This is a genomic window from Sphingomonas sp. PvP055 (assembly GCF_040546365.1).
GTDB classification, from domain to species: Bacteria; Pseudomonadota; Alphaproteobacteria; order Sphingomonadales; family Sphingomonadaceae; genus Sphingomonas; species Sphingomonas echinoides_A.
The window spans coordinates 1646722-1760320 of the sequence record NZ_JBEPNS010000001.1 but is presented as its reverse complement, the minus strand read 5'-3'; the positions used below and the strand labels follow the sequence as shown (position 1 = coordinate 1760320).

At 65.5% G+C, this 113599-nt stretch carries 107 protein-coding genes, 2 tRNA genes, 2 other RNA genes and 2 pseudogenes (1 of these 113 cut by a window edge); 38 read left to right on the top strand and 75 right to left on the bottom strand.

From position 1 onward, the window contains the following. Positions 1–412: the 5' portion of a TspO/MBR family protein gene (locus ABIC16_RS08530; RefSeq protein WP_354290748.1), read on the bottom strand. The gene continues 161 nt to the left of window position 1, outside the view; only the first 412 of its 573 coding nucleotides appear in the window; its start codon is at positions 410–412; its stop codon lies beyond the left edge, outside the window. A 65-nt stretch (positions 413–477) separates the two neighbouring features. Then, complete coding sequence (locus tag ABIC16_RS08525) at positions 478–1266, bottom strand: TlyA family RNA methyltransferase (RefSeq protein WP_354290747.1); 789 nt, start codon at positions 1264–1266, stop codon at positions 478–480. A gap of 262 nt (positions 1267–1528) precedes the next feature. Here ABIC16_RS08525 and ABIC16_RS08520 point away from each other — a divergent pair, with 262 nt between their 5' ends. Then, a complete protein-coding gene (locus ABIC16_RS08520) occupies positions 1529–2200 on the top strand; it encodes an RBBP9/YdeN family alpha/beta hydrolase (RefSeq protein WP_277971485.1) in 672 nt (223 codons plus the stop codon). Between the two features lie 12 nt (positions 2201–2212). Here ABIC16_RS08520 and ABIC16_RS08515 read toward each other — a convergent pair whose 3' ends face one another. Further along, positions 2213–2902 (bottom strand): Crp/Fnr family transcriptional regulator, encoded by a 690-nt coding sequence (locus ABIC16_RS08515; protein WP_354290746.1) that lies wholly within the window; start codon positions 2900–2902, stop codon positions 2213–2215. Positions 2903–2989: 87 nt separating this feature from the next. Here ABIC16_RS08515 and ABIC16_RS08510 point away from each other — a divergent pair, with 87 nt between their 5' ends. Both ABIC16_RS08510 and ABIC16_RS08505 read left to right on the top strand, forming a co-directional pair. Then, complete coding sequence (locus ABIC16_RS08510; RefSeq protein WP_277971487.1) at positions 2990–3181, top strand: hypothetical protein; 192 nt, start codon at positions 2990–2992, stop codon at positions 3179–3181. Between the two features lie 47 nt (positions 3182–3228). Beyond that, positions 3229–3423, top strand: coding sequence for a hypothetical protein (locus ABIC16_RS08505; protein WP_354290745.1), 195 nt, complete (start codon positions 3229–3231; stop codon positions 3421–3423). Between the two features lie 9 nt (positions 3424–3432). Here ABIC16_RS08505 and ABIC16_RS08500 read toward each other — a convergent pair whose 3' ends face one another. The 3 genes from ABIC16_RS08500 to ABIC16_RS08490 all read right to left on the bottom strand — a co-directional run bounded on the left by ABIC16_RS08500 (position 3433) and on the right by ABIC16_RS08490 (position 6020). Next, complete coding sequence (locus ABIC16_RS08500) at positions 3433–4143, bottom strand: hypothetical protein (RefSeq protein WP_354290744.1); 711 nt, start codon at positions 4141–4143, stop codon at positions 3433–3435. A gap of 163 nt (positions 4144–4306) precedes the next feature. After that, positions 4307–4657, bottom strand: a complete 351-nt coding sequence (locus ABIC16_RS08495) for a DNA primase (protein ID WP_354290743.1) — start codon at positions 4655–4657, stop codon at positions 4307–4309. A 94-nt stretch (positions 4658–4751) separates the two neighbouring features. Next, positions 4752–6020, bottom strand: a complete 1269-nt coding sequence (locus tag ABIC16_RS08490; RefSeq protein WP_502958295.1) for a multidrug effflux MFS transporter — start codon at positions 6018–6020, stop codon at positions 4752–4754. A 104-nt stretch (positions 6021–6124) separates the two neighbouring features. Here ABIC16_RS08490 and ABIC16_RS08485 point away from each other — a divergent pair, with 104 nt between their 5' ends. Beyond that, a complete protein-coding gene (locus ABIC16_RS08485) occupies positions 6125–7078 on the top strand; it encodes an isopenicillin N synthase family dioxygenase (protein ID WP_277971491.1) in 954 nt (317 codons plus the stop codon). Between the two features lie 95 nt (positions 7079–7173). After that, positions 7174–8460, top strand: a complete 1287-nt coding sequence (locus ABIC16_RS08480; RefSeq protein ID WP_354290742.1) for a homoserine dehydrogenase — start codon at positions 7174–7176, stop codon at positions 8458–8460. Positions 8461–8580: 120 nt separating this feature from the next. Here the strand turns inward: ABIC16_RS08480 and ABIC16_RS08475 are convergent, their stop codons facing one another. Genes ABIC16_RS08475 through ABIC16_RS08465 form a run of 3 tightly spaced genes read right to left on the bottom strand, consistent with a single transcriptional unit; the run spans position 8581 to position 10538 of the window. Next, complete coding sequence (locus ABIC16_RS08475; RefSeq protein ID WP_354290741.1) at positions 8581–9117, bottom strand: hypothetical protein; 537 nt, start codon at positions 9115–9117, stop codon at positions 8581–8583. 33 nt (positions 9118–9150) lie between these two features. Beyond that, positions 9151–9579 carry a CoA-binding protein gene (locus tag ABIC16_RS08470; protein ID WP_277971530.1) on the bottom strand — a complete coding sequence of 143 codons (429 nt, stop codon included), beginning with the start codon at positions 9577–9579 and terminating at the stop codon, positions 9151–9153. After that, entirely contained in the window at positions 9576–10538 is a 963-nt protein-coding gene (locus ABIC16_RS08465; protein ID WP_354290740.1) for an Mrp/NBP35 family ATP-binding protein, read from the bottom strand. The genes ABIC16_RS08470 and ABIC16_RS08465 overlap by 4 nt, the downstream gene beginning before the upstream one ends. A 71-nt stretch (positions 10539–10609) precedes the next feature. Here ABIC16_RS08465 and hflK point away from each other — a divergent pair, with 71 nt between their 5' ends. The 4 genes from hflK (at position 10610) to ABIC16_RS08445 (ending at position 16185) form a co-directional block, all read left to right on the top strand. Beyond that, positions 10610–11770: a protease modulator HflK gene (hflK, locus tag ABIC16_RS08460; RefSeq protein ID WP_354290739.1), complete on the top strand. Its 1161-nt coding sequence runs from the start codon at positions 10610–10612 to the stop codon at positions 11768–11770. Between the two features lie 38 nt (positions 11771–11808). Continuing rightward, complete coding sequence (hflC, locus tag ABIC16_RS08455; RefSeq protein ID WP_277971222.1) at positions 11809–12624, top strand: protease modulator HflC; 816 nt, start codon at positions 11809–11811, stop codon at positions 12622–12624. A 110-nt stretch (positions 12625–12734) separates the two neighbouring features. Continuing rightward, the gene (locus ABIC16_RS08450; RefSeq protein ID WP_277971219.1) at positions 12735–14276 is read left to right on the top strand and encodes a Do family serine endopeptidase; all 1542 of its coding nucleotides are present in this window, start codon (positions 12735–12737) and stop codon (positions 14274–14276) included. A 235-nt stretch (positions 14277–14511) separates the two neighbouring features. Then, positions 14512–16185: a helicase HerA-like domain-containing protein gene (locus ABIC16_RS08445; protein WP_354290738.1), complete on the top strand. Its 1674-nt coding sequence runs from the start codon at positions 14512–14514 to the stop codon at positions 16183–16185. Positions 16186–16314: 129 nt separating this feature from the next. Here ABIC16_RS08445 and ABIC16_RS08440 read toward each other — a convergent pair whose 3' ends face one another. The 9 genes and pseudogenes from ABIC16_RS08440 to ABIC16_RS08400 form a co-directional block, all read right to left on the bottom strand. After that, positions 16315–18147: a M2 family metallopeptidase gene (locus tag ABIC16_RS08440; protein ID WP_502958344.1), complete on the bottom strand. Its 1833-nt coding sequence runs from the start codon at positions 18145–18147 to the stop codon at positions 16315–16317. Positions 18148–18203: 56 nt separating this feature from the next. Then, positions 18204–18965: an alpha/beta fold hydrolase gene (locus tag ABIC16_RS08435; protein ID WP_354290736.1), complete on the bottom strand. Its 762-nt coding sequence runs from the start codon at positions 18963–18965 to the stop codon at positions 18204–18206. Beyond that, positions 18946–19392: pseudogene (locus ABIC16_RS08430) on the bottom strand (GFA family protein). The gene ABIC16_RS08435 and the pseudogene ABIC16_RS08430 overlap by 20 nt, the downstream one beginning before the upstream one ends. Beyond that, the gene (locus ABIC16_RS08425; protein WP_502958294.1) at positions 19389–19832 is read right to left on the bottom strand and encodes a GFA family protein; all 444 of its coding nucleotides are present in this window, start codon (positions 19830–19832) and stop codon (positions 19389–19391) included. Before ABIC16_RS08425 ends, ABIC16_RS08430 begins: the two are co-directional and overlap by 4 nt. Next, a complete protein-coding gene (locus ABIC16_RS08420) occupies positions 19829–20074 on the bottom strand; it encodes a hypothetical protein (RefSeq protein WP_354290734.1) in 246 nt (81 codons plus the stop codon). The genes ABIC16_RS08425 and ABIC16_RS08420 overlap by 4 nt, the downstream gene beginning before the upstream one ends. A 41-nt stretch (positions 20075–20115) precedes the next feature. Further along, positions 20116–21144 (bottom strand): aspartate-semialdehyde dehydrogenase, encoded by a 1029-nt coding sequence (locus tag ABIC16_RS08415; RefSeq protein ID WP_277971212.1) that lies wholly within the window; start codon positions 21142–21144, stop codon positions 20116–20118. A 61-nt stretch (positions 21145–21205) separates the two neighbouring features. Further along, positions 21206–21922, bottom strand: coding sequence for an MgtC/SapB family protein (locus tag ABIC16_RS08410; protein ID WP_354290733.1), 717 nt, complete (start codon positions 21920–21922; stop codon positions 21206–21208). Between the two features lie 216 nt (positions 21923–22138). Beyond that, the gene (locus tag ABIC16_RS08405) at positions 22139–24367 is read right to left on the bottom strand and encodes a S9 family peptidase (RefSeq protein ID WP_354290732.1); all 2229 of its coding nucleotides are present in this window, start codon (positions 24365–24367) and stop codon (positions 22139–22141) included. Positions 24368–24468: 101 nt separating this feature from the next. Next, on the bottom strand, positions 24469–25842 hold the full coding sequence (locus ABIC16_RS08400; RefSeq protein ID WP_354290731.1) for a DUF418 domain-containing protein: 1374 nt from the start codon (positions 25840–25842) through the stop codon (positions 24469–24471). A gap of 46 nt (positions 25843–25888) precedes the next feature. On the opposite strand from ABIC16_RS08400, the gene ABIC16_RS08395 reads away from it, so the two are divergent. Together ABIC16_RS08395 and ABIC16_RS08390 are read left to right on the top strand one after the other, a co-directional pair. Further along, entirely contained in the window at positions 25889–26611 is a 723-nt protein-coding gene (locus tag ABIC16_RS08395; RefSeq protein ID WP_502958293.1) for a pentapeptide repeat-containing protein, read from the top strand. 143 nt (positions 26612–26754) lie between these two features. Beyond that, positions 26755–27453 carry a hypothetical protein gene (locus tag ABIC16_RS08390; RefSeq protein ID WP_354290730.1) on the top strand — a complete coding sequence of 233 codons (699 nt, stop codon included), beginning with the start codon at positions 26755–26757 and terminating at the stop codon, positions 27451–27453. A gap of 113 nt (positions 27454–27566) precedes the next feature. Here ABIC16_RS08390 and rplS read toward each other — a convergent pair whose 3' ends face one another. Together rplS and trmD are read right to left on the bottom strand one after the other, a co-directional pair. Continuing rightward, positions 27567–27959 (bottom strand): 50S ribosomal protein L19, encoded by a 393-nt coding sequence (gene rplS, locus ABIC16_RS08385; RefSeq protein WP_354290729.1) that lies wholly within the window; start codon positions 27957–27959, stop codon positions 27567–27569. Position 27960: 1 nt separating this feature from the next. After that, positions 27961–28692 carry a tRNA (guanosine(37)-N1)-methyltransferase TrmD gene (gene trmD, locus ABIC16_RS08380; protein ID WP_354290728.1) on the bottom strand — a complete coding sequence of 244 codons (732 nt, stop codon included), beginning with the start codon at positions 28690–28692 and terminating at the stop codon, positions 27961–27963. 159 nt (positions 28693–28851) lie between these two features. Here trmD and ABIC16_RS08375 point away from each other — a divergent pair, with 159 nt between their 5' ends. Further along, the gene (locus tag ABIC16_RS08375; RefSeq protein ID WP_354292281.1) at positions 28852–29757 is read left to right on the top strand and encodes an NAD(P)/FAD-dependent oxidoreductase; all 906 of its coding nucleotides are present in this window, start codon (positions 28852–28854) and stop codon (positions 29755–29757) included. A 61-nt stretch (positions 29758–29818) separates the two neighbouring features. On the opposite strand, the gene ABIC16_RS08370 is transcribed toward ABIC16_RS08375, so the two are convergent. The 5 genes from ABIC16_RS08370 to ABIC16_RS08350 form a co-directional block, all read right to left on the bottom strand. Next, complete coding sequence (locus tag ABIC16_RS08370; RefSeq protein ID WP_354290727.1) at positions 29819–30745, bottom strand: sensor domain-containing diguanylate cyclase; 927 nt, start codon at positions 30743–30745, stop codon at positions 29819–29821. 226 nt (positions 30746–30971) lie between these two features. Continuing rightward, positions 30972–33359, bottom strand: a complete 2388-nt coding sequence (locus ABIC16_RS08365) for a ribonuclease R family protein (RefSeq protein ID WP_354292280.1) — start codon at positions 33357–33359, stop codon at positions 30972–30974. 123 nt (positions 33360–33482) lie between these two features. Further along, complete coding sequence (locus ABIC16_RS08360) at positions 33483–36254, bottom strand: TonB-dependent receptor (protein ID WP_354290726.1); 2772 nt, start codon at positions 36252–36254, stop codon at positions 33483–33485. A 232-nt stretch (positions 36255–36486) separates the two neighbouring features. Beyond that, a complete protein-coding gene (locus ABIC16_RS08355) occupies positions 36487–37554 on the bottom strand; it encodes an acyl-CoA dehydrogenase family protein (RefSeq protein WP_277971204.1) in 1068 nt (355 codons plus the stop codon). A 107-nt stretch (positions 37555–37661) separates the two neighbouring features. Further along, positions 37662–38879 carry an acyl-CoA dehydrogenase family protein gene (locus tag ABIC16_RS08350; RefSeq protein WP_277971203.1) on the bottom strand — a complete coding sequence of 406 codons (1218 nt, stop codon included), beginning with the start codon at positions 38877–38879 and terminating at the stop codon, positions 37662–37664. Between the two features lie 426 nt (positions 38880–39305). On the opposite strand from ABIC16_RS08350, the gene ABIC16_RS08345 reads away from it, so the two are divergent. The 9 genes from ABIC16_RS08345 to ABIC16_RS08305 all read left to right on the top strand — a co-directional run bounded on the left by ABIC16_RS08345 (position 39306) and on the right by ABIC16_RS08305 (position 48767). After that, on the top strand, positions 39306–40532 hold the full coding sequence (locus ABIC16_RS08345) for a TCR/Tet family MFS transporter (protein ID WP_354290725.1): 1227 nt from the start codon (positions 39306–39308) through the stop codon (positions 40530–40532). Positions 40533–40575: 43 nt separating this feature from the next. After that, on the top strand, positions 40576–41268 hold the full coding sequence (locus ABIC16_RS08340; protein ID WP_354290724.1) for a glutathione binding-like protein: 693 nt from the start codon (positions 40576–40578) through the stop codon (positions 41266–41268). 193 nt (positions 41269–41461) lie between these two features. Next, positions 41462–42979, top strand: a complete 1518-nt coding sequence (locus tag ABIC16_RS08335) for a class I adenylate-forming enzyme family protein (protein WP_354290723.1) — start codon at positions 41462–41464, stop codon at positions 42977–42979. After that, positions 42976–43761 carry a thioesterase family protein gene (locus ABIC16_RS08330; RefSeq protein WP_354290722.1) on the top strand — a complete coding sequence of 262 codons (786 nt, stop codon included), beginning with the start codon at positions 42976–42978 and terminating at the stop codon, positions 43759–43761. Before ABIC16_RS08335 ends, ABIC16_RS08330 begins: the two co-directional genes overlap by 4 nt. Before the next feature lie 146 nt (positions 43762–43907). Next, a complete protein-coding gene (locus ABIC16_RS08325; protein WP_277970337.1) occupies positions 43908–44408 on the top strand; it encodes an EF-hand domain-containing protein in 501 nt (166 codons plus the stop codon). Positions 44409–44442: 34 nt separating this feature from the next. After that, positions 44443–45180, top strand: a complete 738-nt coding sequence (locus ABIC16_RS08320) for a response regulator (protein ID WP_277970338.1) — start codon at positions 44443–44445, stop codon at positions 45178–45180. 29 nt (positions 45181–45209) lie between these two features. Then, a complete protein-coding gene (locus ABIC16_RS08315; protein WP_354292279.1) occupies positions 45210–46514 on the top strand; it encodes a sensor histidine kinase in 1305 nt (434 codons plus the stop codon). A 32-nt stretch (positions 46515–46546) separates the two neighbouring features. Beyond that, positions 46547–47356 (top strand): hypothetical protein, encoded by an 810-nt coding sequence (locus tag ABIC16_RS08310; RefSeq protein ID WP_354290721.1) that lies wholly within the window; start codon positions 46547–46549, stop codon positions 47354–47356. A gap of 187 nt (positions 47357–47543) precedes the next feature. Next, complete coding sequence (locus tag ABIC16_RS08305) at positions 47544–48767, top strand: hypothetical protein (protein ID WP_354290720.1); 1224 nt, start codon at positions 47544–47546, stop codon at positions 48765–48767. Positions 48768–48794: 27 nt separating this feature from the next. On the opposite strand, the gene ABIC16_RS08300 is transcribed toward ABIC16_RS08305, so the two are convergent. Further along, positions 48795–49256, bottom strand: coding sequence for a GreA/GreB family elongation factor (locus tag ABIC16_RS08300; RefSeq protein WP_354290719.1), 462 nt, complete (start codon positions 49254–49256; stop codon positions 48795–48797). Between the two features lie 113 nt (positions 49257–49369). Between ABIC16_RS08300 and ABIC16_RS08295 the strand changes: the two genes are divergently transcribed. The 3 genes from ABIC16_RS08295 (at position 49370) to ABIC16_RS08285 (ending at position 52571) form a co-directional block, all read left to right on the top strand. Continuing rightward, positions 49370–51223 (top strand): ABC-F family ATP-binding cassette domain-containing protein, encoded by a 1854-nt coding sequence (locus tag ABIC16_RS08295; protein WP_277970342.1) that lies wholly within the window; start codon positions 49370–49372, stop codon positions 51221–51223. A gap of 89 nt (positions 51224–51312) precedes the next feature. Continuing rightward, entirely contained in the window at positions 51313–51723 is a 411-nt protein-coding gene (locus ABIC16_RS08290; RefSeq protein WP_354290718.1) for a SufE family protein, read from the top strand. A gap of 98 nt (positions 51724–51821) precedes the next feature. Next, positions 51822–52571, top strand: coding sequence for an SIMPL domain-containing protein (locus ABIC16_RS08285; protein WP_354290717.1), 750 nt, complete (start codon positions 51822–51824; stop codon positions 52569–52571). Positions 52572–52588: 17 nt separating this feature from the next. On the opposite strand, the gene ABIC16_RS08280 is transcribed toward ABIC16_RS08285, so the two are convergent. Then, the gene (locus ABIC16_RS08280) at positions 52589–53377 is read right to left on the bottom strand and encodes a hypothetical protein (protein WP_354290716.1); all 789 of its coding nucleotides are present in this window, start codon (positions 53375–53377) and stop codon (positions 52589–52591) included. 241 nt (positions 53378–53618) lie between these two features. Here ABIC16_RS08280 and ABIC16_RS08275 point away from each other — a divergent pair, with 241 nt between their 5' ends. Then, a complete protein-coding gene (locus ABIC16_RS08275) occupies positions 53619–53939 on the top strand; it encodes a DMT family transporter (protein WP_277970347.1) in 321 nt (106 codons plus the stop codon). A 37-nt stretch (positions 53940–53976) separates the two neighbouring features. Here the strand turns inward: ABIC16_RS08275 and ABIC16_RS08270 are convergent, their stop codons facing one another. From ABIC16_RS08270 to ABIC16_RS08220, 11 genes are all read right to left on the bottom strand, one after another. Beyond that, positions 53977–54309 carry a thioredoxin domain-containing protein gene (locus ABIC16_RS08270; RefSeq protein ID WP_354290715.1) on the bottom strand — a complete coding sequence of 111 codons (333 nt, stop codon included), beginning with the start codon at positions 54307–54309 and terminating at the stop codon, positions 53977–53979. Further along, complete coding sequence (locus ABIC16_RS08265) at positions 54306–54851, bottom strand: J domain-containing protein (protein ID WP_277970349.1); 546 nt, start codon at positions 54849–54851, stop codon at positions 54306–54308. The genes ABIC16_RS08270 and ABIC16_RS08265 overlap by 4 nt, the downstream gene beginning before the upstream one ends. 85 nt (positions 54852–54936) lie before the next feature. Further along, positions 54937–55330: RNase P RNA component class A (gene rnpB, locus ABIC16_RS08260), an RNA gene on the bottom strand. A gap of 10 nt (positions 55331–55340) precedes the next feature. Next, positions 55341–56030, bottom strand: coding sequence for an N-acetylmuramoyl-L-alanine amidase (locus ABIC16_RS08255; RefSeq protein WP_354290714.1), 690 nt, complete (start codon positions 56028–56030; stop codon positions 55341–55343). A gap of 63 nt (positions 56031–56093) precedes the next feature. Continuing rightward, positions 56094–56888 carry a CheR family methyltransferase gene (locus ABIC16_RS08250; protein ID WP_277970389.1) on the bottom strand — a complete coding sequence of 265 codons (795 nt, stop codon included), beginning with the start codon at positions 56886–56888 and terminating at the stop codon, positions 56094–56096. A gap of 66 nt (positions 56889–56954) precedes the next feature. Then, positions 56955–58019: a chemotaxis-specific protein-glutamate methyltransferase CheB gene (gene cheB / locus ABIC16_RS08245; protein ID WP_354290713.1), complete on the bottom strand. Its 1065-nt coding sequence runs from the start codon at positions 58017–58019 to the stop codon at positions 56955–56957. A gap of 120 nt (positions 58020–58139) precedes the next feature. After that, positions 58140–58505: a response regulator gene (locus ABIC16_RS08240; RefSeq protein ID WP_277970352.1), complete on the bottom strand. Its 366-nt coding sequence runs from the start codon at positions 58503–58505 to the stop codon at positions 58140–58142. A gap of 82 nt (positions 58506–58587) precedes the next feature. Then, positions 58588–59013 (bottom strand): chemotaxis protein CheW, encoded by a 426-nt coding sequence (locus ABIC16_RS08235; protein ID WP_277970353.1) that lies wholly within the window; start codon positions 59011–59013, stop codon positions 58588–58590. Next, positions 59013–61304 carry a chemotaxis protein CheA gene (locus ABIC16_RS08230; protein ID WP_354290712.1) on the bottom strand — a complete coding sequence of 764 codons (2292 nt, stop codon included), beginning with the start codon at positions 61302–61304 and terminating at the stop codon, positions 59013–59015. The genes ABIC16_RS08235 and ABIC16_RS08230 overlap by 1 nt, the downstream gene beginning before the upstream one ends. 56 nt (positions 61305–61360) lie before the next feature. Continuing rightward, positions 61361–62005, bottom strand: coding sequence for a histidine phosphotransferase family protein (locus tag ABIC16_RS08225; protein ID WP_277970355.1), 645 nt, complete (start codon positions 62003–62005; stop codon positions 61361–61363). Between the two features lie 178 nt (positions 62006–62183). Continuing rightward, positions 62184–62588 carry a M67 family metallopeptidase gene (locus ABIC16_RS08220; protein ID WP_354290711.1) on the bottom strand — a complete coding sequence of 135 codons (405 nt, stop codon included), beginning with the start codon at positions 62586–62588 and terminating at the stop codon, positions 62184–62186. 16 nt (positions 62589–62604) lie between these two features. Here ABIC16_RS08220 and ABIC16_RS08215 point away from each other — a divergent pair. The 3 genes and pseudogenes from ABIC16_RS08215 to mtgA all read left to right on the top strand — a co-directional run bounded on the left by ABIC16_RS08215 (position 62605) and on the right by mtgA (position 65339). Further along, positions 62605–63553 (top strand): annotated as a pseudogene (locus tag ABIC16_RS08215) (RluA family pseudouridine synthase). A 54-nt stretch (positions 63554–63607) separates the two neighbouring features. Then, a complete protein-coding gene (rpoH, locus tag ABIC16_RS08210; protein ID WP_131529175.1) occupies positions 63608–64513 on the top strand; it encodes an RNA polymerase sigma factor RpoH in 906 nt (301 codons plus the stop codon). Between the two features lie 151 nt (positions 64514–64664). Beyond that, positions 64665–65339: a monofunctional biosynthetic peptidoglycan transglycosylase gene (gene mtgA / locus ABIC16_RS08205; protein ID WP_277970390.1), complete on the top strand. Its 675-nt coding sequence runs from the start codon at positions 64665–64667 to the stop codon at positions 65337–65339. A 40-nt stretch (positions 65340–65379) separates the two neighbouring features. Here the strand turns inward: mtgA and ABIC16_RS08200 are convergent, their stop codons facing one another. From ABIC16_RS08200 to ABIC16_RS08170, 7 genes are all read right to left on the bottom strand, one after another. Beyond that, positions 65380–65703 (bottom strand): YbaB/EbfC family nucleoid-associated protein, encoded by a 324-nt coding sequence (locus ABIC16_RS08200; protein WP_131529179.1) that lies wholly within the window; start codon positions 65701–65703, stop codon positions 65380–65382. Next, positions 65700–67367, bottom strand: coding sequence for a DNA polymerase III subunit gamma/tau (locus ABIC16_RS08195; RefSeq protein ID WP_354290710.1), 1668 nt, complete (start codon positions 67365–67367; stop codon positions 65700–65702). The genes ABIC16_RS08200 and ABIC16_RS08195 overlap by 4 nt, the downstream gene beginning before the upstream one ends. A 100-nt stretch (positions 67368–67467) precedes the next feature. Next, positions 67468–67565, bottom strand: an RNA gene (gene ffs / locus ABIC16_RS08190) — signal recognition particle sRNA small type. A 38-nt stretch (positions 67566–67603) separates the two neighbouring features. After that, on the bottom strand, positions 67604–67831 hold the full coding sequence (locus tag ABIC16_RS08185; protein ID WP_354290709.1) for a hypothetical protein: 228 nt from the start codon (positions 67829–67831) through the stop codon (positions 67604–67606). A 45-nt stretch (positions 67832–67876) separates the two neighbouring features. Continuing rightward, positions 67877–68209 carry a 2Fe-2S iron-sulfur cluster-binding protein gene (locus tag ABIC16_RS08180; RefSeq protein ID WP_277970360.1) on the bottom strand — a complete coding sequence of 111 codons (333 nt, stop codon included), beginning with the start codon at positions 68207–68209 and terminating at the stop codon, positions 67877–67879. Next, positions 68206–69294, bottom strand: coding sequence for a cysteine desulfurase family protein (locus tag ABIC16_RS08175; protein WP_354290708.1), 1089 nt, complete (start codon positions 69292–69294; stop codon positions 68206–68208). The genes ABIC16_RS08180 and ABIC16_RS08175 overlap by 4 nt, the downstream gene beginning before the upstream one ends. Beyond that, positions 69291–70376 (bottom strand): cysteine desulfurase family protein, encoded by a 1086-nt coding sequence (locus tag ABIC16_RS08170; RefSeq protein WP_354292278.1) that lies wholly within the window; start codon positions 70374–70376, stop codon positions 69291–69293. The genes ABIC16_RS08175 and ABIC16_RS08170 overlap by 4 nt, the downstream gene beginning before the upstream one ends. A 126-nt stretch (positions 70377–70502) precedes the next feature. Between ABIC16_RS08170 and ABIC16_RS08165 the strand changes: the two genes are divergently transcribed. Next, on the top strand, positions 70503–71159 hold the full coding sequence (locus ABIC16_RS08165; protein ID WP_131529191.1) for an alpha/beta hydrolase: 657 nt from the start codon (positions 70503–70505) through the stop codon (positions 71157–71159). 44 nt (positions 71160–71203) lie between these two features. On the opposite strand, the gene ABIC16_RS08160 is transcribed toward ABIC16_RS08165, so the two are convergent. From ABIC16_RS08160 to smpB, 8 genes are all read right to left on the bottom strand, one after another. Continuing rightward, complete coding sequence (locus ABIC16_RS08160) at positions 71204–71836, bottom strand: glutathione S-transferase family protein (protein ID WP_354290707.1); 633 nt, start codon at positions 71834–71836, stop codon at positions 71204–71206. A gap of 291 nt (positions 71837–72127) precedes the next feature. Further along, the gene (recA, locus tag ABIC16_RS08155) at positions 72128–73228 is read right to left on the bottom strand and encodes a recombinase RecA (RefSeq protein WP_277970363.1); all 1101 of its coding nucleotides are present in this window, start codon (positions 73226–73228) and stop codon (positions 72128–72130) included. Positions 73229–73477: 249 nt separating this feature from the next. Further along, positions 73478–73831: a response regulator gene (locus ABIC16_RS08150; RefSeq protein ID WP_277970364.1), complete on the bottom strand. Its 354-nt coding sequence runs from the start codon at positions 73829–73831 to the stop codon at positions 73478–73480. Between the two features lie 38 nt (positions 73832–73869). Beyond that, positions 73870–76293: a response regulator gene (locus tag ABIC16_RS08145; protein WP_277970365.1), complete on the bottom strand. Its 2424-nt coding sequence runs from the start codon at positions 76291–76293 to the stop codon at positions 73870–73872. A gap of 114 nt (positions 76294–76407) precedes the next feature. Further along, positions 76408–78477, bottom strand: a complete 2070-nt coding sequence (locus tag ABIC16_RS08140; protein WP_354292277.1) for a M13 family metallopeptidase — start codon at positions 78475–78477, stop codon at positions 76408–76410. Between the two features lie 24 nt (positions 78478–78501). Next, positions 78502–80562: a M13 family metallopeptidase gene (locus ABIC16_RS08135; protein ID WP_354290706.1), complete on the bottom strand. Its 2061-nt coding sequence runs from the start codon at positions 80560–80562 to the stop codon at positions 78502–78504. A 54-nt stretch (positions 80563–80616) separates the two neighbouring features. Continuing rightward, entirely contained in the window at positions 80617–81177 is a 561-nt protein-coding gene (locus tag ABIC16_RS08130; protein WP_277970392.1) for a DUF2062 domain-containing protein, read from the bottom strand. A gap of 19 nt (positions 81178–81196) precedes the next feature. After that, positions 81197–81679, bottom strand: coding sequence for an SsrA-binding protein SmpB (gene smpB / locus ABIC16_RS08125; RefSeq protein WP_277970368.1), 483 nt, complete (start codon positions 81677–81679; stop codon positions 81197–81199). 213 nt (positions 81680–81892) lie between these two features. Here smpB and ABIC16_RS08120 point away from each other — a divergent pair, with 213 nt between their 5' ends. Then, on the top strand, positions 81893–82294 hold the full coding sequence (locus ABIC16_RS08120) for an acyl-CoA thioesterase (protein ID WP_277970369.1): 402 nt from the start codon (positions 81893–81895) through the stop codon (positions 82292–82294). A 50-nt stretch (positions 82295–82344) separates the two neighbouring features. On the opposite strand, the gene dapA is transcribed toward ABIC16_RS08120, so the two are convergent. Continuing rightward, complete coding sequence (gene dapA / locus ABIC16_RS08115; RefSeq protein ID WP_354290704.1) at positions 82345–83226, bottom strand: 4-hydroxy-tetrahydrodipicolinate synthase; 882 nt, start codon at positions 83224–83226, stop codon at positions 82345–82347. Between the two features lie 88 nt (positions 83227–83314). Between dapA and ABIC16_RS08110 the strand changes: the two genes are divergently transcribed. From ABIC16_RS08110 to ABIC16_RS08100, 3 genes are all read left to right on the top strand, one after another. Beyond that, a complete protein-coding gene (locus tag ABIC16_RS08110; protein WP_354290703.1) occupies positions 83315–85306 on the top strand; it encodes a lytic transglycosylase domain-containing protein in 1992 nt (663 codons plus the stop codon). Between the two features lie 6 nt (positions 85307–85312). Further along, the gene (greB, locus tag ABIC16_RS08105; RefSeq protein ID WP_277970372.1) at positions 85313–85819 is read left to right on the top strand and encodes a transcription elongation factor GreB; all 507 of its coding nucleotides are present in this window, start codon (positions 85313–85315) and stop codon (positions 85817–85819) included. A gap of 128 nt (positions 85820–85947) precedes the next feature. Next, positions 85948–86202 carry an acylphosphatase gene (locus tag ABIC16_RS08100; RefSeq protein WP_354290702.1) on the top strand — a complete coding sequence of 85 codons (255 nt, stop codon included), beginning with the start codon at positions 85948–85950 and terminating at the stop codon, positions 86200–86202. A 47-nt stretch (positions 86203–86249) separates the two neighbouring features. On the opposite strand, the gene ettA is transcribed toward ABIC16_RS08100, so the two are convergent. Further along, positions 86250–87929 (bottom strand): energy-dependent translational throttle protein EttA, encoded by a 1680-nt coding sequence (gene ettA, locus ABIC16_RS08095; protein ID WP_354290701.1) that lies wholly within the window; start codon positions 87927–87929, stop codon positions 86250–86252. 235 nt (positions 87930–88164) lie between these two features. Here ettA and ABIC16_RS08090 point away from each other — a divergent pair, with 235 nt between their 5' ends. Together ABIC16_RS08090 and ABIC16_RS08085 are read left to right on the top strand one after the other, a co-directional pair. After that, on the top strand, positions 88165–89571 hold the full coding sequence (locus ABIC16_RS08090) for a M20/M25/M40 family metallo-hydrolase (RefSeq protein WP_354290700.1): 1407 nt from the start codon (positions 88165–88167) through the stop codon (positions 89569–89571). A gap of 151 nt (positions 89572–89722) precedes the next feature. After that, positions 89723–89989: a hypothetical protein gene (locus ABIC16_RS08085; protein WP_277970375.1), complete on the top strand. Its 267-nt coding sequence runs from the start codon at positions 89723–89725 to the stop codon at positions 89987–89989. A gap of 122 nt (positions 89990–90111) precedes the next feature. Here ABIC16_RS08085 and ABIC16_RS08080 read toward each other — a convergent pair whose 3' ends face one another. Beyond that, positions 90112–90744: a tetratricopeptide repeat protein gene (locus ABIC16_RS08080; RefSeq protein WP_354290699.1), complete on the bottom strand. Its 633-nt coding sequence runs from the start codon at positions 90742–90744 to the stop codon at positions 90112–90114. Positions 90745–90857: 113 nt separating this feature from the next. Between ABIC16_RS08080 and ABIC16_RS08075 the strand changes: the two genes are divergently transcribed. Continuing rightward, complete coding sequence (locus ABIC16_RS08075; RefSeq protein WP_354290698.1) at positions 90858–91604, top strand: HAD-IIB family hydrolase; 747 nt, start codon at positions 90858–90860, stop codon at positions 91602–91604. A gap of 53 nt (positions 91605–91657) precedes the next feature. Here ABIC16_RS08075 and ABIC16_RS08070 read toward each other — a convergent pair whose 3' ends face one another. From ABIC16_RS08070 to ABIC16_RS08005, 14 genes are all read right to left on the bottom strand, one after another. Next, entirely contained in the window at positions 91658–92710 is a 1053-nt protein-coding gene (locus ABIC16_RS08070) for a Leu/Phe/Val dehydrogenase (protein WP_354290697.1), read from the bottom strand. 26 nt (positions 92711–92736) lie between these two features. Then, a tRNA-His gene (locus ABIC16_RS08065) sits at positions 92737–92813 on the bottom strand. A 53-nt stretch (positions 92814–92866) separates the two neighbouring features. Further along, on the bottom strand, positions 92867–93604 hold the full coding sequence (locus ABIC16_RS08060; RefSeq protein WP_354290696.1) for a type II secretion system protein N: 738 nt from the start codon (positions 93602–93604) through the stop codon (positions 92867–92869). Continuing rightward, positions 93601–94077: a type II secretion system protein GspM gene (gene gspM / locus ABIC16_RS08055; RefSeq protein ID WP_354290695.1), complete on the bottom strand. Its 477-nt coding sequence runs from the start codon at positions 94075–94077 to the stop codon at positions 93601–93603. Before gspM ends, ABIC16_RS08060 begins: the two co-directional genes overlap by 4 nt. After that, positions 94074–95171, bottom strand: coding sequence for a type II secretion system protein GspL (gene gspL, locus ABIC16_RS08050; protein WP_354290694.1), 1098 nt, complete (start codon positions 95169–95171; stop codon positions 94074–94076). The genes gspM and gspL overlap by 4 nt, the downstream gene beginning before the upstream one ends. Beyond that, the gene (gspK, locus tag ABIC16_RS08045; RefSeq protein WP_354290693.1) at positions 95168–96163 is read right to left on the bottom strand and encodes a type II secretion system minor pseudopilin GspK; all 996 of its coding nucleotides are present in this window, start codon (positions 96161–96163) and stop codon (positions 95168–95170) included. Before gspK ends, gspL begins: the two co-directional genes overlap by 4 nt. After that, positions 96147–96812, bottom strand: coding sequence for a type II secretion system minor pseudopilin GspJ (gene gspJ, locus ABIC16_RS08040; RefSeq protein ID WP_354290692.1), 666 nt, complete (start codon positions 96810–96812; stop codon positions 96147–96149). Before gspJ ends, gspK begins: the two co-directional genes overlap by 17 nt. Further along, positions 96809–97192, bottom strand: coding sequence for a type II secretion system minor pseudopilin GspI (gene gspI, locus ABIC16_RS08035; RefSeq protein WP_277970384.1), 384 nt, complete (start codon positions 97190–97192; stop codon positions 96809–96811). Before gspI ends, gspJ begins: the two co-directional genes overlap by 4 nt. After that, positions 97185–97658 carry a GspH/FimT family pseudopilin gene (locus ABIC16_RS08030; protein WP_354290691.1) on the bottom strand — a complete coding sequence of 158 codons (474 nt, stop codon included), beginning with the start codon at positions 97656–97658 and terminating at the stop codon, positions 97185–97187. The genes gspI and ABIC16_RS08030 overlap by 8 nt, the downstream gene beginning before the upstream one ends. Beyond that, positions 97633–98082 (bottom strand): type II secretion system major pseudopilin GspG, encoded by a 450-nt coding sequence (gene gspG / locus ABIC16_RS08025; RefSeq protein WP_431358411.1) that lies wholly within the window; start codon positions 98080–98082, stop codon positions 97633–97635. Before gspG ends, ABIC16_RS08030 begins: the two co-directional genes overlap by 26 nt. A gap of 17 nt (positions 98083–98099) precedes the next feature. Continuing rightward, positions 98100–99335 carry a type II secretion system inner membrane protein GspF gene (gspF, locus tag ABIC16_RS08020; protein WP_354290690.1) on the bottom strand — a complete coding sequence of 412 codons (1236 nt, stop codon included), beginning with the start codon at positions 99333–99335 and terminating at the stop codon, positions 98100–98102. A 116-nt stretch (positions 99336–99451) separates the two neighbouring features. Then, a complete protein-coding gene (locus tag ABIC16_RS08015; protein ID WP_502958343.1) occupies positions 99452–100966 on the bottom strand; it encodes a GspE/PulE family protein in 1515 nt (504 codons plus the stop codon). A 143-nt stretch (positions 100967–101109) separates the two neighbouring features. After that, positions 101110–103347 carry a type II secretion system secretin GspD gene (gene gspD / locus ABIC16_RS08010; protein ID WP_354290688.1) on the bottom strand — a complete coding sequence of 746 codons (2238 nt, stop codon included), beginning with the start codon at positions 103345–103347 and terminating at the stop codon, positions 101110–101112. After that, positions 103344–104222, bottom strand: coding sequence for a type II secretion system protein N (locus ABIC16_RS08005; RefSeq protein ID WP_354290687.1), 879 nt, complete (start codon positions 104220–104222; stop codon positions 103344–103346). Before ABIC16_RS08005 ends, gspD begins: the two co-directional genes overlap by 4 nt. Before the next feature lie 127 nt (positions 104223–104349). On the opposite strand from ABIC16_RS08005, the gene ABIC16_RS08000 reads away from it, so the two are divergent. Beyond that, on the top strand, positions 104350–105006 hold the full coding sequence (locus ABIC16_RS08000; RefSeq protein ID WP_354290686.1) for a prolyl hydroxylase family protein: 657 nt from the start codon (positions 104350–104352) through the stop codon (positions 105004–105006). Positions 105007–105059: 53 nt separating this feature from the next. On the opposite strand, the gene ABIC16_RS07995 is transcribed toward ABIC16_RS08000, so the two are convergent. Beyond that, positions 105060–107849 carry a TonB-dependent receptor domain-containing protein gene (locus ABIC16_RS07995; RefSeq protein WP_354290685.1) on the bottom strand — a complete coding sequence of 930 codons (2790 nt, stop codon included), beginning with the start codon at positions 107847–107849 and terminating at the stop codon, positions 105060–105062. A gap of 97 nt (positions 107850–107946) precedes the next feature. Beyond that, the gene (locus ABIC16_RS07990; protein WP_354290684.1) at positions 107947–109563 is read right to left on the bottom strand and encodes a beta-helix domain-containing protein; all 1617 of its coding nucleotides are present in this window, start codon (positions 109561–109563) and stop codon (positions 107947–107949) included. Positions 109564–110038: 475 nt separating this feature from the next. Here ABIC16_RS07990 and ABIC16_RS07985 point away from each other — a divergent pair, with 475 nt between their 5' ends. Next, positions 110039–110383 (top strand): hypothetical protein, encoded by a 345-nt coding sequence (locus ABIC16_RS07985; protein ID WP_354290683.1) that lies wholly within the window; start codon positions 110039–110041, stop codon positions 110381–110383. A 91-nt stretch (positions 110384–110474) separates the two neighbouring features. Here ABIC16_RS07985 and ABIC16_RS07980 read toward each other — a convergent pair. From ABIC16_RS07980 to lon, 3 genes are all read right to left on the bottom strand, one after another. Next, positions 110475–110549 (bottom strand) — tRNA-Val (locus tag ABIC16_RS07980). A gap of 126 nt (positions 110550–110675) precedes the next feature. Further along, a complete protein-coding gene (locus ABIC16_RS07975) occupies positions 110676–110948 on the bottom strand; it encodes an HU family DNA-binding protein (RefSeq protein WP_277971343.1) in 273 nt (90 codons plus the stop codon). A gap of 174 nt (positions 110949–111122) precedes the next feature. Beyond that, entirely contained in the window at positions 111123–113552 is a 2430-nt protein-coding gene (gene lon / locus ABIC16_RS07970) for an endopeptidase La (protein ID WP_277971344.1), read from the bottom strand. Positions 113553–113599: the final 47 nt, after the last annotated feature.

The window sequence follows — 113599 nt, the reverse complement described above, 5'->3', positions numbered from 1 at the left end:
TCGTCATCAACAACGTCACACCGAACATCAGCCCGACCAGCACGAGCGCGACCACGACTTGATGCAGGCCGAAAAACAGCGGCGACCAGGACAGGTTGAGAACGAGCTGCCCGAAGAACACGATCAGCGCGGGCGTCCGCAACCGCGCCCCGCGCGCGTTGAGGATCAGCGCAAGCGCGACCCCAAGGATCGCGTACAGGAGCGACCAGGCGACCGGGAAAACCCAGTCCGGCGGGTTGAACGCGGGCTTGACCAGCCCGGCGTACCAGACGTTGTTCTTGCCGAGCGGCGCGAGCTGCGCGGCACCGAACCCGAGCAACAGCATGCCCGGAACCGTCAGCGCGATCCAGCGCAGCAGGGACACGCGCAATTGTCGTTTCGACACGATGCTGCCCGCCATGTTCGTCGCCATCTCGCGCTTTCACCTTCCCACGCTGCGTTCATCCCGCGATCGGCGAGCCGACCCGGACGATCGCGCTATACGGCAACTCCCGGCGCCTCGGTGGGATTATTTGCCGCCTGATCCGAAGGAGCGATGCGCTCTGCGCCGATCAGGAACTCGACATTGCCTTCGGGCCCGGTGATCGGGCTTTCCACCAGCGTGACGATCCGCCACCCCTGCCCCTCCACCCAGGTCGAAACCTCGGCGCAGACTCGCGCGTGGATCACCGGGTCGCGCACCACCCCGCCCTTGCCGACCTCGCCGCGCCCCGCCTCGAATTGCGGCTTGATCAGCGCCAGCAGTTTCGCCGCGGGCTTGGCGAAGCGAAGCGGCACCTCGAGCACCTTGGCCAGACCGATGAAACTCGCGTCGCACACGATCAGGTCGACCGGTTCGGGGATATGCACTTCGGTCAGGATCCGCGCGCTGGTCTGTTCGTGAACGACCACGCGATCGTCCTGCCGGATCTTCCACGCAAGCTGGTTGGTGCCGCTGTCGACCGCATAGACGCGCGCGGCGCCGCGTTGCAGCAGCACGTCGGTGAACCCACCGGTCGAGGAACCGACGTCGATCGCGACCGCGTCCGTGACCGCCCAGCCGGTCGCGTCCAGACCGTGCGCCAGCTTGATCCCGCCACGCGAGACCCACGGATGATCCCGCCCGCGCACGTCGAGCACCACATCGTCCGCAATCGCTTGCCCCGGCTTGTCGATCTTCCGGTCGCCCGCGAAGACGAGCCCGGCCATGATCAACGCCTGCGCCCGCGTGCGGCTCTCGACGAGGCCGCGATCGACGAGAAGCTGGTCAGCCCTGATCTTGGGCATCGGCAGAACAATAGAGAGAAATGGAGCGCATCCGTCCCCCTATCAAGCTTCGTCCCAGACCCCAAGCGGTGCAGGAGTCAGGCCTCGCGCGATGGCGAGCAAAGGCGCGCTTTCGGTCCGGCGCAATCCGTCAACGGCTTGGCGCAGCGCTATTGCCTACCAAACCAGTAGGAATACCTTCTGAACCGGGAAGCGTGGCCAGGCGGTGTCCCCCTAGAGCATGGTCTGGTCACGTCTTCCTACCTTTAGTGGGAGAGCATCGATGGGCAGCTTTTCAAGTTACGACCCCGTGCAACCGACCATCTTGACGGTCCCCGGCCTCGGTGGCTCCGGTCCGTCACACTGGCAGACGCTGTGGGAGTCCGCGCGACCCGATACCGTTCGTGTCGAACTCGGCATGTGGAACACGCCCCACCGCAACGCTTGGGTCACCAAGCTCGATCAGGCCATCCGGCAGGCCAAGGCTCCGGTCGTCCTCGCGGCGCACAGCCTAGGCTGCCTCGCGGTCGCGTGGTGGGCGGAGATGACTCGCCAACCCTATGGCTGGCCGGTTGCGGGGGCCTTGCTTGTCGCGCCCGCCGACGTCGACCGCGCCGATGCGCGCGCCGAACTCGCGACGTTCGGGCCGACCCCGACGGCACCGCTCCCCTTCCCGTCGATCGTCGTGGCCAGCCGCGACGATCCGTGGATCGATATCGATCGCGCCCACAGCCTTGCGGTCGGCTGGGGCAGTCATTTCGTCGATGCGGGCGAGCAAGGCCATTTGAACGCCGCAAGCGGGATCGGCTGGTGGAAGGAAGGGCAGGAACTGCTCGACCGCGTGATCGGCGCCTCGGTCGATCGCGAGGGGCGCCCGCTACCGATCAGCGAAGCGCGCTCGATCCTCGCAATCAATGCGACCGATGCAGCGCAAGTCCATTATTTGCCGCGCTGACGGTTCCGCGCGTCAATCGACGAAGAGATAGGTGGGGTCGAACTCGGCGAAGGCGCGCAAACGCGGCCAATCGAAGATTTCGACCACTCCCTGTCGAAACGCGACCAGACCGTCCTCGCGCAATTGGCGCAGCATGCGGTTCGTATGGACCGCGGTCAAACCCGTGGCGTCGGCGAGATCGACCTGCGTCAACGGCAAGTCGAACTGGTTGCCGGACGCCATTCCTGCACGTTCCAGCCGGACGAACATTTCGCAGAACAGATGCGCGAGCCGCACGGCTGCACCCCGCGCCCCGATCGATACGATCCATTCGCGGTTGATCGCGGCATCGATCATCGTCGATTTCCACAGCAATTCCGTAATCGTCGCGGATCTCGCGGTTAGCTCGCGGACCGCGGCGTGCGGGAACAGCACGACCTTGATGTCCGTCAGCGCCGCGACCGAATGTTCCAGTCGTTTGAGCGGATAACTGTGTAAGTCCACGAAATCGCCCGGAACATGAATAGCGAGGATCTGGCGACGACCCTCTGGCGTATCCTTGAACCGCTCGACGAATCCATCGAGCAACAAGGTGCATTGTGACAACGGCGTATGTTGACGAATGAAGATCTGGCGAGCGTTGAACGTCGTCGTCCGGGATGCGCTGGCGTCGATCGCCGCGACGTCCTCCGCATCCAGCATGGGCGTGCGATGCGTTTTCAAAAACTTGTCGATATACATGCTGGCGGTCGGTCCCTCTTGGGGAACATGGACGGCAAGCTCGCGTTTTGTCTATAGGGAGCCGCGACATTGCCGAAAAATCCGCACGACAAACCGATCGAAGCCGTTGCCGAAAACGGCGAGATCCTGATGGACGGCCCCGAGGGCATGGCCGAATCGTTCACCCCAAGCGCGGCGAAACGGTCGGCAGAACATATTGCAAAGGCCGTGGCAGAGATCGACGAGATGGGCGACACAGACGAGCATTCATCCGACCATTAAGCATGTCGATACGCTGGATGTTAATCGAGTAAGGCGACGATGCAGTGGTGCCCTACAGCAAACTCTTCGTGAGCCGCTGGTCGGCGTTGTTCTGGGCCGCTTGCGTGATCTACACTGCGGTCGACACCGTTGGCTTCGCCCCCGAAAAGGCGGCAAAGGCCAGCGTTCCCACCGCTAGCGATGGCACTCCTGTCACGCCGGAAGACGTTGCCAACCTCAATGCCATCGTGAACGCGCTCTAGCCAATCCGGTCACCGAGCGGGCGCTGGTTTGAGCGCGATGTCGCTGATCTTCCACTTACGCTGCTCTGCTGTCGCCCCGTCGATGTCCCCGGCGCGGTGCAGCGTGACCGTACCGATCGAATAGACCGGCGCGCGGTCGGCCTTGAGCCTGGCATAGACCTGAACGGGAACGGTCACATAGCGCTGTCCCGCGCCGGCATCGATCCGCCCGGGCGCACCTACATTCGCGTGATATTCGCTATACCGATCGAACGTCGCCGCGAACGCAGCCACGTCCCGCTCGGCGATCTTCGACCCCGACTGCACCAACGCCCGCGCCTCCGGAAAACGCCGCGACCCTAAGAACGCGTAATAAGTCTGGACGACATTGGCGGCGCCTTGCGCGCTATCCTGCGTGAACCGCGCCTCGGACACCGGCGTACGGTCATCCGGCAAGCCACCCGGCGTCCCCGGCGCTGGCGGGTCGAGCGGCGCGTCTTCGTTGCCGACGGCGTTTGTCGAAGCGGCATCGTCGATCGCATCGTCATCATCGTTGGTCGAGCCCATTGCGCGGGCGTCCTGTGCGTCCAGACTGGCAGCGTTCTCGCCATAGGCGTCCACCGTGCTCTGTGCCTCCACTGCCGCCGCGTTGATGTCGACCGTCATGTTGTCGACCGGTTCGCTTTGCGCGCACCCCGCGAGCAGAATCAGCGAAACGGGGAGGATCAGCTTGGAAACCATGAGATTACTCGCGCTTTGGAGACTAGGACGGGCCAGTGCGGGGTAACGACCGCTTCCGGTCGCCGTTCCGCTTTACGGCGCGCCTATAGGCAGCATCCCGACGACACCATGACGGGATTAAAGGTATTCGGCGGACCGGGCCAACCAGCCCGCCGAAGCGAAATCACGGACGAAGCGCGGCGTCGTCCCGATCGGTCAGCGTGTCGGAATCCACCGAACCATCGTCGAGGTCTTCCTGCAGATCGTCCTCGTCCAGATCGTCTTCATCCTCGTCGGCCTCATCGTCTTCCTCGCCGATTTCGGAATCCGTCATGTCGAGGTCGTCTTCGTCCTCGTCATCGTCGTCCGTTTCGGAGGCGATATCGGGGTTGAGATCGGTCAGGATCGTGCCGTCGGTCGGGCCGTCGCGCGTGACTTCCAGAATCTCGGCGCGCTGGCTCTCGTCATAGCCTTCCTCGTCATATCCGTCGTCGCCCGGGCCTTCGCCGGGTACCTGATGGCCACCGATGCTCATGTCGTTTCTCCGGTCCGCCCCGGCCCGATGCGGGGTGCGGTTACCGTGCGAACCTAGCAGGAATGGATCGGTTCCGCATCCGGACCCGAAACGATCAGGTCGGGCGAAACAGTTTTCCACGCTCGACGATGGCCGCAATCGCCAGCCCGGCGATGCCCGCCACCAGGAACCCCAGGTGCAGTGGCGCGGTCGTCCCGTCGAAGCTCCGCCCGATCGCCCAGCCGATCAGCCCACCCACCGTGATGCTGAAAAATCCCTGCACGCTCGACGCGGTCCCCGCGATCGCGCCCATGTTTTCCATCGCCATCGCGGACATGTTCGAGGTCGCAAGACCAAAGCACGCCATGGTGATCGCCTGCAGCAACACGAAGACGAGCAGCGGCTCGTCCCCCCATTGTCCAATGAACAGCCCCGCCCCCGACGACAGGATCATCACCACCAGCGCAGTCTGCGAAATGCGCCGCATGCCGATCCGCATCACGATCCGCGAGTTGAGCAGGTTCGCCACCGCCATCGTTCCCGCCGATGCGGCGAACACCGCGCCGAGCAACGCCGGGCGGTGGAAGACATGCTCCATGATCGGCTGGATCGACCCGAGATACCCGAAGATCGCCCCCTGCGCGATCATCGTCGCGATCATGTAGCCGAGCGAATAGCGGTCGGACAGCGTCTGCCGCCATCCGCGCGCCAGCGTCAGGAACGACAAGGAAATCTGCCGGTCGCGCGGCAACGTCTCGGGCATCCGGATCGCAAACCAGATCAGGCACGCAAGCGCCGCCGCGGCGATCACTTCGAAAATCAGCCGCCACGATCCGACCAGCAACACTGCCTGCCCGAAGCTCGGCGCGATGATCGGCACCGCCATGAACACCATGAACGCGAGGCTCGTCACCTGCGCCATCGCGCGGCCGGAGAAACAGTCGCGAATCAGCGCGATCGTCACGACGCGGCTCGAGGCGATCGCAAGCCCGGTGATGAACCGCACCACCAGCAATAACGCAAAGCTGCTCGCCACACCCGCCAGCAGATTGCCGACCGCGTAACAGATCAGCCCGCCGATCAGGACCGGACGACGCCCGAACCGATCGGTCAACGGGCCATGGATCAACTGCCCGACACCCAGCCCGACCACGAACACGGTCAGGATCAACGGCCCGTCGAGGATCGCGTCGACATGCAGCCGCCGCGCGATGTCGGGCAGCGCAGGGAGCATCGAATCGATCCCGAGCGCGCCAAGCGCCATCAGCGCGGCCACCAGCGGCACGAACTCCGCAAGCCGGATGGGCGGGCCATCGACCCGTTCGAGCGGAACAACACGATCGGACATACCGCGCGCCATGCCCCAGCCAGTCGCGAAGGTCACCCCGGAAATCCGGTTCCGGACGATCCAACCCCCCGCTGGCCAATTGTCCCGCCGCACGTTTTGGCGATAAGGCGTGTCCTCCCCCGAGTGATGGACGTTTGCCCATGTCTGATTCCCCCGCCGCGCAGGTTCCCGCGCTTTCGCTTGCCGATGAGGCGAAGGACCCCGCCGCCTTTGCCGCCGCGCTCGGCACATCGTTCGAGCGATTCGGGTTCGCGGTCGTGTCGGATCACGGCGTCCCCGCCGATCTGATCGCCCGCGCCTGGGCGATGACCGAAGCATTCTTCGCGCTGCCCGAGGAAACCAAGCGGCGCTACCTTGTCCAGGGCGGCGGCGGCGCGCGGGGGTATACCCCGTTCAAGACCGAGATCGCCAAGGGCGCGACCCACGTCGACCTCAAGGAATTCTGGCACGTCGGCCGCGAGCTCGCCAAGGGCCATCGCTTCGAAGCGCAAATGACCCCCAACATCTGGCCGGACCAGCCCGAAGGCTTCCGCGAGACCTTCATCGAACTGTTCGCCGCGTTCGACACGGCAGGCGACCGCCTGCTGTCGGCGATCGCGCGGCACCTCGGCCTTGCGCCCGACTGGTTCGATCCCGCCGTCAAGGACGGGAATTCGGTCTTGCGCTTGCTGCACTACCCGCCGATCCCCGCGGATGCGCCCGGCGTCCGTGCGGGGGCGCATGAGGACATCAACCTCATCACGCTGCTGCTCGGTGCCGAGGAAGCCGGGCTCGAACTGCTCGACAAGGACGGCAACTGGCTGGCGATCAAGCCGCCCGAAGGCGCGATGGTCGTCAATGTCGGCGACATGCTCCAGCGGCTGACCAACCACGTCCTGCCTTCGACCACGCACCGCGTCGTCAACCCGCCGCCCGAACGGCGCGGCCATTCGCGCTATTCGATGCCGTTCTTCCTGCATCCCGCCCCCGACTTCTTGATCGAGACGCTCCCCGCCACGATCACCGCGGAGAACCCGGACCGCTATCCGACCCCGATCACCGCGCACGATTATCTCCACGAACGGCTCGTCGAAATCGGCCTTATCGCGAAATAATCTGTCGTACCGGGGTTGTTTCGAGGTCTAATCCTCCGCTAGCGCCTCCCGTACGATCCCCGGAGCCGGTCCGGGGCGACGGGGGTGTACTGACTATGACCGAACCTCTTCGCATCGCGCTTGCCGGGCTAGGCACCGTCGGCGCGGGTGTGATCCGCTTGCTCGACACCAACGGTGCGCTGATCGCGCGCCGCGCGGGTCGCCCGATCGAGATCGTCGCGGTCTCGGCGCGGGACCGGTTCAAGGATCGCGGCGTCGATATCGGGCGCTTCCGCTGGGTCGACGATACGACCGCGCTGGCGCAATCGGGCGCGGATGTCGTGGTCGAGCTGGTCGGCGGGTCGGACGGCCCTGCCCTGACGCTGGCGCGCACCGCGCTCGGCGCGGGCAAGAGCTTCGTCACCGCGAACAAGGCGATGCTCGCGCATCACGGGCTGGAACTGGCCGGGCTAGCCGAAGCGGCGGGAGTCGCGCTCAAGTTCGAGGCTGCGGTTGCCGGGGGCGTTCCCGTGGTCAAGGGGCTGCGCGAAGGCGCCGCCGCGAACGCGATCGAGCGGGTGTACGGCATTCTCAACGGAACCTGCAATTTCATCCTGTCGAAAATGGAAGCGGAAGGCCGCGACTTCGCCGACGTGCTCGCCGAGGCGCAAGCACTCGGTTTCGCGGAAGCGGACCCCAGCTTCGACATCGATGGGGTTGATGCCGCGCACAAATTGTCGCTGCTCGCGAGCCTTGCGTTCGGGACGCAGCCGGCGTTCGCGGACGTCGCCGCCAGCGGCATCCGCCACGTCCTCGCCGCCGACATCGCGGAAGCCGCGGCGCTCGGCTATCGCGTGCGACTGCTCGGCGTCGCCGAAGCCGATGACGCGGGGCTGTTCCAGCGCGTCCATCCGCACCTCGTGCCGGTGGATCACCCGCTCGCGCATGTCACTGGCGCGACCAACGCGGTCGTCGCGGAAGGCAATTTCGTCGGGCGGCTGTTGTTCCAGGGTCCGGGCGCGGGCGACGGGCCGACCGCGAGCGCGGTCGTCGCGGATCTGATCGACATCGCGCGCGGCGAATTCGGCCCCGCCTTTGCGATGCCCGCGGATGCCTTGACCCAGCAAGCCCCCGCCGACACCGGCGACCGGCGCGGCCGCGCCTATGTGCGCTTCACCGTCGCGGACCGCGTCGGCGTGCTCGCTGAGATTGCCGCGGCAATGCGCGATGCCGGCGTTTCGATCGAGAGCCTGATGCAGCGCGGGGCGATGACGGACGGATCGGTGCTGGTCGCGATCGTCACGCACGAAGGACCGGAACGCGCGGTTGCGCAGGCGCTCGAGCGGCTGCGAGGTTCGCAGAGCCTGGTCGGGCAGCCGCTGTGGATGCATATCCTGGGGTGAGCGATTTCTTCTCAAGCCCCTCCCCTTCAGGGGAGGGGTTGGGGGTGGGGCGGTGCCTCGCAGAGAGCTATGTTCTGCTGGACTCCCCCACCCCAACCCCTCCCCTGAAGGGGAGGGGCTTTAAGGCAAAATCACCGATTCGTGCGGCTGCTCCTCCAGCGCAATCGCCACACGCCCGGACTTGTCCGGCTTCTTCCGAAACGCACCGCCCACCCCATGCGCGATGTCCTTGCCGAGCTTCACGATGTTGCGCGATTCCCCTGGCTCCTCGCAGCAACTCCCCGGGGAGACCGCATTCTGCAACAGGCGCACCATCTGGGTCGCGCCGCCGAACAGATCGACCCCCGTCGTACACCCTTTCTGCTGCGTCGCGCACGGCGCGCTTTCGGCAAGCGCGAGCGCACCCGCGCCCGTCCTGTTCGGGTTGGACGCCTTGGGACGATCCAGCACGACCTCATCGGGATAGGGGAGTTTCTGCGACGGCAATGGCCGCCCGCAAACGACGATGTCATCCGGCTTGGCTGCGCTCTTCGCGCGCGGAACGCACGGTTCGGTGCCCACCGGCTGCAGGATCGACCAAGCCGCTTCGGCCGGCGGCGCAGTGGGAGCGACAACCGGCGGTGTCGCGACTTGCGCGGCGAGGATCAGCAACAGCATGACGCACACGCTGCCGCCCGATCATGGCGAATTTCAGGCGACGCGTGGAATCGCCAGCCGCGGCAGGTCGATCGCGGGGCACCGGTCCATCACGACGTCGAGCCCAGCCGCCTCGGCCCGCGCCGCCGCGTCCGGATTGATGACACCCAACTGGAGCCACACTGCCTTCGCGCCGACAGCGATCGCCGCGTCCACGGCATCCCCCGCAGCCGCTGAATTGCGGAACACATCGACCAGATCGATCGGCCCGGCAATGTCGGAAAGCTCCGCCACGACCGTCTCACCGTTGATCGTGCTCCCGGCGAGTTGCGGATTGACCGGGATCACGCGGTAGCCATGCGCCTGCAACGTCCGCATCACGCCATACGACGGACGGTACGACCGATCGGATGCACCCACCAACGCGATCGTCCGCGTCTCGGTCAACAGCCGCGTGATCTCTTCGTCCTGCGTCAGCATCAGCGTCGCTCCTTGATCCAGTCCGCAACACGATCCGCAATCGCCCCGAACGCAACCGCTTCGCTGCCGTCCGCCGCCACCGGCGGCCGACCGGCATCGGACGCGATCCGGACGCGCATGTCGAGCGGAATTCGCCCGAGGAAGGGGATTCCGAGCGTCGCCGCCGCCGCTTCCGCACCACCACTGCCGAACGGATCGGACACGTCGCCGCACGACGGGCAGACATAACCCGCCATATTCTCGACCAGCCCGATGATCGGCACGCCCGCCTTGACGAACAGGTCGATCGCCCGTTTCGCGTCGATCAGCGCGAGATCCTGCGGGGTGGACACGATCACCGCGCCCTGCGGCCGGTATTTCTGGATCATCGTCAGCTGGACGTCGCCCGTCCCCGGCGGCAGATCGAGCACCAAAGTATCCGCATCGCCCCAGTTCGCGTCGAGCATCTGCTGGAGCGCCCCCGCCGCCATCGGTCCGCGCCACGCGATCGCCTGATCGGGCGCGACGAGCATTCCCATCGACAGCATCGGCACGCCCGACGGCGTATCGACCGGCTGCAACACTTTATTACGAGCGGTCGGCTTGGCGTCCTCGACCCCCATCAGCTTGGGCTGCGACGGCCCATAGATGTCGGCGTCGACCAGCCCGACGCGGCGCCCGCGCGCCGCCAGACCGATCGCCAGGTTGGCCGAAACGGTGGACTTTCCGACGCCACCCTTCCCGCTCGCCACCGCGATCGAAAGCCGCGTGCTCCGCTGGCTGGTGAGCGCAATCCGTACCGTCGCAACCCCCGGCAAATCGCTCGCCGCCGCGCGCACCGACGCCTCGAGCGAATCGCGTTCACCCTCATCCAGCCCGCTCACGTCGATCACGATACTCGCGCGATCCCCCTCGATACGGCCGGTGGCGCGGTTGCCCGCAAAGGGGGCGAGCATGGCATCTAGCGAAACTGGATCGGTCATCCGCGTGCAGATAGGCGTCCACCGTGCGCTTGCCACTGTTTTTCGTAAGTCTTGCCCCCTATAAAGGCATCATGACGATCCTATCGGGCTGGTTCCGCCGCCTCTCCATCCTTACCGCCGACAACAAGGGCCCCTGGGGCGGCCCAGGCGGTTCCGACGACGACGGCAAAGGGAGCACGCCCGGCAACGGCGGTGGCCCGCGCAACCCATGGGCGCAACCGCCGAGCGGCACGCCGCGCGGTAAGCAGCCCGGACCGAGCGCGCTCGACGAATTCCTCAAGCGCGCCCGCACGTCCGGTGGCGGCGGGGGCGGCAACGGCGGCTTCGGTGGCCGTCCGCGAATCCCCGGCACGCCCTCGCCCGCGCAATTGTGGGGCATCGGCGTCGGCATCATCCTGGTGCTGTGGCTCGCCTTCACCGCAATCCATTCGATCGGGCCGCAACAGCGTGGCGTCGTGACCTTCCTCGGCCGCTATGCCGGCACGCTAGAGCCGGGCATCCGCCTGACGCTCCCCGCGCCGCTGTCGTCGGTCGCCAAGGTCGACGTCAGCCAGATCAGCACCGACACCTTCCCGGAAGAAGGCTCGGGCGCGAACCTGATGCTGACGCGCGACCAGAACGTCGTCGATCTCGATTATTCGGTGCGCTGGATCATCAGCAACCCGCAGGACTTCGCGTTCCAGATCAAGGACCAGAAGTCGACGCTCCGCGCGACCGCCGAAAGCGCGATGCGCGCGATCGTCGCGACCGTGTCGCTCGATCAGGCGCTCGGTGGCGGCCGCGCCGCGATGGAAGTCCGCGCGCAGCAGTTGATGCAGTCGATCCTCGACCGCTACAATTCGGGCATCCGCATCCAGGGCGTCGCGATCAAGAACGCCGCCCCGCCCGCGCAGGTCATCGACGACTTCAAGGCCGTCTCCGCTGCGCAGCAGGAAGCCCAGGGCAACATCAACCGCGCCCGTGGCTACGCCCAACAGACGCTCGCACGCGCGCAGGCCGATGCGACCTCGTTTGACGTGCTCTACGCACAATATCGCCTCGCCCCCGAAGTGACTCGCCGTCGTCTCTATTACGAGACCATGGAGCAGGTGCTGGCGCGCAGCGACAAGACGATCGTCGAAGCGCCGGGTGTCGTTCCGTATCTCCCGCTTGGGCGTAACAAGCGCCTGCCCGATCCGGTCGCCCCTGCCGCCCTCGCCCCCGAAACGCCCGCCGCCGGAGCAGCACAGTGAATCTCGCCCGTAACCCCATCGCGCTCGGCGCGGCAGCGATGGCCGCGCTGATCGTGCTCGCCAGTTCGCTGACGATCGTGCCCGAGACCAGCCAGGCGGTGATCCTGCGCTTCGAACAGCCGTACCGAACGATCAACCGGTGGAAGCCCAACGAAGTTTTCGGCAACACCGGCGCCGGTCTCGCCGCACGGATCCCGTTCGTCGACCGGCTGATCTGGGTCGACAAGCGCGTCCTCGACGTCGAGCTCGACAAGCAGCCGGTCCTGTCGACCGACCAGCTCCGCCTCGAAGTCGACGCCTACGCCCGCTTCCGCATCGTCAACCCGCTCCAGGCGGTGACGTCGACCGGCAGCACCTCGGTCACCGAACAGCGCGTGATCGATCAGCTTCAGCCGCTGCTCAGCTCGGCGCTGCGCAACGAACTCGGGCGTCGCCCCTCGGCAGCCCTGCTCAGCCCCGAGCGCGGCCAGGTGATGGACAACATCCGCGCCGGTCTGCAGAAGCTCGCCAGCCAATACGGCGTGCAGATCATCGACGTCCGGATCAAGCGGACCGACCTGCCGCAGGGCACCCCGCTGCAAAGCGCGTTCGATCGGATGAAGACCGCGCGCCAGCAGGAACGCCTGACGATCCAGGCCAAGGGCCAGCAGGACGCGCAGATCATCAGCGCCGAGGCCGATGCGAAGGCCGCGCAGATCTACGCCGAGGCGTTCAACAAAGACCCCGAATTCTACGACTTCTACCGCGCGATGCAGTCGTACCGGACGACCTTCGGTGCGGAAGCCAAGGGCGAGACGTCGATGGTCCTGTCGCCCGACAATGCCTATTTGCGCCAATTCGAGGGGCGAAAGTGACGAAGTGCATCCAAATCGCCTGATCAGCGGTTCATGTTCAAACGTCGTTCAGCAACGCGTCGTATGACTATTCAAGTTGCCGTTCACGGTACACGAGAGGAAAGACCCTAGTGCGTTACGCCTACGCCATTACCGCAGCCCTGCTTTTGGGCGGCACCGCGACCGCGGTCGCGCTTCCGACGATCAGCGGCGCGCAGACTGCGCAAAACGAACCCGCCGCCATGGCCGCCACCGCCCCCAAGGCCGGCGCGCCGATGAGCTTCGCCGACCTCGTCGCGAAGCTCCAGCCAGCGGTCGTCAACATCTCGACGACGCAGCACATCACCCAGGCGCAGCAGCCCAACCCGTTCGCGGGTACGCCGTTCGAAGGCCTGTTCAACCAGAGCCAGGGCGGCGGCGGCGGTGCGGCCCCGGTCACGCGGCAGGCGACCTCGCTCGGCTCGGGCTTCATCATTTCCCCTGACGGTTATGTCGTGACGAACAACCACGTCGTCGCCGCAGGTGCCAAGGGCGCGACGGTCGATGCGATCACCGTCACGCTGACCGATCGCAAGGAATATGTTGCCAAGCTGATCGGGCGCGATCCGACGTCGGATCTGGCGCTGCTCAAGATCGATGCGAAGGCGCTGCCGTTCGTCAAGTTCGGCAATTCGAACGCTGCCCGCGTCGGCGACTGGATCGTCGCGATCGGCAATCCGTTCGGCCTCGGCGGCACGGTGACCGCGGGGATCGTTTCGTCGCTCCACCGCGTGACCGGTGGCGGCGCCTATGACCGCTTCATCCAGACCGACGCCGCGATCAACCAGGGCAACTCGGGTGGCCCAATGTTCGATCTCGCGGGCAACGTCATCGGCATCAACTCGCAGATCTTCGCGGGCCAGTCGGGCGGCAACATTGGGATCGGCTTCGCCATCCCGGCAGACGACGCCAAGCCGGTCATCGAGAAGCTGATGAAGGGCACGACGATCGCGCGCGGTTACCTCGGCGTCGGCCCGCAGCCGATCGACGACGATCTCGCGAACTCGTTCGGGCTCCAGAAGAACCAGGGCGAATTGCTCCGCCAGATCGAGCCGGGCCAGCCCGCCGAAAAGGCTGGCTTGAAGGTCGGTGACGTCGTGCTCCGCGTCGACGGCAAGCCGGTCAATCCGGACCAGTCGCTCAGCTATCTCGTCGCGAACATCACGCCGGGGTCGCGCGTCCCAATCGACATCATCCGGCAGGGTCGCCCGATGACGATCGCCACCGTCATCGGCACGCGTCCTTCGGAGGAAGCGCTTCAGGCAAAGGCCACCGGCGCCGACAATGACGACATGAGCGACGACGACGATACGCCAACCGTCGGCAAGACCGCGCCGAACTCGCTGGGCGTCACCGTTCAGACGCTCACGCCGCCGATCGCGCGCAACTTCAGCATCGATTCGTCGGTGCAGGGTGTCGTGATCGCGATGGTCGATCCGGCAAGCGATGCGGCGTCCAAGGGTCTCAAGCGCGGCGACGTGATCATCTCCGCCAACGGAACGCCGACACCGACGCCAGCGGCGCTCGGCGCGGCGGTGGCGGCAGCCAAGGCGGCCAACCGGTCGCTCGTTGCGCTCTACGTCGTCCGTGGACGCCAGCCGGCCTTCTTCATCGGGGTGAAGCTCAAGAAGTAAGCTCTGCCCGCCCCCCGCTCCGATATCGGAGCGGGGGGCTTTTTTTGCTTCCGCGATTGGGGTTCCCGGCGATAAGATCGCAGGCCTGGCGCAAGACGTCCCGAGTTTCCAACCCGTCCGTTCGGGCTAAGCGAAGTCGAAGCCGCTCGCGCTACGCAAGCCCTTCGACTGTGCTCAGGGCGAACGGAAGCGGTCATATCGGACCGATTGCGCCGCAGCCTTTGCGGGAAGATCCATGACCGAAACCACCACCGCCGCCGCTCCCGCCAGCATCTTCATCGGGGCGGGTCCCGGCGGTGCGAAGCCGCAACAGCTCGATCTCAAACGCGCCAACCGCCACGGCCTGATCGCGGGCGCGACCGGCACCGGCAAGACCGTCACCGTCCAGGGCCTGATCGAAGGACTGTCGAAGGCGGGCGTCCCCTGTTTCGTCGCCGACGTGAAGGGTGACCTGTCCGGCCTCGCGATGGCCGGATCCCCGACCGCCAAGACGCACGCCCCCTTCTCCGCTCGCGCCGCCGAGATCGGCGACACCGCTTGGGCCTACGCCGATACGCCCGTGCAATTCTGGGACCTGTACGGCGAACAGGGCCACCCGATCCGCACCACCGTCAGTGAAATGGGCCCGCTGTTGCTCGCGCGGTTGATGGACCTCAACGAAGTCCAGGAGGGCGTACTGACGATCGCCTTCCACGTTGCCGACAAGGAAGGGCTGCTGCTGCTCGACCTCGACGATCTGCAGGCGATGCTGGTCGATTGCGCGGGCCGTGCTTCCGAACTCTCGACCACCTACGGCAATGTCTCGAAACAGTCGGTCGGGACGATCCAGCGCGCGCTGCTCCAGTTGCGCAGCCAGGGCGGCGAGCATTTCTTCGGCGAACCCGCGCTCGATCTCGACGATTTCCTCGGGGTCGACGATCGCGGGCGCGGTATCGTCAACGTGCTGGCTGCCGACAAGCTGATGGCGAGCCCCAAGCTCTACGCCACCTTCCTGCTGTGGCTGATGAGCGAGCTGTTCGAAAACCTCCCCGAAGTCGGCGATCCCGACAAGCCCGTGCTCTGCTTCTTCTTCGACGAAGCGCACCTCTTGTTCGATGCCGCCCCCAAGGCGTTGCTCGAAAAGATCGAGCAGGTCGTGCGCTTGATCCGATCGAAGGGCGTGGGCATCTATTTCATCACGCAGAACCCGATCGACATTCCCGACACCGTCGCAGGCCAGCTCGGCAACCGCGTGCAACACGCGCTCCGCGCCTTCACCCCGCGCGACCAGGCGGCGGTGCGCGCGGCCGCGACCACCTTCCGCGCCAATCCCGGCGTAGACGTCGCGACCGCGATCACCGAACTCAAGGTTGGCGAGGCGCTGGTGTCGATGCTGCTCCCCGACGGATCGCCGTCCCCGGTCGAACGCACGCTGATCGCCCCGCCGGGCTCGCGCGTCGGCCCGGTCACGCCGGTCGAGCGCGGCGTGCTGATCCAGACCGATCCGGTCGGCGAGAAATACGATGTCCTAATCGATCGCGTCTCGGCTGAGGAGATCCTGTCGGGCAAGGCGCAGGAGGCCTCCGCCGCCGCTGCCGAAGCCGCCGCCAAGTCGGACGCGGACAAAGCCGCCGCCGCGCAAGCCAAAGCCGATGCGGTCGCCGCGCGGATTGCAGAAAAGCAGCGCATCGCCGAGCAGCGCGAAGCCGATCGCTTGGCCAAGCAGCAGGCCGCCGCGGACCGCGCCGCGGCCAACTCGCCGTGGAACCGTGTGGCGACCTCGGCGGCGCGCTCGGCATCGTCAGCGGTAGGGCGCCAGGTCGCCAACGAGGTCTCCAAGGCAGTCTTCGGATCGTCGCGCGGAGCCGGAGCCGGGATCGTCGGCAGCCTGGTCCGCGGCGTGCTAGGCGGCCTGTTCAAGGGGCGGTAGAAGTTCTCCAAAAAAAGCCCCTCCCCTTCAGGGGAGGGGTTGGGGTGGGGAAGTCCAGCAGAACGTTGCTCTCTGCGAGGCACCGCCCCACCCCCAACCCCTCCCCTGAAGGGGAGGGGCTAGAAACCCTCACCAACCGCTAGGCTTCCCCTTATTCTGCTTATCCAACCAAGCCTTTAACGGCGCAAAATACGCCACCATCGCCTGCCCCGACATCTCCCGGCTTCTGGTAAATTTCTCCAACGCATCCGGCCACGGCTTCGACTGCCCCATCGCCAGCATAGCGTTCAGCTTATCTCCAACCGCCTTATTGTCATAGAACGAGCAGCGATGCAGCGGCCCCTTCCACCCCGACTGCTTGCACGCCGCCTGATAGAATTGGAACTGCAACAACCGCGCAAGGAAGTAGCGCGTATACGGCACGCTCGCGGGCACGTGATACTTCGCCCCCGCATCGAACCGCGTCTCGTCGCGCGCGACCGGGGGAACGACGCCCTGATATTTGAGGCGCAGGTCGTTCCACCCCTTCTCATACTGGGTCGTAGGGATCGCCCCCGAGAACACGCCCCAGCGGTACTTGTCGATCAGCAGCCCGAACGGCAGGAACGCGACCTTGTCCATCGCCTGCTTGAGCAGCAGCCCGATATCCTTGTCCGCGCTCGGCACCCGGGCCTTGTCCAACAGCCCGATCCGCACCAAATAGTCAGGCGTGATCGAGAGCGCGACGAAATCGCCGATCGCTTCATGGAAGCCGTCATTCGCGCCATTTTTGTACAGAAACGGCTGCAAATTGTAGGCGCGCTGGTAGTAATTGTGGCCCATTTCGTGGTGAATCGTGACGAAATCGTCGCCATTTACCTTGGTGCACATCTTGATCCGCAGGTCGTCCATGCTGTCGACGTCCCACGCCGAGGCATGGCAAATCACCTCACGGTCGGCCGGTTTGACGATCTGCGAGCGCGCCCAGAACGTATCCGGCAGCGGCTTGAACCCGAGGGAGGAATAGAAACCCTCGCCTGTTTTGAACATCTTGACCGGATCATAGCCCTTCGCCTTGAGCAGATCGCCCGTGTCATAGCCGACGTCACCCGCCCCCGCCGGAGCGACCACGTCATAGATATTACCCCATTCCTGCGCCCACATGTTGCCGAGCAGATCGGCTCGGATCGGCCCGGTCTTGGCCTGGACCCCATCCCCATATTTTTCGTTGAGTTTCCAACGCACATAGGTGTGGAGCGCGACATACAGCGGCTCAACCTGCTTCCACAATTTGTCGGTCAGCGCGGCGAACTGGTCGGGCTCCATGTCATACCCCGACCGCCACAAAGCGCCGACATCTGAATACCCTAGCGCCTTCGCGCCCTGGTTCGCGATCACGACCTGCCGCGCATAATCCTTCCGCATCGGCGCGCCGACGTTGTCGTGCCAGCTGACCCACATTTCCTGCGACTTGGCGGGGTCGCGCACCGTGCCCATCGCGGCCTCGATATCGCTTCCGTTCAAGGGCTTGCCGTCGAGCGTCCCCCTGCCCTTGCCGTAGCCCGAGGACATGCGGGTCACGATCGTCGACAGCTCGGTCGCAGCGCCCGGCGTGGTCGGCGCAGGCAACGTCAATCCGCTGCGGAGCAAGTCGATCTTGCGCTTGGTGTCGAACGAAAGCCCTGGAATCCGCGCGTATTTCGCCGCTTCGAGCGCATATTTGACCGACATTTCGGTGCCTTCGGCCCCGTATTTCGCCGCAATGGCATCGGTATCGTCGGTAATGTACGTCGCGTTGATCCACGCAACTTGCGCGGCCGGCGTGGAAAATTCTTCGATCGCCTTCTCCGCGCGTGCGACGAAGGCATCGGCGGCTGCGGGGGTGGCGGCTTGGGCGGCAACGGGCGCCGCCTGCTGCGCAAAAGCGGGCGTCGCGGCGAAAGCCAGAGCAAAGGCAAGTGTAGAGATGCTGGTGCGCAAGATGCGACTCCCCCGGGAATATGGTGAAGGCGGCAACCTGTGCCGCCCGGAATGGATGGTCAAGCCGCGAGAAAGTCAGCGATCGTGCTACCAAGCTCGGGCTTCATCACCGCGCTCATGTGATTTCCCGGGATGCTCGCATAGCGCCCGTCGGGCAGCGCGGCGGCAAGCGCCTCGCCCGAGCCATTGTCGTGATCGTCCACCCCGTTGACGACCAGCACCGGCGGCCGGATCGTTGACAGCGCCTCGGCCGGCGTATCGACGAACGTGTCGAGCACGCGCAGCAACGCCAGCGGATCGCCCTTGGTGGTCTTGAGGAACGCCTCGGTCAGCCATTCGCTCGTGCCTTGCTTGAAACTGCCGAGGTTGGTCAGGACGTTATGGAAATACGCGCCGCGCCCCTGCGTGTGGACGATCCCGTCGAGCCCCATCCCCGAAACCGCTACCCGCCGCGGCGTCGCGCCGTTGACGAGCATCCGCATCACCGTCCGCCCGCCGAGCGAATAGCCCGCGAGATCGTAATCGCTAAGCCCGAGATGCGCGACCAGCGCTTTTCCGTCCTCCATCAACACATCGGGCGGATAGGAGGCCGCGTCATGCGGCTTCGCGCTCGCTCCGTGCCCGCGCAGGTCGGGCATGATCACGCGGAAACCCGCAGCGGCGATCTCTTCGGCGTGGCCGTATTTCAGCCAGTTGGTCGTCGCGTCGGAGAAATAGCCGTGAATCAGGACGACCGGGCGCCCCTCTCCGAGTTCGCGCCACGCCAGCCGCGCGCCATCGATGCTTTCGAAAAATCGTGGTTCAATCGGGGAGTTTGCCAAATGCCTTGATCCATCGATCTGCGGTCGACGGATTGTCCGCGACCCGCGTTGTCGGGAGATCCTTAGTGTCCAGCCATGCCGCGTGCCAAGTCTCTGGCGAGAAATGATGCTTGGGGACGAAGCGCCGGGGCTCGCCGAAGCTGCCGATGGTGAGATCCATGTTTGCGCCGGGCTCGAGGAATTCGAAGGTCAGCGGCGTGCCGCAGGCGCTGCAGAAACCACGCTAGGCAATGGGAGAGCTCTGGAAGCGATCGGGTTCGCGCTCCCATGTCACGTTGGCGATCTTGACGCTCTTGAACGCGATCGACACGCCACCGGTCGCGCGCTGGCACATCCGGCAGTGGCAGAGATAGGCGTCATTGTTCTCGATCTCGACGCTGTAGCGGATGCGCCCGCATTGGCAGCCACCGGTGACGGTTTCGGTCATGCGCTTGCTCGCATCATGATGGCGATGAACTCGGCAGTAGGAGCGTTTTCGGCAAACGTTGGCACATCGTCGGCGATCGACACCCACGGCTGCTTGCGCTTCACCCAGATATGCGTGCGCGGGGTCAGCGTATCGCTCGCGTCGAGTGTACCTGCCCGCACGACGGCGATCCCGGGTCGAGCGCTGTTGGTGTTGTAGATCCTGGCATGGCACACGCCACACAGCCGCTGGAGCGATTCCGATCCACTTGGGCTTGTGAAGCGATAGTCGACAAGCGGCCCAGTAACCGTGATGGCGTCCGCACGGATGAAAGCCTGCTCGCTGAACGCACTGCCCGACCAGCTCTGGCAGTCGAGACAATGGCAACAATAGACGGGCGGCATCGCGTCGACAGCAAGCGTGAAGCGTGTTTCTCCGCAGCGGCAGCCGCCAATAATCACGCGCCCCTATCTTCGCGTATCAAGTCGATCCCCGAAGTCTGCGGAACACCCGGAATTCGCGCGCGCCGGCTCCAGTCCTGCATCTCGCGAACGATCTCGAGCTTTTCTGCAACGGTCAGCTGTGTCGCCTGATGGATCGCCGCCCGCGCGACGGCCTCGACCGAGGTCTTGCGCTCACGCACCAAGGTTTCCAGCCGCGTGATCGTCGCGTCATCAATCCGGCGAATGAGGAGCTGTGCCATGCGCCGATGATAGCACGAAGCTATCATCGGCTCAAAGAAGCTCAGTCCCCCTTGTTCAGATACCGCCGCCCGAGCAGCTCCGCAATCTGCACCGCGTTGAGCGCGGCGCCCTTGCGGAGGTTATCCGACACGCACCACAGCGACAGCCCGTTCTCAACAGTCGAATCCTCGCGCACGCGGCTGATGAAGGTGGCATATTCACCGACGCACTCGACCGGGGTGACGTATCCGCCGTCTTCCCGCTTGTCGACGAGCATCACCCCCGGCGCCTCGCGCAGGATCTTCTTAGCCTGCTCCGCCGAGATCTCGTCATGGAATTCGATGTTGATCGCTTCCGAATGCCCGACGAACACCGGCACGCGCACGCAGGTTGCGGTGACCTTGATCTTGGGATCGAGGATCTTCTTGGTCTCGACCACCATTTTCCACTCTTCCTTGGTCGACCCGTCGTCGAGGAAGCTGTCGATGTGCGGAATCACGTTGAACGCGATCTGTTTGGTGAACTTCTTGGCCTCTGCCGGGTCCCCGACGAAGATGTTGCGCGACTGCTCGAACAGTTCGTCCATCCCCGCCTTGCCCGCGCCCGACACCGATTGATAGGTCGCGACGACGACGCGCTTGATCCGGGCGGCATCGTGCAACGGCTTGAGCGCCACCACCATCTGCGCGGTCGAGCAGTTGGGGTTCGCGATGATGTTGCGCTTGGTATAGCCCGCGATCGCGTCGGGGTTCACCTCGGGCACGATCAGCGGCACGTCCGGGTCCATCCGGTACAGCGACGAATTGTCGATCACCGTGCAGCCAGCGGCGGCAAAGCGCGGCGCATGGATCTTGGTGGCGTCCGACCCGATTGCGAACAACGCCATGTCCCAGCCGGTCGGATCGAAATTCTCGATGTTCTGGACCTTGAGCTTGCGCCCGGTCTCGCCGAAATCGACCTCGTCGCCCTGGCTGCGCGACGACGCGACGACCGCAATATCCGCCAGCGGGAATTCGCGCTCCGCCAGAATGTTGAGCATCTCGCGCCCGACGTTGCCCGTCGCGCCCGCGACCACGATCCTGTAACCCATGACTTCCTCCAATTCGGAACGCGCCCGTAGCGTCATTACGCGCGGACGTCTATCGGCTTTGCTAATCGTGCGTGCGCGCCTGCCAGGTCGCATGGGTTATTCCATGCACCGTCGCAAGGTGATCGGTCAGCGCGTCGAGTTCGCTCACCGCTATATTGGTACTGACGAGCTTCGCAACAATCTCGACCCGGCCCTCGCCGCGATTGACGATATCGAGCTCGGCGACGGGCAGCTGCGCCGTCTCCAGATGGTCGGTCAGCAAGTCGCCCATCGGCCCCGCCTCGTCCGCATCGGTGGTAATCGTGACGCTGTACGTCGCCTCCACGCTGCGCCCTTCGAGCGGGATGCGGTTGATCGCGTCGACAAGCGGCCGCAGCATCGTGTTGGCAAGAATGACGAAGCCAGTGAGCAGTACCGCCTCCGCGATCATGTCGCTCCCGGCGATCGCCCCGACTGCGGCCGAGCACCACAAGGTCGCCGCGGTGTTGAGGCCGCGGACGTTCATCCCTTCTTTCATGATCACGCCAGCGCCGAGGAAACCGATCCCCGACACGACATAGGCAATGATCCGGATCGACTCGACGTCGCCGCCCAGCCGCTGCCCGAGATCGACGAACGCGGAAGAGCCGAGCGCCACCAGCGCGTTGGTGCGCAACCCCGCCGTCCGCTGACGATACTGCCGCTCCGCACCGATCAGCGTGCCGAGCACGAACGCCGTCAGATAGCTGACGACCGTGTCGAGGAACGGCCACAAGTGGAAGGTGGTAAGGAAGCGCATGAGGCCGCGCTTTATGAGAGCGGCGCGTCCGAGGCTAGAGGGGGCAGCGCTAGAGGAGGCGGAGGGTTGTCCCCTCCCCGTTATTCCCGCGCAGGCGGGAATCCATACTGGCTGGTCTCGCAGCACGGAGAGCATCAGTATCAATGGATCCCCGCCTTCGCGGGGATGACGGAGATGGGAGTCACCCGGCCTTCATCAGCCGCAGTGCAGCCCGCCTTACTTTTTATCCTTCACGTTCCGATCCAGGAACGTCAGGATCGTCCCCCACAGATGTTCGCTGACCCCCGGCCCACCGACCCGGTGCGTATAGCCCGGATAGAACATCATCTCGAACGGCGTCGCGGTCGCCTGCATCCGCGCGGCGAACGCGGTTGAGTTGGTGAACACGACATTGTCGTCCGCCATCCCGTGGATCAGCAGCAACGGATCCTTGATCGCAGGAGCCTTCCCCAGCGCGTCCGAAGCAACATACGCCTGCTTGTCCGCGACCGGCGAGCCCATGTAGCGCTCGGTATAATGGGTATCGTACAGATCCCATTGCGTCACTGGCGCCCCCGACACACCCGCGGCATAGACCCCCGGGTTCGCCTCGAGCATCTTGAGCGTCATATACCCACCATAGGACCAGCCATAGATCGCCACCTTGGAAGGATCGACGAACGGCTGGCTCTTGATGAACTTCGCCCCCGCGAGCTGATCGGCGACCTCGACCGTCCCCATCGCGCGATAGATGTGATCTTCGAACGCCTTGCCGCGATTGTACGAGCCGCGATTGTCGATCTGGAAATAGATATAGCCGTGCTGCACCAGATATTGCGGCAACGCCCCGCCCCAGCCGCGCGTGACCTGCTGCCCGGTGCCGGGGCCGCCGTAATGCTGAAAGAAGACGGGGTATTTCTTCCCCGGCTCGAGCGGCGGGGTGATCATCTCATAATAGAGCTCGGTCCCGTCCTCCGCCTTGATCGTCCCGAACTTGGTCTGCTGATGCGCCGCCAGATAGGGGTAATAAGGATGCCCCGGCACGACCGCATTCTCGTTGATCCAAGAGAGCCGCTTGCCGCCCGCGTCCGCCAGATAGACCTGCGTCGGCTGCGTCGGGCTGGAGCGCGAGACGATCATCCGCGTCGCGGCTTCGTCCATCGTGCCGTTGTTCCACCAGCCCGCTTCGGTCAGCCGCGTGATCTGGTTCGGATGCGCGATGTCGACCGAATAAAGGTGCTGTTCGAGCACGCCGTCCTTGTTGCCGGTGAAGAACAGCCGCCCCTTGGCCTCGTCCACGCCGAGCAGGGATTGTACGACCCAGTCGCCCTTGGTCAGCGCGGTCCACTTGCCGCTCGCGAAGCGGTAGAGGTGGCCGAAGCCGGTCCGCTCCGAACGCCAGATCAGGCTCCCGTCCTTCATCGGGCGATAGGCGTCGGACAGGTTGAGCCAGCTGCGCGTCCCCGAATTCTCGGTAAACAGCACGGTCGCCTTACCCGTCGCCGGATCGACGCGGAGCATGTCGAGCGTCTTCTGGTCGCGGCTTTCGCGCTGGACGAGCAACGCGCTGCCGTCGGGCGTCCAGTCGACGCGCGCGAGATAGATGTCAGGATTGCTGCCGAGGTCGACCTTGACCTTCCCCGACCCGTCCGCCTTCATCACGTACAGCGCAACCGCAACGTTGGGCGTGCCCGCGGCGGGATAGCGCTGGTCATAGACTTTGGTCCCGTTCGCGCCGATCGCGGCGCGCGTGACGACGCCGACGGGGGCCTCGTCGAACCGCTCGACCGCGATGTGGCTGTCCTGCGGCGACCACCAATAGCCCGTGCGGCGGTCCATTTCCTCTTGGGCCACGAACTCCGCCTCACCCCAATGGACCGTCCCGCCGCCATCGCTGCTGACGGCACGCGCATCGCCGCCGCCGAGCGGCTGGACGAACAAATTCTGCCCGCGCACGAAGCTGACGAACCCGCCTTTGGGGCTGATGATCGGGTTGAGTGCACCGTCGCCCGGCGCATTGGTCAGCCGCCGCGTAGTGCCGTCGAGGCCCGCCAGATACAGGTCGCCGTCGATCGGCACGAGGATCGTCTTGCCATCGGGAGCCCAGTCATAGGCGACGATGCCCTTCGACCCGGCGATGCGTGCGCGTTCGCGCTGCATCTTCTCCGCCTCGGACAGTTCCGCGCCCGAGCCGACCTTCTTGGAATCGACTAGCATCCGCTCCTGCCCGGTGCGCGTGTCGCGCGCCCACAGGTCGAAGCGCTCCTTCTGGTCCGCGCGCGGGCGAAGCGACGTCAGCAACGTCCCATCGGGCGACAGCTTGACGCCACGCGGCTGGACGCCCGACAGGTCGGGGCTGCCGAACACCTTGGTCAGCGTCAGCTTGTCCGCCGCAGACTCAGCAGGCATTGCAGGCACCGCTGCACACGCGAGCATCACGCCCGCAAAAGCCCAAGTCGCCCGCATCCCGCATCTCCAGTCCCGCAATTGTCGGGCCTGACGAAGGCAGGCCACGCGGGCTTATCGCGGCGGCGGAGCTTCGCGTAAAGGCCTCTGCTACCGTCACATCACGACAGCGTGCTCGCACCATTGCGCCACGGCAACGCGCGCCATTCGAGCAACGAGCGCCACGCCCATTCGACCGGCGCGATCCGGAACCAGCGCACCCACAGGTTCGCGCCGACCAGCAACCCGGCGTTGATGATCAAGGCGGTCAGCATCAGCCCGGTCCAGCTCATCGTGCCGTACAGCCCCAGCATGAACGGCGGATACAGCACCCACAGGCAGATCAACGTCTGCGCAATATAGATCGTCAATGCCGTGCGCCCCGCCGCGACGAACGGTCGCAACAGGCGCGCGCCGAGGGCGGTCGTCACGAGCAGGTTGACCAGCCCAAGATGCCCCAGCGTCATCGCCAGCCGCGCGATTTCACTCGTCGCCATGCTGATCTGCGGTGCACCATCGAACCGGGTGCCCTCATAGGCCTCGAGCAGCCGCAACGGCAGCCCGACCGCATAGCCGCACAGCGCGAGCGCGGCGTAGAAGCGCGGCGACCGCAACCCCTGCAAGACGCCCAAGCGGTACAGTCCCGCCCCGATCAGCATCGATGCGGCGGCCTCCCACACGAACAGACCTTCGAACCCCTGCCCTTCGGTGTACGTGAAGGTCGCCCATTGTTGCGCTGCCCATGTCGCGAAGGTCCCCTTGCGCGCGGTGTCCTCGGCATCGATCCGCGCCTTCACGTCGGCGGTGATTCGGGCCTGCGCCGCGGCCCTTGCCGCCCGTCGTGCGAGCACGGTCCGATCAGCCGGCGTCAGACCCTCGCCAGCCCGCGCGCGCGCTTCGACCCGATGCACGTCCGTGGCGTTGGAAACGTTGGCGCTGTACGTGAGCCCGCCCCCGATCAGGAAGAACACCGCCATGCTCGACCCCAGGAACAGCAAGGCGCGTGCGCGCAACTGGCGGAACAGGAACGCGACCATCGCGGCAATCGCATAGGTATGGAGGATGTCGCCCGGCCATAGCAGCACGAAGACATGCACCAGCCCGAACACCAGCAGCACGATGTTGCGCGCGAAGTAGCGCCGCAACACGACCGACTCCTCGGCCTGGGTGGCGAACCGGTCGGTCAGGATCACCATCCCCGCGCCGAACAGCATTTCGAGCAGCGCGCGGGCCGTGCCCATCGCGAGCACTTCGCGGAGCCACCACACCACTTGATCGATCGCGGACCAGCCGAGATGCCGAATATCATCAAACGAGGCAGCAAGCGATTGCCCCATATCGTTGATGTTCATGAACAATATGCCGAGGATCGCAATCCCGCGAAGAATATCAAGCACCGCGATCCGCGGCGCGCCGTCGGGTTCGACGGCCGTAAATGTAGCGACGTCTGCCATCGATCCCCCGGAAGTGCCGCCCACGCCGGGGCGACGGGCCAAGCCATACGCAAAAGCGGAATGGCGCGATACCCACCTGCCCGTCGTCATGACGGCGGTCTTGTCCTATGCCGGTTTAATGACTGATCCCGCCGTCCCCCGGACTATCACCGGCCAGCAACTCGACCGCTCCGAAATAGAAAGGCTCGCGGGCGCGAAGGCGCCGATGCACCTGCTTGATTGCGTGCTTGACGATATCGACCTGTCCGCGCTTGATCTCAACCGTTGGATTTTCGAGCGATGCAGTCTCCGTAGGACGACCTTTGCGGGCGCGCGGCTTGAAGGCACGCGCTGGTCGTCCTGCCGCGCGGCCTTCGCTGGCTTTCTTCGGGCGGACCTTGGCGAGGCAAGGTTCGAAGCAAGCGACTTTAACAATGCGGTATTTCGGAACGCCACGCTCTCGGGTGCGCACATCGCACGGTGCAAGCTAACCGGTGCAGACCTGTCCGACGTCAAGGCCTTCGACCTGACTCTGAACGAGGTTTTGCTGATCAATGCGAAAATGCCGGGCTTCTCCTTTCGCAAACAGACGCTGCGTAAGATCGATTTTAGTCAGGCCGATCTGCGCAAGAGCGACTTTCGCGCGACCGTCTTCGAGGCGTGCAGCCTGCGCGACGCGGGCGTGGCGGGATGCCGCTTCGACGCTGCAGACCTGCGCGGCGCGGATCTCGGCGGGATCGCGCTGATTGACGCGCGCCAGTTCCGCGGCGCGACGATCTCGCGCGAACAGGCCGGGCAATTGCTTGGGGAATTGGGGTTGCGGGTGGTCTGACCACGTCGCGTGGCCTTCCGCCACTGGTCGATGGGGAACGTAAGAGCGGCGAGAAAGGTTGACCCAACAAGGTCTTGCACGAGATGATCTGCGGCAGTTGTGAGACCATGAAATATACTAGCAACTTGTTAGACCGGGACACGATGACCCATTTTCTACCACATCGCACCGTTTGCCTGACTCTGGCATTCAGCTTCCCCGGGGTCGCGCAGGCCGATGCGCTGCAGGACAAGCTGCTGGCCGGGGTCAGGGCAGCGCTAGCGGATGCGTACACCTTCGAGCGCACGATCGTCTTTGAGCGGACAGGGGCTGCGCGGAAAGTGTTCGTCGAACGTTTCGACCCACGCCGCCCACCCAAAGAGTCATGGTCGCTCATCAGCGTAGACGGACACGCGCCGACAGCGAAAGAACTCGCGCAGTCGCGAAAGTCGAAGCCCGGGCCGGTGCCGTCTTATGGTGAACTGGCCACGTGGTTGGGTGCCCCTGCGACGCGGAGTGACACGGTGCCGGGTTATGTGACGTATCGCTACGCCAGTCTCCCGGCGGGAACGTTCAGGGTTGGATCGCACGATGCCTCCGCAGATACGCGCGCAGAGGCACTGGTCAACGTCAAGGGTCCGACGCCGTTCGTCGAAAGGATCCGCTTCGTATCGGATAAGGCGTTTCGGATGATGATGGTCGCTTCGGTCCAAAGCATGGATGTCACCAATCATTACCGGGTGTTGGCGACGGGGAAGGTGGTCCCAGAGACCTCTGCCAGCGTGATGGCAGGGTCGATGCTGGGCAAGTCCGGGCAAATTCGAACGACCGTCAGCTACGACCGAATGCAGGTGGCGAAGTGACTTGCGCGACGTAATGCGCGAGATCGCTACTCTTCGTTCGAGACTCTAGACCAAAAAGGGCGCGAGAACCGAAGTTCTCGCGCCCTTCCGAAGCCTTTAGGCAAAGCGACCGATTACTCGGCGGCGGCAGTGCCCTTTGCAGGACGCGTGTCGCGACGCTCTGCGATACGCGCCGACTTGCCGGTGCGGCCACGCAGATAGTACAGCTTCGCACGACGCACCGCGCCCTTGCGGACTACGACGATGCTGTCGATGTTCGGCGAATACAGCGGGAAGACGCGCTCCACACCCTCACCGAACGAAATCTTCCGTACGGTGAAGTTGCTGCCCATGCCCTTGTTCGAACGCGCGATGCACACGCCTTCGTAGTTCTGGACGCGGGTGCGCTCGCCTTCGACAACCTTCACGCCGACCTTGAGCGTATCGCCAGGGCGGAATTCGGGGATCTGCTTGGTTTGGAGAAACTTAGCGATGTTCTCGGCTTCGATCGTCTGGATGAGATTCATCTCATGCGTCCTTCGTCTGTCGTCGCGCGCCAGAGGGCGGTTGGACCCGAGCACCCTCATGGCGCTCCCACAGATCCGGCCGCCGTAGCCGTGTATCAGTCTCGGCCATGTGCTTGCGCCATGCCGAAATCCTCGCATGATCCCCCGATCGCAACACTTCGGGGATCATGCGCCCTTCCCATTCATATGGTCGGGTGTACTGCGGATATTCGAGAAGACCGCTTTCGAAGCTCTCGTCATCACCGCTAGAAGCCGCGCCCATTACGCCGGGAAGCAGCCGAATGCAAGCGTCGAGCAGCACCAGCGCGCCCATCTCGCCGCCCGAAAGAACGTAGTCGCCGATCGACACTTCCTCGATGCCCCGCGCTTCAAAGATGCGTTCGTCGAACCCCTCGAACCGACCGCACAGGATCGTGACGCCTGTCCCTTGCGCAAGGTCGCGGACGCGTGCCTGCGTGAGCGGGCGACCCCGCGGGGTCATCGCAAGGATCGGCGCGCCGGTCGCGACGCTGTCGATCGCCGCGGCAAGGACGTCGGCCTTGAGCACCATCCCCGCGCCGCCGCCCGCCGGGGTCTCGTCGACGGTGCGATGCTTGTCGGTTGCGAAGTCGCGGATGTTGCGCGCGTCGAGGCTCCACTTCCCTTCCCCCAGCGCACGCCCCGCCAGCGAGATACCCAGCGGGCCGGGGAACATCTCTGGATAGAGCGTCAGGACGGTGGCGGCGAAGGTCATAGGTCCTGCTCTCTACGCGGGGTTCAAAAGGGTCGGTAGTTGCGCGGTCGTCGTCGCGGACGTGCCCTAGGTCAAGCACGACCCGATCCGATTATCGAACCGGGCCGATGCTGCCAGCCAGACGGCGGAACGTTACGCTTGCGTACGCGTATCGCAGCCATGGACGATTGCATCATCATCGGCGCCGGTCCGGCCGGTCTTACCGCTGCGATCTATCTCGCGCGCTTCCATTTGAAGATCCGACTGTTCGATTGTGGCAGCAGCCGTGCAGCCATGATCCCCAGAACCCACAATCACGCAGGCTATCCCGGGGGGATCAAGGGAACCGAGTTGTTGCGCCGCATGCGCAAACAGGCCGAGGAATTTGGAGCGGTCTGCGAAACGGCGGAGGTGACCGAGATTGTCCGGGTCGGCGAGGATTTCGACGTTCGGATTGGCGACCGGTCGGTCCCGGCCCGGTCGGTGCTGCTGGCAACCGGAGTCGTCAATATCCGGCCTGAAATGGACCCACGGGTCCACGACGATGCGCTAGCCCGCGGGCTGATCCGCTACTGCCCGATTTGCGACGGGTATGAGGTCACCGACAAGCGCGTCGGCGTGATCGGCACGGGCGATCATGGGATGAAGGAAGCGCTCTTCCTCCGCGGCTACACCAGGGATGTCACGTTGATCGCGCCGGGTGCCCGGCACGACCTCGACGCCGCTTGTCAGGCAAAGCTGGACGAAGCCGGGATCGTCCATGTCGACGGACCTTGCTCGCCGATGCGGATCGCGGGCGACGCGATGGCGGTGACCACCCCGGGCGGGGAACTCACCTTCGACAGCGTGTACCCCGCGCTCGGATCGACGATCCGCTCGGCGCTGGCGGTGGCGGCCGGCGCGCGGGCAACGGCGGACGGATGCCTCGAAGTCGACGACCACCAAAGGACATCGATTCCTGGACTATTCGCAGCGGGAGATGTGGTGAAAGGCCTCGACCAGATCAGCCACGCGATAGGCGAAGCTGGGGTCGCCGCCACGACGATCCGCAACTTGCTGGACGAACGGCGTCCGCTCAGACGGTAGGCTATAAAACTCGAGCAGGTATCGCGAAGCTTCGGTCTCGGCGTTGCAGACCAAGCTGGCTTCAGCAGGTTCCGGAATCGACCGGCATGATCGGCCGCAAGTCGCCCGCTACCATCGCCCGCCCCTTCCCCAACGCCTTGGCATTGTAGAGCGACAGGTCAGCTCGCCGCAAAATATCGCTGCGGGTCGTGATCCCGTCGTCGAGCAGACACGCCCCCATCGTAGCACGGACGACGATCGTTCCGGCGTCACCGTTCACGGACACCGAAAGATCGCTCAGCAACGTCGCCAGGAACAGGCGAAGGCGCTCGATCGTGTCGCGCGCGGTGATCGCCAGCACGAATTCGTCCCCTCCAAGACGCGCGGCAAAGCCAATCGCTTCCGCATGGGTCGCAAGCGTCTGCGCGGTCCGTTGCAGCACGTCGTCGCCGGTATGGTGCCCGTACGTATCGTTGACCGACTTGAAGTTATCCAGGTCGAGCAGGACGACCGCCAACCCGTCCGATGCCTGTCGCTTGTCGACTCGGTCGTTAAGATACTGGTTGAGCGCCGCGCGGTTGGCGATCCCGGTCAGTTCATCGACGAGCGCACTGCGTTCCAGCGCGCGTTCGATCTCACGCTGCGCGGTCACGTCCTGACACACGCCGATCAGGCACCCCGCCTCGCCTTCGCGAATATCCACCTTGCCGACATTACGGATGCGGCGACGTTGCCCGTCTTCAGTGAAGATATCGGTTTCGACTTCGAAAGACTTGCCGGTATCAATCGCGCGATCGATCGCCTGCATCAGGACCATGCGGTCGTTGAAGGGATAGAACGTCAGGAAACGGTCCCATGCCGGACTGTGCATGTCGGGGTCCAGCCCGAACAGACGACACGCCTGGCGAGTCCATTCCATCGTCGCGCTTGCCAGATCGAGCCGCCATGACCCCATCCCGGCCAGCGCCTCGACATCGTCGAAATGGCGCAGCCAACTGGATTGCGGCATTACGCGTTTGAGACCATCGGGTCGCTTTTTCGCGCGACGCGGCAGCGAAATCCGCGGCGAGCCAGTCTTTACCTTTCGCGCTGCGGCCACATTCCCACCCTGTTCCGCGCCGTCGCGGTATTCGGACTGTCCGCCTATCATAGACGCGCGCAGACCAATTTCGTCCTTTTGCCAAAGTCGCCCAGATGGCTTTTAGGATGAGGCACATCGATAGCGCGGACGCCGTTTACCGCTTCTTGCCCTGATGGCGAATGTTGGCGGGACGCCCACGGCGTTTAAGGACGCGTGCGGGTGGTTTGCCCGTCCGCCTGCCACGGTCTTCGGTCGACGACGCGGCGGCACAACGCCCATCAACCATCTCGAACCGCAAGGCGCCAGACACCGGGTTCGCTTCTGCCAGTCTTAGCGGCAGTTTCTGACCGCTGGCGTAAACCGTGCCGGTCTGGTCGCCCGTCAGCGTCCGCGACGCTTCGTCAAACCGGAAATACTCCCCACCAATGTCGCGGACCGGCATCAGGCCGTCGCCGCCAATCCCCTGAACCGTGGCGAAAAACCCGAAGTTGGTGACGCCGGTGATCCGCGTCTCGAGCACTTCGCCGACCTTCTCCGCCAGGAATGCGGCGACGTAGCGGTCGATCGTGTCGCGCTCGGCCTCCATCGCGCGCCGCTCGAACTGCGAGATCGATTGCCCGATCCGCTCCATGCCGGCGGTCTCGCCGTCGGTCAGCCCGCCCGGCCCCAACGCATAGGCGGCCACGAGCGACCGATGGACGAGCAGATCGGCATAGCGCCGGATCGGCGAGGTGAAGTGCCCATAGCTTCCCAGCGCCAGCCCGAAATGCCCCAGGTTGGCAGGGGCATAATAGGCCTGGGTCTGCGTCCGCAGCACCTGCTCCATGATCTGCGGCCGCGCATCGTCATCCACGACCTTCGCTAGGATCTGGTTGAACGTGCGCGGCTGGATGACCTGCCCCAGCGCGAAGTCGATCCCGAAGGTCTTGAGATACTCTTTCAGTGCAACGATCTTCTCGCGGCTCGGCTGTTCGTGGACGCGGTACATTACCGGCGCCTTTTTCGCTTCGAGCGCCTTCGCCGCCGCGACGTTGGCGGCGATCATGTAATCCTCGATCAACTTGTGCGCATCGAGCCGTTCCCGCGGCGCGACCGACAGGATCCGCCCCATCTCGTCGAGCATCACGCGGCGTTCGGGCAAATCCAGATCGAGCGGCGCCCGCGCCTCGCGCGCCTTATTGAGCGCGCGCCAGCAGTCCCACAGCGGAAGGAGCGCGGCAAGGATGGGGTCAAGCCCCTCCCCTTCAGGGAGGGCGCCGGCCTGGCCCTTAAGCCCCTCCCCTTCAGGGAAGGGGTTGGGGTGGGGCAGTGCAGCAGTCAAGCCGTCGGAAGCAGGCACGGCCCCACCCCCAACCCCTCCCCTGAAGGGGAGGGGCTTAAGACCATCTACCATCGCCTGTGCGTCCTCATACGCAAGGTTCGCCGCAAGCCGCACCACCGCGCGGGTGAAGCGCCACGAGAGCAGCGTCCCGTCCTTGCCGATCCGCAAATGGCAGACCAGCGCGGCACGATCGACGCCCTGCTTCAGCGAACACATCTCCGCCGACAGGCTTTCGGGCAGCATCGGCACGACACGATCGGGGAAATACACGCTGTTCCCGCGTCGCCGCGCCTCACGGTCCAGCGACGACCCCGGACGCACATAGAAAGAGACGTCCGCAATCGCGACGATCGCCTTCCAGCCGCCATCATTGGCAGGGTCGTCGTCGGGCATCGCCCACACCGCATCGTCATGGTCGCGCGCGTCGGCGGGATCGATCGCGACGATCGGCAAATGCCGCAGATCCTCGCGGTCGTCGCCCAGCGGCTGCGCCGCGACGCGAACCGCCTCGTCCAGCGTTTCCGACGAGAACGCGTCCGGAATGCCGAGCTTGTGGATCGCGATCAGCGAGAAGCTGCGCGGCGCGAACGGATCGCCCAGCACCTGCGTCACGCGCACCGTGATCCGCGGTGGCCGCCCCGCCCGTTCCGCCAGCACCAGGTCGCCCGCCTGCGCGCCGCCAGCGTCGGACACCGGATATTCCTGCCGCTCCTTCTTCTCGACGCCTTGCAGCCACATGCCGCCCGGTTCCTGGCGCAATACGCCAAGGACGAGTTCCTCGCCCCGCGGCAGCACCTTCATCGGGAGCGCGATCCAGCCCTGCCCCGCTTCCTCGGTGCGCGCGAGGATACGATCGCCGACACCCAGCGCCCCGTTCTTGCGCTCACGAACGCGGAGCCTGGGCGCGGGCGTCTCCGACTCCCAGCGTTCGGGCACCGCCCAGATGTTGCCGCCGTCATCCACGTCCATGATACGCAGCACGGTCACTTTCGGCACGCCGCCCATCTTGTGGAAGGCGCGGCCCGGGGCGCTGTCGATCAACCCCTCGTCGGCCATGTCCTTGAGCAACGCCTTCAGCAGGATCTTGTCCTGCGCGGTCAACCCGAAGGCACGCGCAATCTCTCGCTTGCCGGCGGGGACATCGGACGTGGCGATGAAATCGAGGATCTGTTCGCGGGTCGGAAGACCCTTGGGAGGACTGGTGCTGATACGCTTTGGCATCGCACGACCATAGGGCAGCACGGGCGCGATGCCATCCATGAAAAAGCCGCTACCCGGGGCTTACGCCAGGCAGCGGCTTGAAGGTGGACGGGAAGTCTCCCGCCGGAATGTCGCGTTACGCGATCAGAACTTGCCGCGCAGCGTCACGCCATAGGTCCGCGGTTCGGCGAGGAACTGCGAGAAGAGCTGCCGACCGCCAGGATAGCGCGGATCGACATAGGGTGCGCTCGTCGTACCCTGCTGGAACGGCGAGTTGAACGCGACCTGGGCGTAATTCTTGTTGAAGATGTTCTGCCCCCAGAACTCGACCGCCCAGCGCTCCTCACGACCACGCAGACCGACGCGGGCGTTGAACAAGGCAAAGCTGTCCTGCCCCTTCTGCGGGAATAGATCCGAGCCCGTGTTATAATTGTCGCTCAGACGGCTATCGATGTAGAATAGCGCCGACAGACCACTGTCGCCGAGCTTAGGAGTCCAAGCGACCGAACTCGTCACGACGATCTTGGGTGCGTTCGAGAGCTGTCTACCGGGCAGTACGCGGAGCGCGGGATCGAGCGGCGCACCGTTGCTGTTGCCGACCACGTCGTTGCGATATTTGGTCGATTGATAGGTCCCGCCCAGATTGACGCGAAGATCGCGCATCGGGACGAGCGAAGCCTCCAGTTCGATACCCTGCGACAGCACGCCATAGCTGGTATCGCCGCTCGCGCACCGCCCGGTCGTTGCGCTGAGATCCCGGTCCCCGCCGTTCAGGCTGGTGGTGCAGCCATTGACGTTCTGGACCAAGAAGACCGTGCCGTTGAAGGTGTTTAACTGGAAGTTGCTGAATTCCTGCCGGAACGCCGCCGCCGACAGCGTGAACGGCCCAGTCCCGTATTTCGCGCCGACTTCGTAGGAGGTCACCGTCTCCGGGTCGAACTGGAGGTTGCCGACCAGCGCCTGCGCACCGCCGACCGATGCGAAGGTGGTCGTGGGAGCACCGTTGAAGACCTGGATCGGGTTCTTGAGCGCGGAACGATCAAGGTTGAACCCGCCCGCCTTATACCCACGCGAATAGCTGCCGTAGAGCAGCATATGGTCGAACGGACGCCACGACAGGATGCCGGTGCCGCTGAAGCGATCCTCGCTGCGCTTGCTGTTGATCGACACGCCGTTGAGTTCAGCGGTCGAATTGCCCTGGCACGACAGGCCAATGATGCCGCCAGCTACCGCCGCCAAGCCGGCGTTGGTGAGGAACGGCGTCAGCGCGGCCTGGTTGGCGACGCAGGCGGTGTTGTCGTTGCCGAAGGTGGCCGCGAACTTCTTGGTTTCGTTGGTATAGCGTACGCCCAGCGTGACATCGAGGCGGTCGGTCAGATGAATGATGTTGTGCGTGAAGATTGCGTAGTTCCGGCTGTTCTGAGTGTAACGATCGAGCGTGGAGCCCTTGTCGTTAATCCCGTCGAGCCGGTCGAACGCAGCATAGACCAACGGCGATGCCGCCCCGAACGCCGCCGGACGCGCACCAAGGCACGCAGGCGATGTTGGCGAATAGAGCGCCGCAAGCCCGCCGCCCGACACGATCCGGCACGTTGCAAACCGGCCATATTGGCTGCCGAACCGTAGATTGTCGGTGACGGTCAGGTCTTCGTTCGCGAAATATCCGCCGACGAGCCAGTCGAGCTTGTTGTCGAACAGATTGCCCTGCAACCGCAATTCCTGAGTGAAGGTCTTGAACTGCCGCAACGAATTGCCGTCCGCCGCGCGGTACAGGATGTCGACCGTGCTATAGTCGGTGTCCGATCCCTGGTCGCTCTTATACTCGCGGTACGCGGTGATCGAGGTCAGGTTGACGCCGCCGAGCGTCCAATCGATCTGGCCCGAAATCCCCTTGTCAGTGGTGATCCCGCCGAAGCTGCGGCCCCGGCTGACGCTCACATCGCGGCTGTAGCCGGCGTTGTTGATCCGCGCCAACGGCTGGCCGAGATCGCGTAACACGTTGACGATGTTGTTGCCCGTACCCTGCAACGGCGACAGCGGCGTCGACGGATTGTTGAGATTGCCGACGAATGAATTGACCGAGTTGTCGACATAGGTCGCGGCGCAGCATTTCTCGTCGCGATGCGTGTAGTCGGCGATCAGCCGGAGTGAGAAGTCCGCGCTCGGTTGATACAGGATCTGGCCACGCACGAAGTAGCGGTCGCGGTTGTTGATGTCGGTGTTGTTGGTGGTGTCGCGGTAGAAGCCGTCGCGCTTGACGTAGACCGCATCAACCCGCGCTGCGATCGTCTGCGTCAGGGGGACGTTCACGGCGCCGGCGAGGCGATAAAAATCGTAATTACCGTAGGTTGCCTCGGCATTGCCGCCAAAGGTGAAGCTTGGTTTCTTCGAGAAAACGTTGATGACGCCCGCCGAAGCGTTGCGGCCTCCAAGCGTTCCCTGAGGCCCGCGCAGCACCTCGACCCGGTCGATTTCTCCGAGTTCGTTGAGGCCTATGCCTGCGCGGGAGCGGTACACACCGTCGATGAAGACCGCGACGGAACTTTCGAGGCCGGGGTTATCGCCAACCGTACCGATACCGCGAATCCGCGGCGAACCATTCGCTTCCGAACCGGTCGAGGAGACCAGGAGCGAGGGTGCGAGCTGGCTCAACTGGCGGATGTCGTTGGCGCCCGAATTGGCGAGCGAGGCGGCGGAAACCGCCGAAACCGCGACCGGAACGTTGGCGAGCAACTGTGCACGGCCTTGAGCGGTCACGATAATATCCTGACCGGTGTCGTCCTGACTGTCGCTGCTCTGCGGGCTGGGCGTTGGTGCTGTTGCAGGTGGCGGCGCCTGCTGGGCCATCGCCGGACTGGTCGTCCCGATCGCCAGAGCCGAAAGCGCGCACGCCACCAAATACCGCGTATTGGGCATCTTGATCTCTCCCCGGATCGGAACGCTGATCGGTTCCGTACCCTATCCTCGAATGCCCCCTCATCTTAGCGCCGTCAAGCACCAGAAAACGCCTTGGCACGAGACAATTTCCGATTGTGGCATAAATGACATAGGAAATATGCGTCCGAACTGGCCAGAACGCTCCTTCTAAACGTCGTTTTAACGTCGTTTCGCCGCCAGATGACGCACGTTCGCCGCCGATCGTGCCGGATTAATAGCCGTTTAGGCGCGCAAATCGCTCGCGGTGGTAGGCGCCGTTGCCCCACATCGCTTCCAGCACGCGCGCGCGCTTGATGTAGAAGCCGGCATCGTAATCGTCGGTCATGCCGATCCCGCCATGCAGCTGGATCATCTCGCGGCTCATCAGGTTGAGCGTGTCACTCGCGATCGCCTTGGCGAGGCTGACCGACTGGTCGAGATCGGAACGCCCTGCATCGATCGCCTCCAGTGCCCCCTCGACCGCCGAACGCATCAGCTCGAGTTCGGTGAACAGCTTCGCCATACGGTGCTGGAGCGCTTGGAAGGTCGAGAGCTGTTGCCCGAACTGGACGCGGGTCTTGAGATAATCGTTGGTCGTATGGAACGCCTGCTCCGCCATCCCAAGCATTTCGGCGCAGAGCACCGCCGTCGCGCGATCGATGACCTTTGCGGTCAGCGTTGCATCGCCGAGTCGCACCGCGGGAACGGCGTCGAAGCGGACTTCGGCATGGCTTCGCGAATCCGCCATGGAACGCGCGTGCCGCGTAACCCCGGTATCGCCCGCGACGAGATACAGACCGTCGGTTGCCGCGACGACGAACAGCGTCGCGCTGTCACCCTCCGCCACGAACGCCTTGGTTCCACTGAGCTTTCCGTCGACTACCGTAGTTGCAATACGCGCCGGATCGTGGACCGGCCCCTCGTCCACCGCGAGCGCCGCGACGACCGCGCCACTGGCGATCTGCGGGAGCCATTCCGTCCGCGCAGCCTCCCACTCCCCCAGCACGATCGCACTCGCCGCTGCCGCGCTTGCCGCCAAAGGCGAGGCCGCAAGATTGCGACCGAGCTGCTCCAGCACCAGCCCGAGCGACAGATAGCCAAAGCCCGTGCCGCCGAACGCCTCGGGAATGACGATCCCGGCAAGCCCCATTTCACCCAGCGTCGACCAGGTGGCAGGATCGTATCCTTCGGCGGGGGCGGCTTCGCGCATCTTGCGGAACGCGGCGACGGGCGATTCATTGTCCGCCCACTCGCGCACCATGTCGCGCAGCATCGTCTGTTCGTCGTTGAGTACGGCCATGTCGCTATCCCTCGCTAAAGGTTGGAAGAAAGCGGGGGAGAATGGCTTCAGCCATCCTTCACCCCGCCCCTCTCCGGCGCGCCGCGGCTGCGGCCGCCTATCCGATGTTACTGGTGGTCGAGCATCCCGAGGATGCGCTTGGAAATCACGTTGTTCTGGATCTCGGTCGAGCCGCCGTAGATCGACACGGCCTTGCCCCACAGCCAGGTCCGGGTCTGCGCGAGCTCTTCGTCGGTAAAGCCGTCGCCTTCCCAGCCGAGACCGGCCATCCCCATGATCTCGATCGACAATTCGGCGCGATCCTGCGTGATCCGGGCACCGACGTTCTTCATGATCGAGGTCGCCGCGGACGGCCCCTGGTTCGATTTCGCTTCGAGCGCCGCGCGGCGCAGCGTCAGCGCGAAGGCGCGCGCGTCCATTTCGTGGCGGACGATCCGCATCCGCAGATCGCTGTCGTTGACGCGGCCCTCCGCGTCGGTCCCGCGATAATCCTTGGCGAGCGCGTTGACCGGCTTGCCCGCGAACAGCCGCGAGGCGGACCCGCCGCCCGACAGGCTCGAGCGTTCATGCTGGAGCAGTCGCGTGCCGATTTCCCAGCCCTGCCCCTCGCGTCCGACCAGATTGCCCTTGGGCACCTTCACGTCGGTGAAGAAGGTCTCGCAAAAGGGGGACTGGCCCGAGATCATCCGGATCGGCTTCACGTCGACGCCCTCGGCGGTCATGTCGAGCAGCAGGAAGCTGATCCCGCCGTGCTTCTGGCTCTTGTCAGTGCGGACGAGCGCGAAGCATTTGTCCGCCCACTGCCCGCCGCTGGTCCAGGTCTTCTGGCCGTTGACGAGGTAATGATCGCCCTTGTCCTCGGCATAGGTCTGGACGTTGGCGAGATCGGACCCGGCGTTGGGCTCGCTATAGCCCTGGCACCAGCGCACTTCGCCCTTGGCGATCGCGGGGATATGCTCGCGCTTCTGCTCCTCGGTGCCATATTCTAGCAGCGTCGGGCCGAACATCATCACGCCCATCCCGCCGATCGGGTTCCAGGCGCCGATCCGCGCCATTTCCTCGTTCAGGACGCGGATCTGCGCCTTGTCGAGGCCACCACCACCGTAGGCCGCGGGCCAGCCGGGGACGCCCCAGCCTTTCTCGCCCATCGCCTTTTGCCACGCGACTTCATCGGCGGAGGGATCGCTCGGCCCCTCGAGCGCGGACATCGCATTGTCCTTGCCCTTGAGCGCAGCCGGAAAATTCTCGGCGAGCCAGGTGCGCGCCTCTTCGCGAAAGGCGTCGAGCGCGGTCGCTGGAGTATCGAGTTCGGGCGCGGTTGCCATGAAACCTGTCCTTGGTTCGTAAAACTGAAGATCGGGTATGGCGGGGCGATGCCATAATTCGGGCAAGATGGGAAGCACAAAGACGGCGCATCACGGCCGTTCTCCTGCGAAAGCAAGACTTCTGCGAAGGTTGGTTTGCGGAACCGTCCTTTGCTGTTTTCCCGCGAAGGCGGGAACCCAGGGCCAAGCAGAACAACAGCTTACAGCTCTTGCAACTCCTGGGCTCCCGCCTTCGCGGGAGAACAGCTATGATTTGCAGAGGTCTCGCAAAAGTCGGAGTCCAGGGCCGCAGCGGGCGGCGCCTGTAACCCTAGTCTCCTGCCAACGCAGAGCATCGGTCGTCAGGCACCGTTCCGGTAGAGCTACGAAAAGAGTCGCGCGTTATAAAACGCAACGTAAACTCGCGATCCCGGGGGGGACCGTCCAATGCCATCCAATACGCGTGCCATGCCGATCGTGCTCGCCGCGGTGCTGATCGATACGATCGGCTTCGGGATCGTCATGCCGGTGTTCCCGACGCTGCTGCGACAGCTCGGCCATATCGATCTGGAAGCGGCGACGCGCGTTGCGGGCTATATGCTCGTCGCCTTCGCGCTCGCGCAATTCGTCGCGGGGCCGGTACTCGGCAACCTCAGCGATCGCTTCGGGCGGCGCCCGGTGCTGATCGCGTCGATGCTCGCCTTCGGGGTAGATTATGCGCTGATGGCGATTGCGCCGACGCTGGCGTGGCTGTTCCTCGGCCGGACCGTCGCGGGGATTGCGGGCGCGGTCTATGGTCCCGCGAGCTCGGTGATCGCGGATGTCACCCCGCCCGAACGCCGGAGCGCCGCCTTCGGCTATATCAGCGCGGCGTTCGGGATCGGCTTCGTGATCGGCCCCGCGATCGGCGGACTGCTCGCGGGCATGGGGCCGCGCGCGCCGTTCATCGCGGCAGCGGTGCTCGCGCTCGGCAACGCGGCGGTGATGGCGGTCGCCATGCCCGAGACGCTGGCGCGCGACCATCGCCGCGCGTTCTACTGGCGCGACGCGCATATCGTCGGCGCCTTCAAACCCTTGTTCGCGGTGCGCATCGCGGTCCCGTTGCTCGCGGCCTGCTTCGTCTATCAGCTCTCGCACATGGTCTATCCGGCGACCTGGGCGTTCTGGGCGACGATCCGTTTCGACTGGAGCCCGAGCGCAATCGGATGGAGCCTCGCGTACATCGGGCTGATCATGGCGCTGGTGCAAGGCCTCGTCATCGGCCCGGTGATCGCGCGGATCGGCGATCGGCGGGCGCTGGTGATCGGGCTGGCGGCGGATGCGGCGGGCTTTCTCGCGTTCGCCTTCGTCACTGCCGGGTGGCAGGCCTATGCGCTCATGCCGATCGCGGCGCTGTCCGGGTTCGTCGGGCCTGCGGTCAACGGGCTGCTGTCGCGGATGGTCGGGCCGGAACGGCAGGGCGCGTTGCAGGGCGGGCTGGGCAGCCTCGGCAGTATCGCCTCGATCCTCAGTCCGTTGCTGATGACGCAGGCGCTCGCCGCTGGAGTCGACCACGGCTTCGTCGGTGCGGCGTTCCTGCTCGCCGCCGGTCTCGCGCTTGCGGCGCTCGTCATCGTGGTGTGGAAAGTGCTGGACCGTGTCGCCTCTGCGCCGGACGCGATTGCGCAGGCGTAACGGTCTCCCCATCTTCCGCCCGACACAACAGGAGCCTGCGCGCATGATCGACCTGCATTACTGGCCAACGCCGAATGGCCACAAGATCACGCTGTTCCTCGAGGAAGCCGGGGTCGCGTATCGGATCGTGCCGGTCAACATCGGGACGGGCGAACAATTCCAGCCGGACTTCCTCAAGATCGCGCCCAACAACCGGATGCCCGCGATCGTCGATCACGATCCGGCCGATGGCGGCGAGCCGATCGCGATCTTCGAATCCGGCGCGATCCTGCTGTACCTCGCCGACAAATACGCGAAGTTCATTCCCACTGATGTGCGTGGGCGGACCGAGACGGTCCAGTGGCTGATGTGGCAGATGGGCGGGCTTGGGCCGATGCTTGGACAGAACCATCATTTCAGCGGCTATGCGCCCGAGAAGATTCCGTATGCGATCGACCGGTACGTCAAGGAAACCAATCGGTTGTACGGCGTGCTCGACCGGCGGCTGGAGGGACGCGACTTCATCACCGGCAGTTATTCGATCGCCGACATGGCGGCGTATCCGTGGATCGTGCCATATGCGCGGCAGGGCCAGACGCTCGAGGATTTCCCCAATGTGAAACGCTGGTTCGAGGCGATCGCCGCGCGGCCCGCGACCGTCACGGCCTACGCCAAGGGGGCCGCGGTCAGCGAGCAGAAACCGATGACCGAAGAAGCGAAGAAGATCCTGTTCGGGCAGACTGCGGCGGCGCGTTAGTCACCCCCCGTTCGCCCTGAGCGAAGTCGAAGGGCCGGCGCGGCGCTTCGGCTTCGACTTCGCTCAGCTCGAACGGCGGTGGGGAGTTCGACCCGTATCGGGTGCCCGAACTTGCCGTTCGAACGCCCCGTATGGCGTTCTACCCTCATCTGCCCTAGCAGACTCGAATGTCCGGATTCCGAAACGAGGCTTCATGACCGCCGCCGCCCTCCTCGCCAGCGACTTCGCCACCCTGCCCGACCTGATCCGCGCGCACGCGCAGGAACGCGGCGACAAGGTCGTACTCGCCGAGGCGGGTGGCGAGATCGATTATGCCGCGCTCGACGCGTTGATGGACCGCATCGCCGCCGCGCTCCAGCGCGACGGCGTCCGGCAGGGCGATGCGGTCGCGATCGTCGGGGCGGCGAGTATCGATTATGCCGCGGTCTTCCTCGGCGCGCTTCGCGCCGGGTGCGTCGCCACCCCGATCGCCCCCTCCGCCACACCCGAGGCGATCGTCGCGATGATCGCGGATTGCGCCGCGCCGATCACCTTCATCGATGCGGACGCCGCCGCGGCGATGGGGGGAGAGCGCATCCCCGGCAAGCTCGTCCACCTGAAGTCGCTCGGCCACTGGATCGCGCCCGACGGTGCCCGCCCGCAGCCGGTGACGATCGCGCCGGAAGACCCGTTCAACATCATCTATTCCTCGGGCACCACCGGCACGCCCAAGGGGATCGTCCAGAGCCATGCGATGCGCTGGGCGCATATCAGCCGCAACGAAGCCGCCGGGTTCGCGCACGCGGTGACAATCATCGCGACCCCGCTGTACTCGAACACCACGCTGGTCAGCTTCCTGCCGACGCTCGGCTGGGGCGGGACGGTCGTGCTGATGAAGAAGTTCGACGCGCGCGGCTTTTGCCAGCTCGCCGAACGCCACCGCGCGACGCACACGATGCTCGTCCCCGTCCAGTGCAGCCGGATCATGGCGCTCGCCGATTTCGACCGGTTCGACCTGTCGCGTTTTGCGTTCAAGACCTGCACCAGCGCGCCCTTCCCCGCCGCGCTCAAGGCCGATGTCGTCGCGCGCTGGCCGGGACTGCTGGTCGAATATTACGGGATGACCGAGGGCGGCGGCACGTGCCTGCTCGTCGCGAACGCGCATCCGGACAAGCTCCACACGGTGGGTCGCCCGGTCGAGGGGCATGACATCCGCCTGATCGACGACGACGGTCGCGAAGTCGCGCAGGGCGAGATCGGCGAAGTCGTCGGCCGATCGCCCGCGATGATGACCGCCTATCACGGGCGCGCCGAAGCAACATCGGCGGCCGAATGGTTCGATGCGGCGGGCAACCGCTTCATTCGCCACGGGGACGTCGGGCGGTTCGACGCGGACGGGTTCCTGACGCTGCTCGACCGCAAGAAGGACCTGATCATCTCGGGCGGGTTCAACGTCTATCCGACCGACCTCGAGGCGGTATTGTCGCAACATCCCGCGGTCGCGGATTGCAGCGTGATCGGCGTTCCGTCCGAGGCCTGGGGCGAGACGCCGGTCGGTTTCTACGTGCCGCATACCGGGGTGGACGCGCCGATCGCGGACATCCTCGACTGGACCAACGCGCGGCTCGGCAAGACGCAGCGCCTGTCCGCGCTCCACGCGATCGACGAACTTCCGCGCAGCGCGATCGGCAAGGTTCTCAAGCGCGAGCTGCGCGACCGGTTGTCGGCATGACGCCGATCGCCGACATTCTCGCCGCCGCAACCCCGGTCGATAGCGGGTTTCGCGCGACGGTGCCGTCCGACTGGCTGCAAGGCCGAACGGCCTATGGCGGCCTGTCGAGCGCGCTTGCGCTGCACGCGGCGCAAGGCGTCGAGCCCGATCTGCCGCCGCTGCGCTCCGCGCAAGTGGCGTTCATCGGGCCGCTGGCGGGCGAGATCACGGTGACCGCGACCAAGCTGCGGCGCGGGCGGACCGCTGCGTTCATTCAGGCCGACATCCACTCGGAGGCGGGTCTAGGCTATCGCGCGACGTTCGTGTTCATGGACGGGCATCCGTCGCGCGTCGATCTGCAAGGGGGTTTGCGCAAGCCGCTGCCGCCCCCGGCGGCGGACGCCACGCTCTACACCGGCCCGGACGAGTTCTTCACCGGTAACTTCAACTTCCTCGATCTCAAGCAGGACGGTGACCGCTGCCTAGGCGCGGCGGAGTGGTTGCGCTGGGCGCGGCTGCGCGACCACAGCGGGATCGACCCGATGGTCGAGCTGATGGCGATCGGCGATGCGCTGCCCCCCGCCGCGTTCAAGCTGTTCGGCAAGGATTTCGTGCCGCTCAGTTCGCTCACCTGGATCGTCAACCTGCTTACCCCGACCCCGCGCACGACCGACGGCTGGTGGCTGCTGTCGGCGCGATCGGAGCATGCGGTCGCGGGCGGATCGAGCCAGACGATGATGGTGTGGAACGCGGACGGCGAGCCTGTCGCGCAGGCCATGCAAAGCGTCGCGATCTTCGGCTGAGGCGCCCGATCCGGCGGCATTTCGCGACATTTTGATACAGTTTCGCGGATTGCCGACATAAACCGGCGACGGCTACGCTCCAAAAGCGCAAGCATCGGCACGCGGGCGTACGGCCTCTGGACCCGCCCCCCGGGAAGGAACTGGTAATGCACAAGCATCTGTTCGTGGCGAGCGCGATGATCCTGGCGGTGCCCTTCGGCGTCAGCGCGCAACAGCCGTCCGCGACGCCGCAGCCACGTGGCGGCGATCGGATGGCGGGCCGGATGACGGGCCCGATGGCGGGTATGGCGCGCGCGGATGCCAATATGGACGGCAAGATCTCCCGCGCCGAGGCGGACGCGCAGGCAAGCCAGCGGTTCGACCGGCTCGATCTCAACCATGACGGATTTCTCACCCCCGATGAAATGGCCGGCCCCGGCGCGCGGATGATGACGCGCGCGGATGCGGATCATGACGGCAAACTGTCCCGCTCCGAATATCTGGTCCAGGCGGGCAATCGCTTCGACCGTATCGACGCCGATCGCGATGGGCAGATCAGCGCCGCCGAGATGAAGAGCTGGGCCGACGCCGCCCGCGCCCGACAGGCCAGCGGGCGCGGCGACGCAGCGGACGCCTCCACGACGCCGTCGCCCCCGCCCGCGCAATAGCGGCGCCGCCATCCCTCTTCTCGAGCACGACAGCATGCCGAACCCCGATCCTCCGCGCGACTCACCGCACCTGCTCCTCGTCGACGACGAGCGCTCGATCCGCGAGCCGCTCGCCCAATATCTGACTCGGCAGGGTTTTCGCGTGACTCAGGCGGGCGATGCCGAGGCCGCGCGCGCGCGGATGAACGCCTATGCGATCGATCTCGTCATCCTCGACATCATGATGCCGGGCGAGGACGGGCTGAGCCTCACCCGCCATATCCGCGAGACCGGCGAGATCCCGGTGATCCTACTGACCGCCCGCACCGAGGAAACCGACCGGATCGTCGGGCTCGAAATGGGCGCGGACGATTATGTCGTGAAACCCTTCTCGCCGCGCGAACTCGCCGCGCGGGTCAAGGTGATCCTGCGGCGCGCGGCGGCCGGGGGCGTGCGACACCATGCGCCGGAAACGGGGTCTTTCGCCTTCGCCGGCTGGGTCCTCAAATCGGGGGAGCGCACGCTGGTCGACCGCGACGGCGTGTCGGTTCCGCTGTCGACCGGCGAGTATAATCTGCTCCACGCGCTGGTCACGCGCCCGCGTCAGGTGCTGACGCGCGACCAGTTGCTCGACCTGACGCAAGGGCGCGAGGCCGCCGCGTTCGACCGCGCGATCGACAATCAGGTCAGCCGTCTGCGTCGCAAGATCGAAACCGACCCCAAAACGCCTGACCTGATCAAGACGGTATGGGGCGGCGGCTACACGCTCGCGGCCGAAGTGACCCGACTGTGAAGCTGCTGCCCCGCAGCCTCGGCAGCCAGATGGCGCTGCTGATCGCGGTCGCTTTGTTCTTCGCCCAGGCGATCAATTTCACGCTGTTCCTGCACGACCGTCGCCAGGCGCGGATCGAGCAGGCGACCGGCCCCGCGGTCGCGCGGATCGTCGATGCGGAAGAGCGGCTGACGGCAGGCCGACGGCTCGGCACGCAGAACCGCCGGTTGCGGCTGGTGGCGACGTCCCCGATCCGGATCGACGACACGCGACGGCCGGAAATCGAACAGGCGCTGCGCGGCGCGCTCCACGATGTCGGGATGAAGGCGGGTCGGATCGAGACGCAGGTCATTCCGCTCACGCGCGACAATCCCCGCTTGCGCTTCATCCGGCCGGAGCGTGCCGAACGGATGCTGCGCGACGGGGGAGAATTGGTCATCGCGGTCGAGCGTCCGGATCATCGCTGGCTCGCGCTCAACCTGCCATGGTCGCGGAACGACAGCTGGTTGCTGTGGCGGCTCGTCGCGCAAACGCTGGTCCTCTACGCGGTCGTCCTGATCCCGTTGTTGTGGGCCGGGCGCCGCATTTCGCGCCCGCTGCAAAGCCTGGCCCACGCCGCGCGCAGCTTCGTGCCGGGCGAGGTCGACATTCCGGTGGCGGAAGGTGGACCGCAGGACGTGCGCGACACGATCATCGCGTTCAACGCGCTGCGGTTGCGCGTCACCGCGATGCTCGACGAAAAGGACCGGATGCTCGGCGCGATCGGGCACGACCTGCGTACGCCGTTGGCGGCGTTGCGGGTGCGGATCGAGTCGGTCGAAGATGACACCGACCGCGAAAAGATGGCCGAGACGATCGCCGAGATGAACAGCACGCTCGACGATATCCTGTCGCTCGCGCGGCTCGGTCGCCCGAGCGAACCACCGACCGAAGTCGATCTTGCCGCGCTGGTCGATGCGGTGGTCGAGGATTTCCGCGATCTCGGCAGCGACGTGGTGTTCGAGGAAGCCGAACGGCTACGGATGCGGCTTCGTCCCGGATTGATGCGCCGCGCGGTGCGCAACCTGATCGAGAATGCGCTCAAATACGCGGGGTCCGCCGAGGTGATGGTGAAGGCGTCGCCCCGCGCCGTCGAAATCGTGGTGTGCGACCGTGGCCCGGGCATTCCCGCCGAGCGGTTCGAAGACGTGTTCGACGCGTTCACCCGGCTGGAAACATCGCGCAATCGCGGAACCGGCGGGATCGGGCTGGGGCTCGCGCTGGCGCGCTCGATCGTGCGCGACGCGGGCGGCGATATCTCGCTCGAGAACCGTGCGGGCGGTGGACTGGTGGCGCGGATCACGTTGCCGCGGTAAAGAGCGTGCGGCCCCGCGCTGAGGAATAGGACATGCCCGACGAAACGCCAGGAGAGGGCAAGGAGATCGCCCGTCGTGCGCGCACCGTCGCCGCCGGGTTTGCCGATGTCGGTCTGACTCAGGCCGAGGAATTGTTGCGGCGGCTATCGCCCGAAGGCCGCGCCCAGGCCCGGCGGGAGAAGCAAGCGCGTCGACGCCGCGAACAGCGCGTCCTCATGCTGCTCGGACTTGCGGTCTCGGCGTGTCTGCTGGTGTGGGTGGGCTTGGGCGCGTTCCTCCCCGCGATGGCGGCGAACGTCATCGCACTTGCGGTGATGATCGTGCTCGTCCTGATGATCGCCAAGCGTACCAAGCCCGGCCCGCAGGGACGCCAGGCGCTGACCGCCGCCGCCCTGCCCGACCTCACCACCGAGATGACGATATGGCTCGCGGCGCAACGGCGCGGCTTGCCTCCCCCTGCCGCGACGCTGACCGATACGCTGGCGCAGCGGCTTGCCGACCTCGCGCCGCAGACCGTGCGGCTCGACCCGCGGAGCCCGGCCGCCGATTCGGTTCGCAAACTGATCGCGACCGAGCTGCCGGATCTGATCGATCACTGGCGCGCCGTCCCGCTGTCGCGCCGGACGATTGCACAGTCGGACGGACGGACGCCGAACGCGCAGTTGACCGATGGCTTGCGGCTCATCGATGCCGAAATCACCCGGATGACCGACCACCTCACGCACGGTGCGCTCGATGCGGTCGCGGTGCAGGGCCGGTATCTGGAAATGAAATACGGCGGCATAGATACGAGCTTCGGTCCGAGCGATCGACACCAGGAACAAGATCCGCATCGGGGGTGATTTGCGGAAGATGATTTCGATCTGAAATCAATATCGGCACTTGTCCCGAAAGCGTACCTCAAACAGAATCCGCCCCATAATGAAGTCGGCGACTTGCCCCTGGCAAGAGCGCGGCGCATCCTCCTGCCATCCGGACATTGCTGTCGTGTGACGCGTACCCAGTAGCACCCTTTCAGGAGCATCGGGCATGTCTGCATTCTCGGCCAAGCGGTACCGTTTCACCGCGACGGCGGCGATCTTCGCGACGACGATTGTCGGGCTTTCACTCAGCGGGACTGACACGGGCGCCAAGGCGCAGCTCGTCCCGCCCGTCGTGCCGGACGTGGCGTCTTGGCAGCAATTCGTCCTGGCGGTTTCGCCCTCGGGGACCGTCGGCAAGGTCACCTACGAAACCTTCGCTTCGGACCAGGACATCTATGTGTCCAACCCCTGCCCGAGCCCGAAGCCCTCATCGGCCTCGGTGTGCAATTCGCCGACCTGGCCCAGCGCTACGAACGCGACCAAGACGCTGCAGCGAAGCTTGCTTGGACGGACCAACGCCCATCCCGCGACGGGAGAACCGAGCAGGTTCAAGATCGAAGTGATCGGCCCGAAGCAAGGCTGTGGAAAGCCCTCCGGGATCGACCAGGCCGCCAAGGGCTCGAAGTTCCCCAAGGACGGCTGCATCGGTGAGGAAGTTCGGCGCGATCGTCCAAGCTTCGACTATCTCGTCACCAATGGCTTATGGTCGACGGCCGGCCTGGTGCAATATTATGCGACCAATCAGCCGGTATCCCTTCCATGGAACACGCTGGAAGTGAAGGCGGACTGGATCCCGGTCAAAACGCTTGCAACATGGCTGGGCCAGTCCGAGTCTTTCGTCACGACCAATTTCTACACATCCTCGGTAAAGCTCGAAACCGGTGAAACCAAGCCTTTCGCCATGACGAGCATGCATTTGATGGTGAAGTCGCCCGGTTTCCCGAACTGGGTGTGGGCCAACTTCGAGAACGCGTTCGTGCCGGGGCGGTGCGACGTGACCGGTTGCACCGACAGCTACGGCGCAACGAAAACGTATGTGCCGCCGAACCCGACCGCCTGGGGTCAGTACGGCGCATGCCCGAAGACCGCAGCCGTTTCGGCGATGATGACCAATGCGAGCGTGGCGCCTGTGTTCGCCAATTATTGCATGACCGGATCGCAAACCGCGTTCACTGCAAACAGCCTTCCGACTCTCCTCGGCAGCCCGGTGATCGAGACGCTCAACGCCAACGTCGCCCTGACGAAATCGTCATGCATATCGTGCCACGCGGGCGCATCGTTCAACGCCAGTGGCAAACCCGGACGCGTCAACACAACGATCGGTCCCAACGCCCCGGCTTCCGGCTACATTGGTTACGACCTGATGTGGGGGGTCCTGGGCGCGCAATGAGCGCGTCCGGGTCGCCCGACCCGGCGCTCAACCGATATCAGCGACGCTCAGGACTTCGATTGCGTCGGGGCGTCCGGCGAAGGCGACCGTCTCGCCGACTTCGGCGTCCATCAGTGCGCGGGCGAGTGGCGCCTGATAGCCGATCCGCCCTTCCGTCGGGTCCGCCTCGTCCCCGCCGACGATCTCTACCACGCGTTGCTCGCCGCCCATCGTGAAGGTCACGCGGCTGCCGATCCCGATCTCCCCCGCCGCGGGGGCCACGACCACTTCGGCGGTGGTCTGCCGCGTATGCCAATAGCGTTGCTCGCGCAGCAAGGCGGGACGGTCCTCGTCGGAGGCTTGCTCCAGCGCCGCTTCCAGACGCGCGACCTCCGCGTCGATCAGCGCCAGTCCGCGCGCCGTGACGAGATTCGGCCCTGGCGCGATCGGTCGTTCGAACTTGGGTTCGAGATGTTCCTCGTCGCTTTCACGGCGAAACGCTACGCTCATCGGGTCGTCCTCATGGCTGTATCATCCGGCCAACGACCGGGAATGTCCAGCAACGCACCGACGGCAAGATCAGCCCCTTGGGTGCGACGCAACATTCTGCTACGCGATCGCGCATGCTGAACATCAACGGTATCACGGTGCGCCTCGGCGGGCGCGCCATTCTCGACGGCGCGAGCGCGGCCTTGCCGCCGAAGAGTCGCGTCGGGCTGATCGGACGCAACGGCGCGGGCAAGTCCACGCTGATGAAGGTCATGATCGGCCAGCTCGAACCCGACCTCGGCGAGATCGAGATGCCGCGCGGCACCCGCATCGGCTATATCGCGCAGGAAGCCCCCTCGGGCACCACCACGCCGATCGAGCAGGTGCTCGCCGCCGATACCGAACGCGCCGAGCTGCTGGTCGAGGCCGAGACGAGCCAGGACCCCAACCGCGTCGGCGAAATCCACGAACGCCTGATCGCGATCGACGCCTATACCGCCCCGGCTCGCGCCGCGCGGATTCTCGTCGGCCTCGGCTTCGACGAGGAAATGCAGGGCCGTCCGCTCGACAGCTATTCGGGCGGCTGGAAGATGCGCGTCGCGCTGGCTTCGCTGCTCTTCTCCGAACCCGATCTGCTGCTGCTCGACGAGCCTTCGAACCATCTCGATCTCGAAGCGACACTGTGGCTCGAGAATTTCCTCAAGAGCTATCCCGCGATGATGGTCGTCATCAGCCACGAGCGCGATCTGCTCAACAACGTGGTCGACACGATCCTCCATCTCGAGGGCGGCAAGGTCCACCTCTACACCGGCGGCTACGATAGCTTCGAGCGTCAGCGTGCCGAACGCGTCGCCCAGCTCGCCGCCGCCAAGGCCGCGCAGGATACGCAGCGGGCGAAGCTCAGCGAATATATCGCCAAGAACAGCGCGCGCGCCTCGACCGCGAAACAGGCGCAGAGCCGCCAGAAGATGCTCGCCAAGATGCAGCCGATCGCGTCGATGGCGGAGGATCCGACGCTGTCGTTCGAATTCCCGAGCCCCGAGGAATTGCGCCCGCCGCTGATCACGCTCGACATGGCGGCGGTTGGTTACGCGGAGAAGCCGATCCTTCAGCGGCTCAACCTGCGGCTTGACCCGGATGACCGCGTCGCGCTGCTCGGCCGCAACGGCAACGGCAAGACCACCCTCGCCCGCCTGCTCGCCGCGCAATTGCCGACGATGGACGGCGAAATGAACGCCAGCGGCAAGATGCGCGTCGGCTATTTCACCCAGTATCAGGTCGAGGAACTCGACGGCGACGACACCCCGCTCGAACATATGACGCGGATGATGTCGGGCAAGACGCCCGGCGCGGTCCGCGCGCAGCTCGGGCGGTTCGGTTTCTCGGGGGTCAAGGCGACGCAGAAGGTCGGCAAGCTCTCCGGCGGCGAGCGCGCGCGTCTGGCGCTGGCGCTGATCACGCGCGACGCGCCGCACATGCTGATCCTCGACGAGCCGACGAACCATCTCGACGTCGATGCGCGCGAGGCGCTCGTGCAGGCGCTCAACGCCTATGACGGCGCGGTCATCCTCGTCAGCCACGATCGCCACATGGTTGAGCTCACCGCCGACCGGCTGGTGCTGGTCGATGGTGGCACCGCCAAGGAATATGCGGGGAGCATGGAGGATTATATCGCCTTCGTGCTCGCGGGCGACGGTGGCGGTGAAGGCGCCAAGTCCAAGGCGGTCAAGAAGGACGACAAGCCGCAGGTCTCGGCCGCAGCGGTCGCGCTTCAGAAGAAGGCGCACGAAGCGGAGGCGCTGGTCGCCAAGCTGACCAAGCAGCTCAACGCGGTCGACCGTGCGATCGCCGACCCTTCGGCGGCGGAAGCGTGGTTGTCGCGGATGAACGCGGCGGAACTGCAAAAGCAGCACGCGCAGATCAGCAAGAAGCTCGGCGCGGCGGAAGCGGTCTGGTTCGAGGTGAGTGAGTCGCTGGAAACGGCCTGAGAGCGCGCCGGGGGGGCGGGGCGCGAGGCTGACCACAGCACGTCAACTCGTGCGTGACGAACCCCGCCCGCCCCGCCTATAGCGCCCCCATGCAGACGCTCGCCGACATCGAATCCGAATACAGCTTCCTCGAGGCGGACGACCGGTACCGCCTTCTGATCGACCTCGGTCGCGACCTCGAACCGATGCCCGATCCGCTCAAGACCGACGCGACGCTCGTGCGCGGGTGCTCGGCATCGGTGTGGGTCTATCCGATGGTGCGCGACGACGGCACGCTGCACTTCCTCGCCGACAGCAATGCCGCAATCACCAAGGGGATCATTGCTTTGGTGCTGCTCGCGGTGCAGGACCAGCAACCCGCGACGATCCTCGCCACCGACGTGCCAAAGGAACTTGCGCCGTTCGACCTGAGCAAGCAGCTCAGTTCCAACCGCACGCAGGGCATTCCCAACATGATCGCGCTGATCCGCGAAACCGCCGCGCGCTACGTCGCGAGCTGACAGGACAGCGCAAGGACTCGATACCGCAAGACAATGCTCGGGAAGCGGAATAGGCTTTCGCTCTACTCGCCTCGACTTGGAGACATAGGATGCGCCCGATGATCGTCTTGCTGCTTGCAATGGTCGGCGCTCCGGCGGTCGCCCAACAGGTCAAGGATCGGGAACCGTCGATCCAGGTCGTGGGAACGGCGACCGTATCGACCAAGCCGGACATCGCGACCCTGGTCTATTGGATCACCGGCGAGGGCAAGACGCCCGACGCGGCGAGCACCGAGCTTGCGACCAAGCAGAAGGCGATCGTGGCCGGGCTGACGGGATTGCTCGGACGGGAAACCCAATTGTCCTCCGGTGAGATCAGCGTGATCGAAACCCGCACGCCCGAGTGCGACGGACCCGGCAATTACAACAACCGCCCGCGCCTGAGCGACGGGGCGTGCGCGGTCACCGGCTATATCGCCAGCCTGCGCGGCGAGGCCCTGACGTCGGCGGTCGGCAAGGCGGGGACCGCGGCGGGACTGGCGGCACGGCTCGGTGCACGCGATTCGCGGGTGCAGTCGTTCGGGCTTGCCGATCCCGCCGATGCGCAACGGCGCGCCACGGCGGCCGCAATCGCCAACGCGCGCGTCAAGGCGGAGAGCCTGGCCAGCGGAGCGGGGGTCCGATTGGGAGCGCTGCTGTCGCTGAACGACCAGAACGCGGCGAACGACATGATGGTGACGGGCGCTTCGCAACGTGCCGATTACGGCATGATGCCGGCAGCGCCGCGCGTTTCGGTCGAGATCGCCGTCTCGCCACGGGCGATCGAGACGACGGGACGGGTCTATGCGCAGTTTGCGATCGCGCGCTAGAGGGAGCGTCGATCGGATCAGGCCGCGACACGCTCCGCGATCGTCGGACGGACATGACGCGCCGAGAGACCGAACTGGTCTTCGACCACCGGGTCGAGCCAGGATTCGATAAAGTCCACATCCGCGTCGGACAGCGCCTCGTAGCGCTGTGGCGTATAGGGCGCATGGCCCTGCCCCTTGTAGCTCGAGACGGATTCGAAGATCGGCGCGCGTTCGAGCCCGGTCGCGGAGGACAGCGAGTCGATGAACCGCTGGGGCGAGCGGACGAAAGAATCGTAGGCGACCAGCGCGACGTTATGCGCGCGTGCCGGGAGCGCCGCCCAGTGCCGCAGTTTGGCGGTCCGCTTGGCGATGCAGTTGCGGAACCGTTCGCCCGTCTCCGGATCGCGTTCGTGCAGCATTTCGGTGCCGAGCAACGGGTGCCCGGGCTCGATATGGTGCACGTGCTCGTCCCAGCAACTATACCATTCGCTGCGCAGGAACGTCGGGAACGGTTGCGCCTTCAGCTCGGGATGCGCGTGCCATGGCTGGCGGTGCAGGCTGCGCGCCCAGTCGAATGCGTCCCGCGCGACGACGATCGTCAGGCTCTCCTCGGGAAACACGGTCTGGTGGGGCACGAACCAGTGCTTGTGTCCAAGCGCGTCGGTCACGGGCGCGGCGGGGCAATTGGTCGCAATCGTCTGCGCGACCACGTTGGTCCCGCTGCAGCGCTGCCCGAAAATCTGGATTTGCGTGATCGGCAGCTTGCCGCGCAGCATTACGCGCAGACCACCGTCGAGGCACTGCCAATCTTTCGGTATCGTCATGGGCCCCTGCGACTTGCGGAAACACGCATCCGCTCCGTGACGGTTGCGCTATGCCCGCTACACCCTTGCGGGATATTCGCCAACCCGGCCGTTGGCGCCCGACGCCGCGGACAAGTATCCTTTCGCAGGTGCGGTAGACAATAGGACCCAGACCTCGTATCGGACCCCGCTTCGCGCGTGCCTCTTTCGGGTTTCCGGCAGCCGCTTTTGTTGACGAGCCCGTAGTAAAAGGAGATCCACCATGGCGTGGCTCATCCTCGGCGTTGCCGTGGTAACTGAAATCATCTGGGCGCTTAGCCTGAAATGGGCGGCGACGCAGGGCAGCTGGCTGGCGTCGAGCGTTCCGATCACGCTCAGTTTCGTCAACATGGGGCTGCTCGCGCTCGCTATGCGCGGGCTTCCGGCAGGAACGGCCTATGCCGTCTGGACCGGGCTCGGTGCGGTTGGCGTGACGATTTTCGGCGTGATCCTGTTCGGCGAGAAGCTCAACGGGATCCAGATGGGGTTCATCGCGCTGATCATCGTCGGCGTCGTGGGGACCAAGTTCTTCGCGACGAGCTGATCCGGCGGGGGGCGGCATGGAAGGCGATCCGCCTGACCTATGCCCGGCCCTCCGACCCTGCCGATGGGGTCGTTCGCCTTAAACCAAGGTCACGGACCACGTCGGCGATCGGCGCACCATTCGTTACCAGTGCCCAGTCGCCCGGTGCCTTGCCGGTCACCACCGTCACGGCGTTGCGCGGACAGATCCCGAGGCACTTCACTTCGATGATGCCAAGCTCACCCTTGCGGCCCTTCCGAACCGCCAGTTCCTGTCGCAACGCCTTCGCCAAAGGGGTCTTTCCCTTGGGACCAAAGCCACCGTCGAGCTTCTTCGAGCATTTCTTGCAGACCAGCACGGTGTCGGTCCACGCCGCGTGGACCGTCTTCAAGCGCCCGGCTTCCATGTCCGTTGGTCTTCGGCGGCCTTGAGCACGTCATAAGCGGCCTGAATCGCCATGAAGCGCGCGGCGGCCTCCTTGTCCCCCGGACGAACGTCCGGGTGGTTCGCCTTGGCCATCCGCCGCCAGGCGACGCGGACCGTCTCGAAATCAGCGTCGATCTCGAGGTCGAGGACTTCGAGCGCGCGAATCTCGTCGCGCGATCGGCTGCCGTCGCCTGGCCCTGCCCATTGGTGGTGGCGCGATTCGGTGTAGCCTTCGGCGGTCTGCGTTTCGGCGCGCTCGCGTTCGGCGGCTTCCTCGGCGCTCAGGCCTTCGAAATAATTCCAGCCACGATTGTATTCGCCGGCATGCTCCTGGCAAAAATACCAGCGTTCCGGGCTGTTGGGCGATTTGGGTGCGGGGCAATCGCCTTTTTGCGTGCAACCGTGGCGGTCGCACAAGCGGATCGTCGCGGCTTCGGTGCTGGCTTCGCCATAAGCGCGCCAGCGGGGGAAGCCCCAGTCGGCTGATCGGGAGGAGGTACGCGCCATAGCCCGCCATTTAGGCATCAATGGACCGCAACGCCATGACGCTTTTGTGAAAAGCATCGTCAATTAAAGCGATCAGTGCAGGAAATGCGCCAGAGGGTCTATAAGCCGGGTTCTGTCCTCCCCGCCGCATATGGCAAGGTTAGGCGACCATTCCTCTAGGACGACGCTTGCGCGCCGCCTCAAGCAATCAACCCGGGCGACGAGCTGAAACGAAGCCCATGTGCCGCCCCTATTCGATCTTGCTCCCGGTGGGGTTTGCCATGCCGCCCCTGTTACCAGGCGCGCGGTGCGCTCTTGCCGCACCCTTTCACCCTTGCCTGTTCCCCGTCCGATTTGCATCGGGGGGGACATCGGCGGTCTGCTCTCTGTGGCACTTTCCCTAGGGTCACCCCCGCCGGGCGTTACCCGGCACCGTCGTTTCGCGGAGCCCGGACTTTCCTCGCGTACTCGAAAGTACCCGCGGCCGCCCGACCCTCTGGCCCGCGCGTCTTAGGCATCCCCGGTGGGTTTTGGCAACAGCAGCGCGAGCAGGATGCTGCGACATTCACCATCGATCTCGCCATCGATCAGTTCCGGACGGAACCGGCGCTGGAAGGCGACGACAGCGGCAAGCTTGTCACTGACATCGTAGCCAAAGCGTTCGAGCGCGACGAGGAACCCCGCGTCGGTCCACATCGGGTCCATCAACCCCTTGGTCGGGCGCGGCAGCGCGAGCCGGAGCTTCGCCAGCCGGTTCCACGGGAACAGCTCGCCCGGATCCTGCTTGCGCGCTGGTGCGATGTCCGAATGGCCGACGACGTTACCCCGGGTAATGCCGTGCCGCGCGGTGATGTCGCCGACCAACTCGACCACCGCGTCGATCTGCTCCTCCATGAAGGGGCGATAGCCGAAGGAATGCCCCGGATTGACGATCTCGATCCCGATGCTGGCGCTATTGACGTCCTCGATCCCGCGCCAGCGCGACTTGCCGGCGTGCCATGCGCGCATGTCCTCGGCGACCATCCGCAGGACCTGGCCATCCTCGGCGACGAGGTAGTGTGCCGACACCTTGGCTTCGGGATCGCGCAGCCGGTCGATCGCTTCCTGCGCGGTCTGCATCCCGGTGTAATGGAGCACGATCAACGACACGGGCAACGAGCGCGTGTCGAAGTTCGGCGATGGTGTCTCGATGATGTTCATGGCGCCTGTCCCCTCCGAGCCCAATTTCAGCTTAAGCACGGGAAGCGGCGCGGCGAAACCCCGTCAGGTGCCGGGACGGACCGCTTCATACAGCCCACGATACCGGGGACTTGGGCGAAACGCCTCGGTTTGGCCGATCACCGTTTCGCCTGCGCCCAACACCAGCAGCCCGCCGGGCCGGACCACCGTCGCGAATTGGTCCAGCACATAGCGGCGGCGTTCCGGGGAAAGGTACAGCAACACGTTGCGGCACAGGATCACGTCGAACTTACCCGCGGGCAACGGATCGCCGACTAAGTTGATTCGCCGGAACGCGATCCGTCGCACCAGCTCGGGCTTGGCGACCCAGTCTTCGCCTTGCTGATCGAACCAGCGCATCATCCGCCGGATCGGCAAGCCGCGCTGGATCTCGAAATGCGAGTAGCGCCCCGCGCGCGCGCGGTTCAGCGCGGCTTCGGACACATCGGTGGCGAGGATGTCGGGGGGCACCGTCTCGCCCGGCACTTCCTGCTCCGCGAACAGCATTGCGAGCGACAGCGGCTCCTGCCCGACGGAACAGCCCGCCGACCAGATCCGGACGCGCCGCTGGCCCTCTTCGGCCCGAAGCACGCCCACCGCCTCGGCGACCAGTTCGATCACGGCCGCATCGCGGAAGAACGAACTTTCCTGATTGAGCAGCGCATCGACGGCCTGATCGGCGATCTCGGGCGATCGCTGGACCGCATTGACCAGGTCATCGAGTGTCGCCAGCTTCAAGTCGCGCAGCAGCGGCGTCAGCGCGGTCTCGATCCGCCATTCGCGCGAGGCGGCCAACTGCTGACCAGTACGCAGTTCGAGCAGCGTGTTGAGCGCTGCCATCACGCCGATACTATGGGATTGCACGAAAGGCATTCGGGTCTGGGTACTTTCTGGCACACGCAAACATCACGCGATATGACGACGATTGGCGATCAACTGGCCGATTTCGGCGGGCGTCATGACCGCGCTGGCATCGCCCGACTTGGCGATCGACCCGGGCATCCCCCAGACGACTGAGCTCTCCCGATCCTGCACGACGATGCTGCCGCCGCGCGCGACGATCGTGCGGGCGCCGTCGGATCCGTCGCGCCCCATGCCGCTGAGCACGATGCCCAGCGCGCGGGCACCAAACACCTCGGCGATGCTGGCGAACATCGGGTCGACCGAGGGCATGCAGCCGCTCCGTACGGGATCGCCATTCAACCGGATCGCGGCACCGTCGGAGGTCCGCACCACCCGCATATGCGCATCGCCCGGCGCGACGATGATCCGCCCCGGCCGGATCCGCATGTGGCCGGTCGCAACGTCGCACGGACGCCCCGCCATCGTCGCGAGTTGCGCGGCGAAATAGGGCATGAACGATGCGGGGAGATGCTGCGTCACCAGAATCGGCAACGAAAAGCTCGACGGCAAACCGGTCAGCACCTGATTGAGCGCATGAATGCCACCGGTCGACGCGCCGATTGCGACGATTTCGAACCCTTTGCCGACGTCTCTAGCGGCCGCCACGGGCGGTTCCGGCGGCGGGACGGGAACGCGCACCTCCTCCACGACCTGCTCGTCGCGCGCGATCAGGCGATCGAGCTTGTCGACCAGTGCGACCGAGAATTTTCCGGCGAAGTCCCCGATGTCGGGTTTGACCAGCGTGTCCGCAGCCCCTTGCGCGAGCGCCTCGATCGTCGCGGCCGCGCCATCGCTTGCGACCGACGAGACGATCAGCACTTTCGCCCCCCGCCCAGCGACGATCAGATCGGGAAGCGCGACCAGACCGGTGACGCCGGGCATCTCGATGTCGAGGACGATGACGTCGACTTGCGACTCCCGCAGGAAACGCAGCGCCGCCGGCGCATTCGGCACGGCACCCGCGACCGCAAACCGCCCGCTCGCCTCGATCGCACGCGAGATCATGGCGCGTGCGACGACCGAGTCATCGACGATCAGGACGGTCGCGGAAGGGTCGCCTTCGGACATGCTGAAACTCGCAAGGGCGCAAGGAAACGAGGCGCCGCCAGTTGGGCGGACGTCTGCTGGCGGGAGATGCATCGGGCCTGCCCGGAATACGCTAGGCGGGACTCGCTGCATCGGTGGGGATCACGCCATGCCGACGATCTGCAATTTGCTTTCCAGCGTTTCGCGATCGAACGGCTTCATGACATATTCGTCGGCACCAGCCTCGATCGCGGCGCGGATATGCGCCATCCCATTCTCGGTCGTGCAGAACACGACCTTGGGGCGCGACGGAATGCTGCTGTCGCGCAGTGCCCGCAGGAAATCCATCCCGCTCATCACCGGCATGTTCCAGTCGAGCAGGATCACGTCCGGGGCGGAGGCAAGACACGCCGTCAGCGCTTCACGTCCGTCCCCCGCCTCGCTCACCTGAAAGTTCAGGGTCTCCAAGATATGGCGTGCGACCTTCCGGATCACTTTCGAATCATCAACGACGAGGCAGGTCTTCATGAAGTCTTCCCATTGGAATGCTTGATCGGATCTTGCCCGATATGCGTAAGCGTCTCGTTAATACTGGCTTTCGAAAGCGATCTTACGCGGCAGCGGCGACCGCGGGAATCAGCGCGCCAAGTTCGATGACGAGGATCGGTTCACCGTCCCGCTCGATGATCCCGCGCCCGACGCGATGCCATCCGTTGTCGAGCATGATCCCGGCGGACAGCGGGGACAGGTCGAACGCGGCGACATCCTCGAGCGCGTCGACCAGCATGGCGTAATGATGCCCGTCGACGATGGTGATCACCGCGCGCATCGCGGTACCGTCGCCCTCGGGCAATCCCAGTGCGGTCTTGGTTTCGATCACGGTGACGACCCGGCTGCGCAACGCGGCCAGGCCACGAACGTGGCGTTCGCTGCGCGGGACCGGAACGATTGCCCCGATGTCGACGACCGACTCGACGTGCGAGGATTCGATCGCGACCGTCCGGCCGGCGATCTGCGCGATGAGGAACAAAGGCATCAGCGCCCTCCTGCCGATTTGGCGAGCGCGGCCAGCAAGCCAGGGCGATCGTACCGGAAAATACTGCCGTCGACGGCACTGCCTTCCGCATCGCGGCGCAGGCGAACCACCGGGGCGGCGTGCGAGGGCGACGCGGCGTCGCCATCCATCGTGACGATCACGCCCGCCACTTCGCCGGGTCGAAGCGCCGTCGTCACGCGGTAGCCGGCGGCTTCCAGCACGGGGCGGAGGAACGTCGTCAGCCACGCGGTATCCGCGCCCTCGAGCAGGCACAGCGGGGCATCCGCTGCCGCGTTGGGATCGGCATGGGTGGAGAACAGCCAGTGCAGGTCGATGACCTCGATCTGCTCGCCATCGATCGACACGACGCCTGCGATCGGGCCGCTGTCGTGCGCGGGGACCAGCGTGTCGGGCAACTCCACGATGTCGAGGGCCTCGCCGATCGCATATCCCAACTCGACCGAACCGTCGCGGAGCCGCAGCACCGACACGCTCGCTTTGCCCTCCCACATGCCGAGGGCCACCAGCGGAATGATCGCGCCATCGACCGAAAGGCGCAATCGTCCCGCGGCATGCCGGATCGCGCCGACGGGCACGGGTTCGACCCGGTCGATCACCGACAGCGGGACGATCCTGCGCACGCCGTCCAGATCGTCGAACAGCAACGCCTGCACGCCGGGCGCGGATGGCTCGGCGTCGTCCTCCGGGACGATTTCGCGCGTAAACACCAGCCCGGCAAGCTGGGCGATCCCCGCGCAATCGAGCATCAGCATCGGCAGGCCGCTGTCGGGCAGCGTCTGGCCGGCATAGATGTTGGTCGCCATCACCAATGGGGCCGCTGGCTTGATGACCAGTTCCTCGTGATCCAGCACGGTATCGACCGCGAGCGCATACGATCCGCCCGATGCGCCGACGATCACCAGCATCGCCGGTTCGCGCCGCCCGAAGCCGAGCAGATCCCCGAGATCCACCAGCGGCATCCGGCGATCCCGCACGGTCGCCATCAGCGTATCGCCAAGCTGGTCGATCCGGATCGAGCCTGCGCCGACCCGGACGATTTCCTCGATCGTCTGCCGGGAAATCGCGAAGCGCTGATCGCGCACTCCGACGCCGATCGTCGCCATGATCGACAACGTGAGCGGCACGTGGATTGAAATGCGCAGCCCCTTGCCGGGGGTGTTGGCCAGTTCGATCCGGCCGCCGATCTGTTCGACGTTGGCCCGCACGACGTCCATGCCGACGCCGCGCCCGGAAATTCCGGTGACGACTTCCTTGGTCGACAGTCCGGGCTCGAACACCATGTTGAGCAGCGCTTGCTCGCTCATCGCGCGCAAAGCGCTTTCGCTGCGCAAGCCCACGGCAAGGACCTTTTCGCGCAGGCGACCGGTATCGATCCCGCGCCCGTCATCGGCGATCTCGATCACGATCTGGTTCCCGGACTGGCGCGCCGAGACGCTCAGCCAACCGGAATCGCGCTTGCCCGCACTGCGCCGCCCGGCGGGGCCTTCGAGACCGTGATCGATCGAATTGCGGATGAGGTGCACCAAGGGATCGCGCATCATCTCGATCATCTCGCGATCGAGCTCGACGTCGCTGCCCTCGATGTGCAGCGTCACCGACTTGCCCAGCTCCGCCGCCGTATCGCGCACCATCCGCGGCAGTGCGGAGAAGAGCGCCTCGATCTTCTGCATGCGCGTCCGCGTGACGGTGTCGCGCATTTCGGCGACGGTCAGCGACAGTCGCTCCAGCGCAGCCTCGATCGTCGGGTCGACACCTTCATCGCGCAACCGTCGCGCCAGTTCGTTGCGCGCGAGCACCATGTCCGACATGCCGCTCATCATCCGATCGAGCAGGTCGACGTTCAGCCGGACGCTGCGCGTCGGCGCGCGCATGACGGGGGCGACGCTGGTGACGATCGCTTCCGAACCGGCGTCGAGCGCCGAGATCAACAGGTCCTCGCCCGTGTCGTCGAGCGCGTGGCCTGCATCGATCGCCTCGACGATCTCGCCGACGCGGTCGACGATCGCAAGGACGGCGTTGACCAGCCGCGTGTCCGGCGTGCGTTCGCCCGACCGGACCGCCGCCAGCACGTCTTCTGCAGCATGACTCAACCGGGCAAGACGCGGCAGGTCGAGGAAGCCGCAGCTCCCCTTTACCGTATGGACGAAGCGGAAGATCGCATCGAGCCGCTCACGGTCGGCAGGGGCGGATTCCCACGCCACGATCTCCCCCGACAGCGCTTCGAGCGTCTCGCGGGTCTCGGCAATGAATTCCTGTAACAGATCGTCCATGGGTCCCCACCGTTACGGCACGGGCCTGCATGGCGTCCCATTGGTTAAGGCACGGTTTAAGCAGCCTTGAAAGCGACGCCGAAGACGAGGATGGCGTCGTCCGGCGGCGAGATCTGCACGATGCCCCCGCCCTCGGCGACGAGCGCATGAACGAGATGCGCTGCGGCAGCGCGCGGGGTAAGCGTCGCGTCGCCGCTCGTCCCCGTCAACGCAGCGCGCATTTCGGCATCCAGCACGATCCGCTGGCCCGCCGCGCGCACGACGATCTCGACCTGACCGTCGGTGCTTTCCGCCCCGACGTCGAGCTGCCCGCCGCGCACCAGCGCATCGCCGGCGATCAGCGCGAGGTTAAGCAGCACCTTGATCGCGGGCTTGGGGAGGGTCGCGTCCTCGACCAGCCAGCCGAGCTTAACCTTATGCCCTTCGCCGAACAGCCCCTCGATCGCCGCGCGGGCTTCGCGCGAATCGACCGATTCGCCGAAGCCGCCCGCCGCGCCGAACGCGAGCCGGAAGAACTTCAGCTTGTTCGCGGATGCCTTCGCGCTGTCCGCCAGCAACTCCAGGCAGCGTGCGCGCATTTCCGGGTCATGTTCGTCGGCGAGCAGCTCCAGCCCGTTGTTGAGCGCGCCCACGGGGCTGAGCAGATCGTGGCACAGCCGCGAACAGAGCAGGCTGGCGAAATCGGTCGGGCTAATGGTCAACGCTTGGGCTCCAACTTTACGCAGTGTTTGGCGCAGCACGCGCGCGGCTGCAAGCAGCACATCGGCGGCGCCTTAACCAGATTGCGCACGAATGTCGCCCCCATCCGATGCTGTCTCGATCAATGCGTCATGAGGTGCCACCGCGGTCGATCGTCATCCTCCGTCGGGTTTGGGCGGGTCAGACGACGTTCAGCGTCACCGCGTCGAACGCCGTAGCGCCGCCCTTCCCTGGCAGCGCGCGCCAGCCGCCAAGGGTATCGCCAGCGACGATCAGCCAGATCTTCCCGTCGGCCGCCGCACGCGCTGCGTCGGTTGCCGACGGTCTGACGTCTCCGCTCGGATGCGAATGCCAATAGCCGATCACCGCGGGTCCACCGTTGCGCTCCGCGCGCAATGCCGCGAACAGCGCCACGGGATCGATTTCGAACGTCCGCCGCGGCTCGGGAGCGACGTTCGCGCAGAACGCTATGTCCTCGACCCGCTCCGACGTCCCGAAAACCAGCCCGCACACCTCGATATCGGGGGTCGCTTTTGCCGCGACGCACAATCTGTCCCGCAGTGCGCTTGAAATTTTCACCGTCATTCCCAGATTCTACGACATGGACCGGGGGGTTTCCACCATTGAAGCGCGGATCGCGGACGAAGCTGGCCTTCGGCTCGACCGTGCGCTTGCGGACGCGCTGCCGACGATCTCGCGCGAACGGCTCAAGGCGTTGATCTCCACTGGTCAGGTAACCGACGAAGCCGGCACGCTGCGCCGCGACCCCGCCAGCAAGGCGATGCCGGGCGGACTGTACCGGATCCTCGTTCCCGACCCCACCCCCGCGCAACAACGAAGCGCAGGATATCGCGCTGACGGTAGTGTATGAGGACGAACATCTGATCGTCATCGACAAGCAAGCCGGACTGGTCGTGCATCCCGCTGCGGGCAATCTTGACGGGACGCTGGTCAACGCGTTGCTTCATCATTGCGGTGGGAGCCTTTCCGGGATCGGCGGGGTCGCGCGGCCGGGGATCGTGCACAGGATCGACAAGGACACCTCCGGGCTGATGGTCGCGGCGAAGACGGATCGCGCGCACGTCGGCCTCGCCAAGCAGTTTGCGGCGCATTCGATCGATCGTCGCTACAAGGCGATCGTCTCGGGGCGCCCCGCCCCGCCCGCCGGATCGGTCGATGCGCCGCTCGCGCGGTCGCCGCAGAACCGCAAGAAGATTGCGATCGTCCAAGGCGGCAAGCGCGCCGTGACGCATTACAGCACGCTCGAACGCTTGCGCGAAGCGGCGCTGGTCGAGTGCCGGCTGGAGACAGGCCGAACGCACCAGGTGCGCGTTCATATGGCGTCGCTGGGGCATCCCTTGCTAGGCGACCCGGTTTACGGTAGAACAAAGCAAGCTCACAAGCGGGATCTGGAAACCTTGGGTTTCCGCCGACAGGCGTTGCACGCCGCCCGTTTGGGGTTCATTCATCCGATCAAATGTATCGCTTTGGCGTTTGATAGCGAAATGCCTGCCGACATGCAGGAACTGTTCGATACATTGCTAGTATAGGTGTAGGCCGCCGCGCCGTGCGCGCAACCGGCCTGTGACAAGGGAGATACGACCATGGCAGCCCGCAGCAACGTCCCCGCGACGATCCCCGCCCTTGGCGGAGAGGCGAGCCTGAACCGCTACCTGTCCGAGATCAAGAAATTCCCGATCCTCGCGCCCGAGCAGGAATATATGCTCGCCAAACGGTTCGAGGAACACGGCGATACCGATGCCGCCGCGCAGCTGGTGACCTCGCATCTCCGCCTCGTGGCGAAGATCGCGATGGGCTATCGCGGTTATGGCCTACCGGTCAGCGAGTTGATCTCGGAGGGCAATATCGGCCTGATGCAGGGCGTGAAGAAGTTCGAGGCCGACCGCGGCTTCCGTCTTGCGACCTATGCGATGTGGTGGATCCGCGCATCGATCCAGGAATTCATCTTGCGCTCGTGGAGCCTCGTCAAGATGGGCACCACCGCGGCGCAGAAGAAGCTGTTCTTCAACCTGCGGCGGATGAAGTCCAAGCTCGATGCGTTCGAGGATGGCGATCTTTCGCCGGAGCATCTCGCCAAGATCGCCAAGGACTTGGGCGTCACCGAGGCCGAAGTCACCAGCATGAACCGTCGCATGGCGATGGGCGGCGACACGTCGCTCAACGTGCCGATGCGCGAAGACGGCGAAGGCCAGTGGCAGGACTGGCTGCAGGACGATTCCCCCTTGCAGGACACGGTCGTGGCAGAGGCACAGGAAGCCGACGTCCGTCACGACATGCTGACCGCCGCGATGGACGATTTGAACGAGCGCGAGAAGTTCATCCTGACCGAACGCCGCCTGACCGACGAGCCCAAGACGCTCGAAGAACTCAGCCAGGTTTATGGCGTGTCGCGCGAACGCGTCCGCCAGATTGAGGTTCGCGCGTTCGAAAAGCTGCAAAAGGCAATGATGCGGATTGCGGGCGACAAGCGGATGCTCGTCGCGGCGTAATCGCTTGATCGGATCGGCGCGCTGGACAGCGCCGATCCGATCCTCCTAGAGCGGTGGTATGGCCCGCCGAAAGACGACGACTTCTTCCAACACACGCGGCGGCAGCCGTCGCGCGCCCGCACGGCGCTCGGACGGCTCCGGCGGTGGCGCGATCCGCCGCATTTTCGGCTGGGTGATCAAGGGCGTCCTCGCGTTCGTCGTGCTTTCGCTCGTCGTGGTTGGCCTGTACCGGTTCGTCCCTCCGCCGATCACGCTGACAATGGTCGGTGATGCGCTGGCCGGGCATGGGATCGACAAATCCTGGATGCCGCTGTCGCGGATCGACCCCAACATGGCGCGCGCCGCAATTGCCGGTGAAGATTCGCGCTTTTGTTCGCACAATGGCTTCGACATGCGCGCGATCGAAACAGCCTACGCCCGCAATGCGCGGGGCGGGCGGATCCGCGGCGGGTCGACGATCAGCCAGCAGACCGCGAAGAACGTGTTCCTGATCCAGGGCGGTGGCTATGCGCGCAAGGCGCTCGAAGCATATTTCACGCTGCTGATCGAGACGATCTGGGGCAAGCGCCGGATCATGGAAGTCTATCTCAACGTCGCGGAGACGGGGATCGGCACTTACGGCGTCAACGCTGGCGCGCAACGCTATTTCGGGCATGACGCATCGCATTTGACGCCCGGCGAGGCCGGTCGGATGGCGGCGGTGTTCCCGCAGCCCAAGAAACGCGCGGCGATTGCGCCGAGTGGTTTCACCCGGCGCCACGGCAACGCGATCACGCGCCGGGTGGGCGTGGTCCGCAACGACGGACTGGATTCCTGCCTGCGGTAGCTCGGCGTGTACCGGGCGGGATCAACCCGCCCGGATCTGCTTAGAACGGCAGCTTGAAGCCCGGGGGAAGCGGGATGCCGCTGGTCATCTTCGCCATTTCGGCACCCGATGCGGCGTCGGCCTTCGCCTTGGCGTCGTTGAACGCGGCAACTACCAGATCCTCGAGCATCTGCTTCTCGCTCGGCTGCAACAGCGACTCGTCGATCGTGATCCCGATGATCCGGCCCTTGGCCGATGCCTGAACCTTGACCAGACCGCCGCCGGCAGCGCCCTCGACCTCGATCTTGTCGAGCCCGTCCTGCGCCTTCGCCAGTTCGTTCTGGACGTTCTGCGCCATCGCCATGATGTCTTCGATACTGTTCATGCACTCTTGCTCCGTTGGGCCGCCAGCAGGCGGTCGATTTCGCTTTCGGGAAGGCTTGCGTCGGGGAACGCTTCAAGCGCCGCAACGATCACCGGGGTCGCCAGAATTTCGGCCTTGAACGCCTCGCGGCGTGCGGCTTCGGCTTCACGCAGCGTCGGCGCACCTACGGTCGGTGCTGACGAGATCCGCCACATGCGCCCGGTGATCTGCTTGAGCGTGGCCCCGAGCTCGGCTAGCAGGTCGCTTGGCAACGGCCGCGAGGAACTCACTACCATTTCGACGTCGACGATGCTGATCAGGCTGACGTGATGCACGACGCGCGACGCCAACGCGAGCTCGCCGGCATTTTCCAGCACGGTGACGATCGCGGCGATCGACTGCGGGATCGCCGCCGCCACAGGTTCGCTCGCCGCGGGCGGAGGTGCCACAGGCGCCACGGCGACCGGCGGCGCGCCGTTCTGGATCATCCGCGCAAGCTCGCCGGGGTCGGGCAGCGTCGAGGCATGGACGAGCCGCAACAGCGCCATCTCGCATGCCTCGATCGGCAGCGCAGCGCGACCGACTTCCTCATGCCCCTTGAGCAGCAACTGCCACAAGCGATGCAGAGCGGCGAATGACAGGCTTGCGGCCCATGTCTCTAACGCCCCGCGTTCTTCCGTCGCCTGCCCCGGTTCCACGGCGGCGCCCAGCTTCACCAGCGTCGTCGCATGGACGGTCTCGAGCAATCCGCGCAGCACGCCGAGCGGATCGACGCCGAGGTCATATTGCCGCCGCAGCGCCGCCAGCGCGCCAAGCGCATCGCCCGCGAGCAGCAACGCCATCATGTCGCGGATCGCGCCGCGGTCGGACAGGCCGAGCATGTCGCGCACCGCCGCGGCGTTGACCTGCCCCCCCTCCATGTCGGCGTGGGCGATCGCCTGGTCTAGGATCGACAGTCCGTCGCGCGCCGACCCTTCGGCAGCCCGCGCGATCAGCCCGAGCGCCTCGGGTTCCGCCGAAACGCCCTCCGCCTCGACGACGCGCGCAAAATGGTCGGCAAGCTTTTCGGCGGGGATCCGGCGCAGGTCAAACCGTTGGCAGCGCGACAGCACCGTGACCGGGACCTTGTTGACCTCGGTGGTCGCGAGCACGAACTTCACGCCCTCGGCGGGCTCCTCCAGCGTCTTGAGCAACGCGTTGAACGCGTTCTTCGAGAGCATGTGGACTTCGTCGATGATGTAGATCTTGTAGCGCGCGACGAACGCGGTCATCCGCGACGCGTCGATCACCGCGCGCATGTCGTCCACGCCGGTATGGCTCGCCGCGTCCATCTCGATCACGTCAATGTGACGCCCCTCGGCAATCCCGACGCACGGTTCGCAGACCCCGCACGGGTCGATCGTCGGGCCACCCTTCCCGTCCGGCCCGATGCAGTTGAGCGCCTTCGCCAGCAAGCGTGCGGTCGACGTCTTGCCGACGCCGCGGACCCCGGTGAGGAGAAACGCATGCGCGAGGCGTTGTCGGCGAATCGCATTGCCAAGCGTCGTCACCATCGCGTCCTGGCCGATCAGTTCGCCGAAGGTCTGCGGACGGTATTTGCGGGCCAGGACCCGATACGCGTCCTTGGACGTTGCTTGGGGCGGCGCGCCCAGGTCGAAGCCGGGAGGATCGATGGAGTCGGACATTGCCGTCTATCTAGAGCGGCATCGCGCGTGATGTAAGAGCCAGCTTTGGGGGCGGCGGCAGCGGATGGTCTGAAGACTTGGCGCGCTGCGATCGCGCTGGCGCGGTGGGAGCCGGAACGACCCGCGGCGAAATCGTTGTGGCTGCTGCCTTCCGGCCCTGACCAAGTTGGCGACGACCACGTCCGCCCGACTCCCGCGGTGCATATGGCGGGGTCGGGCGGCGGGATCAAGAGTGCTTAGCGGCGAACCGTCCGGCAAATGCGAACACCGCGATGGTTGCGATACTCCATGCGGCACACCCGGCGCGTGCGATAGGCCGGACGATGGCGCTCGGTATGGACGGTCCGGGTCACGACGCGGTCATGCCGATCGTGCCGGTCCTGACGCATCTGGGCACCCGCGGCGGTCGGCGCGAGCGCGCTTGCGGCGATGAGGCCAGCCGACAGCAAAGCGATGAATTTCATGGGGTATCTCCTCCGTGCAGCCTGAATGGCACGGAAGCGAAATGATCAGCGCCGCTGCATGTTCCGTGACTCGGGCGGGATTGCGACGGTGAGAGCGGCCATGTCGGCGTCCAGCACGATCTGGCAGGCCAGCCGGCTGGTCCGTGTCGCGCCCGTCGCAAGATCGAGCATGTCTTCCTCTTCCGCGCTGGCAGGGGGCAGACGCGCAAAGTCGGCGGCCGCGACGATGACGTGGCAGGTCGAGCACGCCATCTGCCCCTCGCACGTCCCCTCGAGCGGTTGCCCTGCCGCTTGCGCGACTTCGAGCAGTCGGTCGCCTGCCGCTCCCGCGACTTCGCAGACCTTACCGTCGCGCTCGACGAACCGTACTCGGATCATGCCGCGATCCTTTGCGATTCGGCCATTGCGGCGATCCGGTCGATCGCTGCACACAGTTCGTCGGCCTGAGTGTAGCGACCGAATCCGATCCGGATGCTCGACCGCGCCTGGGCATCGCGCAACCCGATCGCACGGAGCACATGGCTCGACCGGCCCGATCCGCTGGCGCAAGCCGACCCCGCGGAGAACGCGACATCGCGGAGCGACGACATCAGCCGCGCAACGTCCAGTCCGTCCCGGCGGACGTTGAGATTGCCGTGGTAGCGTGGTTCCTGGGCACCGTTCACGATCCATCCTTCCAGGCGATCAAGCGCGCGCCGCGACAGGTCGGCGACGTGGGCCGCATCGGCGACGCGCCGTTCCGCCATCAGCCGTGCCGCCATGCCGAAACCGGCACAGAGCGCCGGCGACAAAGTCCCCGATCGGCCAAGCGTTTCCTGCCCCCCGCCGTAGAGCAGCGGCGCGAGATGGACGCCATCGCGGACCCATAACGCGCCGATCCCCTTTGGCCCATGGATCTTGTGCGCCGAAACCGCGATCAGATCGCAGTTCGGCGGGATCTGCACACGACCGTACCCCTGGACCGCATCGCACAGGAAAAGCGCCCCGGCTGCTTTCGCAATTTCGGCAAGTGCGGCGATCGGCTGGATCACGCCGATCTCGTTGTTGACCAGCATCGCCGCAACCAGCCCGGTTCCCGGTGCGATCGCCGCGCGGGCGGTCTCCAGATCCACCAGCCCGTCCGGTCCGACCGGCAAGACCGTCACGGTCCGCCCCTGCGCTGCCATCGCGGCGCAGGTATCGAGCACCGCAGCATGTTCGGTCGCGAGCGTCACGATCGGCCCATCGGTTCGCTGGATCGCCCAGTTGAGCGCCTCGGTCGCACCGCTGGTGAAGGCGACGTGTCCACCCGTACCGAACAGGGAAGCCACGTGATCCCGCGCGACCTCGACGGCTGCTTTGGCCTTGCGGCCCGCTACGTGCGGCGAATGCGGATTGGCGTGATGGTCGCGCAGCCAAGGCAGCATCGCGTCAAATGCTTCCGGCGCGAGCGGCGTCGTCGCCTGATAATCGAGATAGGTCATGCCGCCCCCAACAGGTCGTTGCCACGAATCGACCGCATGATTGTACGCCATTCACGCACGAAGCGGTCGATGTCGGATGCGGTCGTGGTGCGCCCGAAACTGACGCGAACGACCTCGCGCGCGGCTTCTGCGTCCCACCCCATTGCCCCCAGCACGTGGCTCGGTTTCATGCTGCCCGAGGAACATGCGCTTCCGGCGGACACCGCGATGCCCGCCATGTCGAACCGGATCAACTGCGTCGCGGCGGCCAGCCCCGGCATCCGGTACGATCCGATCGCGGGATGCCGGTCAGCGCCGATCGCGACGACCTCGCCACCCGATCGTGTGATCGCATCGTCGAGCCGGACCCGCAACGCCGCCATCGCCGCAAGGTCTTCAGGTTCCGCCAGCGCGGCGGCATAGCCGACGGCCGCGGGTACGTTCTCGGTCCCGCCGCGATACCCGCGTTCCTGTCCGCCGGTCGGCGCAAGGCTTGCGAGATCGCGCACGAGCAACGCTCCGATCCCCGGCGGACCACCGCGCTTATGCGCGGACAGCGCGACGAAATTCGCCTGCGCGATCCCGTCCGGATCCGCCCCGGGCGGCATTTGCGCGGCATCGACCAGCAGCAGGCCCCCTGCCCGCCGGACGATCTCCGCGATCGCGCCGAGCGGCTGTCGGACGCCGGTCTCGCTATTGGCGTATTGAACACAGACCAGTGCGGGGTCGCCATCCAGCGCCGCCGCAAGCGCCGCCAGATCGATCCGTCCCAGCGAGTCGACCGCGACGACCTTTGCACCCGGTGCCGCACGAATCACGGCGTCATGCTCGACCGAAGACATCAGCCGTCGCGGCACCGTCGCGCGGTGGAGCGCGATTGCCAAGGCTTCGCTCGCGCCGCTGGTGAACAGCAGCTCGCCGTCCCAGCGATAGGCTTTCGCGACGTCGCGGCGGGCCTGTTCGAGCATGGCGCGCGCCGCGCGGCCCTCGGCATGTGGCGACGACGGGTTGGCCCAGGCCTCCATCGCGTGCGCCATCGCGTCGCGCGCCACCGCGAGAATCGGGGTCGTCGCGGCATGGTCGAGATAGAGGCGATCGGGCATCATTGGCATCGGGATTCGGGACTCGCTGCAATCATTGCGCAGACGTGCGCCATCATTGTATAGCGCACAACTCTTCGCGCGGCCCATCGGGGCGCGCTTCCCCGCTCTTCCTTGTCAGCAGGTCCGATGCCAGAAGTCATTTTTCCCGGCCCAGACGGTCGTCTCGAAGGCCGTTTCGCTCCCGCATCGCGCCCCCGCGCGCCCGTTGCGATGATCCTTCACCCCCATCCGCAGGCGGGTGGCACGATGAACAACCACATCGTGATGGAGCTCTACAAGACCTTCCAGCGCCGCGGCTTCGCGACCCTGCGCTTCAATTTCCGCGGCGTCGGCAAGAGCCAGGGCACGTTCGACAACGGCGTCGGCGAATTGTCCGATGCGGCGAGCGCGCTGGACTGGGTCCAGAGCTTTCACCCCGAGGCGCAAACGACCTGGATCGCCGGGGTCAGCTTCGGCGCCTGGATCGGAATGCAGCTGCTGATGCGCCGTCCTGAAATCCGCGGTTTCATCTCGGTTGCGCCGCCCGCGAACATGTACGATTTCACCTTCCTGGCCCCCTGCCCGGCGAGCGGAATCATCATCCAGGGCGAAGCGGATGAAGTGGCGACTCCGGCGGCGACCCAGAAGCTGGTCGACAAGCTGCGGACGCAGAAGCACATCACGATCCACCACGACACGATTCCCAAGGCCAACCATTTCTTCGAACATGAAATGCCGCAGCTGATGGGGTCGGTGGACAAGTATCTCGACATGCGGCTCGACCCGAACTCGCCGATCCGCTGACGTATTCCGCCTTCCCCGCGATTGCGCGGGGAAGGCGGATGCTTTCAGGCGTAGGCGTAGGGCCCGCCCTTGGCGAGCGCCGCCTGATAGGCTGGCCGTGCGTGAATGCGATCGAGCCATGCTATCGTCGCCGGGCGCGACTCGTCCAGCCCCGCGCGGCTGCGCGCCGCTTCGAGCGGGAAGCTCATCATGACGTCGGCCGCGGTGAACGAGTCCCCGGTGAACCACGGGCGGCTGGCAAGCTCGCTCTCGACATAATCGAGGTGAACGTCGATCATCGGCTGGACGCGCTTTGCCGCCGTTTTTCCAACCACCGGGATCCGGTTCATCACCAGCAGCAACAGCAGCGGCGGCATCATCGATCCCTCGGCATAGTGCAGATATTGCCGATACCGCAGCGTCGCGTCGCGGTGCGCGGGCGGCCCCATTCTTCCGTCCGCCAGCTCGACGATGTAATCGACGATTGCCCCCGTCTCGATCACCACCTGACCAGCGGCGGTATCCTGCAGTACGGGGGACTTGCCGAGCGGATGGATCTTCTTGAGTTCCGGCGGGGCAAGCATCGTGGTCTTGTCCCGCTCGTAGCGAACGATGTCATACGGCAAGCCGAGTTCCTCGAGCAGCCACAGGATGCGCTGCGAACGGGAATTCTCGAGATGATGGACGATGAGCGACATTGGCTTCTCCTGTCGGCCTTCAACCGGCACGATACGAGTGAAATGCCCCGGACGACTACAAGGGTCCGGCGATCGTACGCAATTTCAGGTCGGTCGGCGATTCTGGTGGCGAGCGCTGCGGTCGGGACCGGACGCGCCGGACCATTGATCCCAAAACCATGAAAGGCCCGCCCTTGCAGGCGGGCCTTCCCAAGGTGTTCGACGGCAAGATCAGCCGTCCCGTAAAAGGGAGCGCGACGCGCACGTCGCGCTCCAGCCCCCCGGCCATCACCGCACGACTGGGGAATACCCTCACATCTCTTCGTCGCCGTCCATGTCCTCGGGTTCGGGGCCCGCCATCATTTCCTCGGCAACCTTGTCGGTCCGCGATCGGATCGCCTTTTCGAGGCGATCGCTCATCTCGACATTGTTCTTCAGGAAGGTCTTGGCGTTCTCGCGCCCCTGCCCGATGCGGACGCTGTCGTAGGAGAACCACGCGCCCGATTTCTCGACCAGTCCCGCCTTGACGCCAAGGTCGAGAATTTCCCCGATCTTGGAAACGCCCTGACCGTACATGATGTCGAATTCGACCTGCTTGAACGGTGGCGCGACCTTGTTCTTGACGACCTTGACGCGCGTGGCGTTGCCGATGATCTCCTCGCGATCCTTGATCTGCCCGGTGCGACGGATGTCGAGGCGGACCGAGGCGTAGAATTTCAGCGCGTTGCCGCCCGTCGTCGTCTCGGGGTTGCCATACATGACGCCGATTTTCATGCGGAGCTGGTTGATGAAGATCACCATGCAGCGCGACCGGCTGATCGAACCGGTCAGCTTGCGCAGAGACTGCGACATCAGACGCGCTTGCAAGCCGACGTGGCTGTCGCCCATCTCGCCCTCGATCTCGGCGCGCGGCACCAGGGCCGCAACCGAGTCGACGACGAGTACGTCGATCGCGTTCGACCGCACCAGCGTGTCGACGATCTCGAGCGCCTGCTCACCCGTATCGGGCTGCGACACGATCAGCTCGTCGATGTTGACGCCCAGCTTCTTGGCATAGACGGGATCGAGTGCGTGCTCGGCATCGACGAATGCGGCGGTGCCGCCCGTCTTCTGCGCTTCTGCGATGACGTGGAGCGCGAGCGTGGTTTTGCCGGAGCTTTCCGGGCCGTAGATCTCGATCACGCGGCCGCGCGGCAATCCGCCCACGCCAAGCGCGATGTCGAGACCGAGCGAGCCGGTCGAGATGACCTCGACCTGCATCGTCTGCTTCGACCCGAGCTTCATCGCCGAGCCCTTGCCGAACGCGCGATCGATCTGCGCCAGCGCAGCTTCGAGTGCCTTGGCGCGCTCTGCGCTCGCCTTATCCGTGGATGCCGCCATTTTGCTGTCGATCACTTTCAACGAAACCGCCATTGGAGCCTCCCGCTAGACCGAACGCCCATCGCGTTCAATGCATGGTGGCTATGTACTATGTTTGTTCACATAGAACAAGGGGCGAACACCAATTGACGCAAATCGGCGCTGGTTATGGTCTGACATTGCGCACAAGGACGCTCGATCACCGACGGTTATGGCGGACTGGTTGTCGCTTTCACGCTGAAAATACGCCGCTGCCCGGACCGCTCGAAGGTCCGTCGGCAAACGTCGCGTTTTAAGAAGGTGTCAGGCGAGCGCGTCGAGCGCCTTGGCGACTCCGTCCATCGTGAACGGCTTCGAGAGTGTCGGACGGTCCGCCCAGGCGTCGCCGACGCTGTCGTGCGATCCGCCGGTCGCGAAGACGAACGGAATGTTGCGCGCCGCCAGCGCTTCGGCGATCGGGAAGCTCTTCTCACCGCCCCGCAGATTGACATCGAGGATAGCAGCATCGATCCCGCCCGCGTCGACCAGCTGCAGTGCCGATCCGACACTGTCTGCGCTGCCGGCGAGCGATTTGCCCAGAACGTCGAGGAAATCCTCGATCATCATGGCGATCAGGGGCTCGTCCTCGACGACGAGAATGGACTGTGGAGAACTCATCCCATCGCCTCTAGTGCAGCGCGAGGAGCCGCGCTATCTCATTTTGTTCCTAACACCGCGCGCGTCGCCTCCGCAAGCTCCTGTACGGAAAAGGGTTTTGCGAGAAACGAAACGTTATCCAAATTAATCGACTTGCGCAGCGTCTCCTCGGCGTAGCCCGACATGAAGAGAATCGGCAGGTCGGGATATTGCGCGCGGGCATGCCGGACCATCGTCGGGCCGTCCATCAGCGGCATCATCACATCTGAGATCAACAGGTCAGGGCGCGGATTGTCCGCAAGCAGCTCGAGCGCGGCTTCGCCATTCTCGGCGGTCAGCACGGTATAGCCCTGTCGGCTGAGCGCGCGTTCGGCGACCGCGCGGACCATGTCCTCGTCCTCGACCAGCAGGATCGTGCCCGTTCCCCACAGGTCGACCGGCTTCTCGCGCGGGAGGACGCGTTGCGGGACCGGCTCGTTCAGCGCGCCTTCGGTATAGACCGGCAAATAGATCGTGAAGATCGCCCCATGCGCGGCCCGGCCGGGAGTCATCGGACCGGCATCCTTGCGATTGTCGGCGAAGATATAACCGCCCGACTGTTTGACGATGCCGTACACCGTCGACAGCCCGAGCCCGGTACCCTTGCCGACTTCCTTGGTGGTGAAGAACGGCTCGAAGATCTTGGGCAGGATTTCGGGCGGGATCCCCCCGCCGGTATCGCCGATTTCCAGCACCGAATAGTCGGCGGGCGGTAGGATGTCCGACCCAAGCTTGCGCACGTCCGCAGCGGTGACCGCATAGGTCTGGATCGACAAGGTGCCCGCGCCGCGCGGATCGTGCGTCATCATCGCATCCCGCGCGTTAACCGCGAGGTTGACCACGACCTGTTCGAGCTGCCCGGGATCGGCACGAACCGGGCTCAGATTGCGCCCGTGCTTGACCGTCAGCGTCACGGTTTCGCCCAACAGGCGCTTGAGCAGGTTCGACACTTCGGAAATGACGTCGGGCAGTTGCAGCACCTGCGGGCGCAGCGTCTGCTGGCGCGAGAAGGCGAGCAACTGGCGCGTCAGGCTGGCCGCGCGGTTCGAGTTGGCGCGGATCTGCTGGATGTCGTCATAATCACTGTCGCCCGGCGAATGGCGCATCAGCATCAGGTCACAATGCCCGATGATCGCGGTCAGGATATTGTTGAAGTCGTGCGCGACGCCGCCGGCGAGCTGCCCCACGGCCTGCATCTTGGTCGCTTGCGCGACCTCGCGCTTCAACCGGGTTTCCTCGCTATTGTCCTTCAGGCTCAGCAACACCGCGGCATCGCCCAGTCCGCGCGCCCCTGCGATCGACAGCGCGACCGGCTCGTCGGGATGATCCTTCAAGCGGACCGCAAGATCGGTCGAGTGCGTCGCACCCCCGGCGAAGCGGCGGATCGCATCCGCGACGACACCCTTGTCCTCGCGGACCAGCAAGTCCCCCGGATATAACGGCGGGCTGAGCGAATCGACCGCGGCGGCACGCGCAAACGCGTCGTTCATCTGGAGGAAGCGCCCGTCCGCGCCGATCAGCGCCACGCCGAACGGCATCAGCGCGACCAGGCTCTTGATGTGTGCGCCCGCGCTTTCGCCGATCGCGGGATGGCTACCGTCCTCCTCGTCGATCAAGGCGACGAGCATCGGGGCGTCCTCCCCATCCAGGAACGGAATCTGCAGCACGCGCAGCGGATTGCTCGTCATCCCCTCGCGTTCGAACCGCGCCATGCCGTGCGCGTCGGTAATCAGGAAGCGCGCGAAGTCCCGCCCCAGAATGTCGCCCTCACCCTCGCCCATCGCCCGCACGCGCAGCACGCGGTTGGCGGAGCGGATGCGACCGTCCGGGTTGATCAACGCCGCCATGATCCCCGCGCTGCCGAGCCGGTCGCCAGTCGGTCCAGACAGCAGCGTCTCCATCGTCCGCGCGAGGTCCAGCCCCTCGTTTCCGCGGAACCGCCAGACCAGCAGATTGCCGTCCTCCCCCGCGCGCGCCACGTCCGCGGTCAGCACCGTGCCGTGGACGACGAGGCGGTCGGTCCCCGCCGACCCGTCGCGCCATGCGGCGCGGCCGGCAGCGCTCAGCCGTTCGACCCCGCTTGCATCGAACGGCAAGCCGGGCGGGGTTGGAAACCCCAGGAAGATCGCTTCATAGCGATCGTTCGCGCAGACCAGTCGGCCTGCCCGGTCGGTCACCGCAATCGCGTCGGAACTGCTCTCGGCCAGCGCGCGGGCTATGCTCCAGTCGGGTTCGCTTGCGACGACGGTCGGTGACCGGAACAGCTGCCGGTACACCACCAGCGCCCCCCCGAGGACGAGCGTGGTCGCGAGGAACGTCCCGGCGAGCGGGATGCTGCCGACGACGCCCAGAATGACCAGCGCCGCGGCCAGACCGAACCCGCCCGCGATCAGCAGCGCGGAGCGGGCGGGCATATCGGTGGTCGATCTGGGTACGCGTGCCATGGGACCTCGTGTCGAAGCGTCAGGACTGGAGCAGGACGCACCACCGGTCGTTCAACCGGCGCTGCCCCCTCGTCCATCCGCACGCGTGTCGGAGGGACGAGGGTAACACCGTCTTTACCAGATACGCACGCGCTGTTCCGGCGTCAGGTACAGTTTTTGTCCTGCTTTCGGATCGAAGGCGGCGTACCACGGATCGAGATTGCGGACGACCCACGCGCGCTGCTCGGACGGGCTGTGCGGATCGGTGACGAGCCGCTGCTTGAGGTTCGCCTCGCGGTAGTTGCGCCGCCACACCTGCGCCCAGCCGAGATAGAAGCGCTGATCGCCGGTAAACCCGTCCAGCGTCGGTGCGGGGCGGTTGCCCAGCGCGTGATGATAGGCGTCATACGCCACCGTCAGCCCCGCGAGATCGGCGACGTTCTCGCCGAGCGTCAGCGCGCCCTTCACATGGACGCCGGGGAGCGGTTCATACGCGTCATATTCCTTGACCAGCGCATCGGTGCGACCCTTGAACGCGGCAACGTCGGCAGGCGTCCACCAATCGGTGAGTTCGCCCTTGGCGTTGTACTTGGCACCCTGGTCGTCGAAATGGTGGCTGAGCTCGTGCCCGATCACCGCGCCGATCCCGCCGTAATTGACCGCGGGGTCGGCGTTGGGATCGAAGAACGGCGGTTGCAGGATCGCCGCCGGGAAGACGATCTCGACCATGCCGAAATTGGCATAGGCGTTCACTTCCATCGGGGTCATGCCCCATTCCCAGCGCTGGAGCGGCTTGCCGAGGTGCGAGACGTTGTACGCCTGCTGCCACTGGTTCGCGCGCCAGCTGTTGCCGTAAGCATCGCCCGCCGCGATCTTCAGGCCGGTATAATCCTTCCACTGCGACGGATAGCCGATCTTGGGGGTGAACGCCGCGAGCTTGGCGTGCGCCTTGACCTTGGTCTCCGGGGCCATCCAGTCGAGCTTGTCGATCCGCCGGTCCATCGCCGCGATCACGTTCTTGACGAGCGTGTCCGCCGCCGCCTTGGTTTCGGGCGGAAAATATTTGGCGACGTAAAGCTTGCTGACTTCGTCATCGAGCGCACCCGTGGTGAACTGGACCGCGCGCTTCCAGCGCGCTTCCTGCTCGGGCGTGCCCGACAATTGCGTGCCGAAGAACGCGAAATGCTCGTCGTCGAACGTCTTGGGGAGCACATCGGCATAGCTGTCGAGCGAGCGCAGGATCAGCTGGTCCTGCAGGACGCCGACCGGCGCCGCCGCGACGAGCTTGGCGATCCCCGCGACCGCGGTCGGTTGAGCGACGATCACGCTCGAGACGTTGGCACCGATGCCCTGGAAGTATGCCGGGAACGCAAACCCCGCCGCTGCCTTGGTAAGGTCCGCGACGGTCATCTTGTTGTAGGTCTTGGTCGCATCGCGACTGTCGATCCGGGTCCAGTGGACCTTGGCGATCTCGGTTTCGAACGCGACCAACGCCGCTGCCCGCGCTGCGGCATTGGGCTCGCCCGCCAGCGTCAGCATCTTGGCGACATGCGCCTGATAGGCGGCCTTCTTGTCCGCGAAACTCTGTTCGAGGTAATAATCCCGGTCGGGCATGCCGAGGCCCGACTGCGCGACCGACAGGGCATAGATTTCGGGCTGCTTGTCGTCCTGACCGACATAGGAACCGAACGGTCCGGCGATCCCGGCCTTGGTCGCTTCCGCGAGCAATGCAGGATAGGCCGCGTTGGTCTTCATCGCCTTGATCTTGCCGAGCCATGGCTGGATCGGGGCAAGGCCTTTCGCGTCGATCGCGGGGCGATCGAGGAAGGTCGCATAGGCCGTGCCGATCTTCGAGTTCCGGTCCCGCGCGACACCATCGAGGATCGTGCGTGTGCGGGCTTCCGACAGATCGGCGAGCAGATTGAACGCGCCGTAGTTCGACTTGTCCGCCGGGATCTGCGTCGTCCGCGCCCAGGTGCCGTTGGCATAAGCGTAGAAATTGTCACCCGGCGCGACCGAGCGGTCCATCCCGGGTTCGTCGAACCCGAAGCTGCCGAATTGTGGCTTGCCCTTGGCTGCGGCAGCCGATGCCGGGTCCGCCTTGGCGGGTGCGGGCGCAGGCGCGGTCTGGGCGATGCCGCCGGTGGCGACGGCCACCGCCAGCGCCCCGGCCGACGCCAGCGCAAGACTATAGATATGCTTCATCATGCTTCCCCAATTCTGGATTTGTTACCACACGCGAACACGGTCGGCGGGCGCCAGGTACATCGTGTCGCCGGGCTTTGCGCCGAACGCCTTGTACCACGCATCGACGTTGCGCACCTCCGCGGTCCGGAACGGACCCGGCGAATGCGGGTCGCTCAACAATTGCGACCGCAGCGCAGGCTCGCGGAACTTGATCCGCCACACCTGCGCATAGCCGAGATAGAAACGCTGGTCGCCGGTCAGGCCACCGAGCACGGGCGCAGTCTTGCCGTTCAGCGAGCGATGATACGCATCATACGCCACCGCGAGCCCCGCCAGATCGGCCATGTTCTCACCGAGCGTCAGGCCACCCTGGATATGCTGCCCGGGGATCGGCTCATAGGCGTCATACTGCTTGACCAGTCTGTCGGTGAGCGCGGTGAAGCGCTTGACGTCCTCGGGGGTCCACCATTCGGTCAGCTTGCCGGTCGCATCGAACTTGCGGCCCTGATCGTCGAAATGGTGGCTGAGCTCATGCCCGATCACCACGCCGATCCCGCCGTAATTGACCGCCGGATCTGCCTTGGCGTCGAAGAACGGCGGCTGGAGGATCGCGGCGGGGAAGACGATCTCGTTCATCGTCGGGTTGGCGTAGGCGTTGATCGTCATCGGCGTCATGCCCCATTCGGTCCGGTCGATCGGCCCGCCGAGCTTGTTGAGATCGCGCTGATATTCGAACGCATTGGCCGCCGCGACGTTGGCGACGAGATCGCCGCGGGAGACGGTGAGCGCGCTATAGTCGCGCCACTTGGACGGATAACCGATCTTGGGGGTGAAGGACGCGAGCTTCTGGTGCGCCTTGACCTTGGTTTCGGGCGCCATCCATTCGAGCTTGTCGAGCCGCTGCCCCATTGCCGCGATCACGTTCTTGACGAGCTGATCCGCCGCGCTCTTCGATTCCGGCGGGAAATATTGCGCGACATATTGCTGGCCGACGTCCTCGCCCAGCGCCCCGCCAACGACCGCTACACCGCGCTTCCAGCGCGGCTGTTGTTGCGGCGCACCCGACAGGACCGTGCCGTAAAAGGCGAAGTTGGTCTGGTCGAACGCCTTCGACAGATACGGTGCGTAGCTGCGCAACACCTTGAGCGTCAGATAATCCTTCAGCACCGGCAAGGGCGTCTGCTGGAACAATTGCGCCTCGGCCGCGACCGCGCTCGGCTGGCCGACGATATAGGCGGGCTGCTGCGCGACGCCGAGGGCGGTCTGATAGTCGGTCCAGGGGAAGCCCGGCGCCTTCGCGGCGAAATCGGCGGCGGTCCACTTGTTGTAGCGCTTGTCGGCATCGCGCGATTCGATCCGCGTCCAGTGTCCGGTCGCGATCCGCGTCTCGAAAGCGACGATTGCGGCGGCGCGTGCTTCGGCATCGGGTTCGCCGATCAGGCCGAGCATCTTGGCGAGATACGCCTGATAGGCGGCCTTGGTTTCGATTAGCTTGGGATCGGTCTTGAGGTAATAATCGCGGTCGGGCAGCCCGAGGCCCGACTGGCCGGTGCTGACGATGTAGCTGGTCGGCGTTTTCGCATCGACGCTCACGCCGACCCCGAACAGGCCGCCCACGCCGAGCCGCTGGAGCTTGGCCATTTCCACCGCGAGCGCGGTCTTGTCCTTTGCACCCTTGATCGCGGCGATCCACGGCTGGATCGGCTTGGCGCCCTTCGCTTCGATCGCGGCTTCGTCCATGTAGCTGGCGTACATGTCGCCGCTCTTGTTGCCCGGCGTCTTCATCGCGGTTTCAAGAATGCCGCGAGTCCGCTCGGTCGACAAATCCTGCAACACGTTGAACATGCCGAATGCGGCCCGGTCATCCGGGATCGCGGTGGTGCGCGCCCACGTTCCGCCGGCATATTCCGCAAAATTATCGCCCGGCTTCACGGTCTTGTCCATGCCCGCGAGATCGAGACCGAATGCGCCATAGGTTGGTTTGTCGGGAAGCGCCGCGGTCGGAACGCTCGGCTTGGGCGGTGTCGCGCCGGTCTGCGCATAGGTCGCCCCGGCAAGCGCGACGGAGGCGGTCAACGATAGGAGAAGATGCGAACTACGCATTTAAAGCCCTTCAAATCATAACGAAAGCCCGCGTGTTCTATCCAGCCGACACGCCTAGTCAAACGCGATCGCGAAATTCCGTTCGATCGAACGTTTCCGCCATTTGCGCCCGATCCGGACCCGCCACACCAAACCCGCGACGACATAGCCGATGATGGCGAGCACCGCCGACAGAACCGCCAGCCCGACGATCGTCGCCGGGCCGACTTGCGCGACCAGCGTATGGAGCCAGTCGACATGCGCCGCGACGTTGCTCGCGATCGGGCGACCCGGCACCGTGCGATCCAGCCGCAGGACCCACAGGCCGATATGATAGGCCGAGAAATAAATCGGCACGCTGGTCAGCGGGTTGTGTAGCAACGTCGTCGCCACCGCGACCGGCACGTTTGCCCGCACCGGCAAGGCCGCCAATGCCGCAACGGGCGCATGGACGAACGGGAACAGGATGCCGCTCACCACCCCCAGCGCGACGCCGCGCGGGACCGAGCGGCGGGTGAAACGCCACAAGGCAGGGTGCAAGATGCGATGCGCCACCGGGCGTAGGAAACGGTTGCGCTCGATCTTGTCGCGCGTGGGGATATGCCCGAGGGCGAAGTTCCAGATCCGCGACCCCATCCCCCGCGCGCGGGATGCGTCACCCACGGTCGCGCATCAATCGACCCTGCTCGCGCTTCCAGTCGCGCTCCTTGATCGAATCGCGCTTGTCGTGCGCCTTCTTGCCCTTCGCGAGCGCCAGCTCGACCTTCGCCCGGCCGGTCGAGTTGAAATAGATCATCAGCGGGATGAGCGTCATCCCGTCGCGATTGACCGCACCGTGCATCTTGTTGATTTCCCGCGCATGCAGCAGCAGCTTTCGCGGGCGCTTCGGTTCGTGATTGAAGCGATTGCCGTGGCTGAATTCGGGGATGTTCGAATTGACCAGCCACACCGCGCCGTCCTTGGCCTCAGCATAGCTTTCGACGATCGACCCCTGCCCGCTGCGCAGCGATTTCACTTCGGTCCCGGTCAGTGCGATGCCAGCCTCGAACACGGTCTCGATGGAATAGTCATACCGCGCGCGTCGGTTTTCCGCGACGATCTTGGTTTTCTCGAAGGTTACAGGTTTGGGACGCGCCATAGGCTGGGCGATGTAGGACGTCCCACCCCCGAACGAAAGCCCTGCAATGACGGGACACAGCCCGGCGATGGATGGCGGCGCCGAAACCGGGGATAACGGGGATCGAACCGACCGGTCCATCGTTGCAGTCGTAAGGCCATCGGTACTGACAGATTTGTAAAGACCTGGGCGCTAGGCTCTCGCAACGCAGCCGCATCTGGGGTAGGATAGAATATGGTCCAGTTCGCAACGCACCAATTCCCGATCGATATCGACGCGGCGGACATCGATTTCATGGGTCACGTCAATAACGCGTCGTATCTCAAGTGGGTACAGGCGGCGGTGATCAGCCACTGGCAACGCTTCGCCCCTGCCGACGCGCTGGCGACGCACGCCTGGGTCGCGCTCAAGCACGAGATCACCTATCGCAAGCCGACGTTCCTCGACGACGAGGTGATCGCGACGGTCTTGCTCGAGAAGGTCCAGGGCGCGCGCGCGTTCTACGAAACGATCATCAAGCGGGGCGAGGAGGTTCTGGCCGAGGTGAAATCGAGCTGGTGCTGCCTCGACATAGAAACCAAGCGCCCTGCCCGACTCGGGCAAAGCGTGATCGACCGGTTCTTCGCCAAGGATTGATCCGGGCGCCGCAGCGCCCGGTCGATCCGGGCGTCAGCGGCCAACCCCGTTCAAACCAGTCCCGCCGCCGCCAGCCCGGCGTCGACAGCGCGCTGGCTCGCCTCGCTTGGCCATGTCATCGGCAGCCGCAGGGACTTAGGAAATGTCGAGCGCACGCGGTTCACGGCATATTTAACCGGCCCCGGCGACGCATCCGTGAAAAGTGACCCGTGAAGCGCGAACAACCGATCGTGCAGAGCCAAAGCGGCGGCATAGTCGCCCGCAGCGCATGCCGCCTGGAAATCGGCGCACAAACGGGGCGCGACGTTGGCAGTCACTGAAATGCACCCCACCCCGCCCGTCGCGTTGAACGCGAGCGCCATGTCGTCGTTTCCGGACAGCTGGACGAACCCCTCGGGGCACACCGCCCGCTGCGCCGAGACACGCTGGATCACGCCGGTCGCATCCTTGATTCCGATCACGCTCGGCAGCGCGTGCGCGATCCGACCGACAGTCTCGACCGCGATGTCGGTCACGGTCCGGCCGGGCACGTTGTACAGCACGATCGGCAAGCTGCTGCTGTTCGCAACCGCCTCGAAATGCCGGAAGATCCCTTCCTGATTGGGGCGATTGTAATAGGGCGGAACCATCAGCGCGGCATCTGCACCAGCAGCCTTCGCCGCAGCAATGTTGTGGATCGCAACCCGCGTATCGTTCGATCCGGCGCCCGCCAGGACAGGAACGCGCCCCCGCACCTGATCGACGCAGACCGCGACGATGTGAAAATGCTCGTCGGCGGTCAGCGTCGCCGCTTCGCCGGTCGTCCCGCACGGGACGAGCCCGGCGGAACCTTCGGTAATCTGCCACTCGATGAAATCACGATACGCCGGCTCATCGAAAGCGCCGTCCGCAGCAAACGGCGTGACAAGCGCCGGGATTGATCCCGAAAACATAGTGTTGTGCTCCTGCGCGCGGGATGATCCGTCGGCTTTAGGTGTTTTTCCCCGGGACAAATACGGACAGGAAGCATAGTCTGTCCACATGATTACAACGGTGTTCAAATCGGCGTTCTTGTTGGCCAGCGTATCCAGTCTGGCGGTGCCCGCGGATGCGGTGCAGGAACAGCTCGGCTGGGGGCGCGCGACGCAAATCCTGACCGGCACCAATGCGTCGAATGTCGCGATCGCGACATCGATCGCGGAGTGGAAGGCGTTGCAAAGCCCGGGATACAGCTTCGATCGCTACGCGACCTTCCTCGTGGCGCATCCCGGCTGGCCCAACGAAATGGCGTTGCGCCGCCTGGCGGAGCGCGCACTCGAGACTCCGGGCTGGTCCCCGGCGAACGCCGTCGCCTTCTTCCGCCGCTTCCCACCGCTCAGCGGGACGAGCCGCACGCGCTATGCCGATGCGCTGGCCGCCACCGGTGCGCGCGCCGAAGCCAATGCCGCCGCGCGCGCGGCCTGGATTTCCGGAACGATCTCGCCGGTCGACGAGGCGCGGATCCAGGCGTTCTACCCCGGCGCGCTGAGCCAGGCGGATCAGGACGCCCGGATGGACATGCTGCTGTGGCTCAACTCGACGCTCGCTGCACAGCGCCAGATCGGCCTCACCAGCCCGGCGCGTCGCCCGATCTTCGAAGCGCGGCTCGCCTTCCGTACCAACGCGCCCGATGCGTCCGATCGGGCCGCCGCGACGCAGGCGATCGGCGGCGCGGACCCCGGCTGGATCGCGGATCGCGCGAGCTGGTTCCGCTTCAGCGGCGCCTCGAACAGTGCGCGGGCCACGCTGGCGCAGCGCCTGCCGCTGGCGACCGTTCCGGCGAGCCCCGAACAATGGTTCGAGACGCTGCTGACCAACGCCCGCGCTGCCGCCAACGACGGACAGATCGCAGTCGCCTATGACATCGCGCGTCGGGTCGACGATGCCTATCCTGCGGGAACCGACGTCAGCACGCGCCCCTATGGCGAGCGCGACGACTATACCAGCCTCGTCTGGCTCGCCGGACAGGCGGTGATGAAGCAGATGAACCGCCCAGCCGACGCGACCGGGCTGTTCCTGCGCTATGCCAACGCGTCGCGCACCTCGACGACGCAGTCCAAGGGCTTCTATTGGGCAGGCCGCGCGGCCGAAGCCGCGGGACGCCGCGCCGAAGCCAATGGCTATTACACGCGCGCCGCCGGGTTTCGCGACTTGTTCTACGGCCAGCTTGCGATCGAACGGCTCGGCCAGACGCTGACCGCGCCCGGCACCGCGACGTTGCGCCCGGTCGATGCCGCGACCCGCGCGAAATTCTATGCCCGCGAAACGGTGCGAGCCGCGCAATATCTCGGCACGACCGGCGCCTGGGCGGACCAGACAGCGTTCATCCGACAGATCGCCGCCGACGCCACGACCGACAGCGACCATGTCCTCGCGTCCGAAATTTCGCGCACGCTCGGCCGCCCGGATCTGGGCGTGATGGTCGGGCGGAGTGCGTTGCAGAACGGTCTCAGCGAATATTCGACCGTCGGCTTCCCGAGCGTCAAGGTGCCCGTGTCGAGCCAGGACGACTGGACGATGATCCATGCGATCGCGCGGCAGGAAAGCCAGTTCGACCGTGCGGCGGTCAGCCACGCGGGCGCGCGCGGGCTGATGCAGTTGATGCCCGGCACCGCGCGCGAAACCGCGGGCAAGATCGGCCTGTCCTACGATCCGTCCGCGCTGACCACCGATACCGATTACAACATCATGGTCGGGTCGAGCTATTTCCGGAAGATCTTCGGCCTGTTCGGCAGTTATCCGCTCGCGGTTGCCGCCTATAACGCCGGGCCGGGCAACGTGAACAAATGGCTCCGCGCGAATGGGGATCCGCGGATGGCGGGTGGGCCGGACATGATCGACTGGATCGAGGCGATCCCGATCTACGAGACCAAGAATTACGTCCAGCGCGTGCTCGAGAATGCGGTGGTCTATGACCTGATGAACCCATCGCGCGCGCGCTCGTCCGGGCCGAACCGAATCAGCTGGTATCTGGGCAAACGCACGCCGGGCTGACACGCGATGGATCGTCCCAATTACATCACCCCGGCGGGCTATGCCGTGCTCAGCGCGGAATATCGGCAGTTGCTCGGCGAGGAACGGCCCAAGCTGGTCGACGTCATTTCCTGGGCGGCGGGGAATGGCGATCGCTCTGAGAACGGCGACTATATCTACGGGCGCAAGCGCTTACGCGAGATCGACCGGCGGCTCGGCTTCCTTGCGCGGCGGATGAAGGCCGCCAAGGTCGTCGATCCGGCCGCGCAGCCCGACCGGACGCGCGTCTGGTTTGGCGCGACCGTGACGATCGCCGACGAGGAGGACGAACACCGCGTGCTGACGCTGGTCGGCGACGACGAAACCGATGCCACCGCGGGCCGGATCGGCTGGAACGCGCCGATCGCGCGCGCCTTGCGCGGGGCGGCGGTCGGCGACGTCCGGCGCGTGGCCTTGCCCGCCGGGGAGCGAGAGTATGAGGTCATGACAATCGCCTACCCCGCCGCCCGCGCGCCTTCCGTCGCCGACGGATAAGGGTTGGGTGGTGGCGTGATGTCGTGCCAAAGTACGAGATGCGCCGCTTACCCGCAGCGGTTAACGATTTCGATCCCGTGTGACGTGTTCGAATCGAGTGAGTAATGATGGCGATGCAACGCGTATTCGTGAGCGGCAGGGTCCAGAACGTGGGGTTCCGCGACTGGACCGTGCGTCGGGCGAGTGAGCTCGACCTGACCGGTTGGGTTCGCAATCGCACCGATGGCCGGGTCGAGATCCTGGTCGTCGGGGACGAGGCGACCGCGGCGCAACTGGTGGCGCTGTGCCATGACGGCCCGCCGACCGCGCGCGTCGATCATGTCGCGGTCGAAGTGGCGGACGAACGGCCGCCCAAGGGCTTTACCAAGCGCTTCACGGCGTAAGGCTGCGCGCAGGAGAGCGCGGCACCATGCCGCGCTCTCCTGGCCGATCAGCGGGTGAGCTTCTTGTACGCGAGCCGCGTCGGACGGTCCGCCGCATCGCCCAGGCGACGCCGCTTGTCTTCCTCGTACGATTCGAAGTTCCCTTCGAACCATTCGACATGACTGTCGCCCTCGAACGCGAGGATGTGCGTGGCCAGACGATCGAGGAAGAAGCGATCGTGGCTGATCACCACCGCGCAGCCTGCAAACGACTCCAGTGCCTCTTCCAGCGCACGCAGGGTCTCGACGTCGAGATCGTTGGTCGGCTCGTCGAGCAGGAGGACGTTGCCACCCTCCTTGAGCATCTTGGCGAGGTGGACGCGGTTGCGCTCACCACCCGACAGCTGGCCGACCTTCTTCTGCTGGTCCTGGCCCTTGAAGTTGAACGCGCCGACATACGCCCGCGTGCCCAGCTCCTGCTTGCCGAACCGGAAGATCTCGAGCTTGTCCGAGATTTCTTCCCAGACGTTGTTGTTAGGATCGAGGTCGTCGCGCGACTGGTCGACATAGCCAAGCTTGACCGTCTGGCCGACTTCGATCGAGCCGACGTCCGGGGTTTCCTGGCCCGTGATCAGCTTGAACAGCGTCGACTTGCCCGCGCCGTTCGGCCCGATCACGCCGACGATCCCGCCCGGCGGCAGCACGAAGTCGAGGTTCTCGAACAGCAGCTTGTCGCCGTAAGACTTGGTCAGGCCCTTCGCCTCGATCACCTTGCCGCCGAGACGCTCGGGCAGCTGGATCAGGATCTGCGCCTTGCCGATCGAACGGTTCTCCTGCTTCTCCATCAGCTCGTCGAATGCGCGGATACGCGCCTTGGACTTGGTCTGCCGCGCCTTGGGGGTCTGCCGCATCCACGCCAGCTCGTCCGAGATCGCCTTGGCCTTGCCCTGCTCCTCGCGCTCTTCCTGCTCGAGCCGCTTGACCTTCTTTTCCAGATAGCCGGAATAGTTGGATTCGTAGGTGTAGTAACGCCCGCGATCGAGCTCGAGCACCCAGTTGACGACGTTGTCGAGGAAGTAGCGGTCGTGCGTCACGAGAATGACGTTGCCGGTATATTCCTTGAGGTAATTTTCTAGCCACGCGACGCTCTCGGCGTCGAGATGGTTGGTCGGCTCGTCGAGAAGCAGGATGCCTGGCTTCTCCAGCAGCAGCTTGCACAACGCGACGCGACGCTTCTCACCACCCGACAGGTTGGTGACCGCGCTGTCGCCCGGCGGGCAGCGGAGCGCTTCCATCGCCTGCTCAAGCTGGCTGTCGAGCGCCCAGCCATCGGCGGCGTCGATCTTGGTCTGGAGATCGCCCATTTCCTCCATCAGCGCGTCGAAATCGGTGTCGTCCTGCGGATCACCCATTTCGGCCGAGATCGCGTTGAACCGCTCGACCATCTGCGCGACCGGGCCTGCGCCCATCTTGACGTTTTCCATGACGGTCTTGGTCGGGTCGAGCTGCGGCTCCTGCGGCAGATAACCGACCTTGATCCCGTCCGCGGCCCACGCCTCGCCGGTGAAGTCCGGGTCGATCCCGCCCATGATCTTCATCAGCGTGGACTTGCCCGAACCGTTCGGTCCGATGATCGCGATCTTCGCGTCGGGCAGGAACTGCAGGTGGATGTTGTTGAGCACGGGCTTTGGGGCACCGGGGAAGGTCTTGGTCAGGCCCTTCATCACATAGCTGTACTGCACGGCCATAGCCGATGATGCTCCGTTCACATGAGGCTGAAATTGATGGATTGCATGTAGCGAGCATGCGGCGGATTGGCAACGTGGCCGCCCGTGGATACGGTGGCGTCACGACGCGGGGGGCGTCACGAACCGGACGGAAGATCCGCGCGCGTCCTGTCTCCTGCACGCACCCTAGCCGCCGGCGCTGTCGGCCCGGCCAATCCCAGCCTTCCAAGGCCAGCCTTCCAAGGAGTGTCCCTGCATGACCATCCGTTCGCTGTTTCTCGCGTCGACGTTGCTGGCCACCCTTTCCTCTCCCGCGATGGCGCAGCGCGCCACGCCCGCGGCGGTCGCGCCGGATGCGGCCGTCGCTTCGATCCGCGACAAGGCGCTGCAGGACGACGTCGCCTATGACATCGTCTCCGGGCTGACGACCGAGATCGGCCCGCGTCCGGATGGCTCCCCCGCCGAGGAACGCGCGCGGCAATGGGCGGTGGTCAAGTTGAGGGCGCTGGGCTTCCAGAACGTGCGGATCGAACCCTACGAACTGAAGAACGTGTGGATTCGCGGCATCGAGACCGCCGAAGTCGTCGCCCCCTTCCCGCAGCCACTGCGGCTGACCGCGCTTGGCAACTCGGGCGCGACTCCGGCCAAGGGACTGACGCTGCCGGTGGTCTATTTCCCCAGCTTTAACGATCTGCTCCTCGCGCCCGCGGGTAGCCTGAAGGGCAAGATCGCGTTCGTATCGAACAGCATGCAGCCGACGCAGGACGGTTCTAGCTACGGCAGCCAGGGCGGCGCACGCTTCCTCGGGCCGAATGTCGCCGCGACCAAGGGTGCCGCCGCGATCGTGATCCGCTCGATCGGGACCGATCATGGCCGCGGGCCGCATGCGGGGACGACCAACTTCGCACCCGGCGTCACCCCGATCCCCGCTGCCGCGTTGTCGGTCGCGGATGCGGAAAATCTCGAACGCATGTTCAAGACCGGCAAGCCGGTGTCGCTGCACCTCACGCTGACGCCGACGGTCGTGCCCAGCCGGACCTCGGGTAACGTCATCGCCGAAGTCCCCGGCTCCGATCCATCTGCGGGGATCGTCCTGATCGGCGGGCATCTCGACAGTTGGGATCTCGGCACCGGGGCGATCGACGATGGCGCGGGCGTCGCGATCACTGCCGCCGCCGCCAAGCTCATGATGTCTGCGGGCACACCCCGTCGCACGATCCGCGTCGTCTGGTTCGGCGACGAGGAAACCGGCGGCTTCGGCGGCGCCGCTTATGCCAAGGCGCATGCGACCGAGCAGCATACGATCGCGGCGGAATCGGATTTTGGCGCGGATCGCGTGTGGCGTTTCGAAACCAACCTGCCCGCCAGTGCCAAGCCGGTGGCCGACCGCCTTGCAGTAGCGCTTGCGCCAATCGGCGTGGTGCGCGGCGCGGACACGGCGCACGGCGGGACCGATGTGGAGGCGACGCTGGCACTCGGCGGCGGCGGGATCGACCTCAACCAGTCGGGGCTGCGGTATTTCGATTACCACCATACGCCCGAAGACACGCTCGACCTGATCGACCCAGCGCAGTTGCGGCAGAACGTCGCGGCCTGGGCGACGATGCTGGCGGTCGTCGCCAATGCGCCAGAGACGATCGGACCGGTCGGTGCGACGAAGTGACCTCCACTCGTCGCAAATATGGCTGAAACGTGGCAGCTTCGTATCGAAACGCGGGATTGCGGATTGACGCACCGCAGCGACCCGTTATGCCACCGGTCTTCGCGGCGGCACCTGTCACCGTGAAATGCCTTATTTGCTTGGGAGCAATTGCATGAAGAAGACCGCCCTTGTTCTCGTCGCCGCCGGCCTGGTTTCGCTCGCCGCCTGCAACAAGAACCCAGAAGCTGCTGCGATCGAGAACAATGCTGACATGGTTGCCGACGCAGTCGACAACAACGCAGCGATGATCGACGACATGGCTGCCAACACGTCGAACGCTACGGCTTCGGCAGTCTTGGACAACAAGGCTGATGCGATGAAGGACCAGGCGGACAACATCCGCGCCGAGGGCGACGCCAAGGCCGACAACGTTCAGTAAGAACGTTGGCGCCGGGCCGTTGCTCGGACGCTTCGAGAAGGGCGCTACCGCATCGCGGTGGCGCCCTTTTTCGTGTTCGCACTGCGGCATGATTGGCGGCGGGGCGCGGTACCCGTCGAACCCTACCCCGCCGGAATGCGTGCGATCATCGCGTCGAGCGCAGCGAGCCGCAGCGCGATCCCTGCACGATACGGCGCCTCTGCCGGGGTCAGCGCAAGCGCCCGCGCCCAATAGCGGCGACCCTGGCGGAAATCGCCCGACTGCACATACGCCAGCCCTTCGAAGAAGGGCGGCGCCGGATGCTCGGGCGCAAGCCGCGTCGCCTGGTCGAACGCGAGTTTCGCCGCTGGCGACACCGCCCCGCCGTCATGCTGCGCGATTGCGGTGCCGAGCCCGGTCCACAGCGTCAGGCTGCGCGGATAGGCGTTCGCTCCCATCAACACCACGCGCGCGCCGCTGTCCCGGCTGCCGCCGCGCATCAGCGCGTCCGATGCGATGAGATACGCGCCGTCTCCGCTGAACCGCCCGAGCATCTGGTCGCGCAATTCGGTGACTTGCGGATAGACCGTGACCGGCTCGACGTCGCGCTCCACCGGATGCCCGGACAAGCCGGCATGCTCCTGCAGCGCATAGCCCGTCGCGCCCAGCATCAGCGCCGCGCCGACCGTGGTCCACAACGTCCGCGCGACGCCAGCGACCCACAGCGCGCCGAAGATCGCGACCCCGCACAGCACCAACATGACCCAACCGCTCACGCGCGTGCTTCCGAACCTGTACCCATCCCCCGACCATGCGCGCGATCCATGCTATGGGCAACCGCAAGCGCCCTTTGCGCGTTGCCGCTTCGCTCTCCTCGCAGGATATTTTCATGAAGAAACTCATTGCGTTCGACCTCGATGGCACCCTCGCCGAAAGCAAGCAGCGGATCGGTGCGCCGATGGCGGCGCTGCTGAAGGATCTGCTCGCGGTCGCGCGGGTGGCGGTCATCTCCGGGGGCGACTGGCCGCAATTCGAAACGCAGGTGGTGGACGCGCTTCCTTCGGGGACGCGCCGCGACCATCTGTTCATCATGCCGACGACGGGGACCAAGCTGTACCGCTTCGACCAGGACACGTGGACCAAGGTCTATGCCGACGTCTTCGCGCCCGAGGAACGCGACCATATCCTGGAAGCGCTCGACAAGGCCGTGAGCGACGCGGGCTCAGCCGATGAGCGGACCTGGGGCGAGCGAGTCGAGGATCGCGGGAGCCAGATCACCTTCTCCGGGCTCGGCCAGCAGGCGCCGCTCGATGCAAAGAAGGCGTGGGATCCCGATTTCGCCAAGCGCAAGGCGATGCAAGTCACCCTGCGCAAGGCATTGCCGGACCTGTCGGTGAACATTGGCGGATCGACCTCGCTCGACATCACGCACAAGGACATCGACAAGGCCTATGCGATGCGCCGCCTGGCCGAGGAGTCGGGAATTGCCACCGAAGACATGCTGTTTCTCGGGGACGCGATCTACCCCGGCGGCAACGACGATGCGGTGCGTGCGGCGGGGATGGACACGATCGCGGTGCGCGACGTGGAGGATACGATGACGGCCGTGCGCGCGATCATCGCCTGCCTGAAGTAGAAGCTATTGAACGGTCCGCTTCCCCGGCGTTCACCGGGGAGCGAACCAAACCTTTACGCGCGCCCGATCAGCTTGCGGGCCATCGCATCGGCGACGTCCGATGCCGGTGCGCCGGAGCGCTCGCTCTCGTCCCAGATCGCGACGAGCCGGTCCGGAATGCGCGTGATGCGCGATTCGACCTCGGCCTGATCGCCGTGTCCGAGATATTCGAGCCCGACGTTGATGATCCCGCCCGCGTTGATGACGTAATCCGGGGCGTAGAGGATCCCGCGCTCCTGCAACGTCGTGCCTTCGGCCTGCGTCGCGAGCTGGTTGTTCGCGCCGCCCGCGATGATCTTGGTCTTGAGCGCATCGATCGACTCGGGCGTCAGGATCGCGCCGAGCGCGTTCGGGCTGACGATATCGGCTTCGGTCGACAGGATCGCGTTTGCCGGGACGGTGGTGCCACCGAGTTCCTCGGCGAGCGCCTGCGCGCGCCCGGCATTGACGTCGGACAAGGTCAACCGCGCGCCGTCCTTGGCCAGCAACCGCGCGAGACCGCCGCCGACGCTGCCGACACCCTGGATCGCGACGTGGACGCCGCGCATGTCGTCCGCACCGAGGCCGCGCTTCGCCGCCGCCTTGACGCCGAGGTACACGCCCATCGCCGTGTACGGCCCGGGATCGCCGCCCGCGCTGCCCGCCGCCACGGGAAGCCCCGAGACGTGCTTGGTCATCGTTGCGATCGTCTTCATGCTTGCTTCGGACATGCCGACGTCTTCCGCCGTCACATAGCGACCGCCGAGCGATTCGACCGCGCGACCGAACGCCTCGAGCTGCGCCTGGGTGATCGTGTCGCCCGGGTTCGCCGCGAGGACCACGCCCTTGCCGCCCCCCATTGGAAGGTCCGCCATCGCGTTCTTGAAGCTCATCCCGCGCGACAGGCGCAGCGCATCGGTGATGGCGCGCTCATGATCGGCGTAATGCCAGAACCGGACGCCGCCGGCGGCTGGCCCAAGAGCAGTGGAGTGGACCGCGATGACCGCCCGAAGGCCGCTGGCCGGATCGGTGAAGAGATGGACGCCTTCATGGTCGTCGAAATCGGGGAAGCCCCAGCCGGTGGTCAAAGCGAATTCCTGGCTGCTAGAAAGAATGGGGCGACCGACGGGACTTGAACCCGCAACATCCGGCATCACAAGCCGACGCTCTAACCAATTGAACTACGATCGCCGCAGAGTGAGCGCCCCTAGCGGGACTGGGGGCCCAGCGTCAAGAATGCTCGTTCACAAATTCCCGTCAATCGTGAGCAAATGCCCCTTCGCGGTCGGGCGGAAGCCGCCCAGCTCGAGCTTCTGCGCGATCGTCGGGTCGGTCGGGCGAACGGTAAGCTGCGCGGAGAACCGCCCGTTCTGCCACAGCCGAAGGTCGATCCGCTCGCTTCCCGCCTGGCTGACGAGCGGGAGCAGCACCGCCCCGGCGTCGCACCGCGCGGTGCCCGAAAGCCCCTGCCCCAAGGCGATTCCCGCCATATCGCCGCTCAGGACGGCCTTCACCCGGCCCTCCGCGGTCTCGCAATTCCCGTCGCGATAGCGGACGCTGACGTCGTCCAGATCGATTCCGGTCACCGGCAACGGCGCGAACACGTTCCCGGCGGGAAGGCCCGCGGTCATGTCGTCGATCCCGACGGCATGGCGCGACACGCTGATCGCCCCGCGAATCGCCCGCGCCGCGGTGGACGAATCGGTCGTGGATTGCCCAGCGACGTCGATTCGCGCGCGCCCGACCGCCAGCGGCCACGGCGACACGCGCGCGCTGAGATCGCCCAGTGCGATCGGCCCGACTCGCGCCTCGCGCAGACCGCCGAACCACACGCTCCCGGTCGCCTCGCGCGCGGCGACATGCGACTGATCGAGATCGAACCAGCCGAGCACCAGCCGCAACGGCAGCAGCACGAGCAGCGCCAGGACGAACACAGCGCCGAACAGCGCGACCGGCGGGGTGCGGAGGCGGAACCGGCTCATTGTCCGCGGGCCCGAAGGGTCAGCTGTGCGGCGACGGTGCGGTCGCCATTATCGGTCGTGGTCAGTTGCTCGACCAGAATGCCGGATGCCTCCAGATCCGCGACCCAGCCGGTCAACGCCCCCGGTCGCGCGGAGGCGATCGCGATCGCGACTCGGTCGCTGCCCTGCGGCGTCACCGTCGCCAGCGCGAACCCGGCGTCGTTCGCGCGCGCGCGGATCACCGACTCGATTGGCTCCTGAAGCGGTGCGATCCGGTCGGCCTGCGCGGCCTTGACCGCGTCGACCCGGACTTGCGTCTCGCCAAGCGCGATCACGTCGGTCGCGTGGCGGCCCCGTTCGGATTCGAGGATATCGTTGAGCGGAACGATCAGCAGATACGCGACCGCGAGGATCGCGATGACGGCGCCGCCAAAGACGAGCCGCTGTTCGCGTTGCGTGCGGGCGCGATACCAGAGCAGCAGGCGGTCGGTCATCGCGGCTTCACCATCAGTTCCCCCGTCAACCGCCCGCCGGTCGACACCAGTTGCCCCGGCGTCGTCGCCTCGAATCCGGCGGCGTCGATCCGGCGGCGCAAGTCGAGGATCTGGCCTTCGTTCTGCAACCCGACCGTCACGCGCAGCGCGCCGAGCGAATCGAACGACACGGTGCGCAATTCGGTCCCCGGTGTCGCCTGGATCGCGGCGAACACCGCCGCCGTCGTCCGCGTGAAGCCCTGCCCGCCCCCGCGCAGCCGCTCCAGCCGCGCGTCGAGCTGGCGATCGGCATCGCTCACCGCCTCGCCCCGCGTCAGCCCGCTGCGTGCGAGCAGGTCGGTGCGCCGTTCGAGCTCGTTGGCGGCGGTCGAATATTTGAGCAGCAGCACCAGCGTGATCAGCACGGTCACGCCGATGATCGCCGCACTCAGCCACGCAAGCCGCCGGATCAAGGCCCAGTCGATCCCGATCTTGCGCCGACGCGCAAATGCGCCCTGGCGAAGATCGAGTGCGGGTGCGGTCACCGCCGCGACAATCGCCTGCTCGACCGCTTCGCGCCCCATCACTTCGGGTGCGACCCCGCCCGTGACGAGTTCGGTCAGCCGCGCCTCGTCCGCGAAACCGCTTGTCGTTCCGCGCACCACCCCCTGGCCGCCAAGATCGGCGCGGAGATACCCGCTCTCGGGCCGGGGCAGCAGCATCGGGGCTGGCAGGATCGCATCCGGGTCGACCCCGTTCGCCACGAGCGAGTCGAGCCACGCCTGCATCTGCCCCGCAGCGACGACCCCGATCGGGCGTTCGGCGTTTGCGCCCTCGCGCCCGACCGCGACGTGCAGCCCAGCGATCGGAGTCGCGCTCGCGTCCGCAACCACCAGCCGGGCGGCGGTGGCGGCTTGCGCCGCGGATCGATCGGGCAATTCGGCCCAGTGGAGCGTCACCGCCTCCGCCGGCACCACCGCGACGTGCGCGCGATCGGCGTTCGCGACGAGATCGGGAAAGCCCTCGCCGCGCCCCGCCACCGCACCGTCCGCGAGGTGAAGCCACCGCCACGGCAGGTCGGGCGTCGGCAGGAAGAGGACGAGCGTATCGGTCATGGTCGCTCGCCCCATTGCCGCGAGACGAGCCGCGCGGGAAGGGTTGATGCATCGATCAGCCCCGATTGTTCGAGAACGGTCCCGCCCAGCGTCACATCGACCTTGAGCGTGAACCATTTGGTGGTGATGGCAGTTTGCGCGGTCGCTACTCCGGGACCGCCCGTGACGGCGGTCTGCGCCCAGAAGGCTTCGGCCGTCGCAAAGCCGGTTGGCGGACGCTTGAGCAGCGCCTGCCGCGCGCCCTCTACCGTCAGTGTGCCGGGTAGCAGCATCGCCACCAGGGGAGCCTGCTCGGGAAGCAGCGTATTGACGTTGATCATGGAAGGCTTGGCTTCGGGCAAGGTGCACAGCCACGGGCGCAGTTTTTCGTAATCGGTCCGCGAAACCCCGCTGACCGCGCGGAGCTCGCTCGGATCGCTCATCAGCGTGTTGCCGGTGCGATAGCCCTGCCGCCCGCCGCCGTAGGACGAATCCTCCGCCCCGCCGCTGTCGAGCGGCGAATTGTCGGTGTCGATCCAGTCGGCGGTCGCGGCGGCAATCGCATCGGGGGATCTGGCGTTGGGATCGACCAGCCGGATCAACTGCGCGAACACGATCCGCGCGGGCGTGTAGGCGGCATAAGAACCGGGCGTCGTTTCGACCACCAGACTGTTGAGATTGAAGCAGTTTCCGCCATCGGTCACGCGCGCGGTAGCGCTGCCGTTGGGGATGGGCAGCGCGAACGGGGCGTCGCTCCAATTGCCCTGCAAGGTAACGCGTTGTTGGCTCTTCCGAAGCAGGTCGGTCACCTTGACGACCGCGAGCGTCTCCGCCGCGAGCGAATAGGCGCGCGCCTGGTCGAGCGCGACCGCATTGCCGCCGAGCCGCGTCGCCAGCCGCAGTTTCTCGAGCGCGGTGCCCGCGAGCACCGCGATCACCGCGACGAGCAGCAGCACCGTCAACAACGCGGCGCCCTGCTCGCCGGGGCGGCGGGGGTCAGTTGATCCCCGCATTGATCCGCCTCCCATAGCCCGTGCCGACCAGGAACATCTGCCGTGTCTCGACGCCGTTGCTGCGCAGGATGCGCAGTTCGACCGCATCGGGGAGCGGCGTGCGTAGGCTTCCCGCCCATTGATCGCTCCACGCCCCGCGGATGCGATAGCGCAGCGCCACCTGCTTGACCCGCGCGACGATCGCGGTCGGGGGGAGCGGCTGCGCGCCGTCGAGCATCGGGTAAGCGACTCGCGCGAACGCGCCGTCGACCAGCGCATATTCGACCTTCTGCACTTCGGCGCGCGGCGCACCGTCGAGGTCGCTCCATCCCCCGCGCACGAACCGCAGCATCGGCACCGCCCCCGGTCCCGACCCGCCGACGAACGCGGGCGTGAGGTTGCCCGCTTCGTCGCGCACCGGTCGGTCGATCGCCTGTGCGAAATCGGCGGTCATGATCGAGGAGAGCTGGTTCATCGCGGAGACGTCGTCGAGCTTGGCAGCGGTCGCCCCCTGCGCGCGGACGGAAAAGGACAGCAGCGCGACTCCCGCAGCGGACAGCAGGCCGAAGATGAGCAGCGAGATCATCACTTCAATGAGCGTGAAGCCAGCGTCCGCGGCGCACAGCGGATCAGGTGTTGCCTCGCACCGCGCGGACCGAGCGCGCCTCACGACCGTGTCGCCCCGTCCCGCACCACCGTGAGATGCCCCGCGCTACGCCCGCTCGGGTCCAGCACCGTGACATCGATCTTGAGAATCCGCGCATCCCCGGTCGGCTGGACCACGCGCGTCCAGGCCCAGGTGCGTCCGCCATTCTGCTCGACCCCGCTCGCCACGCCTAGCGTCGGCGCGCGCGCGTCGGTCATCGCCGTATAGGCGACGTTGCGCGCGACGATCTGCGCCATCAACGTCGTGTCGAGCGTACTCGCGCCGCGGATCGTCGCGCCCTCCAGCCGGATCAAGGCCAGCGCAGCGAGACTGAACACGGCGAGCGCGACCATCATCTCGATCAGCGTGAAGCCGCGGTCGTCCAGGCACGCGCGGTCAGGCACCGACCTTGACCCGCCCGTCATTCCCTATCCGCACCGTCAGGTTTTCGGTCGCGCGATGCAGCACCACGTCCATCGGGCGATCCGCGCTCCCGGTCGAATCGAACAGGATCCGGTCGCGCCCGCCCGATGCCGGCACGGCTTCGGTCCCCTTGCTCCAGCGCGTCACGCGCAATGGCTTCTCGCTCATCGCGACCCATTCGCCGCCGCGCCGCGCATCGAAGCCATAGCCCCCCGCCGACACCCACACGCTGACCGGCCGGGACGTCACGATCGCGAGATCGTGCGCCGCGCGGGTGCGCAGCGCGAATTGCGTCGCCTCGTCGCGCAGTCGACCGCGCGGATCGGGCAACGCCAGCACGACGACAGCACTGGCCAGCCCGATGATCGTCACCACGATCATCAGCTCGATCAGCGTGAACCCCGCGTCGCGTGAGGTCAGCTTACTGCCAGCTACCGATGTCGGCATTGACGCCCTCGCCGCCTTCCTTCTTGTCGGCGCCGAGCGTCCAGATGTCCGCCTCGCCATGCTGGCCGGGGGCGGCATACAGATAGGGCTTGCCCCACGGATCGAGCGGAAGCTTCTTGATGTAGCCACCACGCTGATACTTGCTCGCGTCCGCATCGGCGGGGGCGCTGACCAGCGCCTGCAACCCGTCCGTGGTCGACGGATAGGTGTCGTTCTGCAGCTTGTAGAGATCGAGCGCGCCTTCGATCTGCGCGATGTCGGCCTTGGCCTTGGTGATCTTGCCCTTGTCGCCCAGCGGCAGGACATTGTAGGTCACGATCGCCGCGAGCAGCCCGAGAATGACGATTACGACCATCAGCTCGATCAAGGTAAACCCCTGTTCCGACGACCGAACGCGGCGGCTGAGAGTGGGGGTGGCAGGCATATCCGTCATAACAAACCTCATTGTCCGGCAAGCGTGTTGAGCTGCAGGATCGGCAACAGGATGGATAGCACGATCGTCGCGACCACGCCCCCCATCAGGACGATGATGATCGGTTCGAGCAACGACAGCGCCGTCGTCGTGAACCGGTCGAATTCGCGCTCGAGATAATCCGCTGCGCGCTCGAGCATGTCGTCGAGCTGGCCTGCGGTTTCTCCGGACGCTGCGAGATAGGTCAGCAGCGGCGGGAACACACCCGTCCGCCGCATCGCCGCCGACAGGCTCCCGCCGCCGCGGATCGCCTCGACGATCTCGTCCGACGCCGCCTTCAGCCGCAGGTTGCGGATCGTGCCGCCGGTCAGCGCGAGGCCTTCCAGCAGCGGCAATCGGCTCGCCACCATCGTCGCCAGCGTCCGCGCCATCCGCGCGGCGTGGAGATCGCGGAACAGCCGCCCGATCAGCGGCACGCGCAGGATCCACGTATCGAAGCGCAGCTTGACCGAAGGGTTCTTGAGCGCGCGCCAGAAGCCGATCCCGCCGAGCACAATCGCGAGCAGCAACGCCCACCAATAGGCGACCATGAAGTTCGAAATGCCCATCACGATCCGCGTCAGCAGCGGGAGTTGCTGCCCGACCGTATCGAACTGCTCGACCACCTGCGGCACGACGAACACCATCAGCGCGGTGACCACCGCCATCGCGACCACCGCGAGGACCGACGGGTACGCCAGCGTGGTGATGATCTGCCCGTTGATCTCGGCCTGACGCTCGAGCAGCACCGAGAGCCGTTCGAGGATGACCGGAAGCGAGCCCGAGGTCTCACCCGCCGAAACCATCGCGCGGTAGAGTGCCGGGAAGCTCTTCCCCTCGCGCGCCATCGCCTCGTGAAGCCGGCGTCCTTCGACCACGCCCGCGTGAACCGAGTCGACGATCGCGCGGACATGCTCCTGGTCGGTCTGGCGCGAGATCGTACGCAGCGATTGTTCGAGCGGCGACACGCGGTTGAGCGTTGCGAGCTGGCGCGTGAACAGGGTGAGCTGCTTGGTGCTCATCTTGCGGCTGCCGAGCCTGAAGTCGGAGAACAACGGCTTCCCGCGGGTGGCGGCGGCGGCACGGCCCGAGCCGGGCTCGACCTTGACCACGTACAGCTTGCGCCGGTCGAGCAGCACGCGCGCCTCCTCGATCGACGGCGCAGCAACCTGCCCGCGCGCCTCGCGGCCCTTGGTGTCGATCGCGAGGTAGTCGAAGTCAGGCATTTGGACACCCGATACGGATCGCCCTCACATCCGTTCGTTTCGAGCGAAGTCGAGAAACCTGCGCTGGTGCCGGGTTTCTCGACTTCGCTCGAAACGAACGGTGGGAGGGATGCCCCTCACTCACCCGCCACCTCCGGCAGGGGCATCGGCGCTTCGGCATCCGCCATATCCCGCCGTGAAATCCGCACCGCTTCCTCAGTCGTCGTCTTGCCGTCCCGCACCAAGGCCCGCGCCGCACTCCCCAGATTGGGCGAATGCAAAAACGCATGCCGAGCGATGATCGATTCATCCCCGCCCTCGTTGATCAGCCGCCGCACGGTATCATCGATGCGGATCGCCTCGTAGACGCCGATCCGGCCCTTATACCCGGTCCCCTGGCACTGCTCGCAGCCGACCGCCTCATAGACGATCGCGCCCGAATCGAACCCGAGAAGCGCCGAGACCGACCCGGTCGCCTGCACCGGCCGCCGGCAATGTTCGCACAACCGCCGGACCAGCCGCTGCGCGATCACTGCGCGGAGTGTGGAGGCGAGCAGGAACGGCTCGACCTTCATGTCGCGCATCCGCGTGATCGCGCCGACCGCGTCGTTGGTATGCACCGTCGACAGCACAAGATGCCCGGTCAGCGACGCCTGCACCGCGATCTCGGCGGTCTCGCGGTCGCGGATTTCGCCGACCATCACGACATCGGGATCCTGTCGCAGGATCGCGCGCAACCCCGCCGCGAAGGTCAGCCCGACCTTCGCGTTGACCTGCGTCTGCCCGACGCCCTCCATCGCATATTCGACCGGATCCTCGACCGTCAGGATGTTGCGGCTGCCGTCGTTGAGCAGCCGCATCGAGGCGTAGAGCGTCGTCGTCTTGCCCGAGCCGGTCGGCCCGGTGACGAGGATGATCCCGTTCGGCTCGGTGATCGCTTCCTTGAGCAACTGGTTGATCGCAGGCGTCATCCCGAGCACATCGAGCGTGATCCCGGCATTCTCCTTGTCGAGGATACGCAGCACGACGCGCTCGCCCGCGCGGCTCGGCAAGGTCGAGACGCGGACGTCGAGCAGCTTGCCCCCCAGCGTCAGCCCGATCCGGCCATCCTGCGGCACGCGCCGCTCGGCGATATCGAGCCGCGCCATCACCTTGATTCGGCTGACGACGACGGGGGCGACATGCGGCGGCATCCGCAGCGTCTCGCGCAGCACGCCGTCGATCCGCATCCGCACGACGAGGCCGGTTTCATAGGGTTCGACGTGGATGTCGGACACGCCGTTACGCGCGGCATCCGCGATGATGCCGTTGATCAGGCGGATCGCGGGTGCATCGTCTGCGGTGTCGAGCAGATCGTCCGCGGTCGGCAGGTCGCTCGCGAGCACGTCGAGTTCGTCGCCAAGGCCGAGCGTTCCCGCTGCCATCGCGGCGGCTTGCCCGTCCATGCGATACGCTTCGGAGAGCAGGCGGTCGAATTCGGTCGGGGTCACGAAGCCGACATCAAACGGGCGCGCGAGGTGGCGGCGGAGTTCGAGCAGGACCTTGGGATCGGCACCTTCGCGCATCGCGATCGCGAAGTGGCTGTCGGTGCCGGGCGCGAGGACGACGCCGAAGCGGCGCGCGAAGGCGTAGGGGATGGTGACTTCTGGAATGGTGAGGTCAGCCGTCAAAAGCCCCTCTCCTTTAGGGGAGGGGTTGGGGGTGGGGGGTGTCTCACCGAGAGCCAGTCCTGCTGGACTGCCCCACCCCAACCCCTCCCCTGAAGGGGAGGGGCTAAGAGGAACGTCGCTCCCCATCACTTGCCCCTCGGACGAATGACCATCGTCGAATTCCGCTGGATCGGCAGCGCGATCCTTGGATCGTCGACGTTCCCCAGCACCGGTGCGCTCGGAATCGGCGGCGCCGCCCCCAGATACTCCCGCACCAGCTGGTCGATCGACGGCTCCGCATCAGGGTCCTGCAACCCTTGCTGCAACCGCAAATAACCGTAGCGCTGTTCGGTCAGCTTGCGACTGTCATCGGCGGTACGCAAAATGGTCGGCCGGATGAAGATCATCAGATTGGTCTTGGTCCGCGACTTCGCCTTGGACCGGAACAGATTGCCGAGCGCCGGAATGTCCCCGAGCAACGGGATCTTCTGGATCGTCCGCCGCTCATTGTCGTCGAGCAACCCGCTGATCACCGCAATATCGCCATCGTCGACCGTGCGGACCGTCTCGACCTCGCGCTTGTTGAGGATCAGGTCGCTATTGTCGCTCGACACCGGCCCTGCGATCGAACTTACCTCGAGCCGCAAATTGAGCTTCACCGTCCCGCTCGAATTGACCTGTGGACGCACCGTCAGCTCGATGCCGACATTCTGCCGCTGCGTGGTGCGGAAGGCATTGTCGAAATTGTTCGACAGCGCCTGCCCGGTGGTGATCGGGATTTCCTGCCCGACCAGGCTGTGCGCCTCCTGATTGTCGAGCATCACCAGATGCGGCACCTGCAACAGGTTCGACGTCGTATCGCTCTTTACCGCGTTGATGATCGACGCGAAGATCGTGTCGCCGATCTTGCCGCCGAACCCGCCGAACCCGCCGCTCGCGCCGAGGATCGAACTCAGCGCGGACTGGGCGAGCGTATCGCTGACCGTGCTGTTGGTGCTGGTGGTGACGGTCGCGCCGTTGATCGTCGTCGTCGTCGTGTTGAGCTGCCGCGCCGCGACCGCGCCCGCGATCGTCAGCAGGCTCGGCGCGGTGTTAGAGAAACTCGACGCCGCGAAGACACCGCCCTTCAGGTTCCCGATCGCGAACTGCGCGCCGAGCTGGCTCGCCACCTGATCGGACACTTCGGCGACGATCGCCTCGACCAGCACCTGTTCGCGCCGCGTATCGAGCTGGCGCACGACCTCCGACAACTGCCGCTGCACCTCCGCGGGCGCCGCAATGACGATCGCATTCGCCCCGACGAAGCGCGTGACGACCGCGGCGGTGCGCCCGCCCTGCGTACTGATCGCGGCCTGCCCTGCGGTACTGCCGGGCGCGGTCGTATCCTGCTGCACCGCCGGGGTATTGGCCTGACGCTGTGGGCTGTTGTTACCGTTGCTGCCGGTCTGGCTGTTGTTGCCGAAACTGGACTGCGACAATTGCTGGTTGGTGATCGGCGACGGCGTCTGCCCGACGAGCTGCTGCAACACCGGCAGCAATTGCTCGGCATCGGCATTCTCGAGGAAGATCACCTTGATCTCGGTGCCGTTCTTGGCGCGCCGATCGAGGTCCTCCGCGACCGCGACGAGCCGCGCCACGGTCGAAGCATCGCCGCTGATCGCCACCGAGTTGGAGCTTTGTACCGCGACCACGCTGGTACCGTTGCTGCTCGGTGCCGCAGCACCCCCGCCGGTGTTTCCTGCGCCGCCCCCGCCGCCGCCCTGCCCGGCGAGCGACTGGAGCGCGGTCGCGATCTCGCGCGCACCGGCGTTCTTGAGCGCCACCACGCGAGTCGAGGCATTGTTGGTATCGATCCGCCGCAGCACTTCGCGCACGCGCCGGACGTTGTCGGCGAAGTCGACGATCACGAGCGTGTTGCCGCTGCGATTGGCGGACACCGTGCCTTGCGGGGACACCAGCGCGCGCACCGTATCCACCGCCGACTGTGCGTCGACCGAGCGCAACCGGACGATCTCGGTGACGAAGCTGTTGCTCTGCGCCCCGCGCGCGCCGACGCGGCTCGGCTGCGACGCGGCGTTGTCGATCGGCTGGATGCGGAAGCTGCCGTTGGTGGTCGGCACCGCGACCAGCCCGTTGGCGCGCAGCGTCGACAGGAAGATCTCGAAATATTGCGACTTGCTCACCGGGTGATCGGTGACGACGGTCACCTTGCCCTGCACGCGCGCATCGATGATGAAGGTCCGCCCGGTCACCCGCGCGGCATCCGCGATGAACGCGCGAATGTCGGCGTCGCGCACGTTCATCGTCTGCTGCGCGGTCGCGGCCCCGGCGCACGTCAGCGCGAGGATGGAAGCCAGTACGGGCCGGAGAATCAGTCTTTTCATTGACCCGCAATCGTAAGGGTAAGAGGAACGACCTGTCCGCCGCGTTCGACCAACAGGGATATGGCGCCGCCACGGGCAAGCTGCGGACCGAGCCGCTCGAGATCGGCCTGACCGCTGACCGGACGCCCGCCGATTTGCGTCACGATGTCGCCATCACGCAACCCCGCCGCGCGGAACGCTGCGCCGGATCCTTGCGACCGCACGGTCAACCCGCTGACCTTGCCGCCGTCGATCCGCGGAATGAAGCCGATGTCGCTGCGCACCTGCGCGGCGGAAATGCCCTGCGGACTGGGCGTCGCGTTCGGAAGCGGTGGTGGCGGCGCGCCCGCGGACGCGGGTGGCGCGGCCCCGCCGACCAGCGGCGCCCCCGCCGGTACGACCGCTGGCGCGGGCGCCTGTTCGGCCTGCGTGATGAACAGATCTTCGCTTCGCCCGCCCCGCTCGATCGAGACATGGTCGAACGCGACCGCCTTGAGGATGACGCCCGGCGAAATCTCCTGGCCGACGCCGATGCTCTGCTGAACGCCGTCGGCGCCCGCGATGATCGCCGATCCGCCGCCCTGCGCCTCGTCGATCCGGGTGCCGTACAGGGTGAGCTGCAACGTCGTCACGGCGGCGGGTCCGGCGGCATCCCCGCCACTGACGCGGAAAAACGGATCGAAGCCGCGCAGCAGCGCTGCCGGCGACCCGGGGATCACGCCCTGTTCGGGCCGCCAGATTCCGACCGGACCAACCGGCGTCACCACGGCGTACACCAGCCGCGCGCATTGCAGCGCGAGCACCGCGATCAGAACGAGTTCGACCCCGGTATACACCGTCGTCACCGGAAGGCGTCGCAGAATGGCCCGCGCCCGCGCATCCAAAACCAAACGCATCCGCACATCTTCCTCGATCACGACCCTGCTAGGCGGCAAGCGTTACAGTCCGGCGACATAGCAGTTAAGCGCATATGGCACGACGCAAAGGTGGATAATACCCGGCGATTTGGGCAGAAGACACCGGATGACGACCCCGCCAAACTACGGTTCGGGAATGCCCGCGGACGCACTGGTCGCGCATTTGATCGCGCAACCCGGCGTTCAGCGCGTGCCGAGCCCCAAGCTTACGCTGTTCATCAAGCGCGGCTTTCTCGATCCGGCTATGTGCGCCGCCCTGTGCGAGTCGGTCGATGCGACGCGGCGTCCCTCGACGCTGTCCGATGCCAATGGCGATGCCGCGTTCCGGACGAGCGAGACCGGCGACCTCGATCCGCACGATGCGCTGACGATCGACCTCAACGCGCGGATCACCGCGCTGACGGGGCTCGACCCGGTCCACGGCGAGCCGATCCAAGGGCAACGCTATGCGGTGGGGCAGGAGTTCAAAGGCCATACCGATTATTTCGAGCCCGATGGCATCGACTATCCGCGCTATTGCGGCATTGCGGGCAACCGCACCTGGACCGTGATGATCTATCTCAACCATCCCGAAGCGGGGGGTGCGACTCGGTTCAAAGCGATCGACAAGATCGTCCAGCCCGAAACGGGCAAGCTGCTCGCGTGGAACAACCGCCGCCCCGACGGGACGCTCAACCCAGCAACGCTGCATCACGGGATGAAGGTCCGCGCGGGGACGAAATACGTCATCACCAAATGGTATCGCGAACGACCCTGGGGATGATCGCGGCCCTCCCCCCGCGCCAGTGACGATACGGGCGCGAGGGGGACGCCGCATCAGAAGGTCGTGCTCAACCCGAGCGACAAGATGCGACCCAACCGGTAGCGGTTGACGAACACCTGGTTGCCGTTGCTGAAGGTCTGGCCTTCCTGATAGCGCGTCCCCGTCAGGTTGCGCGCCTCGGCCTTGAGCTCCCACTGCCCGCCGGCGACCTTGAACCCCTGCCGCGCGACGAGATCGAGCCGGATGCCCGGCTTCTCGATAATGTCCGGCTGGAACCCGGTGCCGCTCAGGTTGGACGGGCCGCGGTTGGTCACGCGGTCGCTCGCGTAATTGAACAGCAGCGTGATCTGCGACAGCGACGCCTTGTCCTCCAGCCCGACCTGGACGTTGACGAGATGTTCGGACTGCCCGGTCAGCGGCGCACCGTTGCGGAACTGGAGATTGGCCGGACCGAAGCCCGCGCCACACCCGCCCAGCGTCTGGTTGAGCACGTTGGGCACGCAACTGCTGTCCGCGGTGATCTTCGACTTGGAATAGGTGTAGTTTGCGATGAACAATGCGCGGCGCGTCGTGAAGAAGGTGCTTTCGAAGAAATCGAGCGGGAAATATTTCTGCAGCTCGACTTCGGCCCCGTACAGCTTCGCCTTGGGCAGGTTGGTGAAGCCGGTCTGCAACCGGTCATCCGCGCCGGTGTAGAAACCGACCTGCTCGACCGGGTTCTTGATCAGCTTGTAGAAACCGCCGAGCGTGAAGCGCTGGTCACGCGCGAAGAACCATTCGAAGCGGCCCTCGTAATTGTACAGCTCCGAATCGCGCAGCAGCGGATTACCGAAGAACAGGCGATCCGATTCCGGATCGCGGAACTGCTGTGGTGCCAGTTCGCGGAACTGCGGACGCGAAATCGTCTTGGACCCGCTCGCGCGCAGCTGCATGTTGTTGCGGAAATTCCACGTCAGCGTGAGCGCTGGCAGGAAGTAATCGTTGTTCAGCCGCGTCGTGGCCGCACCGATCGGCGTAACGCGTTCGTCCGCGGTCTCGTAGCGCACGCCGACCGTACCGCGCACGCCATCGAGCAACTCGGCCTCAACCTGACCATAGCCCGCATGGATGTTCAGCTTGGCATCATAGGCATAGGCGCCGAGCGGCGTCCCGAACTGGAGTTGCAGGTTGTTCGCAGCGATCGAATCCGCCCCGACCAGATAATCCGGCCGCAACAGGTTCCACGGATAGGCCGGCGCAGTGCCACCGCCGTCCGCGGTCTGATAGTTGAACTGCAGGCGGGTCGAAGTGCGGTCGGTCCCAGAATAATAATAGCCCGTCGAAAGCGTGACCGGCCGCCCGAGATCGAGCTTATAAGTCAGGTCGCCCTGCGCGCTGTACAGATCCTCGTCGAGTTCGCTGAAGATGATCGACGCGAACGGCGAAAAGCGCCGCGTCGCCTGATACGCGCCATCGCACCGCGCGCCGCCGATGCCGTTCTGCTGCGTGGTCTGGATCGGCAGGCCGGTCGTCGTGACGTTCGAGCAGAGATAATCGAACTGCCGCTCGTACGGCGCATTCCGCTTCGAATTGGCATAGGCGCCACGAACGTCGAGATGCAGCGCGTCGGTTACCTTGAACTCGCCGACAGCCTGACCTTCGATCAGCTGACGCTCGAACCAGTTGGTATTCTGCTGGAAACGCCGCCCGCTGGAATTGTTGTAGACGATCGCGGTCGATCCACGCCCCTGCTTGAGCGTGTCGTGGATATAGACGCCGGTAGCGCGGATCGTGTTCGGCCCGAACTCATAACCCAGCCCGAGCAGCGCGTTGGCGACGATCCGGTTGTCGGTCAGCAACGTGTTGTAATCGTTGCGCAGCGTGCCGTCGGGCGAGACCGAATCCTGCTGCTGCGTCAGGCGCGTGCGGAAGGTGTTGCTCGCGCTCGCCGAGGCGATCACGCCGATCCGGTCGCTGCCGAGGTCGATCACCTTGCCGCCGCTGATCTCACCGGAGAAGTTCGCTGGCAGGCTATTGTTGCGCTGGAGCAGCGTCGTCCGCGCGTTGGTGAGCTTGGCGACCTGGTCGCTCGGGATGATGCCCGTCCCGCCGGGTGCATTCTTAATGAAGTCGGGCACGGTGCGCGTGCCGTCGTCATAGCCGGTCCAGTCGCTGCGCCCGCCCGCGTAGGTATAGCCGAGCTCGCTGGTCGTCACGGTGTCCGCCGCGATCGATCCGCCGAGCGAGATAAAGTCCTTCTTGGGGATCGCCTTGGTCGTCAGGTTGATGACGCCGCCGCCGAACTCGCCCGGATAATTGACCGAATAGGTCTTCTGCACCAGCGCCGACCCGACGATCGTCGTCGGAAAAATGTCGAGCGGGACCGAACGGCGCAGCGGCTCGGGGCTCGGCAAGGGCGAGCCATTGAGCATCGACGACGAATAGCGATCACCAAGCCCACGCACATAGACGAACCCGCCGCCGACGACGCTGAGGCCAGCGACGTGCGCAAGCGCGCCCGCGATGTCGCCCTCGCCGGTCCGCGCGATGTCCGCGCCCGACAGGACCGACACGATCTGCGGGGTGGAACGGATGACGTTGGGAATGTTGCGCCCGACGACGACGATGTCTGCGCCCTGGCTGGTGTCCATGCCGGGCGCGGAGACTTCGACCTGCTGTTCCGGGTCACCCGCCTGGTCGGCGGCGGGGGTAGCCACCGGATCACCCGCGCTTTGCGCCGAAGGCGCGGCGGCGGGAGGCGGCGTGGTCGCGGCGGGGGCCGGAGCGGTCTGCGCGAGCGCCGCGGGCGACACCAACGTGGAAGTAAGAAGAAGGAGTGTCCCGAAGGCAAGGCGCTTCTGCATGGCCTGTATTCCCGATCGAATTTTCATAGGCGAATGCCGGGGCGGCGCGTAAGCGGCCGCCCCGGCATCAACTTGGCGATGGTCCCGAGGCTAGCGTTCAGCGACCCTGGCAGGAGAAGTAGATCGAGTTGAACACCGGCGGCCCGACATCCTGCAGCGCGGCATCGGCCGGACGGATCGTCGTGCGACCACCCGCGGTCTGCTCGCCCGCGATCAGGTTGATGCATGCGACGGTCGCCGGGGTCTTCACCACGCCGTTGACGAAGGTCATGTCCGCACCGCCACGCAGACGGATCGCTGCCGGGGCGAGCGCGGTCTGGAGGAAGGTGAAGTTGGCGTAGCGGCCGAAGGTGCGCGGCAGCAGGTCTTCCGCGTTGTTCGAGTCGATCTCGGTCGAGAAGGAGTCGGCGGTCGCGCCGATCGTGCGCTGTGCGGTGATCATGAACTGGATGAAGCCGCGGAAGCCGTTGTCGATGTCGAAGCCGTCATCGTCCGCGCCGGTCATCACCATATATTTCATGTTGGTGGTGCCGCCGAAGATCTCGACGCCGTCATCCGCCGAATTGTGGCTCTGGACGTGGTCGATGGTCGTGCCCGACCCGGTGCCGCCGAGCGTCAGGCCCTGCAGTTCGTTGCCGTCGCTGATCGCGATGCCGCTGTAGCGGATCTGGACATACTGGAGTTTGCCGCTGCTGTCGGCGGCCGTTGGGCCACCATAAAAGCGCCCGGTGACGCCTTCGATCGCCTGCTGGCAGGTCGTGCTGCTGCCCGCCGCATTGTTCGGCCCGGTGCCGGTGGCGCAGACGCCGACCGGTGCGCGACCGAGAATGATCACGCCGCCCCACTGGCCCTGCGTCGCATCGCTGACGCCGTTGCTGGTGAGGTTCTGCTGCGAGGTGAAAATGATCGGGTTGGCGACCGTGCCGACCGCGTTGATCTTCGACCCGCGATTGACGAGCAGCAGGTCGTTGGTCGTCTCGGACGAATCCGCCGCGATCACGACGCCCGGCTCGATGTTGAGCACTGCGTTGTTATCCGCGCCGGTCGTGCCGACGTCGGTCCCGACTTCGGTCTGGCCGCGCAGGCGGTAGAACACGCCCGCGATCTTCGGCAGGTTGAGCGTGCCGCTGATGACCGACGGCAGGCGGCAGGCGCGGAACGTCTGGACCAAGCCGTCGTCGGTCGTGCCGGTCGGGCATGCCGCGGCCGATCCGCCCGTGCCGACCGCCGGAACCGCGGTGCAGCGCGCGCCGCTGCCGCCGAATTCCGCCGACGTCGAATTGCAGGTCCAGCCCTGGAAGGCGGTATCGGTCGGCCCATTGAGCGCGCCGACATAGTTGGTGCTGGTGAAGAAGCTGTTGATCGTCGAAGGGTCGAGCGCGGTCGTCAGCGATGCCGCGGTCGTCGGGTACACGCCGTTGAGCATGTTGGTGCCGCTGACATTGTTGTTCGTGCCGGCGTTGACGATCGCGAGTTGCTCGTCCGCGGTGATCGAAATGCCATTGACCGGCGTGACCGCGGCGAACTGCGCGGCAGTGATCGCTGCGGTCGGCGTCGGTGTCGGCGTGGGTGCTGGCGTCGGGGTCGGCGCGGGCGTGATGACGACCGTCCCGGCGCCCGGCGATGCCACGTCGTTCGCGCCACTGCACGCGCCCAGTGCAGCGGCGGCGGTGGTCACCAGAAGAACGGTGCTGAAACGGTTGAAGTTGGCCATTGGTCACTCCCGAATACGATAATCGTTGTGCGAGGGCATTTTTGCCCTGATCGATTCGGAACCCCCTTATCGACCCTGACGCTGCCGTTAGGGACGGGAGATGACGGCTTGATGTGGGTTTAGGGTCAGATTCGTGACACTGATGTTTCGGATCGATGACGCTCCACCTGACGGACTTTCCACCAGCTCCAAATCAACTGACCCGCAATGTTGCTGTTTCATGGGCCGTTGCTTGATGGACGACCGGGCAAGGCGCGTTCGACGGCGCTCCCGGAGGATAGACGAATCTCATCCCTGCAAGAGCACGATCGAGACACCGACGATTCTTCTGAAAACACCGGCTGGCTACCTGAGACGGTCCGGTCGCAACGGCTCGACACGCTACTTATAGCGGTCGGCTTCTTTTCCCTGCCTCATGCCGCGCGCGGGGCGGCGGCCCTCGCCTAACAGTACTAACGCCGCAGGGAGAATGACAGTGGACGATACGGCAAGTTTGGCTGAGCCGGCGCACGACACGAATGATCGCGATGTGCCAATTTCGGCCCAGCAGCCTGCGAAGACCTTCAACTACGCGCGAGAGCGAGCGATTGGTATCGCGCTGCAAACGCGTCCAACGGCGGTCCCGGAGGAGATTATCTCGGCGGCGCGCAAGTTTGAGAAGTTTCTCGCCAGTGACCCGGTCGACGGTCCATCGTTCGCTGACGGCATACGGGCAGCGTTGATTGTTTTAAAGGCGTCCACGCGCGGACTGGATCGAAGCGAGGAGCCATATCGGATCCTAAAGCGCAACATCGACGCTATTACCGAAACATACTTGTAACGCTCGGTTAACGCCCCGTTCTTGGCGTATACCAGGATCGCGGTTTGTATGAAAAAGGCCACCAACTCGCCGAGCTGGTGGCCTTTTCTAATGGTGGGCGCGGCAGGGATTGAACCTGCGACCCCACCCGTGTGAAGGGTGTGCTCTACCACTGAGCTACGCGCCCGTTGCCTGTGTCACGCTTGGCGACCGGCGAAACGGATCGGGGCGGCCGACGCCGCCCCGTTGCATGCGTCCTTAATCCGGTCGAACCGCGCTTTGCAAGCGCTGCCGTCAGGAAAAACGCAGGATCTTAGTTGACCGAGTCCTTCAGACCCTTGCCGGCCTTGAACTTGGGCTGCGACGAAGCCTTGATCGTCATCGGTTCGCCGGTGCGGGGGTTGCGACCGGTTGATGCCTTGCGCTTGCTGACGGAGAACGTTCCGAACCCGACCAAACGGACTTCGTCGCCTGCCTTGAGCGCAGCCGAGACGGCGTCGAACACGGCTTCGACGGCTTTGCTCGCATCGCCCTTCGTCAGTCCCGACGTATCGGCTACCGTTGTGATCAGCTCTTGCTTGTTCATCGCCACCAAACCCCCGTTACAATTAGAAAAATGAGTACCAGCCCACCGGACCGCCGCGCATAAAGGCGGGTACCGGGGGGGCTGTCAAAACAAAAAGTAGGCTTTTGCTGTCAGCGCTTTGCCGAATGCGACCATCCGATTGCCGCGCAAGACCTCAGCGCCGGGTGAAGTGCATCAATGATGCACTTCACCCCCAACTGCCGGAACCCCTGCTGGGGGCTGCGCCGCGAGATCATCCGCTTCACTCCATTCGATCGCCTCGAGTGGGCCGGTCAGCGCCAAACGAAGGACTTCGTCGACATGCGACACCGGAACAATCTTCAAACCATTGAGGATATTATGCGGAATCTCTGCGAGGTCTTTCTCGTTCTCCTGCGGGATCAATACGGTGGTGATTCCGCCCCGTAGCGCAGCCAACAACTTCTCTTTCAACCCGCCGATCGGCAGCACCCGCCCGCGCAAGGTCACCTCGCCGGTCATGGCGATATCACGCCGTACCGGCACGCCGGTCAGCGTCGAAATAATCGCGGTGACGATCCCGATTCCCGCCGACGGACCGTCCTTCGGCACCGCGCCTTCGGGCAAATGGATATGGACGTCCTTGCGTGCGAACACGCTCGGCTTGATTCCATAAGACGGCGAGCGCGCCTTGATGAAGCTGAAGGCGGTCTCGATCGACTCCTTCATCACGTCGCCGAGCTTGCCCGTGATCTTGGCGACGCCGCGACCCGGCACGGTGACGCTCTCGATCGTGAGCAACTCGCCGCCGACCTCGGTCCAGGCGAGACCCGTGACCGCACCGATCTGATTCTCCTCTTCGCCGAGCCCGTGGCGATACTTTTTCACGCCAGCGAAGTCGGACAAATTGTCCGCCGTGATCGTGATCGCGGTGTCCTTGTTCTCCAGGATCCGGCGCAACGCTTTCCGCGCGAGCTTGGCGATCTCGCGCTCGAGCGTGCGGACCCCGGCTTCGCGTGTGTAATATTGGATCAGCGCGCGCAGGCCTTCGGTGGTCAGCGTGAACTCACCGGGCTTCAAACCGTGCGCCTCGATCTGCTTGGCGATCAGGTGGCGCTCGGCAATCTCGACCTTCTCGTCCTCGGTATAGCCTTCGAGCCGGATGATCTCCATTCGGTCGAGCAAAGCCTGCGGCAAATTGAGCGAATTCGCCGTCGTTACGAACATGATATCGGACAAATCGACGTCAATCTCGAGATAATGGTCCTGAAACTTACCATTTTGCTCGGGGTCGAGCACCTCGAGCAGCGCCGACGCCGGGTCGCCGCGGAAGTCCTGGCCGAGCTTGTCGATCTCATCGAGCAGGAACAGCGGGTTCGACGTGCCGGCCTTCTTGAGGTTGGTCACGATCTTGCCCGGCAACGAGCCGATGTACGTCCTTCTATGTCCACGGATTTCCGCCTCGTCGCGGACGCCGCCCAGCGACTGGCGGATGAACTCGCGCCCAGTCGCCTTCGCGATCGACTTGCCGAGCGAGGTCTTGCCCACGCCGGGAGGCCCGACGAGGCACAGGATCGGCCCCTTCAGCTTGTTGGTCCGCGCCTGAACCGCGAGATATTCGATGATCCGGTCCTTGACCTTCTCGAGCGCATAATGGTCCTCGTCGAGCACCGCTTGCGCCGCCGAAATATCCTTGCGGATCTTGGACTTCTTGCCCCACGGCAAGCCCAGCAGCACGTCGAGATAATTGCGCACGACGGTCGCCTCGGCGCTCATCGGCGCCATCGTCTTGAGCTTTTTCAGCTCCGACGTCGCCTTGGTCCGCGCTTCCTTCGACAGCTTGAGCGTAGCAATCTTCTGGGTCAGCTCGGCGATTTCGTCGCCCTCGCCTTCCTCGCCCTCGTTGCCGAGTTCGCGCTGGATCGCCTTCAATTGCTCGTTAAGATAATATTCGCGCTGGGTTTTCTCCATCTGGCGCTTAACCCGCGACTTGATCTTCTTCTCGACCTGCAAGACGCCGAGCTCGCCTTCCATGAAGGCGAACACCATCTCCAGCCGCTTGACGGGATCACGCTCCACTAGCAGCGCCTGCTTGTCGCTGACCTTGACCTGAATGTTCGCAGCAACCGCGTCGGCCAGCTTGCTCGCTTCCTCGATCTCCCCCAACTGGACCGCCGTTTCAGCGGGCAGCTTGCGGTTGAGCTTCGCGTAATTCTCGAACTGGTCGACGACCGATCGCATGAGAGCCGCGGCTTCCGTGCTTGGCGCTGCGGGCTCGTCCTCGGTTTCCTCAGCGTCGATCATCTCGACCTGCGCGGAGAGATAGCCTTCCGTCTCAGTGAGTTCGGTCAGCGAGGCGCGCCGCTTGCCTTCCACCAGAACACGCACGGTCCCGTCGGGAAGCTTGAGCAGTTGCAGCACGGTCGCGGTGACGCCGATATCGTAGAGATCATCGCGGGCGGGATCGTCCTGGGCCGGATCAAGCTGCGCGACGAGGAAGATCTCCTTGTCGCCGGCCATCGCCGCCTCGAGTGCCGCGACCGACTTGTCGCGCCCGACGAACAACGGGACGATCATGCTCGGGAACACGACGATGTCGCGCAACGGCAGGACGGGGAAAGAATGCGGGGCAGGAACGTGCGTCATGGGTACTCCGGGGGCGCGCCACTCAAGCGCGTTCTTCCTTTATATGG

Excerpts from the sequence above, each read along its gene's own strand:
- ABIC16_RS08525 (WP_354290747.1), bottom strand. The coding sequence starts at position 1,266 with ATGCCCAAGATCAGGGCTGACCAGCTTCTCGTCGATCGCGGCCTCGTC.
- ABIC16_RS08520 (WP_277971485.1), top strand. The coding sequence starts at position 1,529 with ATGGGCAGCTTTTCAAGTTACGACCCCGTGCAACCGACCATCTTGACG.
- ABIC16_RS08500 (WP_354290744.1), bottom strand. The coding sequence starts at position 4,143 with ATGGTTTCCAAGCTGATCCTCCCCGTTTCGCTGATTCTGCTCGCGGGG.
- ABIC16_RS08495 (WP_354290743.1), bottom strand. The coding sequence starts at position 4,657 with ATGAGCATCGGTGGCCATCAGGTACCCGGCGAAGGCCCGGGCGACGAC.
- ABIC16_RS08485 (WP_277971491.1), top strand. The coding sequence starts at position 6,125 with ATGTCTGATTCCCCCGCCGCGCAGGTTCCCGCGCTTTCGCTTGCCGAT.
- ABIC16_RS08480 (WP_354290742.1), top strand. The coding sequence starts at position 7,174 with ATGACCGAACCTCTTCGCATCGCGCTTGCCGGGCTAGGCACCGTCGGC.
- ABIC16_RS08475 (WP_354290741.1), bottom strand. The coding sequence starts at position 9,117 with ATGCTGTTGCTGATCCTCGCCGCGCAAGTCGCGACACCGCCGGTTGTC.
- ABIC16_RS08465 (WP_354290740.1), bottom strand. The coding sequence starts at position 10,538 with ATGACCGATCCAGTTTCGCTAGATGCCATGCTCGCCCCCTTTGCGGGC.
- hflK (WP_354290739.1), top strand. The coding sequence starts at position 10,610 with ATGACGATCCTATCGGGCTGGTTCCGCCGCCTCTCCATCCTTACCGCC.
- hflC (WP_277971222.1), top strand. The coding sequence starts at position 11,809 with ATGGCCGCGCTGATCGTGCTCGCCAGTTCGCTGACGATCGTGCCCGAG.
- ABIC16_RS08445 (WP_354290738.1), top strand. The coding sequence starts at position 14,512 with ATGACCGAAACCACCACCGCCGCCGCTCCCGCCAGCATCTTCATCGGG.
- ABIC16_RS08420 (WP_354290734.1), bottom strand. The coding sequence starts at position 20,074 with ATGGCACAGCTCCTCATTCGCCGGATTGATGACGCGACGATCACGCGG.
- ABIC16_RS08415 (WP_277971212.1), bottom strand. The coding sequence starts at position 21,144 with ATGGGTTACAGGATCGTGGTCGCGGGCGCGACGGGCAACGTCGGGCGC.
- ABIC16_RS08410 (WP_354290733.1), bottom strand. The coding sequence starts at position 21,922 with ATGCGCTTCCTTACCACCTTCCACTTGTGGCCGTTCCTCGACACGGTC.
- ABIC16_RS08405 (WP_354290732.1), bottom strand. The coding sequence starts at position 24,367 with ATGCGGGCGACTTGGGCTTTTGCGGGCGTGATGCTCGCGTGTGCAGCG.
- ABIC16_RS08395 (WP_502958293.1), top strand. The coding sequence starts at position 25,889 with ATGACGGCGGTCTTGTCCTATGCCGGTTTAATGACTGATCCCGCCGTC.
- ABIC16_RS08390 (WP_354290730.1), top strand. The coding sequence starts at position 26,755 with ATGACCCATTTTCTACCACATCGCACCGTTTGCCTGACTCTGGCATTC.
- rplS (WP_354290729.1), bottom strand. The coding sequence starts at position 27,959 with ATGAATCTCATCCAGACGATCGAAGCCGAGAACATCGCTAAGTTTCTC.
- trmD (WP_354290728.1), bottom strand. The coding sequence starts at position 28,692 with ATGACCTTCGCCGCCACCGTCCTGACGCTCTATCCAGAGATGTTCCCC.
- ABIC16_RS08375 (WP_354292281.1), top strand. The coding sequence starts at position 28,852 with ATGGACGATTGCATCATCATCGGCGCCGGTCCGGCCGGTCTTACCGCT.
- ABIC16_RS08370 (WP_354290727.1), bottom strand. The coding sequence starts at position 30,745 with ATGCCGCAATCCAGTTGGCTGCGCCATTTCGACGATGTCGAGGCGCTG.
- ABIC16_RS08365 (WP_354292280.1), bottom strand. The coding sequence starts at position 33,359 with ATGCCAAAGCGTATCAGCACCAGTCCTCCCAAGGGTCTTCCGACCCGC.
- ABIC16_RS08360 (WP_354290726.1), bottom strand. The coding sequence starts at position 36,254 with ATGCCCAATACGCGGTATTTGGTGGCGTGCGCGCTTTCGGCTCTGGCG.
- ABIC16_RS08355 (WP_277971204.1), bottom strand. The coding sequence starts at position 37,554 with ATGGCCGTACTCAACGACGAACAGACGATGCTGCGCGACATGGTGCGC.
- ABIC16_RS08350 (WP_277971203.1), bottom strand. The coding sequence starts at position 38,879 with ATGGCAACCGCGCCCGAACTCGATACTCCAGCGACCGCGCTCGACGCC.
- ABIC16_RS08345 (WP_354290725.1), top strand. The coding sequence starts at position 39,306 with ATGCCATCCAATACGCGTGCCATGCCGATCGTGCTCGCCGCGGTGCTG.
- ABIC16_RS08340 (WP_354290724.1), top strand. The coding sequence starts at position 40,576 with ATGATCGACCTGCATTACTGGCCAACGCCGAATGGCCACAAGATCACG.
- ABIC16_RS08335 (WP_354290723.1), top strand. The coding sequence starts at position 41,462 with ATGACCGCCGCCGCCCTCCTCGCCAGCGACTTCGCCACCCTGCCCGAC.
- ABIC16_RS08330 (WP_354290722.1), top strand. The coding sequence starts at position 42,976 with ATGACGCCGATCGCCGACATTCTCGCCGCCGCAACCCCGGTCGATAGC.
- ABIC16_RS08325 (WP_277970337.1), top strand. The coding sequence starts at position 43,908 with ATGCACAAGCATCTGTTCGTGGCGAGCGCGATGATCCTGGCGGTGCCC.
- ABIC16_RS08320 (WP_277970338.1), top strand. The coding sequence starts at position 44,443 with ATGCCGAACCCCGATCCTCCGCGCGACTCACCGCACCTGCTCCTCGTC.
- ABIC16_RS08315 (WP_354292279.1), top strand. The coding sequence starts at position 45,210 with ATGGCGCTGCTGATCGCGGTCGCTTTGTTCTTCGCCCAGGCGATCAAT.
- ABIC16_RS08310 (WP_354290721.1), top strand. The coding sequence starts at position 46,547 with ATGCCCGACGAAACGCCAGGAGAGGGCAAGGAGATCGCCCGTCGTGCG.
- ABIC16_RS08305 (WP_354290720.1), top strand. The coding sequence starts at position 47,544 with ATGTCTGCATTCTCGGCCAAGCGGTACCGTTTCACCGCGACGGCGGCG.
- ABIC16_RS08300 (WP_354290719.1), bottom strand. The coding sequence starts at position 49,256 with ATGAGCGTAGCGTTTCGCCGTGAAAGCGACGAGGAACATCTCGAACCC.
- ABIC16_RS08295 (WP_277970342.1), top strand. The coding sequence starts at position 49,370 with ATGCTGAACATCAACGGTATCACGGTGCGCCTCGGCGGGCGCGCCATT.
- ABIC16_RS08290 (WP_354290718.1), top strand. The coding sequence starts at position 51,313 with ATGCAGACGCTCGCCGACATCGAATCCGAATACAGCTTCCTCGAGGCG.
- ABIC16_RS08285 (WP_354290717.1), top strand. The coding sequence starts at position 51,822 with ATGATCGTCTTGCTGCTTGCAATGGTCGGCGCTCCGGCGGTCGCCCAA.
- ABIC16_RS08280 (WP_354290716.1), bottom strand. The coding sequence starts at position 53,377 with ATGACGATACCGAAAGATTGGCAGTGCCTCGACGGTGGTCTGCGCGTA.
- ABIC16_RS08275 (WP_277970347.1), top strand. The coding sequence starts at position 53,619 with ATGGCGTGGCTCATCCTCGGCGTTGCCGTGGTAACTGAAATCATCTGG.
- ABIC16_RS08265 (WP_277970349.1), bottom strand. The coding sequence starts at position 54,851 with ATGGCGCGTACCTCCTCCCGATCAGCCGACTGGGGCTTCCCCCGCTGG.
- ABIC16_RS08255 (WP_354290714.1), bottom strand. The coding sequence starts at position 56,030 with ATGAACATCATCGAGACACCATCGCCGAACTTCGACACGCGCTCGTTG.
- ABIC16_RS08250 (WP_277970389.1), bottom strand. The coding sequence starts at position 56,888 with ATGGCAGCGCTCAACACGCTGCTCGAACTGCGTACTGGTCAGCAGTTG.
- cheB (WP_354290713.1), bottom strand. The coding sequence starts at position 58,019 with ATGTCCGAAGGCGACCCTTCCGCGACCGTCCTGATCGTCGATGACTCG.
- ABIC16_RS08240 (WP_277970352.1), bottom strand. The coding sequence starts at position 58,505 with ATGAAGACCTGCCTCGTCGTTGATGATTCGAAAGTGATCCGGAAGGTC.
- ABIC16_RS08235 (WP_277970353.1), bottom strand. The coding sequence starts at position 59,013 with ATGCCTTTGTTCCTCATCGCGCAGATCGCCGGCCGGACGGTCGCGATC.
- ABIC16_RS08230 (WP_354290712.1), bottom strand. The coding sequence starts at position 61,304 with ATGGACGATCTGTTACAGGAATTCATTGCCGAGACCCGCGAGACGCTC.
- ABIC16_RS08220 (WP_354290711.1), bottom strand. The coding sequence starts at position 62,588 with ATGACGGTGAAAATTTCAAGCGCACTGCGGGACAGATTGTGCGTCGCG.
- rpoH (WP_131529175.1), top strand. The coding sequence starts at position 63,608 with ATGGCAGCCCGCAGCAACGTCCCCGCGACGATCCCCGCCCTTGGCGGA.
- ABIC16_RS08200 (WP_131529179.1), bottom strand. The coding sequence starts at position 65,703 with ATGAACAGTATCGAAGACATCATGGCGATGGCGCAGAACGTCCAGAAC.
- ABIC16_RS08195 (WP_354290710.1), bottom strand. The coding sequence starts at position 67,367 with ATGTCCGACTCCATCGATCCTCCCGGCTTCGACCTGGGCGCGCCGCCC.
- ABIC16_RS08185 (WP_354290709.1), bottom strand. The coding sequence starts at position 67,831 with ATGAAATTCATCGCTTTGCTGTCGGCTGGCCTCATCGCCGCAAGCGCG.
- ABIC16_RS08180 (WP_277970360.1), bottom strand. The coding sequence starts at position 68,209 with ATGATCCGAGTACGGTTCGTCGAGCGCGACGGTAAGGTCTGCGAAGTC.
- ABIC16_RS08175 (WP_354290708.1), bottom strand. The coding sequence starts at position 69,294 with ATGACCTATCTCGATTATCAGGCGACGACGCCGCTCGCGCCGGAAGCA.
- ABIC16_RS08170 (WP_354292278.1), bottom strand. The coding sequence starts at position 70,376 with ATGCCCGATCGCCTCTATCTCGACCATGCCGCGACGACCCCGATTCTC.
- ABIC16_RS08165 (WP_131529191.1), top strand. The coding sequence starts at position 70,503 with ATGCCAGAAGTCATTTTTCCCGGCCCAGACGGTCGTCTCGAAGGCCGT.
- ABIC16_RS08160 (WP_354290707.1), bottom strand. The coding sequence starts at position 71,836 with ATGTCGCTCATCGTCCATCATCTCGAGAATTCCCGTTCGCAGCGCATC.
- recA (WP_277970363.1), bottom strand. The coding sequence starts at position 73,228 with ATGGCGGTTTCGTTGAAAGTGATCGACAGCAAAATGGCGGCATCCACG.
- ABIC16_RS08150 (WP_277970364.1), bottom strand. The coding sequence starts at position 73,831 with ATGAGTTCTCCACAGTCCATTCTCGTCGTCGAGGACGAGCCCCTGATC.
- ABIC16_RS08145 (WP_277970365.1), bottom strand. The coding sequence starts at position 76,293 with ATGGCACGCGTACCCAGATCGACCACCGATATGCCCGCCCGCTCCGCG.
- ABIC16_RS08140 (WP_354292277.1), bottom strand. The coding sequence starts at position 78,477 with ATGAAGCATATCTATAGTCTTGCGCTGGCGTCGGCCGGGGCGCTGGCG.
- ABIC16_RS08135 (WP_354290706.1), bottom strand. The coding sequence starts at position 80,562 with ATGCGTAGTTCGCATCTTCTCCTATCGTTGACCGCCTCCGTCGCGCTT.
- ABIC16_RS08130 (WP_277970392.1), bottom strand. The coding sequence starts at position 81,177 with ATGGGGTCGCGGATCTGGAACTTCGCCCTCGGGCATATCCCCACGCGC.
- smpB (WP_277970368.1), bottom strand. The coding sequence starts at position 81,679 with ATGGCGCGTCCCAAACCTGTAACCTTCGAGAAAACCAAGATCGTCGCG.
- ABIC16_RS08120 (WP_277970369.1), top strand. The coding sequence starts at position 81,893 with ATGGTCCAGTTCGCAACGCACCAATTCCCGATCGATATCGACGCGGCG.
- dapA (WP_354290704.1), bottom strand. The coding sequence starts at position 83,226 with ATGTTTTCGGGATCAATCCCGGCGCTTGTCACGCCGTTTGCTGCGGAC.
- ABIC16_RS08110 (WP_354290703.1), top strand. The coding sequence starts at position 83,315 with ATGATTACAACGGTGTTCAAATCGGCGTTCTTGTTGGCCAGCGTATCC.
- greB (WP_277970372.1), top strand. The coding sequence starts at position 85,313 with ATGGATCGTCCCAATTACATCACCCCGGCGGGCTATGCCGTGCTCAGC.
- ettA (WP_354290701.1), bottom strand. The coding sequence starts at position 87,929 with ATGGCCGTGCAGTACAGCTATGTGATGAAGGGCCTGACCAAGACCTTC.
- ABIC16_RS08090 (WP_354290700.1), top strand. The coding sequence starts at position 88,165 with ATGACCATCCGTTCGCTGTTTCTCGCGTCGACGTTGCTGGCCACCCTT.
- ABIC16_RS08085 (WP_277970375.1), top strand. The coding sequence starts at position 89,723 with ATGAAGAAGACCGCCCTTGTTCTCGTCGCCGCCGGCCTGGTTTCGCTC.
- ABIC16_RS08075 (WP_354290698.1), top strand. The coding sequence starts at position 90,858 with ATGAAGAAACTCATTGCGTTCGACCTCGATGGCACCCTCGCCGAAAGC.
- ABIC16_RS08060 (WP_354290696.1), bottom strand. The coding sequence starts at position 93,604 with ATGAGCCGGTTCCGCCTCCGCACCCCGCCGGTCGCGCTGTTCGGCGCT.
- gspM (WP_354290695.1), bottom strand. The coding sequence starts at position 94,077 with ATGACCGACCGCCTGCTGCTCTGGTATCGCGCCCGCACGCAACGCGAA.
- gspL (WP_354290694.1), bottom strand. The coding sequence starts at position 95,171 with ATGACCGATACGCTCGTCCTCTTCCTGCCGACGCCCGACCTGCCGTGG.
- gspK (WP_354290693.1), bottom strand. The coding sequence starts at position 96,163 with ATGCGGGGATCAACTGACCCCCGCCGCCCCGGCGAGCAGGGCGCCGCG.
- ABIC16_RS08030 (WP_354290691.1), bottom strand. The coding sequence starts at position 97,658 with ATGCCGACATCGGTAGCTGGCAGTAAGCTGACCTCACGCGACGCGGGG.
- gspG (WP_431358411.1), bottom strand. The coding sequence starts at position 98,082 with ATGCCTGCCACCCCCACTCTCAGCCGCCGCGTTCGGTCGTCGGAACAG.
- gspF (WP_354290690.1), bottom strand. The coding sequence starts at position 99,335 with ATGCCTGACTTCGACTACCTCGCGATCGACACCAAGGGCCGCGAGGCG.
- gspD (WP_354290688.1), bottom strand. The coding sequence starts at position 103,347 with ATGAAAAGACTGATTCTCCGGCCCGTACTGGCTTCCATCCTCGCGCTG.
- ABIC16_RS08005 (WP_354290687.1), bottom strand. The coding sequence starts at position 104,222 with ATGCGTTTGGTTTTGGATGCGCGGGCGCGGGCCATTCTGCGACGCCTT.
- ABIC16_RS08000 (WP_354290686.1), top strand. The coding sequence starts at position 104,350 with ATGACGACCCCGCCAAACTACGGTTCGGGAATGCCCGCGGACGCACTG.
- ABIC16_RS07995 (WP_354290685.1), bottom strand. The coding sequence starts at position 107,849 with ATGCAGAAGCGCCTTGCCTTCGGGACACTCCTTCTTCTTACTTCCACG.
- ABIC16_RS07990 (WP_354290684.1), bottom strand. The coding sequence starts at position 109,563 with ATGGCCAACTTCAACCGTTTCAGCACCGTTCTTCTGGTGACCACCGCC.
- ABIC16_RS07975 (WP_277971343.1), bottom strand. The coding sequence starts at position 110,948 with ATGAACAAGCAAGAGCTGATCACAACGGTAGCCGATACGTCGGGACTG.
- lon (WP_277971344.1), bottom strand. The coding sequence starts at position 113,552 with ATGACGCACGTTCCTGCCCCGCATTCTTTCCCCGTCCTGCCGTTGCGC.